We start from the raw sequence: 112,648 nt of genomic DNA on the forward strand, positions 1-112,648 counted from the left end.
CGTCGCGGCTCTGCTGGCCGGCGAATCCGTCTTCATGGACGACGCCGCCCACGATCCGCGGCTGGTGACCGGGCTGGCCTCCGAGTTCGGCCCCCTCATGCTGCTGCCGCTGCGGACCGACGGGCGGGTGCTCGGCGCGCTGGTGATGCCGCGCACGCGGGGGGCGCGCCCGTTCAGCCCTCGGGAACGCGCGCTGGCCGCACAGTTCGCCTCACAGGCGGCGCTGGCCCTGATGATGGCCGAGGCGCAGCGGGACCGGGAGCGGCTGGCCGTACTGGAGGACCGCGACCGGATCGCCCGTGACCTCCACGATCTGGTCATCCAGCGGCTGTTCGCCACTGGGATGACGCTGGAGCGGGCCCAGCGCGGAGAGATGGTGGCGCCGGAGGTGCACCACGGCATCGACAGGGCGGTCGCGGAACTGGACGTGACGATCCAGGAGATCCGTACGGCGATCTTCGCGCTCCAGCAGGGACCGGCCGAGGCCCCGCCCGGGATCCGTACCCGGGTGCTGCGGGAGATCAATATGGCGGCCGTGCCCCTGGGCTTCCGGCCCGCCCACCGCTTCGTCGGCCCGGTCGACTCCGTCGGCGAACTCGCCGGGAAGAACCTGATCGCCGCGCTCCGGGAGGCCCTGTCCAATGCCTTCCGGCACGCGCATGCCACCCGGATCGAGGTCGTCGTCGACTCCACCGTCCGGCTTCCCGACGGCAGGCGCGCGGTCCGGCTGTCGGTCGGCGACGACGGGGTCGGGATTCCGGCGGGCGGGCGGCGCAGCGGGCTGCGCAACCTCGGGCGACGGGCGGATTCGCTGGGTGGATCGAGCACGTGTGAGCCGGGACTCGGGGAGCGCGGGCGCGGTACGACGGTGGTGTGGCAGGTCCCGCTGTAGGGCGCGGTGCTTGTCCGTCCGCTCAGTGTCCGTCCGCTCAGTGTGCGTGCGCTCAGTGTCCGTCTGCTCAGTGTTCGTCTGCCCGGCGACGGGCCACGATCTGCTCGATGACGATGGCGACGCCGTCCTCGTTGTTCGTGACCGTACGTCCCGAGGCGGCGGCCAGGACGTCCGGGTGGGCATTGCCCATCGCGTACGACGTCCCGGCCCAGGTCAGCATCTCCAGATCGTTCGGCATATCGCCGAAGGCGACGACCTCGTCGGACGAGATGCCGCGCTGGGCGCAGCAGAGCGCGAGCGTGCTGGCCTTGCTGACCCCGGGGCCGCTGACCTCGAGGAGCGCGCTCGGGCTGGAGCGGGTGATGACGGCGCGGTCGCCCACCGCTGTACGGGCCACGGCGAGGAAGCCGTCGGGCGTCAGATCGGGGTGGTGGGCGAGCAGTTTCAGCACGGGGGCGGCGGCCCCGTCCTCCGCTTGCTGTTCCTGGACCTGTTCCGAGAGCTGGAGGAGCTTCTCCGCGGTGGCGATGGTCGCGCCCGGATCCTGGTGGAAGGGCGGATACGCCGGCTCGTAATGGATGCCGGTGCTCTGCTCGACGGCGAAGGTCGTGCCGGGCGCGGCGTCGCGCAGCGCCTGGACGACGGCCAGGGCGGTGTCGCGCTCCAGAGGACGGACCTGCAACAGCTTTCCGCCCGCGTGCAGATCGACGACCGCGGCGCCATTGGCGCAGATCGCGAGCCCGTGGCCGTGCACATGCTCGCTGACGACATCCATCCAGCGGGCCGGGCGGCCGGTGACGAAGAAGACCTCGATACCGGCCTCCTCGGCGGCGGCGAGCGCGGCGATCGTACGGTCCGAGACGTACTTGTCGTCGTGCAGCAGTGTGCCGTCGAGATCGGTGGCGATCAGCCGGGGCCTGGCGGGGAGCGGGGAGTCGTCGGGCACGGGCGCGGGTCCATGGGGCGAGGTCACGCGTCCATTCTCCCGTACGGGTACGCACGAGCGTGCGGAGGGGCGCACATCTGAGTGGGCCCGGCGCGTGCCGGCGGCCCCGATACCCGGTCGTACGTGGGCTCCCCACCCGGTCGCATGTGGGCTCCCCGCCCGGCCGGACGTCCGCTCCGGACGCACCCGTATCGTCAGGGGCATGCGTCTGAGTACCGTGATCCTGCCCGTCCGCCGCTGGCACGACGGAGGCCGTGACGAATGGCTGCGAGCCGAACGGCTCGGTTTCCATACCGCGTACACCTACGACCACCTGTCCTGGCGGACCTTCCGCGACGGGCCCTGGTTCGGGGCGGTGCCGACCCTCACCGCGGCTGCCGCCGTCACCGAGCGGCTGCGGCTGGGGACCCTCGTCACCTCACCGAACTTCAGACATCCGGTGACGCTCGCCAAGGACCTCATCTCGCTGGACGATGTCTCGGACGGCCGGATCACGCTCGGGATCGGAGCGGGCGGCACCGGCTTCGACGCGACGGTGCTGGGGCAGGAGCCTTGGACGCCGAAGGAGCGGGCCGACCGGTTCGCCGAGTTCGTGCCACTGCTCGACCGGCTGCTGACCGAGGACTCGGTGACGTACGACGGGACGTACTACTCGGCGGTCGAGGCGCGTGACATCCCGGGGTGTGCGCAGCGGCCCCGGCTGCCCTTCGCGGTGGCGGCCACCGGGCCGCGCGGGATGAAGCTCGCCGCCCGGCACGGTCAGGCCTGGGTGACGACGGGGGATCCGAAGCTGTTCGAGACGGGTACGCCGGAGCAGTCGCGTGCCGCCATCAGCGGGCAGATCGAACGGCTGGGCAAGGCCTGTGTGGAGATCGGGCGGGAGGCGTCGGAGGTGGAGAAGATCCTGCTCACGGGCTTCACCCCGGACCGGAACGGCCCGATGGAGTCGCTCGACGCGTTCGTGGACTTCGCGGGCAGGCACTTCGAGCTGGGTATCACCGAAATCGCGGTGCACGCCCCCATCCCGGATTCGGAGTTCGCCGCCGACCAGCGGGTCTACGAGCGCATCGCCACCGAGGCTCCGGCCCAGCTCCGGCGGTAGCGCCCGCTCGGGGCCGGTCGGCTGTCGGCGGGCGGTTGTCGGCGGTCAGCGGTCAACCGTCTGTGGTCGGCGGTCTGTGGTCGGTGGTCGGCCGTCATCCGTCAGCCGGGAAAGCGCAGGTACCGCGGCGGTACGGAGTCGGTGAGCCAGACGCCGTTGGCGCTCACGTGGAACACCAGCCCGTCGCGGTGCATCGCTCCCGCGTCCACCGGGAGGACGACGGGCCGGCCGCGGCGCGCACCCACCCTCGTCGCGGTTTCGCGGTCCGGCGAGAGATGGACGTGGTGGCGGTCCATGGGGCGCAGCCCCTCGTCCCGGATCGCGTCCAGGTTGCGGGCGACCGTGCCGTGGTAGAGGTACGCGGGCGGGTGCGCCGGGGGCAGCTCCAGATCGACGGTGACGGTGTGGCCCTGGTTGGCGCGGATCCGGTCGCCGTCGATCGTGAAGCGCCGTTTGTCGTTGACGGCGACCACATGGTCGAGTTCGGCGCGGCTCAGCCGGAAGCCGTGCGCGGCGGCGGCGGTCATCAGTTCGTCGACCGGCACCCAGCCATTCGCGTCGAGGGTGATGCCGATCCGCTCGGGCTGGTGGCGCAGGTGTTTGGCGAGGTACTTCGACACCTTCACGATGCGTCGTTCATCGGATACTCCGGTCATCGCAACAGCGTGACCGGTGGTGCTCTTCCGCGCCACTCATTTCAAAATGCTGACGGTCCGTAGGTTTGATCCACAGTCAATTTGGCTTATCCACAGGCTATTTGGCGAATCTGTGGACAACTGGCTTGCGTTTTAACCTATTTGGTTAATTTGACTGTTTTGCCTGTGGGTTGAGGCGAGGTCGTCCAAGGTCCTTGCCTGTAGCTCGCGTTCGGTGGCCGCGGCGACAAAGGCGGCCACCCTCTCCGGACCAACCAGGTTTTCCACAGCCCGGATCGTGTCGGCGGGCAGTTGCACGGACCGGGTCCCGGACCGGGGCGCGGGAGGGGCGTCCACCTCCAGATGCCGCTGGAGGTGACAGGTGGCGAACAGCCGCATCGCCCGCGCCAGTTCGGCATCGACCGACTGCTGCGCCAGCGGCCGCATACGGCGCACCAGCGCGGCGGCCTCGGCCGCGTCCGCGTCTGTCGGCGGCATGTGGCCGAGATAGCGGGCGAAGACATGCTCGGTGGTGAACTCCAGCAAGCGGGAGGCGATGTGCTCGACCTGGCCGCGAAGCTCCCTCAGATGACCGGAGATTGCCGGCAGCGGCACCCCTGCCGCGTGCAACTCCACCGCCACGGCCAGCTCCTGAGGGCTGGGGACGAGGAAGGCGTCATCACGGCCCGGGATACGTTCCAGCACACCCAGCTCCACGGCCTCCTCGACGGCCGCGTCATCGCGTGTGCCGAACCGTTCGTCCAGCTCCGCCCGGGAGATCCTGGCCGCTTCCTCGTCGGTCCACGGTCCCTGTACCTCGGCGACCAGCCCGAGCACCCCGCCCAGTCCGCGCCCGGCGTCCCACGCCTCCAGCAACTCCTTGATGGACGCGAGGGTGTAGCCCCGGTCCAGCAGATCGGCGATCTGCCGCAGCCGGGCGAGATGGGTGCCGTCGTACACATTGGCCCGGCCACGCCGCTCCGGCCTGGGCAGCAGCCCGCGGTCCTGGTAGGCGCGGATCGTACGGACCGTGGCGCCGCTGGCCTGCGCGAGACCCTCGATCCGGTACTCGGTGCCGGGCGCGGCCCCCGGAACGAACCCTGGCACGCTCACTCCCTTCGTCCCAGGGCCGCGCGATCCGCCGCGCCCGTACCCTCCGCTGCGCCCGTACCCTGCGCCGCCTCTCGCGCCGCCGCGTCCGCCGCCGCACGCGCCGCCGGCGAGGCCGCGAGATAGTCGGCCGCCCTGCGCGACGAGCCTTCCTGAGAGGGATGGTACGAGCGCCGGAAGTAGCGGGGTATCGCCGAGCCGAGCTCCCGCCAGGTGGGCAGCAGCCCCTTGCCGACCGCCCTGTTGTGGGCACGCAGCGAGTAGCGCGGCCGGCCCGCGAGCTGGGGGTCGTGCCGGATCAGATAGGCGGTGCCCCTGGCCCACAGCCACAGCAGCACGGGCGCGGTGACGCACATCGTCCCGATCCGCCGGGCGTACCGCAGCGGATCGGAGCCGCCGCAGTGCTGGTACATGTCGAACGCCACCGCACGGTGCTCGACCTCCTCCGCGCCGTGCCAGCGCAGCAGATCGAGCATGACCGCGTCGGCGCCCGCGCGGTCCAGCCCCTCCGCGCGCAGCACCCAGTCGCCGAGGACCGCCGTGAACTGCTCAATCGCGGCGACGAACGCCAGCCGGTAGAGAAGCCATCTCCCGGCCGGGAGGGGAATCCTCCAGGGCGGCTTCTCGCCGAGCAGTCGCTCGAAGAGGAAGTCCACGTGCCGGGTGTACGCGTCGGTGTCCAGGCTCTGTTCCGCCAGGTGGCGCAGCACATAGGAGTGCTGCACGCTGTGTGTGGCCTCCTGCCCCATGAACCCCTTGACGTCCTCGGCCAGTCGCGCGTCGGTGACCAGCGGAAGACCCTCCTTGAAGACCTTCACGAACCACCGCTCGCCCGCGGGCAGCAACAGATGCAGCACATTGAAGACATGGGTGGCGGCGGGCTCGTCCGGTATCCAGTGCACAGGGGTCCCGCGCCAGTCGAACGAGACCCGGCGCGGCGCGATGGGGTGCCGCTCGCTCGACTCGGCGCTCACAGCGGCGGATCCACCCGTGCGAGGGCACGCAGCGCGCCCGGCGCGATCCGGGACAGCAGCCGCGCACCGCGGGCCTCCGGAGTGACCGGCACCACGGCCTGGTTGCGTACGACGGCGCGCAGTACGGCGTCGGCGACCTTCTCGGGCGGATAGTCGCGCAGACCGTACAGCCGTGACGACTTCTTCCTGCGCCGTTCCTCCTCCTCGGCGGAGACACCTGTGAAACGCGCGGTGGAGGTGATGTTCGTGTTGACGAAGCCGGGGCAGATGGCGGAGACCCCGATGCCCTGCCCGGCCAGCTCGGCACGGAGACACTCGCTGAGCATCAGCACCGCCGCCTTGGACGTGCTGTACGCGGGCAGCGCCTTCGAGGGCTGATAGGCGGCCGCGGAAGCGGTGTTGACGATATGACCGCCCTGGCCACGCTCGGCCATCTGCTTGCCGAAGAGCCGGCAGCCATGGATGACGCCCCACAGATTGACGTCCAGGACCTTCTTCCAGTCCTCGACGGTGGTGTCGAGGAACGCTCCCGACAGCCCGATCCCCGCGTTGTTGACCAGCACGTCGACGATGCCGTACTCGGCGGCGACCCTTTCGGCGAGTTCCTCCATCGCCTGCCCGTCGCCGACGTCGGCCGGCTCGGCCCAGGCCTCCGGAGCGCCGATCAGCCGGGCCAGCTCGGCGGTCCTGGCCGCCCCCTCCTCGTCCCGGTCGACCGCGACGACCCGCGCGCCCGCCTCGGCGAACGCGAAGGCCGTGGCCCGGCCGATACCGCTGGCCGCGCCGGTGACCAGCACCAGCTGTCCGCCGAAGCGCTCGGCGTACGGACCGCGCGGAGCGGTACCGCGGTCCGGGACCCCGCCGTCCTCGTGGGCCGTGACGAAGTCACCGATCCAGGCGGCCAGTTGGTCGGGGCGGGTGCGGGGCACCCAGTGCTTCGCGGGCAGCGTGCGCCGCACGAGGTGCGGAACCCACTGCTCCAGATCGTCGTGGAGCCGTTCCGACAGGAACGCGTCGCCGGTGGGCGTGATCAGCTGCACCGGGGCGTGCGCGTAGGCGTCGGCACGCGGCCTGCGCAGCCGGGCGCGGACGTTGTCCCGGTAGAGCCACGCGCCGTGTGCCGCGTCCTGCGGCAGCGAGGACGTCGGGTACGTACCGCCGGGGATCTTCTCGACCCGCTGGAGGATCTTCGGCCACCGCCTGCCGAGCGGACCGCGCCAGGCCAGCTCCGGCAGCACGGGCGTATGCAGCAGATAGACGTACCAGGACTTGGCGCCCTGCCCGAGGAGCTGGCCGGCCCGGCGCGGAGTGGGCCGGGCGGCGCGCTGCTTGATCCAGTGCCCCATATGGTCGAGGGAGGGTCCCGACATCGAGGTGAAGGAGGCGATCCGGCCCTCGGTCCGCGCGACCGTGACGAACTCCCAGGACTGCACGGAACCCCAGTCGTGGCCGACCAGATGGACCGGCCTGTCCGGGCTCACCGCGTCGGTGACCGCCAGGAAGTCGTCCGTCAGCTTCTCCAGCGTGAACCCTCCGCGCAGCGGGACCGGCGCCGTCGACCTGCCGTGGCCCCGTACGTCGTACAGCACCACATGGAAGCGGTCCGCGAGCCGTTCCGCGACCTCCGACCAGACCTCCTTGCTGTCCGGATAGCCATGCACCAGCAGGACGGTCGGCCGCGCCGGATCGCCCAGCTCGGCGACGCACAGCTCGATCCCGCCCGTACGCACCCGGCGCACCCGCGCGCCCGCCAGGCCCGCGTCCGTACCGCCGCTCCCGCCCGCACCGTTGCTCATACGGCCTCCGCCCAGCGCCGCACATGCGGCAGATCGTCATCCAGCCAGAACGCGCTCTGCTCCGGGTCCCGGGAGTCGGTGACCACCAGGATCTCCTCGAACTTCGCGCCGGTACCCCGGAATCCGAGGTGGGGTTCGACCGCCCACAGACCCGGCTTCGGCGGGTGATCGGAGAATCTGTACGGGCTCCACAGCGGCGACCAGCCGTCCCGGTGGCCGTGCAGGGCGTCGGCCGCCAGCCCCTTGAGCGACTGGGTGCCGAAGCCGAACACCTGGGGCGACCAACGGCGCTCCTTCACCCGGTCGATCTTGTGGGCGATGACACCGAACGGATACGCGCGATGCCGGTTGGCGTATCCCTGTCGCACCATCAGCCGGTCCACGTCCTGGTAGATCTTCCTCAGCGGACGCCGCTCGCGCACCTCCCGCAGGATCAGCTCGCGGTGCGCCTCGAGGTCGGCGAGCAGCTTGCCGTGCAGCCGGTTCTGCCCCAGACAGCCCGAGTAGCCGACATCGGCCGTGAAGCCGCGGTGGACCGGCGCCAGGTCGAGGATGAAGGGCATGCCCGCTTCCAGCCGCCGGCCGGTGGGAAAGAACTGCAGCGGTATCCGGAAGCCCGCGAACGCCGTACGGTCCCCGAACCACGCGAAGGGCAGATGGAACCAGTCGCGCACACCACGGGCACGGAGCCACTCGCGCTGCATGCGCGCCGCCTCACGCTCGGTCACCCCCGGCCGCAGCCGCGCGGCGACCGCCTCCGCGCACGCGTACGCCAGGCGCTGCACCTCCCTGAACCCCCGCAGTTCCGTGGCCCGTGCGTCCGTCACTGCGTCCCTTCCGGTCACTGCGCCCCCTCCGTCACTCCGTCGTCCCCGCCACTGCGCCCCCTCCGTCACTCCGTCGCCGCCGCCATCGCGTCGACTCCGGTCGTCACGTCGTCTCCGTCACCGCACCGCCTCCCGCCCGTCCCCGCACCCCGTTCCGTGTGCGGTACGTGTCCGTAACGTGACACTGATGAATGTGACAATGGTTGGCGGCGACGTCAAGGGCCGGGGTGTTCCTGTGGATAACCGACCGGCGCCCGGCGCCCTTACGGGTTCCGTACGTCTGGAGGCTGATATGGATACAGCCGCCTGGTCTGACGCTCACCGCGAGCCGCGCCACTACCGTCGACCTGTGACTGTGATCGCGACAGAAAGCCTGAGCAAGCGGTTCCCCCGGGTAACCGCGCTTGACCGGCTCTCCTTGGACATCGGACCGGGTGTGACCGGTCTGGTGGGTGCCAACGGGGCCGGCAAGTCCACCATGATCAAGATCCTGCTGGGTCTGTCCCCCGCCACGGAAGGCCGGGCCACGGTGCTCGGGCTCGATGTCGCCACCAGCGGCGGCGCCATCCGCGAGCGCGTCGGATACATGCCCGAGCACGACTGCCTGCCGCCTGACGTCTCGGCCACCGAGTTCGTCGTCCACATGGCGCGCATGTCCGGACTTCCACCGACCGCGGCCCGCGAGCGGACCGCCGACACGCTGCGCCATGTCGGCCTGTACGAGGAGCGCTACCGCCCCATCGGGGGCTACTCCACGGGCATGAAGCAGCGCGTCAAGCTCGCGCAGGCGCTGGTCCACGACCCCCAGCTGGTCCTCCTCGACGAGCCGACCAACGGTCTCGACCCGGTCGGCCGCGACGAGATGCTCGGCCTCATCCGGCGCGTCCACACCGACTTCGGCATCTCCGTCCTGGTCACCTCGCACCTCCTGGGCGAGCTCGAACGCACCTGTGACCATGTCGTCGTCATCGACGGCGGAACGCTTCTGCGCTCCAGCTCCACCAGCGACTTCACGCAGAGCACCACCACCCTCGCGGTCGAGGTCACCGACACGGACGCGCACCCCGACGGCACGCGGTCCCTGCGCGAGGCCCTCATCGCCGCCGGACTCACCCTCCACGCGGGCATGGAGGAAGGGCTGCCAGGCGCGGGCCACATCCTGCTGATCGAGGCCCAGGGCGAGGAGACGTACGACGTCGTCCGCGACACCGTCGCCGGCCTCGGCCTGGGGCTCGTACGGATGGAGCAGCGCCGCCACCACATAGCGGAGGTCTTCCGCCCGCAGCCGTCCGCCGAAGGGGCCCGGCCGGGCCAGGGCGCCGACGACGCGGAGTACGCACTGCAGAAGGGAGGCGCCCGCGATGAGCACTGAGACCGAGGCCGGTACCGGGGCAGGCGCCGGAGCCACCCGGATCCACAACATCGGGTACCGCAACTACGACGGGCCGCGGCTCGGCCGCGCCTACGCCCGGCGCTCCCTCTACTCGCAGTCCCTGCGCGGCGCGTACGGACTCGGCCGCTCGGCCAAGTCCAAGGTCCTGCCGATGATCCTCTTCGCGGTGATGTGCCTGCCCGCGGCGATCATCGTCGCGGTCGCCATCGCGACCAACCTCAAGACCCTGCCGCTGGACTACACGCGCTACGCGATCGTCACCCAGGCCGTCATCGGCCTCTATCTCGCGGCCCAGGCCCCGCAGTCCGTCTCGCGGGATCTGCGCTTCAAGACCGTGCCGCTGTACTTCTCCCGCCCGATCGAGCGGGTCGACTACGTCGTCGCGAAGTACGCGGCGATGGCCTCCGCGCTCTTCGTACTGACCGCGGCTCCGCTCGTGATCCTCTATGTGGGCTCTCTGCTGGCCAAGATGGACTTCGTCGACCAGACCAAGGGGTTCGGCCAGGGAGTGACCTCGGTCGCGCTGCTCTCGCTCCTCTTCGGCGGGATCGGTCTCGTCATGGCCGCGCTCACACCGCGCCGCGGCTTCGGTGTCGCCGCGGTCATCGCCACCCTGACCATCTCCTACGGCGCGGTCTCCACCATCCAGGCGATCGCCTGGCAGACGGACGCGCTCGGCGCCGTCAAGTGGCTCGGCCTCTTCTCGCCGATCACGCTCATCGACGGCGTACAGACCGCCTTCCTGGGCGCCACCTCCGCCTTCCCCGGCGAGGCGGGGCCCTCGGCCGGCGTGGGCGTGATCTATCTGCTCGTCGTACTCGCGCTCGTCCTCGGCTCGTACGCCGTTCTCATGCGCCGTTACCGGAAGGTCGGGCTGTGACCACCATCAATATCGAGCACACCTCGCGCTGGTTCGGCAATGTGGTGGCCGTCAACGACGTCACGATGACGATCGGTCCGGGTGTCACCGGCCTGCTCGGCCCCAACGGCGCTGGCAAGTCCACCCTCATCAACATGATGGCCGGCTTCCTCGCCCCCTCCACGGGCACCGTCACCCTCGACGGGAAGCAGATCTGGCGCAACGAGTCCGTCTACCGGCAGATCGGCATCGTGCCGGAGCGGGAGTCCATGTACGACTTCCTCACCGGCCTCGACTTCGTCGTGGCAAACGCCGAACTGCACGGACTGGGCGCGAAAGCGGCCCGCGCGGCGCTCGCGACGGTCGAGATGGAGTACGCGCAGGACCGCAAGATCGCGACGTACAGCAAGGGCATGCGCCAGCGCGTGAAGATGGCGTCCGCGCTGGTGCACGACCCGTCGGTGCTGCTCCTGGACGAGCCGTTCAACGGGATGGACCCGCGCCAGCGGATGCAGCTGATGGATCTGCTGCGGCGTATGGGCGCCACGGGCCGGACAGTCCTGTTCTCCTCCCATATCCTGGAGGAGGTCGAGCAACTCGCCTCGCACATCGAGGTGATCGTGGCCGGCCGCCATGCCGCCTCCGGTGACTTCCGCAAGATCCGCCGCCTTATGACCGACCGGCCGCACCGTTATCTCGTACGGTCCAGCGACGACCGCGCGCTCGCCGCCGCGCTGATCGCCGACCCGTCGACGGCCGGTATCGAGGTCGACGTCGCCGAGGGCGCACTGCGCATCCAGGCGGTCGACTTCGGCCGCTTCACCGAACTGCTGCCGCGGGTCGCCCGCGAGCACTCCATCCGGCTGCTCGCGGTCTCGCCCTCGGACGAGTCCCTCGAATCGGTCTTCTCCTACCTCGTAGCGGCCTGAGCGGCCTGAAAGGAGCTGTGACGTCATGTACAACCCCACAGTCGCCCGGCTCACCTACCGGGCCCTGCTCGGCAGGCGCCGGGCCGCGATCCTCTTCGTACTGCCCGCGCTGCTGATCCTCATCGCGGCGGCCGTCCGCAGCTTCAACGGACTGGACGACCAGGTCGCGTCCGATGTACTGGGCGGCTTCGCCCTGGCCACGATGGTGCCGCTCATTGGCGTGATCGCGGGGACGGGCGCGATCGGGCCCGAGATCGACGACGGCTCGATCGTCTATCTGCTGTCCAAGCCGGTGAAACGGTCGACGATCATCTTCACCAAACTGATCGTGGCGATAGCCGTGACCATGGCGTTTTCCGCGATCCCCACCTTCATCGCCGGGTACATCCTGAACGGCAACGGCCAGCAGATCGCCGTCGCCTATACGGTCGCGGCGCTTGTCGCCTCGATCGCCTACAGCGCGCTGTTCCTGCTGCTCGGCACGGTCAGCCGGCACGCGGTGGTCATAGGACTGGTCTACGCGCTGGTCTGGGAAACCCTCTTCGGCAGCCTGGTGGCGGGCGCGCGCACGCTCAGCGTCCAGCAGTGGTCCCTGGCGCTCGCCCAGAAGATCGGCGACGGGACGACGATCACCTCGGACGTCGGACTGCCGCTCGCGGTGGTCCTGTTGGTCGGTGTCTCGGTGGTCGCGACCTGGTACGCGGGACAGAAACTGCGGACGCTGACGCTCGCGGGCGAGGAGTGAGCCGAAGGCTTCCGCCTGCCGCCACGTCCTCCGACGCGCGCCGTCGTTACGCCGCAACCCCTGCCCGATGGGTAGGGGTTGCGGCGTAACTGTACGCTTATCGGCTCGTTGTTCGGGGTGCGTGGAGGCAACTGGGATTCGTAGCGTCGAGCCTTTGTGAAACTGGGGATTGCCGGTGCCGGATCGAAAGCCGCACCGGTCATTGAGTGAGTAGCCACCGTGAGCCGACCTCCGCCCCTGAAGCCCGGGGACAGGGCCGACCATCATCGGTTCTACAAGGGGAAGGCATTTCCATGCCACCTGAAGGTGCTCTGCTCGAATCGCGCACGATGCGTGACAGCGTTGTGGGACGGGTCGAGGCGCTCGACAAGGTCAAGGCGCTGCGGCTGCTGCACGACGGCGTACACATCGCGACCGAGGGCGTCGCGCGCTACTTCGAAGTATCCACAGACGTCATCAGGCAGTTGACCGCGAGGCATCGCGCGGAACTGTCAGAGAACGGGATGCATGTGCTGCGGGGCTCTGACCTGCGGGAATATCAGAGTGACAAGATGTCACTCTCATCCGGGGGCGAGGGAAGTTATCCACAGAGGCGTTCCAGCCTCACGCTCTACACCCGCCGCGCCGTCCTCAACATCGCGATGCTTCTTCGCGACAGCGACATCGCGCGATGCGTCCGCACGTATCTTCTCGATGCCGAGCACGATCTGCGGAAGGGGTACGCGGACCTCGACCGGCGGGTCACCGACGTTGAGGCGTGCCTCGGTGGGGTCGGCGTCGCCCTGCGGGAGTTGGGGCCGGTCCTGAACCGGATGTCGTACCGGCTCGACAGTCTGGACCGGCGGCTCGACGCCACCAACCGGGTTGTCGCCGCCATCAGCAACCGGCTGTGCGAGATGTCCGCGGACATCCACCGCGTGGACGCCCGGGTGGACGATGTCGTTCATCAGCTGAGGGATCTGCGGCGCGGGCGTAAGCGCCGCTGATCCTTCTGTGCCGGCCCGCGTCCGTCCGAAGACATGCCATGGGCGGACGCGGGCCGTGCCGTGCCGAGCCGTGTCGCACATATTCGGTGGCGCCGAACCGCCAGGCCGGTCAGAGTAGTTGTGTCACGACACACCACAGACCGGGAGCGGAACGCGGCGATGACCGGGAGGCCGAGTCCGTCGAGTTCCCAGCGGGGCAGCAAAGCGTAGGCACCGGAGTACTCATCACCACTCCGCGCGGCCGCCGGCGCTGCCCAGGGGCGGCCGCTTCGAGCGCGCATCCGCGCGGGCCGCCCCTCCCCGGAGGATTGGCCGAGTGGTAAGGCAACGGCTTGCTGAGCCGCAGTCGGGTGCAAGCCCGCGCGCGTTCGATCCGCGCATCCTCCGCCGACGTCCCTGACCCTGGTCTTCCGGATCAGGCCCGGCTCTGGCTCAGCAGCTTCTCCAGCACCAGCGCGATGCCGTCGTCCTCGTTCGACGCCGTGACCTCGTCCGCCACGGCCTTCAGTTCCTCGTGCGCGTTGGCCATCGCCACGCCGTGCCGCGCCCAGCCGAACATCGGGATGTCATTCGGCATGTCGCCAAAGGCGATCGTGTCCGCCGCCTTGATGCCCAGCCGGCGCGCCGCCAGCGAGAGTCCGGTCGCCTTGCTCAGGCCCAGCGGCAGGATCTCCACGACACCGGGGCCCGCCATCACCACGTCCACGAGGCTGCCGACGGTCGCCCGCGCGGCCTGGGCCAGCGCGTCGTCGTCCAGCTCCGGATGCTGGATGTACACCTTGTTCAGCGGCGCCGACCACAGCTCCGCCGGATCGTCGACCAAAACGGCCGGAAGCGGGCCTTCCTGCACCCGGTAGCCGGGGCCGACCAGCACATCGCCGTCGAGTCCGTCCCGACTCGCGGCCAGCGCCAGCGGGCCGACCTCTCCCTCGATCTTGGCGAGCGCCAGCCCGGCCAGCTGACGGTCCAGCGTCAACGACGTCAGCAGCTTGTGCTCACCGGCGTGATAGACCTGCGCACCTTGGCCGCACACCGCGAGACCTTCGTATCCGAGGTCGTCCAGTATGTGCCGGGTCCACGGCACGGCACGTCCGGTGACGACGATGTGCGCGGCGCCCGCCGCGGTGACGGCGGCGAGCGCCTCGCGCGTACGCCCGGAGACCGTGCCGTCCTCACGCAGCAGCGTGCCGTCCAGATCGGTCGCGACCAGGCGGTACGGGAACGACGGCGCCGAAGAGGGCGCGGAGGACGGCGCGGGCACCGATCCGGGCACCGGTGCGGGCGCTGCCGAGGGGTCCGTGCTCACTTCGCGATCGGTTCCAGTACCTCACGGCCGCCCAGATACGGGCGGAGCACCTCGGGCACCCAGACCGAACCGTCCGGCTGCTGGTGGTTCTCCAGAAGCGCCACGATCGTGCGGGGGACGGCGCACAGCGTGCCGTTCAGCGTCGCCAGCGGCTTGACCTGCTTGCCGTCCCGCATCCGGACGGAGAGCCGACGGGCCTGGAAGCCGTCGCAGTTGGACGCCGAGGTCAGCTCGCGGTACTTGCCCTGGGTCGGGATCCACGCCTCGCAGTCGAACTTGCGCGACGCCGAGGAACCCAGATCGCCCGTGGCCACATCGATCACCTGGAAGGGCAGCCCGAGGCCGGTCAGCCACTGCTTCTCCCAGTCCAGCAGCCGCTGGTGCTCGGACTGCGCCTCGGCCGGGTCGACGTACGAGAACATCTCGACCTTGTCGAACTGGTGGACCCGGAAGATGCCCCGGGTGTCCTTGCCGTACGTCCCGGCCTCGCGGCGGAAGCACGGCGAGAAGCCCGCGTACCGCAGGGGCAGCTTGTCGGCCTCGATGATCTCGTCCATGTGGTACGCGGCGAGCGGCACCTCTGACGTACCGACCAGGTAGTAGTCGTCCTTCTCCAGGTGGTACACGTTCTCCGCGGCCTGGCCGAGGAAGCCCGTGCCCTCCATGGCGCGCGGGCGGACCAGCGCGGGCGTGAGCATCGGGATGAAGCCGGCCTCGGTGGCCTGCGCGATCGCCGCGTTGACGAGAGCGAGCTCCAGCAGCGCGCCGACCCCCGTCAGGTAGTAGAAGCGCGAGCCGGACACCTTGGCGCCCCGCTCGACGTCGATGGCGCCCAGCGCCTCGCCGAGCTCCAGGTGGTCCTTGGGCTCGAAGCCCTCCGCCGCGAAGTCACGGATCGTGCCGTGCGTCTCCAGGACGACGAAGTCCTCCTCGCCGCCCACCGGGACGTCGGGGTGGATGATGTTGCCGATCTGGAGGAGCAGCCGCTTGGCGTCCTCGTCGGCTTCGTGCTGCTCGGCGTCGGCGGCCTTGACGTCCGCCTTCAGCTGCTCCGCCTTCCTCAGAAGCTCCGCCTTCTCCTCCGGGGACGCCTTGGGGATCAGCTTGCCGAGCGCCTTCTGCTCGGAGCGCAGCTCATCGAAGCGCAGGCCGGACGACCGGCGCCGCTCATCGGCGGAGAGCAGGGCGTCGACGAGGGCGACGTCCTCTCCACGGGCGCGCTGGGAGGCGCGAACACGGTCGGGGTCCTCACGGAGCAGGCGAAGGTCAATCACCCCACCAGGCTACCGGTGCGCACTGACGCCGCCCCACCCGATATCAACAGGCGCGCCCCTTTGTCCTAATTGCCGGAATTGGTAAACCTGTCGGGAAAGCCCTCGCCGGCTGCTCGGTGTTCGTCAATAAAGGGGACGCAATTCCCCGGAACGAGGCATTCCGATGTTAGCGCCTTGACTCACTTCCCTTGTGGGGCACGGGACTTGGGTCGTGCGCGGGTGCGCGTTGTCCACAGAAATGCACAGGGCTCCGGAGTTATCCACAGGCTGTGTGGGAGATCTGTGGATCAGTGGAGTGGGCGCCTCAAAAGTCACGGCCGGTCCGGAGGATTTTCTCCCCAAACCCGCTTTGCGCACTCATTCGGGTGGGAATTGCTCGCTCTAACGAGTTGATCACGGGAATTGAGGTGACGCGGGGCTCCTCGGCATCCTGTGGACGGGTGGGGGGCGGCAGGAGCGATTTGTCGACTGTGTGGGCCGGTGTTGTCGACTTGTCCCCAGGGTGGGGGGTGAGCCTGTGGATAACTCTGCGATACATCCACAGGCTCCGCGGCCGGACCACAGGCCCCACAGGAACTCCGGGCCTCCGGGCCTCCGGGACAGGGCCTCGGCCTCAGGCGCGGCCGTCCTGGCTGCGCGCCAGCCAGTCCGACGCCTCGATGAACGCCGTATCCGAGGTTCCGGGCCGCAGCGGCGGCACATCGCTCGCGGACATCCCCGCCCGCGGGTACGAGCCGAGGAACCGCACCTTGGGGCAGATCCGCTTCAGCCCCATCAGCGCCTCGCCCACCCGCCGGTCCGAGATATGGCCCTCGGCGTCGACCGCGAAGCAGTAATTACCGATCCCCGCACCTGTCGGACGCGACTGGATCAGCATCAGGTTGACCCCGCGCACCGCGAACTCCTGGAGCAGTTCGAGCAGCGCGCCCGGGTGGTCGTCGCCCAGCCAGATGACCACCGACGTCTTGTCCGCACCTGTCGGCGCCGCCGGGCGGGCAGGCCGGCCCACCAGGACGAAGCGCGTCTCCGCGTTCTCCGCGTCATGGATCTCGGTGACCAGGGCCTCGAGTCCGTACGTCGCCGCCGCGAACTCACCGGCGAAGGCCGCGTCGAACCGGCCTTCCTGCACCAGCCGCGCCCCGTCCGCGTTCGACGCGGCGGATTCCCACACCGCGTCCGGCAGATGGCTCCGCAGCCAGTTCCTCACCTGCGGCTGGGCGACCGGATGACCGGTCACCGTCTTCACATCCGACAGCTTCGTCCCCGGCCGTACGAGCAGGGCGAAGGTGATCGGCAGCAGCACCTCGCGGTAGATCATCAGCGGCTCGCCGGAAGCGAGCTCGTCGAGGGTCGCGGTGACCCCGCCCTCCACCGAGTTCTCGATCGGCACCAGCGCGGCCGCGGCCTCTCCGTTCCGTACGGCATCGAGGGCCGCCGGTACGGACACCATGGGGACGAGTTCCCGCGTGGCGGATTCCGGGAGTGTACGGAGGGCCGCTTCCGTGAAGGTGCCCTCGGGGCCGAGATACGTGTAGCGCGTGGCCGACATACGGTCACCCTAGTGGGCCGACGGCTCTCGTGGGTCCGGCCGGGTAAACCCCCAGGTGGGGGGCGTGCGGGCTCAGGACTCCAGAAGCCGCTGACCCACGTACTCCCCCTCCCGCGCGCCCCCGGGCACCGCGAAGAGCCCGCTCGCCTCGTGGCGGATGAACGCCGACAGCGCGTCCCCCCGGTCGAGCTTGCGCTGTACCGGTACGAAGCCCTTGAGCGGATCGGCCTGCCAGCAGACGAAGAGGAGCCCCGCGTCCGGTGTCCCGTCCGGCGCGATTCCGTCGTGGAAGGAGAAGGGACGGCGCAGCATCGCGGCCCCGCCGTTGGCCTCCGGCGTCGAGATCCGGGCATGTGCGTTGCTGGGGATGACGGGCTTGCCGTCCGGTCCCCACCGGTCCAGGTCCGGTTCGGTCGTCTCCGTACCGCCCGTGAGCGGGGCCCCGTCCGACTTGCGTCGGCCGATGACCTGTTCCTGCTTCGCGAGCGAGAGCCCCTCCCAGTCGTCCAGGAGCATGCGGATACGCCGTACGACCGCGTAGGAGCCGCCCGCCATCCAGGACGGGGTGCCGGCCGCCGGGGCCGCCGGGACGAAGATCCGCCGGTCGAAGTCCGGCTCCGACGGCTTGGGGTTGCCGGTGCCGTCTATCTGGCCCATCAGATTCCGGCTGGTCATGGGGTGGGGGGTGGCGCCGGGGGAACGGTTGAAGCCGTTCATCTGCCAGCGCACGCGGGCCGCCGCGCCCGCGTCCTTCTGGAGCGCCCGCAGCGCGTGGAAGGCGACGAGCGCGTCGTTGGAGCCGATCTGGATCCAGAGATCGCCGTCGCTGCGTCCGGCGTCGAGATGGTCGGAGGAGAAGGCGGGCAGCGGGTCGAGGGCGGCCGGGCGCCGGGCGGCCAGGCCCGTGCGGTCGAAGAAGGTGCGGCCGAATCCGAAGGTCACGGTGAGGGAGGAGGGCCCGGCGTCCAGGGCGATACCGGTGTCGTGGCCGCCGTCCGCTCCCGTGGCTCCCGCACCGCCACCCGCGGCCGGTTCGCCGGCCATCAGTGTCCGTGCCGTCTCCGACCAGCGGCGCAGCAGCGCGGCGGCCTCCCGCCGCCCCGCGCCGGGGGCCAGGTCGAAGGCGATCAGATGACCACGGGCGTGCAGGGGGGTGGTGATGCCGGGCTGGTGCGCGCCGTGGAAGGGGACGGAGTCCGTGCCGACGCTGGTCAGTGCCGTCGCCGGCGCGGGACGGCTCGCCGCGTACGCGCCGGCTCCGCCGACCGCTCCGAGGGCGAGCCCGGTGGCGCCGGCGGCGCCCGCGGAGCCGAGCAGCCGCCGCCTGGAGACACCGGTGAGCGGGGCGCGCCCGGATCCGCCCTCGGAGGCCCCGTTCTCGGGGGTTCCGTCCTCGGGCTTCTCGCGGAGGGGCCGGGAGCGGCCGCCGTCGCGGCCGTTCCGGTTGTCGTGGTCCTGCCGGGTCGTCTCGCTCACGATGGGTCAGCCGATCTTCACGTTCTTGTCGACGGTCGTCTGGTCGATGTCGGAGGTACGAATGGTCAGCTGGAGCTGCCACTCGCCCGGCATCGGGATCTGCACGGCGTCCGCGCTCCAGTGTCCGGGAGCGAAGTGCTCGGGGACGATCGGCAGCGGACCGATCTTCTGGGCCGTGAGGGTGAAGGCGGCCTTCACCTCGGGCACGTCCAGCGGCTGCCCGTCCGGGCCGTCGACGTAGATGTGCATCGCGTTGGCGCCGGAGCGGCCGGGGTCGAGGGTGAGCCGTACGGTGCCCTTGCCGTTCTCGCCGCCGGTGTCGAAGGGCAGCGTGAGGTCGAGGGGGCCCTCGGTCGTGGGCGCGGTGGCGGCCGTGCCACCGGTCGCGCCGGCTTCCTGCTCGGCCGTACGGCCCGGCTCCGTGGAGGTCAGTACGGTCGTGACGGCGAGGAGCACCACGGCGACTCCGGCTTCGGCGAGTACGGAACGGCGTAGTCCGATGCGCCCCGGATCGGAATCGCGGATCCGCTTCTGGCGAGCAGTCGCCAGTGCCTGTTTCTGCCGTGCGAGCTGGGTAGCTCTCTCACTGTCACCAACGACGGTCGCAGCCGCGGCGGTCTTCATCCCCTCACCGGTCTCCGATCCTGTCGCGGCCTCGGCCTCGGCTTCTGCCCCGACCCCGGCGTCGGCTTCTGCCCGCTGCTCCAGCCGTCCCGTCCACCTCCGGGAGAACCAGGCGATCCCGACCAGCACGGCGACGAGCCCGACCTTGACCAGAAGGAGTTGCCCATATGACGTGCCCCAGAGCGCCGACCACGATCCGACCTGACGCCAGGACTGGTAGAGCCCGGTCGCGGCGAGTACGACGACGCTGACGAAGGCGACGCGCGAGAAGCGCCGCACCGCCGCGTTCTCGAGGGAGGGTGCCCGGTAGAGGGCGACCAGCAGCGCCGTGAGCCCGCCGAGCCAGCTCGCCACCGCCAGCAGATGCAGGACGTCCACCGGCATGGCGAGACCGGTCTGGATCCCGGTCGAGGCGTGCTCGGCGAGCGCCCACGTCCCGGCGATCCCGGCCGCGACGACCGCGCCGCCCACGGCGAGTCCGAAGGTGAGGTCCTTCCTCTCCTTGTTCTCCTCCTCGTCCTGGGGCGTCTCCCGCTTGGCGTACGCGCCGAAGAGGACGGCGACGAACAGGGCGGCGGCGCCGAGCAGCAGCAGCCGGGAGACGAGTGCCGCTCCGGTCTTGGTGGCCAGGACGTCCTGGAGTCCGCCGAGGTCGAAGGCGTCGCCCAGCTTGCCCGAGCCGGTGTACGGGCTGCGCAGGAGGAGCAGGACGAGCGTGGCGGCGGTGAGAGTGAGCCAGCCCTGCACGACGAGCCGTTGCAGGGGACGTACGGACGCGCCGCGCGGCCAGCAGCCGAGGATGAAGGCCGCGCCGCCGACGAGGAGGATGAAACCGGCGTACGAGATATAGCGCGCGATGTCGTAGAGGGTGCCGACGAGTCCCCCGCCCGCTTCCTCGCTGGGCACGGCGGCCGTGGTCTTCGAGGGCGCTCCGATGGAGAAGGTGAAGGCGCCGGAGATGGGATGGCTGTCGGCGGAGACGGCCTGCCAGGCGACGGTGTAGGTGCCGTCGGGCAGCCCCGCATGGAGGTCGATGCCGTAGGCGACGGTGCCGCCGCTGCTCAGATCGCGGATCTTCCCGGTGTCGGCGCGCTTGTTGTCCGGATCGAGCACACGGATCGAGTTGTCGCCCATGGCGATCTGTTCGGAGAAGGTGAGGCTGATGTCCTGGGGAGCGGTGGCGACCACCGCCCCGTCCTCGGGGGTGCTCCCGGTCAGTGCGGCATGCGCCGACGCCGTGCCGGAGAGCACGGTGAAGACGGTGCCGAGAAGCACCGTGGCAACGAGCAGTAGCCGCACGAGGGGTGCGGATCCGAAGCGCGGGGCGGTGGCTGTCATGGCGTGTCAGTCCCTCATCGCTGGGCCGGGTTGTAGTTGATCTCCTTCACGGGAAGCTCGACCTTGATGGGGTCGGCCTTCTCGAAGTGCAGTTCGATGCTGACCTTCTGGCCCTGCTTCGGCTGCTGTGTGAGCCCCATGAACATGATGTGGTTGCCACCACGCGCGAGGTTCAGTGCGCCGCCGGCCGGGATGTCGAAGGACTCCACCTTCCGCATTTTCTGGTTCTCGGTGCTGTGGATCGTGATGTCGTCGGAGATGTCGCTGGTGACGGAGGTGAGCTTGTCGGCGGCGCCACCGCTGTTGGTGACGACGAGGAAGCCCGCCGCGAGATCGCCGACGGGGCGCGGCATATAGCCCCCGCTGACCTTCAACCGGGGCGCGTTGCCCGGGGGGTTGGCGGAGGAGCCGGACGAAGAGCCGGAAGTGGACGAGGAAGAGGAGGAGGAAGCGGATGACGCCGAGGAGCAGCCCGCGAGCGCCAGCGCGGCGCTCAGGCCGACGGCGAGAGCGGGAAGCGTACGGCGGTTCACGGGTTCTCACCCTTGATGAGCTTCGGCAGGTCCTTGGCGTAGTCGTCCGAGGAGGCGTCCTCGCCGTAGAGGACATATCCGCCGTCGGTCTTCGGTGAGAACGCGATGACCTGCGCGCCGTGCATCGAGACGACGGTGCCGTCCTTCTCCTTCTTGGGCGCGTCGATGCCGATGCCGAGCTGACGCGCGCCCGCCTGGATGGTGGGGAAGTCGCCGGTGAGTCCGACGAAGGACGGATCGCCCGCGCTGGCCAGCCACTTGCCGAGTTCGGCGGAGGTGTCCCGCTCCGGGTCGGTGGTGACGAAGACGACCTGGAGCTTGTCCTGGTCGGCCTTGGGCAGCGATTTACGGGCGATGGCGATGTTGCTGATCGTCGTCGGGCAGACGTCCGGGCAGTTGGTGTAGCCGAAGTAGATGAGCGTCGGCTTGCCCTTGGTCGCCGCACGGAAGTCGTACGACTTCCCCTTGGTGTCCTTCAGGACGAGGTTCGGCTTCTTGAACGGTGTGTCGAGCACCGTCGCGGCCTCGGTCTTCGGCTGGGCGGAGATATCGGCGACGGGCTTCGTGGAGTCGTCACTGCCACCGCCGCAGGCGGTCAGGGTGAGTGCCAGGGCCGCGACGAGAGCGGCGGCGGAAGCCACCGTCTTCTTGCGGGAGGTCACTGTCTTCGTGCGCATGGGGGAAATTTCCTGGTCGTGGAGTACGGGCACCGGACACGCGGGCCGGGGTGTTCTCCGGCTCCGCGTGTCCCGGGCGCCTCGGTGCCTCGGGTGTGTGGTGCGCAGCGCCGTGGTGCGCGCTGCCGTGGTGTGTGAGGAGAGGAAGGAGGGAGCGCGTCAGGCTCGTCAGGCCGTACGGCGACGGCCGGCCAGCACGGCGAAGGTCACCCCGGCGATACCGACGAGGATGCCGATGAGGCCGAGGGCACGGGCGGTGGTGTCACTGGTGTCGGCGGAGGCGGTCTCGGCCTTCGCGTCGGCCGCGGCCTTGTCCTTCCCGGCCGAGGCGCCGTGCTCGTCGCCGGTGGCCGCCGTGAGTTTCAGCACGGGCGCGGGGCTCAGGGGCTCCGTCCCGTCCTCCTTGGGCTCCTCGATCCAGCGGACGATCTCCTTGTTGTCGTACGTCTGGATCGCCTTGAACACCAGCTGGTCGGCGTCTTCGGGGAGTTGTCCGACGGAGAGGGGGAACTGCTGGAACTGGCCCGGTCCGATCTTGCTGCCGTCCGCGGTCCAGGTGACCTTGGAGACCGCCTCGGTGATGGTGTTTCCGTGCATCTCCAGCGGCTTGGCGAGCTTGGTCCTGGCGACGTCGATCTTCCAGCCCGGTACGGGCTGCGGCAGCACGGACGCCAGCGGGTGGTCGTCCGGGAAGTTCACTTCGACCTTGGTGGTGGAGGCGTCGTCGCGCTCGTTGGGGACCTTGAAGTTGATCGTCGCGTAACCGCCCTTGGCGGCCTCGCCCTGCGGCTGCACGCTGACATGCGCGGCGGCGGGACCGGCCAGCAGCAGAAGGGCGGTCGCGGCGATACCGCCCGCGACGGAGACGCGGGTGACGTTCTTGGCTGAGAACACAGAACACTCCACGGTGCGAGAGAAAGAGACAGAGGTGATCAGAAAGGGGTGCCGCAGCGACGGTGCGCGACGGCACGGCGACCTCACCCCGGTCCGTGTCCGAATGTCCATCGGCACGCGGAAGCGCGGAGGGTGTCGCGTCAGGCTGCGAGAGCGAATACGGCCGGAGGGCCGCGTCTGATCACCGTGTGCTGGAGAGCTTCCCCGGCCGGTGGGGGCGGAGTGCGGTACGAGCCGTGCGGGGCGCGCGGCCGCGGCGCGGGTACGCCGGGCAGCCCGGCGCGCAGCGCCCGTACGAGGGCGAGAGCCGCGCGCAGGGCACGCAGCGCCGCACTGTCGGTGACTTCACCGATGCCCTGCGTCGACAGCCGGCTGAGCCGGAGAAGCGCGAGATCCCCGCGGCGCAGCAGCCAGCCCGTCGCGAGAGCGGCGAGCAGATGCCCGAGCACCATGGGCAGGGAGGGGAGCAACCCCTCACCGGCGGCGGTGGCCGACGCGGCGTTCGAGGCCGCGGGTCCGAAGGCGGACGGCATGTGCTGATGGGCGCCCGTCGTCGAACCCACCGGCCGGATACCCGCGTTGGCCACGATCCGCTGTGCGTCGACCGCGCTGAGTGAGGCGGGACCCGCTCCGCAGGCCAGCTTCGCGGCCAGTCTGATCAAAGCGTCGTCCGCGCCGACCGGCACCTTGAGGTGCTGCTGGCCGATGCCGAACAGGCTGTGCAGACCGAGCTGACCACCCGTCAGGGCGAGGACGATCGAGCCGGTCGACCGCGCGCGTCCGGCGAGCGGCGCGGCGATCGCGAACACTCCCAGGAAGCCGAGGAGCAAGGTCCACCAGGGGACCGGCGCGCAGGCGGCCAGCACATGTCCCGTCGCCGACAGCACGACGCAGACCGCGGTGAACACCGCGGCCCTCAGCAGCCGCGGGGCGGCTCCGGCGTACATGCGGGCGGGTCTGGACATGGCCGGGTCATCATCGCACTGCGGCCCCGGGCGCCGTAGGGCAGGTCCGGAAGGTCACCCTCTGTCCGATCTCTGTCCGGTCCCCGCCCCGTCTTCGGCCTGTCTCCGTCGCGCCTGTGACCCGCGTTCGTCCCGTCTCCGCCCCATCGCCTGGCCCTGTTCCATACACCGCGATGCGCCGCGGACGCGTCCGCCGAATGAGGGTTATCACGTCAACCCCGTGCTTACGACCGGAGGACCGGGGCAATACGTATCGGTATGTCGAGCCTCGATATGTCGAGCGCCGGTATGTCGAGCCGCAGCCTGGAGGCTGGAGCATGAGCATCTGGTGGTCTCTCCACTTGCGGCGCGAAGCCGCGAGCGTTCCGCTCGCCCGCCGCCTTCTGCTCGGCGCCATGGACACCGTGGGTGTCGACCCGGACATCTCCTTCGACCTGTCGGTCGCGCTCAGTGAAGCCTGTGCGAACGCCGTTGAGCACGGCGGGGGCGAAGTGTCCGGCGAGCCGCCCGGGGCGTACCGGGTGACCGCCTATCTGGACGGGGAGAGATGCCGTATCGAAGTGGCTGACTCGGGCCCCGGCTTTCCCGCCCGGCGGGTGGTGCAGCGTACGGCCCCCGCGCCCGCGCTCACAGCCGAGAACGGCAGGGGTCTGGGGCTGATCGAGCAGCTCGCCGATCATGTGCAGTTCGGGAACCGGCCGGGGCACGGCGCGGTGATCAGCTTCGACAAGATCCTGAAATGGCGCGAGGGCGCCCTGCTCAGAGCCATGTGACTCCGAGCGGAACGCCCTCCACCAGGGACCGGGATCCGAAGCCGGCCACTGAGCCCGCGTTGTGCCCCGTACCTGGTCGTTATCCGACTTGCACCCGGTAGCCGACTGGTACCCGGTAGCCGACTGGTACTCGATACCCGGCTGGTACCCGGGCGCCCAGGACCGGGGTCAGGCCTGCTTGAGCGCCGCCATCCATGCCTCGACCTCGTCGGCCCGGCGCGGCAGCGCGGCCGACAGGTTCCGGTTCCCGTCCTCCGTGACGAGGATGTCGTCCTCGATCCGGACCCCGATGCCGCGGTACTCCGCGGGCACGGTCAGATCGTCGGCCTGGAAGTAGAGACCCGGCTCGACGGTGAGGCACATCCCCGGCTCCAGCGTCCCGTCCGCGTACGCCTCGCGGCGCGCGGCAGCGCAGTCGTGGACGTCCAGACCGAGCATGTGACCGGTGCCGTGCAGCGTCCAGCGACGCTGGAGGCCCAGCTCCAGGACCTTCTCCACCGGCCCTTCGAGCAGCCCCCACTCGACGAGCCTCTCGGCGAGGACCCGCTGCGAGGCGTCGTGGAAGTCGCGGTACTTCGCGCCCGGCCGCACCGCCGCGATGCCGGCCTCCTGGGAGTCGTACACCGCGTCGTAGATCTTCCGCTGGATCTCGGTGTAGCGGCCGTTGACCGGCAGGGTGCGCGTGACATCCGCGGTGTACAGGGTGTGGGTCTCCACGCCCGCGTCGAGCAGCAGCAGATCGCCGGAGCGTACGTCACCGTCGTTGCGCACCCAGTGCAGGGTGGTGGCGTGCGGTCCCGCCGCGCAGATCGAGCCGTAGCCGATGTCGTTGCCCTCGACGCGGGCGCGCAGGAAGAACGTGCCCTCGATGTAGCGCTCGCTGGTCGCCTCGGCCTTGTCGAGGATCTTCACGACGTCCTCGAAGCCGCGGACGGTGGAGTCCACGGCCTTCTGAAGCTCGCCGATCTCGAACGCGTCCTTCACGGCGCGTGCCTCGGAGAGGTGGACGCGCAGCTCCTCGTCGCGCTCGGCGGTGACCTTGTCGGTCAGCGCGGCCTCGACGCCGGCGTCGTGCCCCCGGACGTTGCGGACGGGGCCCGTGGCGTCCTTGAGGGCGGCGGTCAGTTCCCGTACGTCCTTGGCGGGAATGCCGAGCAGCTGTTCGGCCTCGGTGAGGGAGTGCCGGCGGCCGACCCACAGCTCGCCCTGGCCGTCGAGCCAGAACTCGCCGTTCTCACGGTTGGAGCGCGGCAGCAGATAGACGGTCGCGTCGTGCCCGCCCTGGCCGGACGGACCGGTCTTCGGCTCCAGCACGAGGACGCCGTCCTGGGTCTGGTCGCCGGTGAGGTACGTGTACTCGGTGGAGGCGCGGAAGGCGTACTCGGTGTCGTTGGAGCGGGTCTTGAGGTTGCCCGCGGGGATCACCAGGCGCTCGCCGGGGAAGCGAGCGGAGAGCGCGGCGCGGCGCGCGGCGGTCTCGGACGCCTGCGCGATCGGCTCCAGGCCGTGCAACTCGGTGTCGGCCCAGCCTGACTTCATGTTCTCTGCGAGCTCATCGGACACGCCCGGGTACAGACCGTTCTTCCTCGGCTTGATGGGTGCTTCTTCTGTTTCAGGGGTCTCCGGCTCCGGGGTCTCCGGGGTGAGCTCCTCAGCCACGTCTTCTCCTCATACGACTCGTACGACTACCGATACGACGACCGATAGCGACTACGGATCCGGACCATCTGCTGATCTGGGCCATCTTTTCCATCGTATGTGCGAGGGGAGGAAGGGTCCGGCTCTCTATGAGAAAACCGTCATGATCACTCAAAGCGGGCGGCGAGCAGGACGAAGTCCTCGTGCGGTTCCGGCGGACCGGCCGGCCCCGGTCTCGCCGGCCCCGGTCCGGTGGGCCCCGGTCCGGTGGGCCCCGGTCCGGCGGGCGGCAGGGCCCGCAGTACGTGGTCGGCGACCGCTCCCGGATCGTCCCTGGCGGTCGCGGGGACGCTCGCGGCCGCCGCGTGCAGCCGGGCGAAGGCCCGGTCCATGGGCTCGCCCGTACGGCGCAGCAGGCCGTCCGTATAGAGCAGCACCGTTTCTCCGGGTGCGGTCACCAGCTCCACGCTCGGCGCCTGCCAGCAGGACAGCATTCCGAGCGGCGCGGACAACGACGTCTCGACGAACTCGGTGCGCCGGTCCCCGACGACCAGCGGGGGCGCGTGGCCGGCGCCTGCCAGCAGGAGCGTGCGCCGGGCGGGTTCGGCGTACGCGAAGAGCGCGGTGGCCGTACGCGCGGGCTCGGTCAGCCGCAGCAGCAGCTCCAGATCGGACAGGACGGCGATGGGGTCCTCGCCCTCCATCACGGCGTACGCCCGCAGGGCGGCGCGCAGCCGTCCCGTCGCGGCCGGCGCGCCGGGCCCGGAGCCGCTGACCGAGCCGACGGCCAGGCTGAGAGCGCCCTCGGGAAGCGGCAGCGCGTCGTACCAGTCGCCGCCGCCACCTGGCGTGGCGCGGTGGCGCGCGGCGAGTTGTACGCCGGGCATCCGGGGCAGCCGGCCGGGCAGCAGCTCGCGGGTGAGGGTGGTCACATGGGCGCGCGCCCGTTCCAGCTCCAGCAGACGGGAGAGGTGTTCGCCGGCGTAACGGACGTAGAGACCGATCAGATGGCGCTGCCGTTCGGTCGGCTCCGTGGGTTCGTCGTACAACCAGACTGCGGCACCGAGCTTCGCGGGCACACGGGGCAGAGGGGGCAGAGGGGGCTGAGCAGGCGGAGGGGACTGAGGGGATTGAGCGGGCCGAGGAGACTGAGGGAGCTGCGGGGCTTCCGCGGGAGGGCCCCCCGCGCCACCGACCAGGAGCGGTACGGCGTAACTGGCGCCGAGGCCGAGCCGCGCCGCCACCTCGCGCTGGCGCGGATCCGTTTCTGCCCCCGTCCCCGTTCCCGTCCCCGTTCTCGTTCCCGTTTCTGCTCCCGCACCCGCACCCGCACCCGCACCCGCGTCCGTGTCGGCGAGCAGATCGCGGACAACCACCGGTTCGGCCGGTCCGCCGATGCCGTCGCCGTCGCCGTCGCCGTCGAGGAGCCTGCCGTACGAGGTGGCGCGGCGCGGCACGGTCTCCAAGTGGCCGAGATCGGCGTGGCTGAGTCCGAGCCCCAGGGTGGTGGCGGGACCGAGACCGTCGGCCGGTTCGAACAGGACGAGACCCCGCCGCGCACCGGCCAGGGCGGCGCCGGCGCGCAGCAGTTCGTGCAGCGCGCTGTCCAGGAAACGGGTCCTGGCCAGGCGTTCGGTGAGTTCATGGAGGGTGGTGAGATCGGAGACCCAGCCCGCCAACTGGTCCTGGATCAGCCCGCCCGGAGCGGCCGGCAGGGCGTCGAGGGGCGGATCAGTCTGCGTGGGGGCAGGGGCCGTGGAGTTGATTCCAGCCACTTTCGGCATGTGCGGAGCGCTCATAGCAGCCGACTTCCGAGACGGTTCATTTCACTCAATAGCATTGCAAACCCCCATGTCATTCTGCGCAGCTATCAATAGATCCACATCTACACGTACAGCTGATGTGATGTCCAGCATTGTCCTAGAGGAACGACGGGTGTCTATGAGACGCTGAACTTGGCTAAAAAATGACCCTGGTGATGTGGTTTTGCGGTCGACTGAGGGCGCTCAACTGGGAGTCCTTCAGGGCTGAGTTCGAGTACGACCCGGGTGGAGCGTCATTTCGAACGTGATGGGTACGTAAACGGTGACGGACAGGGGCAGTTGGGACCGCCTCGGAACCTGCCGACGGGCTTCGGCGTCTTAACCGCCGTAACTCACACCCATCCCCCGGAGTGGCGGGAAGAGTACAGCGGTACGGCAGCGGGACAGTAAGCGCCATGCGCACGCCACCCCTCGCCACGCGTTTAATGAAGACAGTCCGAGTTCGGTTCAGGGACGGTGCGACGCACCACGGCCGAGAAGGTCTGTCCATGCCTCGGGCAAGGGGCGGCCACGCGTCGAAATGTACGCACGGTGAAGTGATGCACACACATGGTGTCAGTGTCATGTGGACCTCGGCGTTCAACGGAAAGGAACGAGCGCTCATGCGCGAGATCCTCGGAAGGCGACGCAGGCTCCGGTTCCGGCGCAAGGGGAGGGCTGCTCAGCTTGACGCGGCGCTCACCTACGCCACTGCGTGGAGATGGCCCGTACTGCCGGGCGCCGGACTCACGTCGGCCGGCGGACGCGGGACACGCGGCCACGCATGCGCCTGCCCCGACCTCGAATGCGTCGTGCCCGGCGCGCACCCCTTCGACCCCGGGCTGCTCGCCGCGACCACCGACGAGCGAATGGTGCGCTGGTGGTGGGGCAACCGCCCCACGGCCCCGATCGTGCTGGCCACGGGTGACAGCGCGCCGTGCGCGGTGAGCCTCCCCGCGGTCGCCGGTGCGCGTGCGCTGGTGGAGCTGGACCGGATGGGCATGCGGCTGGGGCCGGTTGTCGCGACCCCGACCCGCTGGTCGCTGCTGGTGGCCCCGTACAGCCTCGAACAGCTCGGTGAGCTGCTCTACAGCAAGGACTGGGTGCCCAGTTCGCTGCGGTTCCACGGCGAGGGCGGCTATCTGATGCTGCCGCCGTCCGAGGCGGCCGGCGGACAGGTGCGCTGGGAGCGGGCGCCTCTGGAGGGCTCCGCGGCGCCCTGGCTGCCGGATGTGGAGGCGGTCGTGGACGCGCTCGTCGAGGCGAGCACGAGTGCGCCGGACGGCGGCAGCCGGCTCGCGTACTGACCGCTCGTTGTCGAGGGCTCTTCGCGCCCCGGTCCGGACTGACCCGGACCGGGGCGCGTTCACGTTCACGCTCTGTCACTCGTCCTGTCACTCGTCCGGGTGCGAGTGGGGCCGAGTTGCCGGGGAATTGCGCGCGCGGGGTCCGTGGGCGCCTCATTCCGTCGATATCTTCGGCCCACCGTCAGCAATTCCCCGGCAGTGACAGGTGGGCCCCACCATGAATCTCCGCATGATCGGGCTCGCGGCCGTCGTGGTGTTCACCGCACTGCTGCCGCTCGCCGCCTCCGCCGGCCCGTCGGACGGCCCTCCGTCCGACGCGGGAGCGGTGAGCGGTACGACCGCGATGGGCGGCAGAGAGGGCGGTACGGCGAGCAGCGCGGCGAGAGCCATGGCGAGCGGCGCGGCCGGGGTCCTTGCGGATGCGAAGACGGCACGTTCGTCTGTGTCCGGAATTAAAGGGTCCGCCACGGCTGTGAGTGCTGAGGGCGCTGGGACCGCCGGTGGGGGTGGTATGGACCCCGGGGGACGGGCACCCGGACGCACGACCGAGCGGTGCGGGCCCGAAGTCACCTCTCCCGAGGGAATCGAGGCGCAGACCTGCGTCCTGACCGCGGGACGCGACAGGACAGGCGCGCCCGGCAGCCCTGCCGGGGCTGGTGGAATCGTCGGTCTCGATACATGGGCGCGCACGTACTACCGCAACGAGACGGGCGGTGAACTGCTCGCCGTACTGAGCCTGATGGGGCCGTACGGGCGGACCGTACAGACCCACTGCCCGATCGACGCCGGCGACGAACCGGCGATCTGCGAGACACCGCGCGAGCCGTCCCGGGGTGAACACACCGCCTACATGGCGGTGGCGGAGTTCTCCGCTCCCGCGAACAGTGGGAACAGAGGGAACGGCGGGCACAGCGGGTACGGCGGGTACAGCGGGCACGACAGGGAGACCGAGGGAAGCAGCGCGAAGAGTACGGAGAGCGTGGAGATCGCGCCGCTGCTGCTGAGGTCGGGGAGCAACTCACCTGCCCCGGCGGCTCGTTGACACGCCGGGGGCGTCCGAGAACGCGGACGCCCGGTCGCTGGCGACGGGGGATGCACCAGCGACCGGGCTTCTAGAACCGTAACAAGAGATCGGCGGTTAGCAAATTCGATCCGGTGTATTCGGACAATGAATTACCTGCCGGTAGAGGAAGTTGTGACAGGTGTCACCGACTTCCGTGGAACGCGTCACAGTCCGTTGGGACTGTCAGCTCAGCGTCACCTGGCGGTTGGTGAGCCCGCCGCGCGCCCGGCGTTCGTCCCCGGTCAGCGGCTCGGTGACGGCGAGCGCCGCGGTGAGCCGCTCGGCGAACTCCGCCGCGGGCTTCTCGCACTCCTCCGCACCCATCGCGCTCGGCAGGTCCCACACCGGCACCGTGAGTCCGTGTGCCCGGAAGGAGCCGACCAGCCGGGTGCCCTCACCAAGGCTTGATGTGCCCGCGGCGTGCAGCCGCGCGAGCGCGTCGAGCAGCTTCTCCTCCGGGTACGGCATGACCCAGCGGAGGTGGTTCTTCTCCGGCGTCTCGCACCAGTACGCGGCGTCCGTGCCCGAGAGCAGCGCGGTGGGGATCGCGGCGGCGTTGGCGCGCTCCAGGGAGGCGGTCACCTCCGCCGAGGCGTTCTGCGCGTCCGGCACCCAGAACTCGAACCCGGAGTGGACGACCGGTGTGAAGGCGGCGTCGGGGTCGAGCAGGTCCTGGAGGCGCGGACCGTCGGCGGGCACCCGCTCGGCGGCCACCGGGTTGCCGGGCTCCGCGGTCAGCGCGCGCCGGAGCGTGTCGGCCAGATCGCGGCTCAGATCACCGGACGAGGTGTCGTTCTGCAACGCGAGCAGTACGGAGCCGTCGTCGCGGCGCAGCGCCGGCCAGGCCATCGGCAGGACTGTCGCGAGGGTCACGGACGGAACTCCCTCGGGCAGTCCGTCCTTCAGGGTCAGCTCGGCGGTCGCGGCGGGCACCAGCTCGCGCAGCGCGACCCAGTCGCACTCACCGGCGAGACCCTCGAAGGGGCGCTGGACCAACTCGGTCACGGCGTGCGCGGCGGCCCGGCCGTGACAGGCCTTGTAGCGGCGGCCCGACCCGCACGGGCAGGGCTCGCGGGCCCCCACCACCGGAATGGGTCCGTCCTTGAGCTGAGCCTTCGCGGCCTTCGTCTGGGGGCGCTTCTTGGCCATGGTGTGGCTTTCTCCCGGTAGCGGCGATGCGGTGTCGGCGCGAGCCTAGCCGTACGGGGATTGCCGGGGGTGCGATGCGGTCGCGCGAACGGGCGAGGCGGCGGGTCGGCGGGGCGATGCGTTGACGAGGAGGAGGGGCGGTCGGTCCCTGCCCTCCGGTACGCGGTACGCCCGTCAGATCCTGACCCGGTCCGTTCAGCCTGCCGGGTCCGTCAGCCTGCCCGGTCCGTCAGCCTGCCCAGTCCGTTCGGTCCAGTCCGTTCGGTCCGTCCAGGCCGCTCAGTCCGTCGAGGCCCTCCAGCGCGTCCAGTCCGTCCAACCCGTCGAGTCCCTCCAACCCGTTCAACCCGTCGAGTCGTCCGTCCAGTTCCTCCAGGCCGTCACGGCTCTCCGGCCCCTGGCGGGGCGATGTGACGCGCGTAGCGAAGTTGTCGTGACGATGCCCTTCCGTTTCCGTGACGATGACCCACACCGTGACTTCTCCGGAAGCGCTGTCCCGTACCCCCCACTCCTGGGCGAGGGCCGTGATGATGTTGAGCCCGCGCCCGCCGCGTGCCGTGACCGAGGGTGTGGCGGGGATGGGCCGCGTGGGACCACCGCCGTCCGTCACCTCGACGGTCAGCCGGCCCGCTTTGTCCACGCGCCAGGCGGCACGGACATCGCCGTCCCCGATCTCCGTACGCCCCAGCGGTCTGCCGTGCCGACAGGCATTGCTGAGCAGTTCGGAAAGGATCAGTACGGCGTCGTCCACCACCGAGTCCGACATTCCGCTGCGCCTCAACTGTTCGCGCATCCGGTGTCGCGCTTCGCCCACGCCCGCAGGGCCATGGGGTACGGCCATGCACGACGACGTGGGCACTTTCTGTGCCACCACAAACGCCACCCCCGAGACCTCCTTTGCCCCACGCCACCGTGTGGATGCCCCAATGGCCTGGACCGGAAACCGGCCAGGGGAAGGCCATTGACGCACTCATGACGTTCGAACACAGAACGAACGCGCCGGTGCACTCTTCGTCACTTTCCGTGAGTCGGAGTCAGGAAATGTCAGGCGAGGCGGCCCAACTGGGAGAGCACCTGTTTGGGGCGATTGGTGATGATCGCCTCCACTCCGAGGCGCACGCAGAGATCGACATCTTCCGGCTCATTCACCGTCCAGACATGGACACGGTGGCCCGCCCTGTGCAGTCGGGCGATGTATCCGGGGTGGTTACGGACGATCCGCATCCCGGGCCCCGCGATCCTCGCCCCCGCGGGAAGCCGTCCGTCGCGCAGCCGGGGGGACACGAACTGCATCAGGTAGACGGTCGGCAGCTGGGGCGCGGCGGAGGCGATCCGGTGCAGGGAGCGCGCCGAGAAGCTCATGATCCGAACGGCCGACTCGCCGGGAACGGGTCCGCCCGGCACGGACCGGCCGCGGAAGGGCTCGCCGGGAGACGTGCCGCCCGGGGCACGGCCGCCCCGCGTGGGGCCGCCCAGGGTCCGGCCGCCGCGCGCGGAGTCGTCCACCAGCCCGAACCGCCGCAGTAGTTGCAGCAGCCGTTCCTCCACCTGCCCGGCCCACCGGGTGGGGTGCTTGGTCTCGATGGCCAGCTGGATGGGGCGGCCGGCGTCCGCGACCAGTTCGAGCAGGCGCTCCAGCGTCAGTACGGAGGTGAACTCCGGGTCCCGCCAGTCCGGGCTCTCCTCGCTGTCCTTCCAGGAGCCGAAGTCGAGGGTCGCGAGATCGGCGAGTTCCAGGGCGGAGACGGCGCCGCGGCCGTTGGAGGTGCGGTTCACCCGGCGGTCGTGGACGCAGACGAGATGGCCGTCCGCGGTGAGCCGTACATCGCACTCAAGCGCGTCGGCGCCGTCCTCGATGGCTTTCGTGTACGCGGCCAGGGTGTGCTCGGGGGCGTCCTCCGAGGCTCCGCGGTGGGCGACGACCTGGATGCTGTGCTGGCGTGCTTGAGTCACCGCGTCATGGTGTCATCGTGAGGGGGTACGTGAGTGAACGGTTGGTGTCTCACGGCCGGTCGGTCCAGGTGCGTTCTTTTTGTCCGGTGTAAAGGATGACGGACAGATGCACAGGTCCTGCTTACAGTGGCCTGACGTGCTGTGGGAAAAGCTGACCGCGGACACTTGCACAGCGGACTCTTGCCGAAGACGACGTGGAACCGAGGAGAAAGAGCTGTGAGCACTGAGAACGAGGGCAACGCGGTCCCCGCCGCCCCGTCCGTACCTCCCGTGCCGGATGCCGCTCCCGAGGGCACGCCCGCGTCAGCTCCGCGAGGGGCAGCGCCTGAGCCGACGCCGCACCAGCAGGCTCCGGGTGAGCCGGCTCCGCGTGAGCCGGTGGCACCGGCAGCCGACCAGACGGCCGACCAGACGGGCCGTTTCCCCGAGTCCGCCCCCCAGTACCCGTCATCGCAGTCGCAGTCGCAGCCGCAGTCGCAGCACGGTCCCGCGCCGGAGCATGCCACCGCCGTGCCGCCGCGCGCGGCGGACGCGGGCTGGCCCCCGCCGCCGCCGGAGTACCCCTCGTACGGCTCGTACGGCGGAGCGGGCGACGAAGGAGTGGGCAACGGCGGTCCCCCCGCCTGGGGCGCGCCGGTGCAGGGACACGAGCCGCGGCCGCCGCGCAAGCGCGCGAGCGGGCTGATCACCGCCGTGCTCGCGGCGGCGCTGCTCGCGGGAGGCGTGGGCGGCGGGGTCGGTTACTGGGCCGCCGAGAGCAACGATGACGGCTCGATCGGTTCGACGACGGTCTCCGCGGCCGACGCCCCGAAGGAGGTCAAGCGCGACGCCGGTACGGTCGCCTCGGTGGCCGCCAAGTCGCTGCCGAGCGTCGTCACCATCGAGGCGCAGGGCGGTAACGGCGAGGGCGGTACGGGCACCGGCTTCGTCTACGACAGGGAAGGCCACATCCTCACCAACAACCACGTGGTGGCCTCCGCGGCGAACGGAGGTGACCTCACGGCGACCTTCTCCAACGGCAAGAAGTACAACGCCGAGGTCGTCGGCCGGGCCGAGGGCTACGACGTGGCGGTGGTGAAGCTGAAGGAGGCGCCCCCCGGGCTGACCCCTCTCCCGCTCGCCAACTCGGAGCAGGTGGCCGTCGGGGACTCGACGATCGCGATCGGCGCGCCGTTCGGTCTCTCCAACACGGTCACCACGGGCATCATCAGTGCCAAGAACCGCCCGGTCGCGTCGGGTGACGGCTCCGGCGCCAGCAACTCGTACATGAGCGCCCTCCAGACCGACGCCTCCATCAACCCGGGCAACTCCGGTGGCCCGCTGCTGGATTCGCGGGGCGCGGTCATCGGCATCAACTCGGCCATCCAGTCGGCGGGCAGCGGCGGCATGGGGCAGTCCCAGGCGGGCTCCATCGGACTGGGCTTCGCCATCCCGATCAACCAGGCGAAGAACGTGGCCGATCAGCTCATCAAGACGGGCAAGCCGGTCTACCCCGTGATCGGCGCCACGGTCACGATGGCCGAGGGCGGCGAAGGCGCCACGATCTCGGCACAGGGCGAGGGCGGCAGCCCGGCCGTCGTCCCGAACGGCCCGGCCGCCAAGGCGGGTCTGAAGGCCGGGGACGTCATCACCAAGTTCAACGGCACCCCGATCGACAGCGGCCCCACCCTCATCGGCCAGATCTGGACCCACCGGCCCGGCGACAAGGTCACCCTGACCTACAAGCGCGACGGCAAGGAGTCCACGGCCCAGGTCACCCTGGGCGAGCGCCAGGGCGAGAGCTGACGGCGGGCCCGTACGCGTCACCGGGCCGGTACGCGTCACCGGGCCCGTATCCGGAGGCCGGCGGTAGGGCGTGGAGCACGCTCAACCGCCGGCCGTCGTGTTGGAGGGGGCCTGATCAGGGGTACGGCCGGCCGACGCGTCGGTCAGGGACGCATCCGCCACGGACGCGTCCGTAGTGGACGTACCGGTCGGGGACTCGTCGGTCACGGGCGTAACCGTCGCGGACCCGTCCCCGTCCTCGTCCGCCTCGGCTTCGTCCCTCACCGGCTCACCCGACGGTGCGGTCAGAACGCGGCGGGCGAGTGGCAGGTCGAGGGCACCGTCCCAGCGCGAGACCACGAACACCGCCACGCAGTTGCCGAGCAGATTGACCACGACCCGCATCGAGTCCATGATCCGGTCCGCGCCGAGCAGCAGCGCGACCGCGCCCGCCGGGATGACGCCCAGCGACGAGGCGGTGGCCGACAGGGCGAGGAAGGCCGAGCCCGGCACGCCCGCCATCCCCTTGCTGGTGAGCATCAGCACCAGTACGACCGTGACCTGCTGGCCCAGGCTCAGGTCCACGCCGACCGCCTGCGCGATGAAGAGCGTGCCGACGGAGAGATAGATGGACGCGCCGTCGAGGTTGAAGGAGTAGCCGGTGGGCAGCACGAGCCCCACCGCGTCGTCCCGGCAGCCCGCCTTGCGCAGCTTGTCCATCATGCGCGGCATCACGCTCTCGCTGGAGGCGGTGCCGAGCGCGAGCAGCAGCTCGGCGCGGGTGTAGCGGACGAACTGCCAGAGGCTGATCCCGGTGAGCAGCCGCAGCGCGACCGCGAGCAGCCCGAGGAACAGCAGCCCGACCAGGTAGCAGACCGCGATCAGCTTCCCGTACGTGGTGATGACCGTCAGCCCGTACTGCCCGATCAGGCCGGCCGAGGCGGCGAACACGGCCAGGGGCGCCAGCCGCATGATGTATCCCACGAGCGTGAAGACGACGGTCTCCACCTGGGCGACGGCGGGCAGGATGGCGGGCACCTTGGGCCCGAGATGGAGCAGAGCGGCGCCGGTCAGACAGGCCAGGACCAGCACCTGCAGGATCGAATTCTCGGCGAACGCGCCGACGAAGCTGGTGGGCAGGGACTCCAGTACGAAGTCGGAGGTGGACGCCAGCTCGCCCCCGCCGGTCTTGGCGTCGACGGCGTCGGGGTCCAGGGTGGCGGGGTCGACGTTCATCCCGGCCCCCGGCGCTACCAGATTGGCCGCGACGAGCCCGAGGACGAGCGCGAGCGTACTGGCCACCTCGAACCAGACCAGCGCCTTGACCCCGATCCGCCCGAACGCCCGCAGGTCCCCCGCCTTGGCGATCCCGGTGACGACGACGCAGAAGACCAGCGGCGCGATCATCGTCTTGATCAGGCGGATGAAGCCGTCGCTGACCCACTGCACGGCAGCGCCAGCCTCCGGCCACACCTTCCCGACCAGCACTCCGAGCAACAGAGCGACGGCGACCTGAGTGAACAGTGAGGTACGCAGCAACGAGCCTGCGCGTCGTATCAGCACGAACATCTCCCCTGAGCGCTTCTGGCATGCGGAATGAACCTTCCGCGAAGATCACTCTCAAGGAGGCGGGATTCGATGGCATGAGGACGGCGTTACGAACGCCGGTCACCCCGTTACGTGAAACGACGAACCAGGCCAAAACGGTATGAGCGCGACGATAAGCGATTCCCCGGAACCAACCCGATTCCGCGGAACGCTCACGGCGGAACGCTCACGGACGGGAGTCGCCGGAGACGGTCAGGCGTGGCCTGGGCGGTACGGCGATCTCCTCGGCGAGCGGCTTGGCCGCGGATGCCTCGGCTAGGCGCTGGACTCGGTCAGTCGCGGCTGGTTCTCACCGGAGGTGGGGCCCTGCCCCGCGAGTGGCTGAGCGAGGTCAACCGGAGCCTGCGGCCACGACGCTGGTCAGAGGCGACGTTGGTCAGAGGTCCCAGGATCTGGGGCGCGTCAGCTCCCCCCACTCGGCGCGGAGCAGAGACAGGACCGTGAGGTCATAGCGGCGTCCCCGGTGCAGGCATGCTGAGCGGCGCACTCCCTCCTGGACGAACCCGGCGTTTCCCAGGGTGGTGAGCGCCGCTGTGTTGTCCGTGTGGGTGACCGCCTGGAGGCGGTGCATGGGCAGTTCGCCGAAGGCCAGGTCGACCAGAGCGTTCAAGGCGTCCGTGCCGTGGCCCTGCCCGCGGTTCTGCGGGTCCATCAGCAGATAGAGCTCCGCCGTACCGTCGACCATGTCCTGGTCGAAGAGGGCGATGTGGCCGATCGGTGTGCCATCGGGGAGGAGAACGATGAAGTCGTCCCGGCCCTGGTCCTCCACGTGGCGCTCGATACGTTCACGGAGGCCGGACAGCGGCTGGGGCCAGATGCCGATCTCATGAGCGGCCACCGGGTCGGACCGCCACCTGTGCAGCAGCTCGGCGTCATCGGCATCGAGAGGAGAGAGACCGACTTTCCTCCCTCGCCAACTCGGCTCCCGGATCGTCTCAGCCGCCGGCTCCGGCTCTTCCATCGCTTCCTCAGTCACGGGCGGATGCTACGGACCGCTGGAGGCCGCGGCCACACGATTTAACCGGTGGGCACCGCGCCCTGGCCCGATCCTCCGCACATGACCGATTCGAATGAACGGTGATCTGGCCGGACGTCGGTCCGCGGGGTGCTGGGATCTGTGCGGGGGGTGGCCAACAGGGGCGGGATAACGGGAGTTCGACCCTCAGCGGTGCCAGAAATTTAATATCGTCTGAGCCTCGGCGGGGGAGGGCATTGTGGCAGGCGCATCTGATGATCATTCCACTGCCAAGTGGTTGGCACTGCTCGGGGGGATCGCATCCGTGCTGTCGATCCTGACCTGGCTGGGCTTGAGCAACGCGGCGGAGCTGAAGGAGCTGTTGGCCGACTCGTCCCCATCCAGTTCCAGCCCATCCCCGTACACCTCTTCGCCGACCATCTACACCCCCGATAGGCCTGACACCGGCGATGGCCCTGACACCGGCGATGGCCCTGACACTGGCGATGGCTCTGACACCGGTGAGGGAAGCACTGACGACGAGCCCGGCCCCGAGCCGTCGACACCCACTCCGGATCCCACCGAAGACGCGTTCAAAGCCATCTCGGCCGGCGACTGCCTGGCGGTCTACGACACGGGCCGCGGGGGCACCACCAGCATCGACTGGAGCGTCGATGTTCCGCCGGCCCCCGTGTCCTGCGCCGACGAGCAGGCGCTGGTCCGGGTGACCGCCACCGACACGGCCTGCCCCACCAGCTACGGGAAGTCGTACTGGAGCTACCGGTCCGCCAGCACCGGCGACACCACGAAGCTCTGCCTCACCCGCATCTACCACGCCACCTACTGCATGCTCGGCCAGCAGTCCGGCGACTCGATCTCGCTCGCGATGATGACGGCCGTGGCCTGCCGACGCGAGCCGGTGCCCGCCCCGTACAACCAGATCATGCACATCACAGGCGTCTACCGCGCCCCGGCGGGCGCCAACGCGAACAACTGCCGCCGGGCGGCAGGCGACCAGACGCGCTACTGGTCCTGGCTGGTGGACGACGGCGCCACGCTGCTGTGCACCACGATCTACCAGGGCGGCTGACCGGCAACTCGGTGCGCGAGAGGTCCAGTTCAGCCCTGGCCGCTCACATAGGCGGAGGTGATGACGTTCGCCGAGCAGGTGGGGATGCGGGTGCCGAAGGTGCCGCCGACCGGCTAGCCGTGCCTCGCGGTGCTGTAGACGTACAGGGCGATCACACCGGCGACGCAGGCGAGGATCACCCATGAACCGAAACTGGTGTGTTTCCCACGGCCCTTGGGCCGCGCGGCCTTCCCGGACCGCTTCGACCCCTTCGAGCGCTTGGGCGCTGTCCGTCCCGGCGCGACCGGCGCCACGTCGGCCGCCGTCTCGGCGAGCAGGCGACGGCAGGTCGCGGCGAGCACGCCTGTACCGGCTGAGAGGGGCACCACGGCCTCCGAACGCGCCGGAGCGGTGGTGCCGCCGTCCAGGATGCGTCCCGCGCGTACGAGAACCTCGTCCCGGCCGCCCGTCGGCGCGAGGCTGATCCACCGCCGTACATGCTCGCCCCGGATGACCACACCACCGGACCGCTCCCGGTAGACGGTGTGTTCCCGCCACAACACCCCCGCCAACTCACCGGCGACGTCTCTCAGTTGTACGCTCACGACCCCTCCCCCTTCGCCCCCCGGCGAATCGAACAAGCATCGCACTCTAGCGGTAGACGCAGAGCGGGGGTCCAGCGGTCCTCCCACCGGTCGCGCCCACCCCGGGGCACGGATCCAGGGTCTGTCGCGAAAATTGATCAAGGTAGTGGTGATCACGCGTTGTGGGGCGTGGAGATCTGACGAGCAGCACATGGGCTTGGCCGTCCATCACCGCTGCCGCACCCCTCATCTGGCTGCGCTCGTGATCGAGGAGGCAACACGCCCTAGACGTCCCGGTATTGGTCCCGGACCTCGGGGCGTTGCTGGAAGCCGGCTGACTTGTAGGTGGCGACGGCGCCGGGATTGGAGCTCGGGGTGCAGACGATCGCGCTCGACGAGCCCAGTTCCTGGAGTGCGGCAGCCGCGGCGACGGTGATCGCCTTGCCGTAGCCGTGACGGCGATGTTCCCGGTGCACGCCCATCGGTTCGAGCAACCCTGGCCTGCACGGACCGGCCGACCACACTGTTACCGCCGCCACCGCGTTGTCGCGGTCGTCGTACGCGACCAGACACCGGGCGTCGGCGTACGGCAACCCCGCAGCCATCGCATGCCAGCGCTCGTCCGTGAACGTCGACCCGTCCCACGCTGCCCGATGTACGGCGGCGAACACGTGTGCCCGCTCCGGCCCGATCACCCCGATCCGCACGCCTGGGTCCTTCACCGGCTCGGCAAGGTCGCGGCGCAGCGGTGTCCATGGCTCGTCGGTGTTCCAGCCCTGCTCGAACAGCAGATCTTGGATCAGGGCACCCATCGGCGACTCGATGTTCACCTTCCCCCGGGGCAGCACGCCGCGCTCCGGATCGGTCACGTCTTCGACCAACCTCTGCGCCAACTCCTCGTTCCGCTGAGCCTCCGGCGCGATGGTCAGCCGCAACAGCCCGGGACCGTCCAGCAGCCCCACGGCGAGAATCAGTCCGTCCTGGCTCCACGTCCTGACCGCCGCGGCGGTCGCTTCCGCACCTGATCGCCAGAACCAGCCCAGGTCCCCCGGATGCAGTTGCATCGGCGCCCCGTCGTACTGCCACTCCCGCAGCACGCCCACAGCCTGGATCAGCCCGCCGACTCCCGGCTTGCCCAGCACAATCGCCATACCCCCGATCACACACCACCGCACCGACAGTCCGCACCCGGTTTCCGGCCGGCTCGGCGTTGTGCGGTTCGGGGGACTCGGGAAGGCGGCCGACGACCGAAGAGACGCGGCCTGGTGGTCAGTTCGAGGCCGACACCTCGTAGAAGATTTCGCAGGTGGCGGCCGGAATGACGAGGCCCGCCGTCTCGACTGGGCGTGCGTCGTCGCTGTAGTACATCCGCCGAATGCGCGTGACGAGTGCGCCGCGCTGAATGCCGAGGAGGGTTGCCTCCTCGGCACTGCACTGGCCTGTCTGGGCTCCGGCTGTTCCACGACATGGCTGACGGTGATGCCGATCTCCGCCATGCGGTCCACGACACGGGGGCGACGAGGTCGTTGGGGCGGCTCACTCGACTGGCAGGCGGCCGGGAAGACCGAAGGCACCCTGGAGGAGTGGCGGGAGCGGAATCGCGCGCCTTCCGGGAGATCAACGAGTCCCATGAAGCTGCTCGGGTGGATCTCGGGGTGCAGGGCAACGTCACCGGCGAGGGCCATCCCGAGCGGGATCTCCTACTTCCCTCCGCGCGCCGCGACGATGCAGCTTCCTCTTGACGCCAGTGCGGGATGTTCCTCAGCGATTACGGCGGGTGCCCGTGGACCCTGGTCCTGGTCCCGTCAACGGCCCGTTTCCGGAGCCCACGGACCAGGGACGGACCAACGGCCCCCGCGACCGGCCGGGCCCGGTAGGCTGTAGCCGCTCCTCCGCTGGTGGGCGGGGCATGGGTGGGTTGCCCGAGCGGCCTAAGGGAACGGTCTTGAAAACCGTCGTGGCAGCGATGTCACCGTGGGTTCAAATCCCACACCCACCGCAGCAGGCCGGCGCGTACGCAGGTCAGAAGGGGTGCTCCTCGGTGAGGGGCGCCCTTTCCACATTCCCCGTGCCTCACCTTGTTGCGCTTGTGGATCACCTGGGATCAGTGTTCGTCCCCCAGCCGTCCCCCAGATCTAGGTAATCCTTGGAGTAGATCGAGGAGGGCGAGCCCAAGGGGCCAGCGACCAGTAGGGCTTGAGTTGCAACTTCCTCTACTGTCTTTCAAGACACCCGGCTCCGCTCCGCCGGGCGCGCTCCTGCCTCCGGCCCGCTTCCGCGTACGCTGCGCTGACGCGCGCCCACGCTTGGGTGGTAGGGCCGGAGGCCATGAGGCGAGCACCGCATAGCGCGGACCACAGTCAAGGCCATGCCTCCGGCGGGGGATCGGCCGGCATCGGGGGAAGAAGGGCGCCGTTCCCGCCCGCGTCCGTAGCGGCGTGCGCGGGGGGCTCCCGTCCCGCACGCCATCGCCCCAGGCAGAGCCGAGTAGACGCGGCCCATGGCGTCCAGGTCGTTCGTACGGTGGCGCGCTCCACCTGGACGCCATAACTAGGCCCGCTCCACGGTGTGTGGGTCGACGGCGTACAGGACGGGAGCGGGGGTGAGTAGTGGGCTGATGGGTGGAAGCCAGCTGCTCTGCAACGCGGGTTGCGACGTCAGACAACCCTCAATCGCGGGCGAGCCATAGGACTGGTCATTTCCCCGCCATCGATGACGGTTGGAACAAGGCCAAAGACATGCAGATTTAGTTCTTCGATGGTTAGGTTTACATCCTCAGCCATACGGGAAATGGGAATTTTTTGAGAACGTAGCGCTGCGAAAACCTTTCCGAGCAACTGAGAGCTTTCCCTGATGATTCCACCCGGCTCGCCGCTCCTGTATCCCATCTGGGATAGCTGCTTAACCGTCGTTCGGTAATTCCATTCAGAGATTAGTCCCAAATCCTTCAAGCGGTAAGCCAGTGCCACGGCTGCGACTTGCCACTTTAGTTTTGCGCCGAGAATCCGCCGTGTATCAGCAGAGTACAGTCTTTGTGCCAGCAATCCGCCTTTCGGCATGAGGAATGCCGAGGCAAATTGCTGTGCTTCTTGTTCGGCCTCGGGGCCGTGTGGAATCCGATGCTCGGAATGCAGGACAAGGTGGCCTAGTTCATGGGCAGCATCGAAGCGACCACGTTCGCCGCTTTTTTCGAGATTTAGGACAACGAACGGGCGCGTTCTCTTCCATCGAAATGAGAACGCATCTACGGAAGAGCAATCTGCTGCGAGGGAGAACACGCGGACACCGTGAGATTCCAATAGGTGAACCATATTGGGAATTGGTGCTTCGCCGAGTCCCCAGAGGCCGCGAACCCTGTCTGCGGCTTCCTCTGGGGATAGATGAGGGAGAGTCGGAACATGGGGCTCAGGAAGACCGAAACTCCGCTCGATCCAATCGTTGATCTCGACGACAATCCGGCCCGCTCCGCGTGCAGAGTCCCTGTCGAGGGCGCTCATCTTGGAGAGAGCCCGGAAGCTCACAGTGTCCAAGGCGATCTCTTCGACGTCTGATGCAGTAAAAAAGGCGACAGGGAGTCCCAAAGCTTCTGCAAGAATTTCCAGTGTTTCCGGTGACGGAACCTTATGGCCATTTTCAAAGGCCGTAAGGCTCCGTACCGAAATTCCTGACTTCTTGGTCAAGGCGGATAGCGTCATGCGCCTCCTCTTTCGCGCGAGCACCAATCGCGAAGCAGTGAGCATGACTTTCTCCTGATTCTAGGGAGCTTACAAGGTTCCCTTGAATTCGACCGGGACATCTACGGGTGCGATGGACGGGATCTCGTCCAAGCGCTTGATGTCGAACTCCGCGCCAAGGAACGGGTTATCCTCGTCACTGAGGATGATGCGCTCCATCCACGTATCTACGTGCTTCCCGTGCATCTGCACCGGAAGGGACAACTCGAACCTCAGACCTTCTTTGCTCGACTTGTAGAGAAGGAACCATGTGGGGATATCGTTAGCCTCTGTGCCGTCTTCGATGTTTGTATTATCGAAGATAGGAAGGGGCAACTGCTCAAAGTTCCGCTCAACGAGCTTCGCCACGGCGGAGCCCTTCGGGTTTTTAGTCCGAACGTCTCCGGAGTAGCTCGCCGCCTCTTCGCCCACCATACCGGAGCCGCTGACCGCAGTGATGGCAAAGGTGCCGGTCGGATGGGTGGTCCGAAGAATCGACTGAGCGTTGCTGTAGGTCCACGCTTTCAGCGTCATTCGTTCTCGGAATGTGCGATTGCTCCTGGACCAGAACGCGTATCCCGCCATGCCGGGTGCGTCCATCTCCGTGCAGAGGCGGGCCTCGGAGAGTCCGCCGGCGAGCGCCCTTTGCAGATCCTCGGGTGTGAGATCAAGCTCTCGCAGCCGCCGCACCGCCGCGACGTCAACGTGACACACGGGTTCCACATGCCCTCCAGCTTGCGTAGGTTCCAAAAACTGTACCTCATCTGAGGGCGAATATTTGGAACCCGAGGAATTAGAACACTAGTTCACATGGTTGAGCAGGTCAACTGGCCCTCGCTGGTAATGCGTTCACTGCCACCGTCACCGCGTCGAAGGCGTGCGCGGAGGGAGTCGCGCGCCGCCCAGGCCACCGGTTCAGGGGGTGCGGTGGGCTGATCGACGCCCCTATCAACCGGGAGCGACCTGTCGAGGTTGGACCCGCGCGCAGGCCAACATTCGGGTTATCTCTGCCGTTTGGCTTGGCTACCATCAGGTTGGAGCTGCGCTCAGCTCGGCACTGCTGCCGAGTCTCGTGCTGCCCCTCTCCGTAGCCGTTATCTGCAAGGTTCTGGCATCGAGGTTGAGCAACGACGACCAGGGCAGCGAGACGAACGACGAGGAGAACCGTATGGCTGATGCGCCGAAGTTGAGCAAGATGAAGCAGTGGGCCAGCGCCTTTTGCGACGTACTGGGAGACCTTGCCGTCGGCTTCGCGGGCGGGGCAGTGTCGAGCTGAGTGCAGCTCCCGCCGTACCCGCGAACCGGCCGAGGTACCGGCCTCAGCCGCCAAACCGCTTGCCGCCGGACTACCGGGGGCGGACGTCGACGGCATCCTCGCCCTTGCGGCCGAGCGGGATCTCGGCGCGTCGACGCTGGACGCGTTGCACTCGTCGATCGCGGACTACTGGCGCCGGGACGACGAGCACGGCGGCGAGACCTTACGGCCGGCGGTCGTCGGCCAACTCCGCTACGTCGTCGATCTCCTCAAGGAGCAGCGTCCGGCTCCTCTGCGGAACGGCCTGCACAGCATCGCGGCCGAGTTGGCCCGGCTCACCGGATGGACCTACTTCGACGCCCGCCAGTACAACCAGGCACGCGCCTACTTCACCGAATCCCTCGGTCTGGCCAAGGCCGTCGACGACCGCCAGTTCATGGCCAACGTCCTCGCCTGCATGAGCCTCCAGGCCACCTACCAGGACAAGCCCGGCCACGCTCTCGCACTCGTCACGGCCGCCCAGGACCAGGTCCGAACGGCCGCAGGGACGACACCGCGCGTGCTGGCCATGCTCGCGATGCGCGAAGCCTTCGCCCACGCCACCCTCGGCAACCACGGTGCGACCCACGCCGCGATCGCGGAAGCCCACACCCAGTTCGGACGGATCAGCACCGGCGATCCGGACCCGGCCTGGGTCGCCTACTTCGACGAACCGAAGCTGATCGTGGACACCGGCATCGCGCACGGCCGCCTGGGCGAAGCCGCCCTCGCCGAACCCCTCATCACGGACGCCCTCCGCCGGGAACACGCATCGAACCACCGAGGCCGCGCCTTCCACGCCTTCTGGCTCGCCCGCACCCAGCTCCAGCGCGGCAAACTCGACGAGGCGTGCCACACGGCCATGGACGCCCTGGCCCCTGCGGCGGCCGTCAGCTCGCAACGAGTCGCCGGCCACCTCCGGGAGTTCTACGAGCAACTGGAGCCCTTCCGCCGGGAGCCGGCCGCGGTGGCGTTCGAGTCCCGGCTCCGGGAGGTGCTGCCCCGCCAGGTCAGCGGATCGCCTCGTCCATGAGCACGTAGAGCAGGCCGACCAGGGAGCCGCTGCTGACGATTTCACGACGGTCGATCATGCCCCGTACGTCGGCCAGCGGGATCCACTCGATCCGGTCCGACTCGTTTTTCTCGGTCGGCGGACCTTCGTACGTCGCCCCGTCGGCCCGGAAGACGTGGTGCTGGGAGTCGGTGATGCCGTTGGCCGGCTCGGCGTAGATCAGCGACTTGACCGGGCCGGGACGCCAACCGGTCTCCTCCAGGACCTCACGGGCAGCCGCGTCCGCCGGTGTCTCGCCCTCCTCGACCAGGCCCATGGGCAGCTCCCACGCCCAGGCGTCCGTGATGAAGCGGTGCCGCCACATCATCAGCACCTCGCGGCGCTCATTGACGACGGCGGCCACGGCCAGGTGCCGAAGCTTGACGACGTGGTGCTCCCAGCGATTCCCGTCCGGCGTCTCGACGTCGGTGAGCCACAGGTTCACCCAGCTGTTCTCGTAGATCGGACGTTCCCCGTGGATCTTCCACTGCATCGCTGCGGCCCCTCTCAATCGGCCTCCAGCATCGCAGAGCACGGGCTAACTAGAGCTAGGTTCAGTCAGGATTCACGTCAGACTGACGAATACTGGTGCGACAAAGAGATCCAGCAGACCGACCCGCAGGCCCACTCCTCCCTAGGGGGCGTCCCCATCAATGGACGCGTTTTCAGGCGCGGGAAGGAGTATGGAACTAGTGGATATGACCCTCACGCTCTGGGTTCCAGGTGGCTCAGGTGTGGCGAGCGTGGCGCTGTTTGCTACCAAGGGCCTGCTTGATCAACTGCCTGGAGTCTTCGACTCGTGGCACGTTGCACGCTGCACGACGCGCGTGGCGCGGGGTTTGCTCTGTCTCGCCGACGTCCCCGGCAGAGGCAGCAGACGAGCGGGGTCTTCGGTGTGCCTCGTCTTGATAGGCAAGTGGATGCTTGCCTATTCTGTGGTCGTGGCCGACGACCTTTTCAAAGCCCTGGCCGATCCCACCCGCCGCACCATCCTCGACGAGCTCGCGGAGAAGTCCGGGCAGACACTGTTCGAGATCTGCTCGCGCCTGAGCATGAAGCATCAGCTCGGCATCTCGCGCCAGGCGGTCTCGCAGCACCTCGCCGTGCTGGAGGCCGCGGGGGTCGTCGAGACCAGGCGGGAGGGTCGCTACAAGTTTCACGACCTGAACGCGGCCCCGCTGCGGCACATCGTCGAGCGATGGCCCATCCCCGAGACATCCGGACCAGAGGAGAGCACCCCATGAAGATCCATCTGACCAGCGTCTTCGTCGACGACCAGGCTGACGCCCTGCGCTTCTACACCGAGATCCTCGGGTTCGTGAAGAAGCACGACATCCCGCTGGGCGAGGAGCACCGGTGGCTGACCGTCGTCTCGGCCGACGAGCCCGGCGGCACCGAACTCCTCCTGGAGCCCGCCGGTCACCCGGCCGTCAAGCCCTACCGCGACACGCTCGTCAACGACGGGATCCCGCTCGCCCAGTTCGCCGTCGACGACGTGAAGGCGGAGTACGAGCGCCTGCGCGGCCTCGGCGTCCGTTTTACCCAGGAGCCCGTGGAGATGGGCGCCGTCACCACCGCTGTCTTCGACGACACCTGCGGCAACCTGATCCAGATCGTGACGCAGCCGAAGTAGGCCGGTCAGCCGCGCGAGAGGCTCAGGTGCAGTGATGATGATCAGCCCCCGCGCCCTTCAGCGGCGGGAGAGCGGCGGCGCTCCGCCGAGTCACGTCTGGTACACGTCGTACGGTTCCAATACGTGCCTCGACCGGCTCTCGTGTTACATCGCTGGCGGACGGCCGCCGGGTGCCGCCCGGACGTATCCCGGGTGCAGGGACAAGCGACCGCCGAGCGCCTCCGTGCCCGTGGAGCTTCGCGGCGTCATGTACTTCGCCACCGAATCGCCCGTCTGGGGAGGCGGGAGGGCCTTCTACGATCCCGGCGCCGGGGGAAGGGTGCTGGCGAGGGCGCACCTTGTCTCGGTCGGGCAGTTCTCGGACATCGCCGCGCAGGAGATGTACCGGGAGCCGGGGGCCGATCTCGACCTCACGGAAGCGCTGGGTGAGGGACGGTCGGTGCTCGGGGGCGGGCGGTACGAGACGCTCGTTTGTCCGGGCGCGATGGACGGGGTCCCGGTGCTCACCTTCACCGCTCCGTGGAGCGTGGACGAGCCGGAGTGGAACAAGCCCTCGGCGTCCTACGTCCGGCTCCTGGGCGCCGGTCTGCTGGCGGCGAGCGCCTGGGACGGGGACACCATCGCCCGCTATCTCGCGGCGTGCCCCGGCGCGGCCGGCCGATGGACCGCGCGCGAAATCGCCGACCTGATCGCCGACTGATCGCCGCGTCTGAGTGAAGGGGGCCAGGCGCGGTTCTGTCGGCGGTCCTGTCAGTAGCTCCTGCCAGCGCTCCCGCCCGTGGTCCGTTCCGTGGTCCCGTCCGTGGTCCCGTCCGTGGTCCCTTCCGCGGCTGCTGAGCGGCCTCCTGGCGTCGGCATCGGGAAACGCCGAATTAACTGGGCGGGCCGTGGCGCGAAACGCGATTCGGCCACCTTTTCTCCCGGACCCTGCTTGATCCATCCGATCAGGCGTTCCCGGCACCCCGGCGATCCCGGCAGCCCAGCCAGTCTTGTCGATCCCGGAGAAGGGTGTGCGGTATGCGAGGAATCGTGCGTCGAACCGTCCTGCTGACGGCCGTAATGGCCCTGACGGCAGGTACGGCCGCAGCCGCCGAGCAGAACAAAGCGCCGGTCAAACGGCCCAAGGTCGCGGTCATCGGCACCGGCGGGACGATCGCCGGGGTGAGCGAGAGCCGGGTGGACTTCCAGGACTACCAGGCGGGCAAAATACCCATATCCGACTTGGTGGGTGACCTCAAGCCCGAGGTGGACCGGGTCGCCGACGTCTCCACCGTGCAGTTCGGCAACCAGGGTTCGAGCGGCTACTCCATAGCCGACTACCGCAAGCTGACCCGGACGGTCGACCACGCGCTGCGCTCGAACGATGCCGCGGTCGTCACCACAGGTACGGACACGATGGAAGAGTTCGCGTACTGGCTCGATCTGACCGTACGCAGCGACAAGCCGGTGATCCTCACCGGAGCGATGCGCCCGTGGACCGTCATCGGCACCGACGGGCCGGCGAACCTGTACAACGCCATCCAGCTCGCCGCCGGCCGCAAGACGACCTGCTTCGGCAGCGTCATCATGCTCAACGACGAGATCCAGGCCGCTCGTGAGGTCCGTAAGACGGACGCGCTGCGCATGGATACGTTCAACAGCGGTGCCGGCGGCGTCCTGGGCGTGGTCGACCAGGACCGGGTCCGGATCAACCGCGCGCCCGCGCGGGTGGACAAGTGCGGCAAGGCGAGCTGGAAGACGCCGTTCGACCTCGACAAGATCGAGGGCAAGGAGAAGAGCCTGCCGAAGGTGGAGATCGCCTACAGCTACCAGGACGCGGGCGGCGAGGCCATCAAGGCGTTCGCGGACTCCGGCGTGGCCGGCGTCGTGACCGCGGGTACGGGCGCGGGCGGTATCTCCCCGGCCATGAGCAAGGCGCGTACCGAAGCGGCCAAGAAGGGCGTGGTGTTCGCCTCCACGACGCGTACGGGCAACGGGGCCGTCTACGACGACGCGGCGGACGGCCCGCTGATCGGCGCGGCGGACCTCACCCCGCAGAAGGCCCGCATCCTGCTCCTCCTCTCCCTCGCGGCCACCGACGACGTGGACAAGATGCGCGGCTGGTTCACCACCCTGGGTGCGGCCGAGTTCAAGAGCCGCGGCTAGGTCCAGGTCGGTGGTCCAGGCCGGGTCGGTTCAGGTCCAGGTCGGTGGTCCAGGCCAGGTCGGTTTAGGTCAGTCCTGGTCCAGGTCGGGTCGGTTCAGGTCCAGGCCAGGTCCTGTCCGGTCGGCCGCCACCCTCCGGAGGGCGTCCTCGCATCGCGCGAGGGCGCCCTCCGGTGTCGTCGGGTCAGGGGCCCGCGGTGAGCCGGGCGGCCGAGGCGATGGTCGCGCGGGCTTCCTGTTCGGTCAGACCGGTGTACAGGGCCGCGTCGACGAGGGGCTCCGTCAGGGTCTCGCCGAAACCGTGTTCGTACGCGCGGCAGGCGGCCCAGAACAGCCGGGTGTTGCGCTGCCCCGCGTGTGCCGCGCGTACGAACTGCACGAGGCCGTGGCCACGCGCGGGCTGTTCCTCGGCCGCGCCGGAGCGGTGCCGGTGGTGCTGAGCGCGCGCTGGGGGCGCAGGGGGTGTGAGCAGACGCAGAAGGGCGCGGGGGCAGGGCGCGGGCGCCAGGCCGGCCGTACCGGGGGCCGGCCGGTAGGCGCCGCGCGCCGTGACCGAGCCGGGTCCTACGAGATAGCCGCCCGCGCCGCGTACGTCGATGCCGGGGGCGAGCCGACTCGCGGAGTTCGGTACGACGACGTCCGGCGGGCCCGTCAGCCAGATGTGGCGGCCGCCGCTGGGGGTGAGGATCACCACGGTCTCCGGGAGCGTGAACAGATGCTGGAGAGCCAGTTGTTGAAGCGCGGCCACCGATTCGGGCGGTGAGGGCGGTGAGCCGAGGGGTGAGTCCGGCGCCGGTCGCGAGGCGGCTTCCCAGGCCGGTCCTGGGGCTGGCCCTGAGGCCGGTCCTGGTGTCGGTCCTGAGGCCGGTCCCGGGGCGACGTCCAGATCTATGCCGATGAGGTGGTGCGGCGGGCGGCCACAGGCGATGCCGTAGCCGGTCGCCCAGGGTGCGGCGGCGAACAGGGAGCGTACGCCGGTGGGATCGGTGGTGGCGTCGTGCACCCCGTGGCCCGGACGCCCGCACTCGCCCCGGCAGAGAACCGGCTCGGGCTCGCCCCTGTGTGGTGAGCGCAGCGCGGGGAGCTTGGTGGGGGACAGCGGGAAGACGGGGAGCCCACGCTCGGCGGCGGACAGCGCGTGCGTGAGGGCCAGGGTGGCGGTGGCGGTGTGCCGGGCGGCGATGGCCATGAGTCTATGTTCGTACAGGTGTTCGAAGAAGGGAAGAGGGGGTGGTTCGAGGAGAGAGGGGTGAGGGGCGCAGAAACGCTTCTTCCCTTGTGGTGGGCGGACTCGTGACGCGGATCGCGACACCCGGGCGAGGGCGGGGCAGGGCTTTGGGGGCGCATTGGGGGTTTATCGACATGTCCTCACGCTTGCGAGGGAATCAGGCTCTCCGGGCTGGTTCGCGGGGGATTCGGTGGGCAATTCTGAGGTCGCGACGTCGTCACCGCGACCGAGACAGTCGGCCAACTGCCTCGGAAACAAGCTGTACTTCATGGTTCCTGGAGGAAATGTCATGGCTAACTTCCGTACCGCCCGTGCCTTCGCCGCTGTTGCCGCGCTGCCCCTCGCCGCCGCGCTCTTCACCGGCGTTGCTCAGGCCGACAACGGCGCCTTCTCCGGCGCCGGGTCGAACGCGACCGTGGCCACGATCAGCGGCAGTGGGGTGGGCGGACACAACCTCGGCAACTCGACGACGACGCAGCAGGTGGCGACCGGCGCCGGGGCGTCCAATCAGAACAACACCGCGAATGTGATCGGTTCGGGCTTCACGACGATCGACCAGTCCAACGAGAACGTCGCGGTGACCTTCAACAACCTCTGGTGGTGAAGTACGGCCCGACGGGGGGCGTGACTGAGGGGTGAGGTACGTTCTGCGCGGCGGTACTCCGGTACCGCCGCGCAGGGCGTTTTCCGCGTTCACCGGCGCCTCGCTCACCAGCGGTCCCGCCAACCGACCCATCAGCGGTCCCGCCGACCGGCCCACCAGCGGTCCCGCCAGCGGTGCGACCAGCAGTGCCATCAGCAGTGCCACCTGCGGTCTCGCCGGTATCCGACCCACGTCCCGCCCTGCGTCTGGCCCTGCGTCCCGCCCGCGTCTTGCCCCGCGTCCCGCCCCGCGTTCCGTCGGCGCCGACGGCCGTGCGGCGCCGATCGCCCTCGCGCGCCCGGTCGTTCCCCTACGGTGGCGGTCCCGTACTTCCCGGGGATGACCCTGATGATCTCCTCGTCCCCTCCTCCACCTACAGGAGGTGGAGCAGGCACCATCACTACACCCTGAGGCGGAGACCGCTTCGGGACCTGGGGCCGATCCCCCGAGGGGGGCTCGCTCCTAGCGTGGAGCCATGACCACGCCTGTCTGCACGAGCGCCTCTCAAGCCGCCAAGCCGGCCGCGCACTCGTCGTATCCGAGTCACCCGCCGGCCACCGGACACAGCGCGCACACCGGCCCCACGGGCTTCTCGCCCTACCCGCCCTTCGTGTCGTTCTCCTCGTACGTACGGGCGCGGGGGCCCGTGCTGCTGCGTACGGCGCGCTCGCTCACGTCCAACCCGTGCGACGCCGAGGACCTGCTGCAGACGGCCCTCACCAAGACGTATGTCGCCTGGGAGCGGATCGAGGACCATCGGGCGCTGGACGGTTACGTCCGCCGCGCCCTGCTGAACACCCGGACCTCGCAGTGGCGCAAGCGCAAGGTCGACGAGTTCGCCTGCGAGGAACTGCCCGAGCCCGCCGGGCAGCCGGAGCCCGATCCGGCCGAGCGGCAGGTGCTGCACGACGCGATGTGGCGTGCGGTGATGCGGCTTCCCGACCGCCAGCGGGCCATGGTGGTCCTGCGCTACTACGAGGATCTCAGCGAGGCCCAGACCGCCGAGGTGCTCGGTGTCTCGATCGGCACGGTCAAGAGCGCGGTGTCCCGCGCGCTCGGAAAACTCCGTGAGGACCCGGAGCTTTCGCCCGTCCACTGATGGCCGGGCTGTGTCGGGCCGGACTGGGCTGCCGCGCTCGACCGAGCCGAAGCTCGACCGGACCGAAGCCCGACCGGGCCGGTAGCAGGTTCCGAGGTTCTGACGTCCGACCGTGGTTTCTACTCTCGGGTAGTGACATACCGAGCGGTATGTGAGCAGAATCTTCCCACTTGTCGCGACGAAGCGACAGCGCCCACCGGGAGGATGCTGTGCGAAGCACAATGCAGGATGTACCGCTCACCATCAGCCGGATTCTGGAGCACGGCCGGACCATCCACGGACGGTCGACCGTAACCACCTGGACCGGCGAAGCGGAACCCCAGCGCCGTACTTTCGCCGAGATCGGCGACCGCGCCGCACAGCTCGCCAACGCCCTGCGTGATGACCTCGGCGTGACCGAGGGCAGTGTTCTGGGGACGTTGATGTGGAACAACGCCGAGCATGTCGAGGCGTATCTCGCGATCCCCTCCATGGGCGCGGTCCTCCACACCCTCAACCTCCGGCTCCCTCCCGAGCAGTTGATCTGGATCGTCCAGCACGCCGCGGACCGCGTGATCCTCGTGAACGGGTCGCTGCTGCCGCTGCTCGCCCCGCTCCTCCCGCATCTGCCGACCGTCGAGCACGTCATCGTCTCCGGTCCCGGCGACCGCGCCCCGCTCGACGGAGCGACCGCGCGCGTGCACGACTACGACGAGCTGATCGCCGGCCGCCCCACCACGTTCGACTGGCCCGAGCTGGACGAGCGGTCCGCCGCGGCCATGTGCTACACCTCCGGCACCACCGGCGATCCCAAGGGCGTCGTCTACTCCCACCGCTCCATCTATCTGCATTCCATGCAGGTCAACATGTCCGAGTCGATGGGGCTGACGGACAAGGACACCACGCTGGTCGTCGTCCCGCAGTTCCATGTGAACGCGTGGGGCCTGCCGCACGCCACCTTCATGACCGGCGTCGGCATGCTGATGCCCGACCGCTTCCTCCAACCCGCCCCGCTCGCCGAGATGATCGAGCGCGAGAAGCCCACGCACGCCGCCGCGGTCCCCACCATCTGGCAGGGGCTGCTGGCCGAGGTCACCGCCCGCCCGCGCGATCTGACCTCGATGGCCCGCGTCACGATCGGCGGCGCGGCCTGTCCGCCCTCGCTGATGGAGGCGTACGACAAACTCGGGGTACGGCTCTGCCACGCCTGGGGCATGACGGAGACCTCGCCGCTGGGCACGATGTCCAACCCGCCCGCCTGGCTCACCGTCGAGGAGGAGTGGCCGTACCGCATCACCCAGGGCCGCTTCCCGGCCGGTGTCGAGGCCCGGCTGGCCGGACCCCGTGGTGACGTCCTGCCCTGGGACGGTGAGTCGGCCGGCGAGCTGGAGGTACGGGGACCCTGGATCGCCGGGGCGTACTACGGGGGCGCGGGCGGTGAACAGATCAGGCCCGCGGACAAGTTCAGCGAGGACGGCTGGCTCAAGACCGGCGACGTGGGGACCATCAGCCCGGACGGCTATCTCACGCTCACCGACCGCGCCAAGGACGTCATCAAGTCCGGGGGCGAGTGGATCTCCAGCGTCGAACTGGAGAACGCGCTGATGGCCCATCCGGAGGTGGCGGAGGCGGCGGTCGTGGCCGTACCGGACGACAAGTGGGGCGAGCGTCCGCTCGCGACGGTCGTTCTGAAGGACGGGGCGACGGCCGACTACGCGTCGCTGAAGGAGTTCCTCGCGGGGAAGATCGCGAAGTGGCAGCTCCCGGAGCGGTGGACGGTGGTGTCCGCCGTGCCGAAGACGAGCGTCGGGAAGTTCGACAAGAAGGTGATCCGCAAGCAGTACGCGGACGGGGAGCTGGACATCACCCTCGTCTAGAGCGTCTAGAGCGCCTGGAGCCGTCCCGTCCGGAGCCGTCCCGTCCGGAGCCGTCCCGTCCGGAGCCGTTCCGTCCGGAGCATCCGGAGCGCGTCCGGACGAGCAGGAGGCAGGAGGTCCGGGAGCTGTGGTCGGCGCTGGGGTGGGGCAGCGGGGTGGGGCGGTGCCCCGCCCCGGAGCCGCACCCGCCCCACCCGGACATCCACCTGTCTAGTTCGTCCCGATCTTCGCGAGCAGGTCCACGATCCGGGACTGCACCTCGTCGCTGGTGGAGCGCTCCGCCAGGAACAGCACCGTCTCCCCGGAAGCGAGCCGCGGCAGCTCCGTCCGGTCGATTCCCGCCGAGGTGTAGATCACCAGCGGTGTCCGGTTCAACTGGCCGTTCGCGCGCAGCCAGTCGATGATCCCGGCGCGTCGGCGGCGTACCTGCATCAGGTCCATGACCACCAGGTTCGGCCGCATCTGGGTGGCGAGGTTGACCGCTTCGTTGTCGGTGGCCGCCCGCCCGACCTGCATGCCGCGCCGCTCCAGCGTCTCCGTCAGGGCGAGCGCGATCTCCTCGTTCTCCTCGATCAACAGGACGCGCGAGGGGTGCTGTTCGCTGTCGCGCGGGGCCAGGGCCTTGAGGAGTACGGCCGGATCGGCGCCGTACGCCGCTTCGCGGGTGGCCTGCCCGAGACCCGCCGTCACCAGCACGGGGACCTCGGCGGCGACCGCGGCCTGGCGCAGCGACTGGAGCGCGGTACGGGTGATCGGTCCGGTCAGCGGATCGACGAACAGCGCCGCCGGGAACGCGGCGATCTGCGCGTCGACCTCCTCGCGGGAGTGCACGACCACCGGGCGGTAGCCGCGGTCGCTCAGCGCCTGCTGGGTGGAAACGTCCGGCGCGGGCCAGACGAGCAGCCGGCGCGGGTTGTCGAGCGGCTCCGGGGGAAGCTCGTCGTCGACGGGCCGCGGCTGGGGGCGGTTGGCCACCTCGACCGCGCCACCCGGGCCGTCCAGCGGCTCGGGGCCCTCGGCGCCCTCGTCGGGCGCCCCTATCGCGTACGAACGTCCCTCGGGGTGGGCGTGGGGCAGACGCGAGCCGCCCTGTGACGCGCCGACGCCGGGGTGCGGACCGGAGCCCGCGCCGGACCCGGTCAGGTCGGGGCGTTCGGTGCCGTCGGGCGGGGTGCCCAGCTTGCGGCGGCGGCCGGAGCCGAGGGACTGCGGCTGGCTCGGCGGCTGGTTCGTCGCCTGGCCCGGGATCTGGGGCTGGTTCTGCTGGTGGGGCGGCTGCTGCGTGAAGGGGACCCCCTGGCCGAGGGTACGGACGCTGAAGGCCCGCCCCTGCGTGGAGTCCGGCGAGACCGGAGCCTCTTCGGGCAGGGGCTGCGCGGGCGGGAGCGGCTGATGGGCGCCGCGCCGGGGATTCGGTACGGCGGCGACGTCGGCGGACGAGGACGAGTGCTGCGCGGAAGAGTCCTCGGGCGCGGCCTCGGGTGCCGGGGAGGTACGGGCGGCCGGCGGGACGGGCACGCTGCCGGTGGCGTTGCTCGTGGCGGGGTCGTCGGGCCAGCCCGGGGGCGCGGCCATCGTGCCGAAGCCCGAAGTCGTGGGCATTCCCCGGCCGTTGGACGCGGGGCCGGTCCCGGACGCCGGTCCCGCACCGGACGCCGGTCCCGCACCGGAACCCGGGCCGGCGTGGGACGCAGGGCCCGCGCCACGGCCGTACTCGTGGTCCGGATTTCCCCAGGTGTTCGGGTTCGGGTTGGAGTTCGGGTTGGGGGTCGGCTGGAGGTTCGGGTTCGGGTTCGGGGCGTCCCCGGTCCCGGCGAAGGCCCCCCTGCGCGCCGCCGGCAGCGGGTGTGGCTGCGGCGGGGTGTGATCGTCGTCCGGATTCGTCCGTACGGCGTCATGGCGGCCCGGCACCGGGCCGCGCGGCGCGGGCGGGGCGGCGGGAGCGACGGGACCGTGACCGGGGCCCGGTGCGGGCGTGCGGTCGGCCTCGGCGGGCGGGAGCGCGAACGGACTGCGCGCGCCCTCCGGCTCGGCGGGCACGGGGATGTGCCGCTCCTGCGCGGGAGCGAGCGCGCGGCGGGCACGGCGCCCGGCCGGCGGTGCCGGCTGAGCGGGAGCGGAAGGCATCTGCCGGGGCGTCTGGGCCTGGGGCGGGGCCGGAGCGGCTCCCGGTCCCGGTCCCGGTGACGCGGCGCCCGCCGGAGCGGTCGGCGGTACGGGCGCGGATACGGGGCCGGCGGGCGCCATCGGAGCGGCGGGCGTCATGGGCCCGGCCGGCAGCGCCGGCAGCGCGCGCTGCCCCTGCCCACCGTGGCCGCCCTGTCCACCTTGTCCGCCCTGTCCACCCGGGCCTCCGTGCCGGGCGCGGCGCCCTGTTCCGGCGGCGGCCTCCGCGGGCACACCCTGGGGCGGGACGGCCTGGCCGAGCGCCGCCCGTCCGGTCGGATGCGCACCCTCGGCGGCCGTCACGACCGACCCTTCGGAAGCCGGGGCGGCCGGCAGCGCGACAGCGGACCCCGGGTTCGGCCCCGCGGCACCATGCCCGCCGGCACCCGGCCCGCCAACGCCCGGCCCGCCGGCCGCCGCTACATCGTCAGCGGGGCTCGGACGGCCGCGCCGACGGCCCGTTCCGCTGCCCCCACCGGAGTCCTGCGCGGGGATCAGGTCCTGCCGGATTCCCGGATTCCCGGGATTTCCCGGATTCCCGTGGTTCCCTTGATTCCCCTGGTTCTGGTGCCCAGGAACTCCCGGGCCCCCGAGACCGGCGCCCTCCGTCCCGGCGCCCTCCGTCCCGGTTCCAGCGGCCGTCCCGGATCCGGTGGCCGTCCCGGCTTCCGCCTCCGGCTCGGCCGCCCGCGCCCGGCGCCGTCCCGTAGGTTCCCCGGCGTTCTCGGTCGCGGACGCCAGGAACGCGTCCGTGGACGCCCGCCGCGCGCGTCGCCTGCCGCCGCCGCCCGAAGTCGAAGAGCCCGTCCCCGTCCCCGTCCCCGTGCCCGTCCCGGCTCCCGTACCCGCTTCCTGCGCGGGCAGGGCGGGCTGCGCGGACCCCGGCATCCCGGCGGGCGGCTTGACCGTACCCGCGCCCTCGCCGAGCGGCAGCTCCAGCACATACGCGCTGCCGCCCATGCCCGGCATCTCGTGCGTCTGGAGCACCCCACCGTGCGCCCGTACGATCCCGCGCACGATCGGCTCGTGCACCGGATCACCCCCGGCGAACGGCCCGCGCACCTCGATCCGTACGACATCGCCGCGCTGCGCCGCGGCCACCACGATCGTCGAGTCGACGTATCCGCCGCCCGGTACCAGCCTGGCCCGGCCCGTCGAGTCGACCCCGGCCACATCGGCGATCAGATGCGCGAGGGCCGTCGCCAGTCGCCCGGGGTCCACCTCGGCCTCGATCGGCGGGGCGTGCACCGCGAACTGCGCGCGGCCCGGCCCGATCAGCTCGACCGCGCCCTCCACACCGGCCGCCACGACCCCGTCGAGCAGGGTGTTCGTCTTGATCAGCTGTTCCATACCGGCGTCGAGCCGCTGGTACCCGAGGACGTTGTCGACGAGCGTCGTCATCCGCGAGTAGCCGGCGGCCAGATGGTGCAGGATCTGGTTGGCCTCGGGCCAGAGCTGCCCGGCCGGGTCGGCGGCGAGCGTGGTCAGTTCGCCGCGCAGCTCGACCAGCGGCCCGCGCAGCGATTCGCCGAGCACGGCGGTCAGCTGGGAGTGCCGGCCGGATGTCTCGCCGTACCGCTCCGTCAGTTCCTCGATCTCGGCCGCGTACCGGTCGCTGCGGTCCGCGAGCTCCGCCGCGTGCCGTTCGGTCGCCTCGTCCAGCTCGGCGCGCAGCCGCTCCGTGGTCTCCGCCAGCTCGGCGCGCAGGCGTGCGGTCGTCTCCGTGAGCTCGGTGGTGAGGCGCTCCGTCGTCTCCGTCAGCTCCGCGGCGTGCCGGTCCTCCGCGGTGGCCAGCTCGGCGGCGTGCTGCTCGGTGAGTTCGTCGTACGGACGCCGGTCGGTGAAGGTCATCACGGCGCCGACGAGCTGATCGCCGTCCCGCACGGGCGCGGTCGTCAGATCGACCGGCACCTTCTTGCCGCTCTTCGCCCACAGCACCTGCCCGCGCACCCGGTGCTTGCGGCCCGACCTGAGCGTGTCCGCGAGCGGAGAGTCCTCGTACGGGAAGGGCTCGCCGTCCGCACGCGAGTGCAGGATCAGCGGGTGCAGCTGGTGGCCGCCCAGATCGCTGGCGCGGAAGCCGAGGATCTGCGCGGCGGCGGGGTTGACGAGGACGACGCGGCCGTCGGTGTCCGTACCGACGACACCCTCCGACGCGGCCCGCAGGATCATCTCGGTCTGCCGCTGCGAGCGTGCCAGCTCGGCTTCGGTGTCCATCGTGCCGGAGAGATCACGGACGACCAGCATCAGCAGCTCGTCGCCGGTGTAGCTGTGCGAGTCGTTGTACGCGTCCCGGCCGTCCTCCAGGCTCGCGCTCGTGACCTCGGCCGGGAACTCGCCGCCGTCCGTACGCCGCGCGATCATCCGCGTCGGCTTCGTACGGCCGCGCGCGTCCGCCGCTTCCGGGCGGCGCATCGAACCGGGGATCAGCTTGGAGTCGAACTCGGGCAGCAGATCGAGCAGCCCGCGGCCGACCAGTGCGGTGCCGGGGGTCTCGAACATCTCCAGCGCGATGGTGTTGGCGTTGACGACCGTGCCGTTGGCGTTGACGAGCACCAAGCCGTCGGGGAGTGCGTCGAGTATCGCCGCGAGGCGAGCAGCGCCTCGGGATGGCCTGCTGCTCACGACGACGCTTCCTCCCTGAACCACTGCACCTTGCGGACCGCGGCACCCATCTTGCCCCTCGGGTTCCGGCATGTCACGGAAGGGAGTCTAAAGGCTGGGGAGGCGGCCGCGACGGCGGATGAGCGGGAGCTCTCGCAGGGGTTCTGTGCGAATGGCCTGTGCCACTGGCCTTTCACGCGACTTCCTGCACCTCGCAATTGCCTCACCGTGGAACGTATTGCCCGGTCGGGCGTCTGCCGGACGGGACGCCTGCCCCGACGGACGGTCCGGGGCAGGCGCGTGGACGAGCGGACAGTGGACGAAGCGGACGGTGGACGAGCCGACGGCGGACGAGCCGACAAGCGGCAGGACCGGTGCCGCGTACGCCTCCATGCGCTTCCGTACGCCTGCGTATGCCTGCGTATGCCTGCGTATGCCTCCGCACGGACCGGGAGCGGCCTACGACGGGTTACGCCCGGGTGTTCGGCAGCACCGGCTCCAGCGTCTGCCAGCGGGCGATCTCGCACCCGTTCTTCCGGTTGAACGTGGCGTCGACGGCGCGCCCCTGCCAGGTGCCGGTGATGCGCGCCGTGGCGTCACCGCCGTACAGCATCGTGCACTGCATGTCCTTCGCCACCGGCGCGAACGGGTCCCGCTGCTCGCTCGCCAGCTGCGCCAGCCGGTCGCACGCGGCCCGCGCCTGCTGATGCGTCCCCCCGGCCGGCCGGCACTTCAGGCGGTACGTGCCGTCGGCACCCCGGAGCCCGGAGTCCGCGACGGTGACGGTGAACTCGTCCCGGGAGTCCTCGGCCGACGGCACCGGCAGCGGCAGCGCCACGGGCGCGAGCCGCGTGAGCCCGGAGCCGGCGGACTCGGTGAAGGCGCCGGTGTCGGCGCGGGCCGAGGCGTCCGCGGAGGCGGCGGGCGCGACGGCACCCAGCAGGGCGGCGGACGCGGCGACGGAAGCGGCGGCGGTGAGGACGAGGCGACGCAGCATGGAAGCTCCTGACGGGTGACGGATCCGGGGCCAACGCCCCGCCCTCTCTAACGCGCGTCAAGCCCCGGCGTTGCGGACGCGGAAGCGCTTTGCCCTGTGGGCCACCCGCCTAGTACCGTGAGAAGCGATTGGTGACACCCCACCCGGCTGTGTCATCATCTGCACGCACCATCCGCGCTCGCGCGGGTGTGCTGGAGGCGTCGCCTAGTCCGGTCTATGGCGCCGCACTGCTAATGCGGTTTGGGTCTTAAAGCCCATCGAGGGTTCAAATCCCTCCGCCTCCGCGCGTGAATCACCGAAGCCCCGGCCCCACGGCCGGGGCTTCGGCCGTTCCGGCGCCGATGGCCCGTACGAGTGACCGCCCCCACGAGTGATCGTCCGCACGGCCGCCGACGCGCGGTCCCGACATCGAATCTGGGGCGTTTTCGCAGGTCAGCTGTGGTCTGGCGAATGGATTTCACCTGGCGCCACAGGTCATGTAATGTTGTTCCCGCAACGCCGACCGGGAAGAAAAGCCCGGAACGCCAAGCACTCGTAGCTTAACGGATAGAGCATCTGACTACGGATCAGAAGGTTGCAGGTTCGAATCCTGCCGAGTGCACACAGGTGAGAGGCCCCCGGAGAAATCCGGGGGCCTCTCGCGTTGGGCCGTACAGCAGCGAAGTACAGCAACGGGTCAACCGGGGCTGGGAACGTCAGCCAGCGCCGCCCATCACTTCGGAAAGCTTGCCGATGGCCGCACGCACCTCGTCCTCGCTCGCCTCCGCGTAGACCTCCATCGTCATGGCGATCTGGGAGTGCCGAAGGATGCGCTGAGCGATCTTCGGATGCACCTTGAGGGCGACCAGGAGCGAGCTGCACGTGTGCCGGGTGTTCCGCAGCGGGATCACCCGGAGGCCGGCCCGGCGGGCGCGCAGCGCGAACATGCGGGTGAGGTTCCCCGGTTCGATCGGCGTCCCGTACTTCGTGGTGAAGACCAGATCGTGCCGGTCCTGCCAGAGGGCACCCGCGGCTTTCCGGTCCCCGGTCTGCTGAGCGCGGCGCATGCGCAGGGCCTTGAGGCAGAGTGCGGGCAGCGGCAGGAAGTCGTCCGACTCCTCCGTCTTGGTCTCGCGGTGGAGGATCTGCCGTCCGGCCCGCTGGATCTGGTGGTCCACGTACAGCTCGCCGGTCTCGAAGTCGATGGACTTCCAGGTCAGACCGAGTACTTCACCACGGCGCAGCCCCAGGCAGAGGACCAGTACCCAAGCCGCGAACAGGTGGTCGTCACGCGCCACGCCGTCGGCGAGGAAGTGGCCCGCCTCTGCGACGGACCATGGCTTGATGCGGCGGCGGCGCGGCTTGGGGACCTTGACCAGGGAGGCGACGTTCTTACCGATCTCCTCTTCGGCCACGGCGTGCGACAGGGCGGCCCGCAGAGCGTCTCGCGCGGCCTGGATCACCCGCCGGGAAGGGAACGCCTCGCAGCACTCACCAACGGCGCAGCAGCGCTGCCGACTCGGTGAGCGCTTCGCGTCTTTGCCTTGGGCGCAGCATTGGCAGATACCGGCAAGCTTGGTCAGCCACTCGCGCACGTCCCGCACGGTGAGCTTGTCGAGGCGCTTGGTGCCGAGGTGCGGGCCGATGTAGAGCCGTACGGAACCCTCATACGAGATGTAGGAGAGAGGAGCGAGGTTCGGCTTCACGATCGAGTCGAGCCAATACGTCAGGAAGGCGTCGAGGGTGCGGTGACGGGTCGTCACAGGTCCCTTTTTGGCTTCACCGTGCAGTTGGATCCACTTGTCGTGCACGACGTCGCGGGTCGGCCCGTAGACGTACTTGCGCTTGCGCCTGCCGTCCGGGGTGTCGACCCAGACGTACGCGGCGAAGCCGTTCCTGTAGGGGTAGATGGATCCTTCGCCGTTGCCCCGCTTGCCACTCATGCCGACCACCGCGCATCGTCGGTAGCAACGCGGGTGACGTACGCGTCCACCCAGGCAGGCAGGATACGCCGGTTACGGCCGACCTTCACCGAGCGGATCTCACCGGTGAGCACGAGCATCTTGGTCTTGGACAGACCGAAGCCGAGCATCTCGGCAACCTCGGCCGTGGTGTGCCACTTGCGTTCGATCACAGCGGAAGTCACGAGCAATCCCCCTCCAGGCGGTGGGTGCGGTCGGGCAGGTCGGGCAGCTTGTCGAATTCGGCCAGCCCGCCGATGCGGCGGTCCACGACGCGGCGGATGTGGGGCATTCTGAAGGCACCTCCTGGTTCCGTGGATGGGATGGGAGGAACCGGGGCAGCGGGCGTCTTTGACCCGTCGACCGCTGCCCCGGGTGCAGTTACGAGTGCCGGGAGAGGTCTTCCGCGGGGTGCTCGGACTTCGCTGGGACAACGGCCAAGGTGGCGATCAGCCGGACCGGGGACGCGGTGTCCCGCGGGTTCTCCGTCTCGACCCAGCCCCAGTACGGGCATGTCCTGAAGGGGACATAGCCGAGGTGCTTGAGGGCGGAGGCGCGGTCGTTGACGCTGGGGATGCCCCTGTCGGCGGGGAGCAGTTCCTCCGGCCACCGGCTCTCGCCGGGGAGGACGACGTAGACAGCCCAGTGGGAGCCGTCCCCGGTACGGCCCATCTGCGCGGTGAGTGGGGGGATCTCCTGCATCATCGGTCGTCCCCGGAGACCTGGTTGGTCGCCGCCGTGAGAAGCACGAAGTGCAGGGCGCTCTCTGCTGTCACGCCGTAGGCGTACGCAGTGTCCGGTAGCCCTGTGGCACGCTCGGATGCATGGGCGACGTCGGCGCTCTCGTAGTCCGCCAGGTCCTCGTAGAACGCGAGGTCGGTTACGTACGCGAGGGCGTGCTCCTGCTCCAGTACCCGCTGCCGCAGACTGGCGAGCCGCTCGCTTCCGGTCCATCGGCTGAGCGCACTCCGCAGATCGGGCAGGGGCTCGGCCGGCAGTACGTAGCAACTGTCGCGACGCCCGAGCACGATGTGGGGCGGACGCTCGCCGTTGAGTACGGACTTCACGGCCGCGGCGGTGCCGTACGCGTACGCCTGTGCCGTGTTCTCGTACAGCCTCTTCGTCGTGTCGCGCAGGTTCCCGTACAGCTCACCGAGCCGCCACAGGGCATCGTCCTGCGGACGCACGAAGTCCCTTTCGAGAACGCTCAGCTTGCCGTTGATGGGGAGCACTCGGGTGGGATCGACGTTCCACGAGGCGGTGCACGCTGTCTGGTGGGCGGTTCGGTATTCGCGAGCGGCGGCGCCGAGGGCATGCACGCTCGCGGTCAGGGTGTTGAACCACGCGGGTGTCGGTTTGGGCATGGGAACCTCCGTATCGGGCGCAGGCCGGGCGGCTGTCCGGTCCTCTGCGCGGCTCCACCTCCGGCCGGGATGGGGGGAGTTGGAGCCGCACAGGGGACCGTCAGCCGACGAACTGCTGCGCCGCGCTGGTGCCGCCAGCGGACGCCAGCAGGAGTGTCCGGAGGTCGCTGCCCACGACCACGGCGAGACGCTGTTCGATCGCCTGCCAGGAGACGGAGTCAATGGCCATCAGCGAGGCGACGGCGGCAGGGCCGCGGCCCTCACTGATGGCCTCAAGGGCGTCCCTGAGTTCACCGGCGGCCATCAGCGAGATCTGGGGCAGGGCGGTGGCGTACTGCTCGGACATGGGCGGGATTCCTCTCGGTGGGATGGGTGAGATCTGCGTCAGTTGCCGAGGTCGCGTACGGCATCGGCGAGCGCGGTCATGATCTGGTCGATGGACTCGGCGGCTCCGGTGCGGGAGAGGTAGAAGCCGAAGAGCACGGCGACCACGGCGGCCCCGATGCCGACGGCCTTGAAGCGCAGGAGCAGCGCCAGCAGGAGCCCGAGCAGCGCGAGTGCGGAGATGGTCAGGAACATAGGCGTGGCCTCCAGGAGCTGTTGGTGATCAGCGGGTGCCGTCGTGGTGGAGGCGAGCAGCGCCGTTGTAGAGGCGGCGGCCGATCCGGAGGCGCCGGCCGTAGCCGCCGCAGCGCCTGCACTGGCGACCGCGCTTGAGCCGTCCGCTGCGCGTCTGATGGATCTTGTGGCCCCAGCCCTTGCACGTGCGGCAGGCTCCGTACGGACTCGCGGCACACATCAGCCCGTAGCAGAGCGTGGCGACTATGAGGATGGGCATAGCGGAGAGCAGAGAAGGCATGACAACCCCTCCCAGGGCAGGAATCAGGGCATGAGCCAGGCAGGGCCGCTAGGGGCTAGTTACCTGCTCAGAGTTGGTTTTGGGCGCTAGCGGGAGTGCTAGACCTAGCGGGGCTCGCCGCTAGGTCCAGCGGCGCGAATGGCTATGTCGCTTCCGCTTTCCCGTCACGTTTCGTGATCGCCGAGAGGACGTCGGCGCGCTTGATGCCACGGCGGTTGGCGCCCTTGCCGTCCTCGGTAGTGCCCCATACCTGCGCGGTGCGGATGCCGTACGGCTTCAGCGCGCTGGTCAGCTGCTCAGGCGTCCACGCGCCGTAGACGTCCGGCCGGAGTTCGGCGAGGCGCGGGACGACGGCCTCGTTCCAGAGCTTCGACTTGTCGGCGGGGATCGCGGCGCAGAGATCGGCCAGCAGGTCATACGAGGAGGCCGCATTCGACGCGGGCTGTTCGCCGAGCGCGTGCCCGGCGAGGGTGCCGGCGCGTTCTCGTAGCGCGCGTGCGCGGAGCGCGATCCGGTCGGCCTGCACGGCGTCGATGAACGCCGAGCGGACGATACGGGCGTCCGCGCCTTCGCCGAGGAAGTAGGAGATGCCCTTGTCGCCCCAGGCGAACATGCTGGCGCGCACGCCGCGCTTGTACGCGCCGGTGCCGAGGACCATGTCGTTTTCGATCTGGCCCATGACCTTCAGGCACCAGCGGGCCGAGGCGTTGGCGCTGATGGCCGTCGGGATGCTGTCCTTGTCCGGTCGCTGCGTGGCCAGCAGCAGAACGATTCCGGTGGCTGGTCCGCGCTTGACCAGATCGGTGCAGATGTCCTTGAACTCCCCGCCGTACTTGGGGTGTTCGAACCAGACCTGGCACTCATCCACCCCGACCACGATCGGGTGGAGGCCGAGCGAGCGCTTGGAGGCCAGTTCGGTGGTCACCTTCGACTCGGGGCAGATGTCCCGGGGCAGCGAGCGAATCACCTTGGCTCGCCGCCTCAGCTCACCCTGAAGGTCTCGCAGATCGGCGATGGCGTACTCGATGTCCGCGTCCTCCTCGCCGGCCCGGTGTCGGTACGCGACACGGTCACCGACGGAGTCCAGGTCGCCGGTGCCCTTCAGGTCGTACGTGTGCAGCTCGGCTCGCGTATCCAGCGCGGCGATGAGCAGGAGCAGCCGGAGAAGGAACGTTTTACCCATCCTCGGGATGGCACCGATGACACCGGCGATGAACATGAGCGTGACGCCGACCCACCGTCCGCGCTGGTCAGTGCCCCAGAACACTGGCTTGAACAGATCCGTGCTGCCGGACTTCGCGAGCGGCCACAGCGCCTGGTCGGCCTGCGACATGTCCTGATCCCCGACCCACAGCCGGAGCCGGCCGGTGTGCTCGTCCGGTACGGCCTCCGGCCATACGCACCCCAGCGGACGCCGCAGTCCCGAGGCCAACTTGTCGCGACGGTCGGCGACGTCGGTCACGGTGACGCCGTACGGCAGGTCCCCCACGGCCAGCCACCCCGGACCGTCCCGGGTGATGGGCGCGGTGAAGGTGAAGCCCGGATCGCCCTTGGACTGGGCTTGGTTGATGGCGGGGATGCTGATCGAGCCCAGTGCGCGCAACACGATGTCGCTGGTCAGCTTGGTGGCCTTGGGGATTTCCACAGCCCTGTTGATGACCGGAGCGTCGGCGGCCTGGCCCAGCCAGCCCAGCGCGAGGGTGGTGGCTGCTCCGGCCAGGGCGAGCAGCCAGGCCGGGGCCAGAACGTACAGGGTGAGCGCCGTTGTCGGCCCGACGATCGAGGCGAGGACGGCGACGACCGTACGCCAACGCACCCGACGATCCCGCTGTCGGCAGAGCTTCAGATAGTCGTCGATGTCGTCGTTCGTGGCCGCCGACTGACGGAGCGGTCCGCCCTCGGCGTCCGCCATCCACCGCAGCGAGCCGCCGACGAACCGGGACATGCCCCGTGGCGCCTGGAGTACGAGACGCAGGGAGTACCACGGTGTACGGATCGCGTGGTACGCGGTGACGTGCCAGGCGTACGCGGCCACGCCCTTGCTCGCGCTGGTGAACTCGGTCCGGGACTTGGCCCAGGCCGGGACGACCGCGCGCCGCTTCGCGCCGCGGACCCGATCCATCAGCCCGGGGCCCGACGGTCCGCCGGGACGGTCGACCATGACTGTCGCGTCCGGATCACCGTGTTCGGTCGTGTGGGAGTCGGCCGACTTGGTCGGGGCCTCGGTCGGGGCCGACTGCTCCGATCCGGGCTTACCGACGCTCATCTCCTTCTCCAACCGCGCGAAGAACTCGCGCTCCTGGTCGTCGTGATCCTCGTGCTTCACTGGCACTTCCTTCCGGATAGGGAGGGAGGCTGAGGCCCGGCCCTACCCGCCAAAGCAGCGGCCGGGCCTCAGTTCGAATCAGGTACTTGTGCGCGTTGGGTCGGCCTGTGTCAGACCACAGCCGCGGCCGGTTCCGGTTCGGCTTCCACGGCGCGGCGCTCGGACCTGAGCACGTCGCGCAGTTGGCGCGAACGGTCCTGGCCACAGCCGACGGCCTTGCGGATGGGCTCGGCGTCCAGGCGCTCATAGGGCCACGTCGCCGTTTCCTCGCGGGCTTTCTTGATCGCCTCGTCCCATGTCATACGCGGGCGGTACTTCTGCGCCGTCGCCTTCCAGCGCGGCCGGACTTTCGGCTCCGAGGCCGACTCACGATCAGCCACCGGCGCCGCCGTCGTCGGGGCGGGCTGGTCTTCGTCGTCGGCGGTCGGGAGGTAGCCCTCCGGGGCCAGTTCGCCCAGCTTGAGCAACACCAGATCGCGGTGCGGAGCCCTGCGGCGCCAGGCCCGACCGTAGTTCTCGCGCAACGCGGCGCGAACGAGAAGCCGTTGCTTCTCCAGAGCCAGAGCCTCGCGATAGTCGGTCGTCTCCCAGAGCACCATCCGACGCCAGAGCATCAGCGTCGTACGGGGCGCGAACAGCCACCGCGAGCGCCGGATGCGTTCCATCCGGGCCCCCGTCGCCACCCCGATGCGGACGGCGTAGACGTGCGCCGCGACCTCGCTGAGCACGACCCAAAGCAGCGGCATCGATCCGTGGGCGACCTTCGCCGAGACCGAGGTCCCGGCCGCGACGTTCAGCCAGCAGGTGACCAGCGTGAGCGCCCAGGGCACGAACCGAACCCAGGCCAACGGCATGCCGAGCCGGATCAACAGCAGATTGGCCGCGGTGAAGACCGGGATGGCCAGGTCGATACCGACCGGAAGCATCCACGCCTCGGCGAATCCCCAACGCTCCGCGGCCGAGGAGACAGAGCCGAACGAGGCGACAAGCCCGAGGCCGCCGACCGCCCCGCCGGTCGGGATCACGACGCTGAGCAGTGCCTTGTCCACTGCGCTGAGCGGGAGAGGCGCGGGCGGTCGGCTCATGCGGCGGCCCTCGCCCAGGTCGCCGACAGCACCCCAGCCATGTTCCTCAGCGCCGCGACGCCGCTGAGCTGAGCCGCGTACACCGCGTTGAGCAGGGCGATCTCGTCGTTCTCGCTCTGCTCAAGCAGTTCCAGCAGCACATCGCGGGCCGCTGCCCTCCTGACCTCCCGCTGCTCGGCGGTCTCGCCGTACTCGCCGAGGAACAAGTCCCGGAAGTCCTCGGAATCCGGCTCCCGCTCCCCCTCCTCTAATCCGTGGGCCGCCCAGCCGCCGACGTACGTACGCATGGGGGTCCTCACCTTCTCTCCTGGTCCTGGTTGGGATGGGCGAAGCCGGCCCGGCGGGCATCGTCTGACCCGTCGACCGCCGTCACCGGCCACGTCAAAGCAACTCATGAAGAGGTCTTCTCCTCAAGACCTCTTTAGGAGTAGCTAGGACTATGAGGCATCCCTCCCCCAGTCGTCAAGACCTCTTTAGGAGTCGTATGCTGGCGCCGTCGCACAAGAGGACGGTGAGCACCCATGGCCAAGGCATACGAGCGGATCGCGGACGAGCTTCGAGAGTCCATCCGCGCAGGTGAGCTCAAGCCCGGCGATCGCCTGCCCTCGGAGACGAAGCTTGCCGAGGACCACAGGCGCAGCGTCCCGACGATCCGTGACGCGCTCAGGCTCCTTCAGGACGAAGGGCTGATCGAGAAGCTGCACGGCCGCGGGAACTTCGTCCGCAAGGCCCGTACGAGGGTGCTGCGCACGAACGACCGCCACCAGTGGGAGAAGAACCGAGCGCGGGAGCCGGAAGCCAAGCGGCTGGAGACGGGCTCTACGGAGCACGACACCGGGCTTGAAGTGGACGACCTGGTGTTCCACGCGTCGTACCGCGAGACCAAGGCGGACAAGGAGATCGCCGAGGCGCTCGGCGTTCCTGAGGGCAGCGCCCTCGTGGAGCGCAGCTATCGGACGCGGTACGCCGCCGAGACGGCGCCGTTCGCCCTGGTCACCTCGTATCTCATCCGTGCGCTGGTCGAGTCGAACCCTGACCTCCTGGACGCGGCCAACGAGCCGTGGCCGGGGGGCACTCAGAACCAACTGCTCTCGGTCGGCATCGAGCTGGACCGCATCGAAGAGCGTGTGACCGCCCGGCCGCCGACTCCCGAAGAGGCGGAGGAGCTTGAGCTCCCGCCTGGCACCTCGGTCCTCCTGCTCCGGAAGACCTCGTTCGACCTCAATGACCGCGTCGTGGAGATGTCCGACGTCACGCTGCCCGGTGACCGTACGGAAATGCTCTTCACCACCCCCCTGGAAAGGTGGTGAGTGCCGTGAGCCGGCGCATCATCGTCATTACCGCCGTGCACGCACCGTCCGCCCACTTCCTGCCGGACGCGTTCAAGTCGCTGTGCGAGCAGGAGCTTCCCGAGGGGTGGGAGTGGCACTGGCTGATCCAGGAGGACGGCCGGAGCGACGAGGTCGCCCCGTACGTCCCCGACGATCCGCGCGTGACCTTCAAGCAGGGGCGCCCCGGCGGTCCCGGCACTGCCCGTACGTTGGCGCTCGCGTACGCCGACGGCGAGTACATCAAGGTCCTGGATGCCGACGACCAGTTGTCGGCGGGGGCGCTGGCCCGGGACCTGGCGGCGCTCGAAGCCGACCCCACGCTCGGCTGGGCGACGTCGCGTGTGCTGGATCTGCTGCCGGACGGCTCGACCGTCGGCTTCGAGGGCGACCCCGACGCGGGTCCGATGGCGCGCGGCGCGGTGGCCGCGTACTGGTCGGCGAACAACTACCGGGCTCCGGTCCACCCGGCGACGCTCTTCGCGCGCCGGGACCTGGTGCTCGCTCTCGGCGGGTGGATGGCGCTGCCGGCCTCGGAGGACACGGGGCTGCTGCTCGCGCTGGACTCGGTCAGCCGCGGCTGGTTCTCGCCGAAGGTGGGGCTCCTGTACCGCAAGTGGCCTGGCCAGGCGACGGGCCAGGCCGCGCACACCGACCCGGCGGAGCGTGATGCCCGTATGGCGGTGGTGGAGGCGAGGGCGCGGGCGCTCTCGTACCTGCGGTGGAACTATCCGGCCGCGGGCTGAGCGAGGTCAACCGGAGCCTGCGGCCACGACGCTGGTCGGAGGTGACGTTGGTCAGAGGTGCCAGGATCTGGGGCGCGTCTGCGCCCCCCATTCGGTGCGGAGCAGAGACAGGGCCGTGAGGTCGTAGCGGCGTCCCCGGTGCAGGCATGCTGAGCGGCGCACTCCCTCCTGGACGAACCCGGCGTTTGCCAGGGTGGTGAGCGCGGCTGTGTTGTCCGTGTGGGTGACTGCCTGGAGGCGGTGCATGGGCAGTTCGCCGAAAGCCAGGTCGGCCAGAGCGTCCAAGGCGTCCGTTCATCAACTCTTGCCGGGTCGCCACAGGCGGGGGGTTACCAGCCGTTCATCAGTGGAGCCTCGCTCACGCGAGGCCCCACGACGGGATCAGACGGTGAGGACGAGCTTGCCCTGGAGGTGACCGCCGTCGAGCAGCCGGTGCGCGTCGGCGACGCGCTCGAACGGGAACGTCTCCTGCACGTGGACCCGGAGCCTGCCCTGTTCGACGAGTCCGACGAGACCTCGCAGGGCGACCGGATCGGGGTCGACCGCGATGCCGCTGAAGCGCATGCCGGCCGCCTCGTACTTGGCTGCGAGCTCCGAGTCCCCCTCGGCGACCGCCGTCACCAGGTGACCGCCTGGGCGGAGCACTTCGAGTGACCGCTCGACGGTGTCGCCGCCGATCGTGTCGAGCACGACATCGATGTCGCGAACCGCCTCGGTGAAGTCGACGGCCGTGTAGTCGATCACCTCGTCGGCGCCGAACCCCTCGACAAACTTCCGCTTACTCCTGCTGGCGGTCGCGATCACGTGCGCGCCGAGCGCTTTCGCGATCTGGATCGCGACGTGGCCGACCCCGCCACCACCGCCGTGGACGAGGACGCGGTCGCCCTCGGTCACGCCGCCGAGGTCGACGAGGCCCTGCCACGCCGTCAGCCCGACGACCGGCAGCGCCGCTGCCTCGACGTGCGAGAGCGACGCCGGCTTGCGTACCAGGTGCAACGCCGGCGCCGACACGACCTCGGCGTACGCGCTCGCCGCTCGCGGGAACAGCGGCATCCCGAACACCTCGTCGCCGGGCCTGAACCGATACGTCAGCGACCCCTCCTCGACCACGCCGCTGATGTCCCAGCCGAGGACGAACGGCGGCGGGCCCATCAGCGGGGGGAACTCGCCGGCGCGCAGGAGCGCCTCCAGCGGGTTCAGCCCGATCGCCTTGACGCGGACGAGAACCTCGGTGGGAAGGGGCTGGGGCTCGGGGGCGTCCACGATGGTGAGCACCTCGGGGCCGCCGAGCACCTGCTGGGTGATGACTCGCATGACTCTCCTGGCTTTGAAGGGGGGAGAGAACCCAGGCTAGGTTTCCGATAGGAACCAGCAGGTACCGTTGGCGCCATGAGCGGTTTCGTTCCCGGTGATCCCTTTCTCGCCGACTGTCCGGCACGTCTGGCGGTCGAGCTGATCGCCGACAAGTGGACGGCGGTCGTGCTCTACGGCCTCAGCAAAGGCCCGGTGCGCCATGGCGAGCTGATCGAGCTGATCGGCGGCATCTCCCGCAAGATGCTCACCCAGACGCTCCGAAAACTCGAAGCGCACGGACTCATCCGCCGCCACGCCTACGCCGAGGTGCCGCCCCGCGTCGAGTACGAGCTCACCCCGCTCGGGGCGACGCTGATCGATCCGATCCACATGCTGACCGAGTGGGCGAGGGCGAACGGCGACGCAGTGCTCGATGCGCTCGACGCCGATCCCGAGCCGGTCGCCCATAGCGACTGAGGCCCCCGCCAGGGCACTGAGTATCCTCTCGGCCGCTACTCGATATCGGCCCGGCCGCGCTCGGGCCGCAGACTCTCGATGCGTGGGACGATCTGCCACCTCGGGGTGGTGGTCCTGGCCACGACCACGAGCGTTTCACCGGTCTCACCCCAGGTGCGGTGCACGAGGTCAAGCGCGTGGTCCACGGCGGACGCGACATCTCCCCCGGCGCCCGAGCACAGCCAGGTGCGCAGTCCGTCGAGATCGTCCCCTGTAGTACGAGGACATAGGACAGGCTCTAGTTGGTCAGTTGCGGACAGGCACCTCGTAGACGATTTCGCAGGTGGCGGCCGGGATGACGATGTCCGCCGTCTCGACCGGGCGCGCGTCGTCGCTGTAGTACGTCCGCCGGATGCGCGTGACGAGGGCGCCCCGCTGTACGCCGAGGAGCGTCGCCTCCTCGGCACTGGCCTGTCCGGGCTCCGGTTGCTCCACGACGTGGCTGACCGTGATGCCGATCTCCGCCATGCGGTCAACGACTCCGGCGCCGGCGTGCGGTCCGCCCTCGGGCAGCACGATCAGCGTGCCGGACGTGATCTCGTACGGCTCCCAACTGGTCGACACCTGAGCCGGTTTGCCGTCGACCAGGAACTCGTACGCGGTGCGGACGCAGAGGTCTCCCTCGGAAATGCCGAGGCGAGCGGCGATGTCAGCCGGCGCCGGGACCTTCGCGTCCGTACGGCTCTCCCACGTACCGCGCTTGCCGAGCGACGCCATGTCGGCGCGGAACGGTGATCCTCCGCGCTGCTCGCGGTACTGCGAGCGGACCATGCGCAGGCGTTCACGCGGTTCGGCGACGTACGTGCCCGATCCCGTACGGCCCTCCAACACACCCAGTGAGATCAGCAGCTCTTGCGCGCGGCGGATGACGTTGTCTCCGACCCCGCATTCCTGTGCGAGTTGAGCACGGGACGGGAGCCGGTCTCCCGGCGTCCACTCCTGGTCAGCGATGCGCTGCCGCAGCACGTCGGCGATCCGGAGGTAGGGCGGTTGCTCTCGCATGTAGAAAATCTAGTCCACTAGCTCTAATCTAGTTCACTACCTTCACTGAAAGTGATCCTGCGGCGACGGGGGACTCGTGTCCTTACCCCAAGGACGTGCTGACCAACTGGCCACGCGTCTCTCCGCCGCCGGGTTCACCCCGCGCGTGACGGATCACGACGATCACACGCGCATCGAGATGGAGGTCGCGGACTCGGTCTCGGCCGGGTCGTGGCAGGAGCTCTTAGCGGTGCTGGAAGCAGCCGATCGGTTCGGGCTGGACGTCAGCAGCGCGGGCGGTCGCCTCGCATGGGCCGCCATCCGCAGAAATGCCCCCGCGACAGGCGACACCGTCCGGGGGCACACCCATCAGCTATAGGGAGCTGATCAGCGTGTTCGACTTTATCCGCCGTGCTGCCGCATGGACCAGACGACGGCTCGTTCCACCTCCACCGCGTCATCGTTCGTCTCGGTGGCGCGGTTCGCATCGCGCGATCGCCGGCCGGACCCAACGACGCACTTCACCTGCGCCGTTGGTGCCGCCGTCCGCACCGCTCCGCCCGAAGCACGCCGCGCCGCTTCGCGCGGAAGACAACGTTCTCGTACGGCCGTACGTGCTGACGGCTGAAGAACGAGCCCGGCTGTGGCGCCGGCCGCGCCCCCGAACGCTCGTGGTCCGCCCGTACCTCAACGCTGTGGAGGTGCACTGATGCCGATCCGTCACCAGCAACCGACCGGGCCCTCCACGGCCGTGCCGTACTACTCGATGGCCTGCCGTGTCGGTACGCACGCCAAGTGCGAGGAAGCGGTGCGCAAAGCCGCGCCGGCCGCCGTGCCGATCGTCTACGAGACCTGCGTGTGCTCGTGCCATCTCAGTGAGGCGCAGGCCTCCGGCGAAGGCGGGACGCATGGCTAACCGGTATGAGCATGTCGCGGACGACCTCCGGCGCCTGATCGCGACAGGTGCCTTGCCCGTCGGGGAGCGACTGCCCGCGGAACAGGAACTCGCCTCGCGCTACAAGGTCAGCACACCGACGTTGCGGAACGCACTGGAGGTTCTTCAGAGCGAGGGACTGGTGGAGAAGCGCCACGGCAGTGGGAACTTCATCCGTCGGCCGGGACAGCGGATCACGTACGCCAGCGACAGGCACGAGGCCGGGCGGAGCCCCATCCCCAATGTCGCCGTCAGCGTCAGCCTCGAAACCGCGCTGGTGAAGGCGGATGCTCGCCTGTCTCTGCTCCTGGCCGTGCGGGCGGGGAGTCCCCTGGCCGAGTACGCCTTCATCAGCCATCAAGGGGCAGCACCGCGCAGCTTGGCCCGCGTTTACGTGCCTCATGCCGTGGCCCGGCTCGGCGTGCCGGATGTGAACGAGTCGCCGTGGGGCGACAGCGTGCGGCAGCTGCTGTCCGGGGTGGGGGTACGAGTGATGGCGACCGCTGAGCGCGTCACCGCGCGCTTTCCGACGACGTGGGAGGCGCACACCCTGCACATCAGCACCAGGGCCCCAGTCCTGGCCGTGGAACGTACGTCGACCGACGCGAGCGACCGTGTGGTGGAGGCGGCGCTCCTGGTGCTGCCCGGTGACCGCACCGATGCCCTTTTCACCAAGCGTTCTGTGATTCAGGAACTGGAGGCAGCGGGATGACTACGTCACACGCCATCACCACATCGGAAGCCTCGTTCGAGGTCCAACTCCCGATGACCGCTCGATCTGTTCCCCTCGCCCGCAACGCGCTCGAAGAGGTCATGGGCGGCTGGGACGTGGACTCGGACACGAGGGAGGACGTGCTCCTCGTGGTCGGGGAGTTGAGCGCGAACGCGGTCACGCACGCGCGGAAGTTCCCCGGTCGCCAGTGGAGGTTGGCCGTCGTGCCGAATCTCGAAGTGATTCGTGTCGAGGTGTCCGACGCCGACGCGGAACGCCATCCCGAACTGTCCCCTCCCAGCGATGGAGAACAGGGCGACGCCGAGCGCGGACGGGGCTTGGAATTGGTGGACACCCTGACCGGCGGCACTTGGGGAGTCGCGGAACGCGTAGTCGGCAAGACGGTGTGGGCACAGATCAAACGGCCGGCCCCGCTGGGGGCATTGTGAGCGTCTGGACTCGGGCCGGCTTCTGGTGCGAGTTCACCGTCACCGCGGCGGGGGCCGATGCACCCGGTGAGCAGACGATGCGCGCGGTTCGGAGTGCCGGGGGAGCACTGTCCTGGCTGCGCGTGGATTTGCGCACACTGACCGGCGGTCTCGATCGAGTGGAGGCCCGGAGGGCATTCGAATGGCTTGAGCGCCATCAGTGGACAGCAGCTGACCAGCTCAAGCGAGGCGAACCGGTGGCTCTCTCCCTGCTGCACCACAACGCGACACTGAGATGGACGATCAGCCCGGCATTCTTCTTGTTCCTGCTGGTCGCTCCGTGCACATGCGTGGAGTCGGGGTTGATCTCATGACTCAGTTCATCGCTCGGGTTCTCGCCCTGATCGACCGACGCGAGTCAAGGCGGAACCGTGCCCCTGAGGACTTGAACGAGCGTGTGGAGTGGAACGCTCGGCGGATCCTCAATCCGCCGAAGCCTTCCCTCCTCAGCCGGTTCGGTGGGTGCTTGCTCGCAGCCGAGGAGTGGTGGGAGCGCAAGGTTTCGTTCCGAGGTCTCCACCGGCGCATGGACGCGGTACGGGAGGCGTATGAGCGCACATCCCCGCCTGACTGGAAGACGGAGGAAGGGAAGCGCCGTGCATTGAGACGCCTCGCCGAGGACGCGGCGACGAGGAAGCGCCAAACCGACGAGGGCGGAACCTGACGCCCGAGTTGGCATGCGGAGACGAGGCATCCCGCGGTCTTGCGGCGCTTCGCCTCGTGACCACGCAGGCCCCCGGTCTCCGAACCGGGGGCCTGTCGTGTTGTCTGTGGCTCCGGGAGTCAGGCGAGCGTCTCCGCGTCGATCCGGGAGAAGATCAAGTCACTCTCCTCAACGACCGCGCCACGCCACCGCACCGGAACAACCGGCTTGCCACGAATCGCTGCCGGATAGCTTCCGGGCGCGTAGTCATTGGCGAGCCGGTAGGCGTTGAACCCGTGATCACGCATCGCCGTCAGCAGCTCCTCGGCGGAGTCTCCGAGCTGGGCCATACGGTCGGGGGACACCTCAACCGTGACCTCGGCGTCCGGCCGCAGCTTGTCGAGCATGGGCACCATCCCCCGCACGACGGGTCCCTCCGCCCCTTCAACGTCGATCTTGATCACGCGAGCACGGGCGATCTCGTCCGACTCAAGCAGTTCCGGCAGTGACCGCGCCTCAATCTCAAACGAGGACTCCGCCGGCCCGTCGTACGGGACGATGCTGTTCGCCCCCATGTTGGCTGAACTGGCGAGCACGAAAGTCAGAGTCTTTCGACTGTCCGACACAGCACCGTTAACCGCCCGCACGTTGCCGCGCTCGTTGAGCTGTACCTGCTGCAAGAGCTTCCGATAGAAGTCTGGCGAGGCTTCGATCGCCACCACCTGGCCCTCGTCCCCAACGAGCCCGGACGCAAGAACGCTGTAGTAACCGATGTTCGCCCCGATGTCGACGAACGTGTCTCCTGGCCCGAGTCGGCTCTGAAGCCACCGCGTCATGTGCGGCTCCCATACTCCGAACATGTACAGGTACCGCTGGATGAGGTCCTGAGTATCGACGGCGAACCGGGCATCGAACTGTGCCGGGACAACGCGCCACCGCGGGTGCTGCCGCAACCGAGGGTTCAAGCACCGCGCGGCCAGAGCAGCCTTGCCGAGCGCCACGGGAGCATCTCGCACGTAGCGCCTGCCGAGGCTGATCAGTACATCTGCGCTGCGACTGAGCATCCAACTGGCCTTTCCGCCGGTTCCGCGTGAACCGTAGCTCTGCGACCGGCTGCGACGCCGGGCCGACTGCCGCCGATGCCCACGAGGTGTGCGTAGCTAACCCTGTACTGGTGTAGAGGCGCTGATTCAAGTGTCTGCTGTCGCGAGTTTCATAGCGCGGGGATGTCGTCCATTCAAGGCGATCACAGGAGCAAAATTTCCGAGAAACCGCAGATCAGAACCGTTGAATGAATGCCAGCGGTTGGAAATCTTGGTGCTAGGTCACCACCGGGTGGCGCCGTCTGGTGGCGCCGTGACGGAGCCGCTCCCAGCGAGGTTGCGCGGCTAACCCTCGCTCTCCCGATAGTGGCCCACGTCGAGCCGCGGACCTGTCACTCGGTCCCGGGGCTCATTCCCGTCCCTTCGCATGCGGATGACGCATGCCCTGATCCGGAGAGAAGCCAGATGACTCCGACCGGCCCGCAGAACGCCACTCAGATGCTCCTGTTGCTCTTGCTGCTCATCGTGCTTGCCGTTGTCTTCGTTGGACTCGTGTACGTGTCGTACAGGCATCCCGCACTCGCCACGCCCTTGCTGGTGGCCATCGGAGGCGTAGGGCTCCTGATGGTGGTGATCGGCTTCGTGATCGCCCAGTTGTAACGGGGCGCTGGCTCCAGACGTCGTCGTCACGGTGGAGCACCACGTTGGTCGCGGCCCGTTCATCGGAGCCGCGACCAACGTCGCCGTCAGGCCACTGCCAAGCTCCGGCTTCGGTCTCACTCGTAGCTCATTTGCCACCTGGGCTTGAGGCCGTCCCACTCCTAAGATCCTCCAGAGATGTAGATGACTTGGTTGACTGGGGGACGAGTTGGGCATCGGCGAGCAACTTGTGACCGTCGCCGCTGTGTTGCTCGGTGCGTTGACGACGCATCTGACCAACTATGTGATGGAGCGGAGCCGGCACCGGCGGGAGCTGTTGACGCGGTGGGACGACCGGAAGCTCGATGCTTATGCGGGCTACATCGACACGATGAGGACCTGCATCTTTGTGGCTGTGCAGTTGTACGAGCACAAGGAAGGCCTGCGTGAGAGCGGCAAGACAGAGAGCGAGATGCTCGCCGAGCAGTCTGAAGCCGGACGTCTCCGCGGTCGGGCCTTTGAACAGATCATGCTGCTCGGCGGAGACGAGGTGGTTGAGGCCGCGCACGAGTTGAACGTGGTGGCCCTTGCCGTCGACTGGCAGGCGAGCGGGAAGACTACGGGCACCTTGGAGGACTGGCGCGAACGAAATCGTGCCGTCTTCAGGGAGATCAACCAGTTCCACGAGGCCGCTCGGGTGGACCTTGGAGTACAGGGGAAGGTCACCGGCGAGAACCACCCAGAGCGGGACCTCTTGCTGCCGGCCGCTCGCAGGGATGGGGGACAGGCAGGCGGCTAACGCCCGTATCTCGTCCGGCTGTCTCCCTGGTGTCCCCGCCTCCAGTCCTCAGATTTACCCACGGAGTGGTGTTCGTGCTGATTAGCGGTGTGCGGGATGTGACTGTTGGTTCTCTTGTTGAGAATCGTGAATGGGGGCCGCCCGTCAGAGAGAGGTGCTTCTTCGGCTTTTGCCCGGTCGCACTGTTTCTCGCCCGGAGATCGTTGTGAACAGCGTGCGCCTCTCAGCTCGCCCTTCTCTGGGACAGGTGCGGGCTGAACTACTCCACGTTTCGCGGGCCGGGGCGGCTCTCAGTTACAACTTTCTCTACGTGATTCAAGGCGGCTCGCTCCGCTCCCCGCGCGCGGACCGGCCTCCGCCCGGGCCTGCGCCTCAGTCTCCGCCCCGCTCCAGCCCGGTCGGCACCCTTGCGGCACACAGCAGTCAGCCGCCTGAGGCCAGAGAATGGGTACATCGTGGCTGGGGCGGTGGGCTTCGCGATTTTAGCCAGCCAATTTGGCGCGAGCCTCGAAGGTTATGACCCCAACGCCGTGTTTTAGCGGGCAGGTCAACAGACTGCCCGACGTGCAGCAAGCTTACGGGGCCATGATCACTCGCGCCAAAGCAGCTCCAGGGCAAAATCGCTCTGTCAACCTACAGCATGTGCCGCTATACGCACCTGGTTACCTCACCAAACGGACTCGGTCTGAGGCTGTGTCACGGGGCTGATATGTACCACGCCGGAGGCAAGAGCAGCCCTCGCGGCAGAGGCTGCCCCGCATCTGGCACCAGACCACTTGGTGCAGTGCCCGTGGCGTGATGCTCAGGATCAGACCCACAGAAGTCCACTACACCCCCGCTGAAGAACGTTCTACCGAAAGACATTCTGTTGCCGAAGTGGGCGCAGCTGAAGTTGACTGCGGACCCGCTGAAATGTGCGTCGCCGAAGACTATATTCCCACCCATGAAGGCGGTACCACGAAAGTCGACTATGCCGTCGTTGAAATGAGTATGAAGGAAGAGGAAGAGGCATTCGGTGAAGCGACTCTCACGGAAGAGGGGAGGGCCACTGTCATAGAAGCTGGGGTCGCCGAATCTGACAGCCGTGCCGGCGAAACGGGTTTCCGTAAAAGACACTTCGCAATCCCTGAAGCGTACATTGCGGAAGTTGACGACGCCTCCGTTGAGGTGAGCGTCGTCAAATCTGAAGAGCCCTCTGTCAACAAGCGTATTGTCGAATTCTACAGCGCTTCCAGAGAAGTGGGCCCCCGAGAAGGAGACCACGCTACTGATGCGGGCACCCCGGAAGCTGACCTTTCCTCCTGCGAAGCGGGCTTCACTAAAGTCGAGCATGCCTCCTACGAAGCGAGCTCCACCGAAGTCCACTAGGCCGTCGCCGGAAAAGTTCGCTTTGGTGAAGTCACCGCCATCGAAGATTCCGTCGGTGAAATCGAAGTCATGTCCCTGCCAGGTGTGGGGGTGATTGGTGCAGAGGCGGAGATGGTCGCGAATAAGTCGGATGATCGTATGCCGTACTTGCCGCAGCGCCAGATACTCATGGCGGGCTGCTGGATCGTTGTTTGGTGCATCGGAATTAACCGTGTAGGGGAGGCGAAGGTAGGCGCACAGAACATCGATGCAGGTCTGACGTAGCTCGCGTGAAGGCGCGTCATCTGCAAGGCCGGCTAGGGCGTGGACGCCGCCTAGGCGCACGGCGGGCGAAGAATCGCCGAGATGAGAGACGGCAGCGGTGAAACGTTCGGTGTGCAGGCGAATGGCTTCACGGAGAGCACCCTCATTTTCGCGCAAAGCTGCTTCTTCGTCGATGCGCTGTCTACGGTAAGCCACCACTAGAGCGACAAGACCACCGGCTCCAGCAACCACTCCGAAGGAGAGTTTTACCAGATCGAAAAGAGTCTGCGAGGTGATCGTGTGTTCCGGCTTGAGACCATGGACGTCCAGTAGGCCCCATCCGGCAGTGAATACTGAACTCGCCACCACGAGCGCCACAGTGAACGAGACGACGAGAACCGTGGTGATGGGCCAGAGGGGTAAATTGCGCCCTTTGCTCTGGTTCCTAAATGGATTCGAGATCACGCGACGTAGAACCCCTAACGAAGTGATCTTTGGATGGTTGAATTGTTTCGGGCCTGTAATCTGTGGGCGCGGGATGGTGCAGTCGAAGTCGCGGAATGAGGACTACGAGCTATAGGCGGGTGATACACTTAAGGGCTGTCCCGTAATCCTTGGCGGGCGCGCGACGACTGCTACGGCACCTCGCCGCGTTGTCGGAACGTCCTCATACGCCCAGTATGGGGACGTCCCTCCGCCTTGTGATGCACCGCATCTGACGCCGCGCGCTGACCCACCAGCGATTACGGGACAGCCCTTAGGCCCCTGAAGATCGCTAGCAGCCGCTCACTCCCTCTCAGTTTCGTCTCGTTCACCGTCGTCTGGCCGTGTCCGCGACCGTACTCGCTTGCGGTCGCTCTACGTGGAGGCACCGCCAGCTCAGCAGTTGCTGCGGTGGGCAGGACCGGTATCAGCGCGACAGTGACAACACCTCTTCATGTGCTTTGTACAGCAGCGAAGTACTGCAACCACAGCGACCGACCATGGCCGACAACCACGCTGAGAGACCGAACGGCAGCCTCTATGAACCCTGTTGGCCGATCTCGCTAGAGCTACGGATCAGAAGGTTGCAGGTTCGAATCCTGCCGAGTGCACAGCAGATCAGAAGGCCCCCGGAGAAATCCGGGGGCCTTCTGCGTTGCACGGACGGGGCGTGGGCGCGGGACGTGGGCCGGGGAGTCGTATGGGTGGGCCGCCGTGCGGGAGTTGGTGGGGGTCGGCGGGCGGTGTCTCAGGCGGGGCGGGCCGTTGTGCGGGGGCGCTCGGGGACATGGGGGACCGCGACTACCTGGTATTCGTCCTCGTAGACGACCTTGCCGGGGTCCGTCGAGCGGATCATGTGGCACTCGACGCCGTGGGCCGTGAGGATCTCCAGGTAGCCGTCCACGCGGCCGATCAGTTCCGCGGCCGGGGCCGAGGTCTTGAACCAGGCGACCGCGCCCGGGTGGAGTTCCGGGTCGTAGACGTGCGGGTCGACGGTGGAGGGGTCGGGGTAGTTGGCGTCGTACCAGTCGTTGCCGGCCCGCCAGAAGCTCCACTGCTCGTCGGTCAGGACGCCCTGCCGGGCCAGGCCGTTGGCCAGGGCGAAAACGCCGGGGAAGTGGCCGCGTGGGTCGCGGACCGTGCCCTGGAACCGTACGTACGTCATCTCCACCGACAGCCCCCTGCCCCTCGCGCCTCGTCGACGACCGTGCCGTCCGGCCGTGCCTGTCATCCTGTGCGGTATGAGGTGGAAGTGCCAGGGCCTTCGCTGGAGCGAGGGGGTGCCCGCGCTCGGGTGGCGGCGGGGCGGGGAGGGCGACCGGCGGGAGAGCGTGCTGGGGTACGGGCGTGACCTGGGGTTTTGTTCTGTCGGGACGCGTACGTGTGTCGGGGCGCGGGGGAATGTGTGTCCCCTCGGGGCGGTGATCGCCGGGCGCGGTACGGGCGGGCAGTGCGCCGAGTGCGCGCGGCTGGACCGGGCGCACTCCGTGGCCGCCGACACCATCGCCGATGATCCGCGCACGTACCGCGTCTATCTCGCGTGGTTCGGGCCCGGGATGGTGAAGGTCGGGATCACCGCGGAGGAGCGTGGACCCGCGCGCCTTCTGGAGCAGGGGGCGGTCGCGTTCAGCTGGCTGGGGCGCGGGCCGCTGATGGCCGCGCGGCGGACCGAGGAACTGCTGCGCAGGGCACTGGGGGTGCCGGACCGTATCCCGTACGCGCGGAAGCGGGAGGTACGGGCCGCGCTGCCGGTCCTGGCGGAGCGGGAGGCCGAGATCGAGCGGCTGTACGTACGGGCGGTGGCGCTGGAAGGGTGGCCGCAGTCGCTGGAGCGGATGGCGTTCGCGGCTGTCGACCATGCCGGGGCCTTCGGCCTGGACGGGCTGGCGCCGGCCACCGGCGTGGTGGTGGAGCTGGTGGACGGCGGGTGCGTCGCGGGGCGGCTGGTCGCGGCAGCCGGGCCCGATCTGCATCTCGCCACGGCGGACGGCGGGGTGATCGTCCTGGACACCCGGCTGATGAGCGGGTGGGAGCTGACCGCGGCGGCGGGCGGCGGTACGGGTGAGGGCGCGAGCGGCGGCGGGGTCGTGCGCGGTGGCGGGATCGTGCGCGGCGGCGGAGGTGCGGGCGCGGTCACGGTGCCCGTCAGGGATGTGCACGGCGGCGGTGTGCAGGACGGGCTCTTCTGAAAGGAAAGTGGGCCGGTATGGAAGATATGGAAGATATGGATGGGATGGCCGGTATAGGCGGTCACCAGGACGAGATCGAAGCCGTACGGCGGTTCCGGGAGCGGACAGGACTCCCGGGCCTCGTCGATGTCCATACGCACTTCATGCCGGAGCGGGTCCTCAGGAAGGTCTGGGCCTACTTCGACTCCGCCGGTCCGCTCATCGGGCGGGAGTGGCCCATCTCGTACCGGCGGGAGGAGGCCGAACGCGTCGCCTTGCTGCGCGCGTTCGGCGTGCGGGCGTACACCTCGATGCTCTATCCGCACAAGCCGGGGATGGCGGAGTGGCTGAACGGCTGGGCCGCCGGGTTCGCGGCGCGTACGCCGGACTGTCTGCGGACGGCCACGCTCTTCCCGGAGGACGGCGTCGAGGCGTACGTACGTGAGGCCGTCGAGGGCGACGCGGAGGCCGGCGGCGCCCGGATCTTCAAGTCGCATCTCCAGGTGGGCGCGTACGACCCGAACGACGAGCGGCTCGACCGGGTCTGGGGGCTGCTCGCCGAGGCCGCCGTCCCGGTGGTGATGCACTGCGGCTCCGGCCCCGCGCCCGGCAAGTACACCGGGCCCGAGCCGGTGGGGCGGCTGCTGGCGCGCCATCCCCGGCTGCGGCTGATCGTCGCGCATCTCGGGATGCCGGAGTACGTGGACTTCCTGGATCTCGCCGCGCGGTACGCGGAGGTCAGGCTCGACACCACCATGGCGTTCACGGACTTCAGCGAGGACTTCGCGCCGTTCCCCGGAGAGGCGAGGGCGCGGCTGGCGGATCTGGGGGACCGAATCCTGCTGGGGACGGACTTCCCGAACATCCCCTATCCGTACGTCCACCAGCTGGAGGCGCTGGAGCGGCTCGGCCTGGGGGACGAGTGGCTGCGCGCGGTCTGTTACGGGAACGGGGCCCGGCTCTTCGGGATCGTCGACGCCTAGGGCCGTCGACGCCTAGGGCCGCCTGGGCCGTCAGGGCCGTCGGGACCGTCAGGACCGGAAACCGGGGGACCCGGACGGCGGCCCCTCGGCCATCGCCCGCAGCCGTTTCTGCCACTTCTGCCGTTTCTCAGGGATTTCACAGGAAGCGGAAAGACCAATCTCAGAGGCCGTCCCCAGGGTGAACAGCATGACCATCACCTCGCCCCGGGGGCGCACCGAAATGCTCAGGCCGGACGGGAGCCCCGTCCGCGTGCTTGTCGTCGACGACGAGACCTCGCTCACCGAGCTGCTGTCCATGGCCCTGCGGTACGAGGGCTGGGAGGTGCGCAGCGCCGGTGACGGCGGGGGCGCCGTGCGTTCGGCGCGGGAGTTCCGGCCCGACGCGGTCGTACTGGACGTGATGCTGCCCGACATGGACGGGCTGGCGGTCCTGGGGCGGCTGCGCCGCGAACTGCCGCAGGTGCCCGTGCTCTTCCTCACCGCGAAGGACTCCGTGGAGGACCGGATCGCCGGGCTGACCGCGGGCGGTGACGACTATGTCACCAAGCCGTTCAGCCTGGAGGAGGTCGTGGCGCGGCTGCGCGGGCTGATCCGGCGGTCCGGCGCGGCGGCCGTGCGCAGTGAGTCGCTGCTGGTCGTCGGGGATCTGACGCTCGACGAGGACAGCCATGACGTCACCCGCGACGGGCAGTCCATCCATCTGACCGCGACCGAGTTCGAGCTGCTGCGCTATCTGATGCGTAATCCGCGCCGGGTGCTGAGCAAGGCGCAGATCCTGGACCGGGTGTGGTCGTACGACTTCGGCGGCCAGGCCAATGTCGTCGAGCTGTACATCTCCTATCTGCGGCGGAAGATCGACGCGGGGCGGGCGCCGATGATCCACACCCGGCGCGGCGCCGGGTATCTGATCAAGCCCGGTGAGCCCGGTGACGCCCCGCGATGAAAGGGCGCCTGCGGGGGGCGACGAAGCGGCGCTGGTCCTTGCGGAACCGGCTCGTCGTGTCGGCGGTCACGCTGATCGCGATCGTCGGGACGGTGATCGGGGCGGTCACGACGATCGCGTACCGCTCCTATCTGTACGACCAGTTGGACACGCAGGTGCAGGCCATCGCCAAGCGGGCCTCGGGACCGCCGCCGGGAAAGGCGGCGAACAACGCCGAGAACAGGCTGGGGGACGGCGCGAGGAGCGGTACGGGCAGCGGCGCGGGCAGCGGGTCAGCGAACGGGGCAGGGGACGGTACGGGCAGCGGCGCGGGGGACGGTATGGGCGAGGGCGAGCGGCTGCCCGACATCGCCCCCGAGAGCAAGGACCCGATGAAGATCGTCACGGGCGGCGGCGCGCCCGTGGGTACGGTCGGTGTCGAGCTGTTGGCCGACGGCTCCCTCGGCCGGGGGCTGATGAGCGCCTTGCAGGAGAACGAGAACACCTGGCCGCCGATCACGGAGACGCCGCTCAGCGAAGCGCAGAAGGCGGCCATCGCGGCCGTACCGCGGGACGACGCGGCCCACACCGTCACGCTGCCGGAGGGCGCCGACTACCGGGTGCGGTACGTCGACGGCGTCAACGGGACCTACCTCGTCGGCATACCGGCCGCCGAAGTGCAGGAGAGTCTCAACACCCTGGTGCTCGTGGAGATCTGTGTCACCGTCGCCGCGCTGATCGCCGCCGGTATCGCGGGCAGTGCGCTCGTCGGCGTCGCGCTGCGACCGCTCAGGCGCGTGGCGACGACCGCCACCCGGGTCTCCGAACTGCCGTTGCACAGCGGTGAGGTGGCCCCGCTCGTACGGGTCCCCGACGCCGAGGCGGATCCACGCACCGAGGTCGGGCAGGTCGGTGCGGCGCTCAACCGGATGCTGGGGCATGTCGGTTCCGCACTCGCGGCCCGGCAGGAGAGCGAGACGCGGGTACGGCAGTTCGTCGCCGACGCCGGCCATGAGCTGCGGACACCGCTCGCCTCCATCCGTGGGTACGCCGAGCTGACCCGGCGCGGGCGCGAGGAGACCGGCCCCGACACCCGGCGCGCGCTCGGGCGTATCGAGGCCGAGGCGGAACGGATGACCGGCCTGGTCGAGGACCTGCTGCTGCTGGCGCGGCTCGACGCCGGACGCCCGCTCTCGTACGAGAGCACTGATCTCTCCCCTCTGGTCGTGGACGCGGTGAGCGATGCTCATGCCGCCGGGCAGGACCATCACTGGCGCCTTGAACTGCCCGAGCCGGACGAGCCCTGCGCCGCGGTGTACGGCGACGCCTCCCGTCTCCACCAGGTGCTCGTCAATCTCCTCGCCAACGCCCGTACGCACACCCCGCCCGGCACCACCGTCACCGCACGCGTCCGCAGAAGCGACGACGGGTGCTGGGGCGACGAGCCGTGGGGCGGGCCGTGGGACATCTGGGCGGCCGGCGGATCCTCCGTCGTCCTCGAAGTGCAGGACGACGGCCCCGGCATCCCGCCCGGGTTGCTGCCGCATGTCTTCGAGCGTTTCGCGCGCGGTGACGCGTCACGCTCCCGCGCGGCCGGCTCCACCGGTCTCGGCCTGGCGATCGTCCAGGCGGTCGTCACCGCGCACGGCGGGACCGTCGCCGTACAGAGCGTCCCCGGCCGGACGGTGTTCTCCGTACGCCTGCCCGCCGGCCCGCCCACGCAGGGGCAATCCGCCCTGTCGCAGGGGCAGGCCGGCCTCTCGCACGGGCAGGCTGTCCTTCCCCACGGGCAGGCTGTCCTCCCGCACGGGCGGACCGCCCTTTCGCGCGGGCAGACCCACCCCTCGCAGGGGCAGCATCAGCCCCAGCGGCGTCCGTCGGGACCCGGTGGTGACTCACAGACGGGGCACAGCTTCACCACACTGCCGTGACAGCGCGCCTGGCGAATGTCGAGTCATGCGAACCGACACTTCATGGGGCACACTCCCGGCCCGGGAGCATCTCCCGGTCGAGGTGACCGATGCCCCCGTACTGGACGTGACGATCCCCGTCTACAACGAGGAGCAGGACCTCGAACCATGTGTGCGGCGCCTGCACGAACACCTGGCCCGCACCTTCCCGTACAGCTTTCGCATCACGATCGCCGACAACGCCAGTACCGACCGGACTCCGCGGGTCGCGGCCCGACTCGACACCGAGATCCCGGAGGTACGGGCGTACCGCCTGGAGCAGAAGGGCCGGGGCAGGGCGCTCCGTACGGTGTGGTCCCACTCCGACGCACCCGTCCTCGCCTATATGGACGTGGACCTGTCCACGGATCTCAACGCACTCCTTCCGCTCGTGGCGCCGCTGATCTCGGGCCACTCCGATCTGGCGATCGGGTCGCGGCTGTCCCGTTCGTCACGGGTCGTACGCGGCCCCAAGCGCGAGTTCATCTCGCGGGCCTACAACCTCATCCTCAAGTCCTCTCTCTCCGCGCGCTTCAGCGACGCGCAGTGCGGGTTCAAGGCCATACGGCGTGACGTCGCCCAGCGGCTGCTGCCGATGGTCGAGGACACCGGGTGGTTCTTCGACACAGAGATGCTCGTGCTCGCCGAACGCGCCGGACTGCGGATCCATGAAGTCCCGGTGGACTGGATCGACGACCCCGACAGCACGGTGCATATCGTCAGGACCGCGACCGAGGATCTCAAGGGCGTCTGGCGGGTGGGGCGGGCACTCGCGGTGGGCGCGCTGCCTCTGGACCGGCTGGCCAGGCCATTCGGGGATGACCCGAGAGACCGCCGGATCGGTGGGGTGCCCGGCGGACTCGCCCGGCAACTGGTCGGCTTCTGCTTCGTGGGCGCCCTGTCCACGCTCTTCTATCTTCTGCTCTATTCCGTCTTCCGGGCAACGGCGAGTCCACAACTCGCCAACGCGATCGCCCTGCTCGTCTCCGCGATCGCCAATACCGCCGCCAACCGGAGGCTCACCTTCGGAGTACGAGGCCGGGAGCGCGCCGTACGTCACCAGGCCCAGGGCCTGGTCGTCTTCGCCATCGGACTCGCCCTGACCAGCGGTTCACTGGCGGCCCTGGACACGGCCACGGGCACCCCCTCCCACTCCACCGAGCTGGCCGTGCTGATCGCCGCCAACCTCGCCGCGACGGTGCTGCGCTTCCTCCTCCTGCGCGCCTGGGTCTTCCCCGAGCGCCGTACGGACGATCTCCCGCCCCGCGAGCCCGCTACTGCCTCCGACTTCCTCTCCGCTAGGGCCTCCGCGCCCGTACCCGCTCCCGCATCCGCTCCCGTCCCCGCTCCCGTCTCCGCTGTTTCCGACACCGCCGACCTCGACTCAAGGACCGCATGATGACCATGACCCTTCAGCCCGACGGGCCTCCGGCGGCGGCGCGCCATCAGCGCCATCGCGCCGCCGGCCGCGCCCTCCGCTTCTGGCGGGGCAGGGCCGAAGACGCCAGTTGGGTACGCCCGGCCCTGCTCGCCATCCTGCTGGTCGCCGGACTGCTCCAGTTGTGGCATCTGAGCGATTCCGGTTACGCCAACTCCTTCTATTCCGCAGCCGTTCAGGCGGGCAGCGAGAGCTGGAAGGCGTTCTTCTTCGGCTCCTCCGACGCGGGGAACTCCATCACTGTCGACAAGCCCCCGGCCGCGCTCTGGCCGATGGCTCTGTCCGTACGGCTCTTCGGGCTCGGATCCTGGCAGATCCTGGTGCCCGAGGTACTGATGGGGCTCGGGACGACAGCGGTGCTGTACGCCGCCGTACGCCGCCGCTTCAGCGCCGTCGCCGGACTGACGGCGGCCGTGGTGCTGGCGCTGACGCCCGTCGCCGTGATGATGTTCCGCTTCAACAACCCGGACGCGCTGCTCGCACTGCTGATGACCACCGCCGTCTACTGCGTGCTGCGCGCGCTGGAGGCCGGACGGACCACGTGGCTGGTGTGGGCGGGCATCGCGATCGGCTTCGCGTTCCTGACCAAGACGCTCCAGGGGTTTCTGATCCTGCCGGCGCTGGCGCTGGTGTACGCGGTGTGCGCGCCCACGTCCGTACGGCGCCGGTTCGGCCAGCTCGCGCTGGCCGGTCTCGCGCTCGTCGTCGCCGGCGGCTGGTGGGTCGCGATCGTGGAGCTGTGGCCCGCGTCCTCACGCCCGTACGTCGGCGGCTCCCAGACGAACTCCTTCCTTGAACTGACCTTCGGCTACAACGGCCTCGGCCGGATCAACGGCGAGGAGACCGGCAGCGTCGGCGGAGGAGGCGGCGGCGGAGGCGGTCGCAGCGGCGCGACCGGAATCGGCCGGATGTTCAGCGAGTCCATCGGCGGGCAGATCTCCTGGCTGCTCCCCGCCGCGCTGCTGCTGCTCGTCGTCGGACTCGTGGTGACCCGGCGGAGCGCGCGTACGGACACGGCCCGCGCGGCGTTTCTGGTGTGGGGCGGCTCGCTGCTGGTGACCCTGGCGGTCTTCAGCTTCATGGCCGGGATCTTCCACGAGTACTACACCGTGGCACTGGCGCCGTACGTCGCGGCCGTCATCGGCATGGGCGTTACCGTGCTGTGGGAGGAGCGCGCCGGGGTCGTGGCGTCGGCGACGCTGGCGCTCGCGGCGGCGGGTACGGCGGTATGGGCGTACGTACTGCTGGGCCGGACTCCGGACTACGTGCCGTGGCTGCGCTGGGCGGTGCTGGTCGGCGGTCTGCTGGCCGCGGTGGCGCTGCTCGTCACGAGCAGGCTGGGCCGGCCGCTGGCGCTCGCGGCGGCGGGTCTGGCGGTCGCGGCCTCGCTCGCCGGACCGCTCGCGTACACGCTGACCACGGTCAACACCGCGTACCGGGGCTCGATCATCACGGCGGGACCGGCCGTCGCGCGGGGTGGCGGAGGCTTCGGCGGTGGCGGCGGGCCTCGTTTCGCCGGTGGTGCCGGTGGTGCCGGTGGCGCCGCCGAGGCCGGGATGGTGCTTCCCGGTCAGCAGGCAGCGGGCCAGGCCCAGGGGCAAGGCCAGGGCCAGGCACAGGGGCAGGGGCAGCGCCAGGGACAGGCCCAGGGCCAAGGGCAGGGGCTGGGCCAGGGACAGACCCCGGCCGCGGGCGGCCGTCCCCAGCTGCCTCCGAACGGCGCGCTCCCCGAGGGCGGTCAGGGCGGTCAGGGCGGTATGGGCGGCAGGGGCGGCGGAGGTGGCGGAGGCGGCATGGGCGGCCTCCTCAACGGCCAGACCGTCAGCTCCGAGGCCGAGGCCGCGCTCAAGAAGGACGCCTCCGACTACACCTGGGTCGCCGCGACCATCGGCTCCCAGAACGCGGCCAGCTATCAACTCGCCACCGAGAAGCCGGTTATGGCGATCGGCGGGTTCAACGGCAGCGATCCGTCCCCGACGCTCGAACAGTTCAAGCAGTACGTCGCGGACGGGAAGATCCACTACTTCCTGTCGAGCGGCGAGGGCGAGGGCGGCGCCCCCCGCGGCGGTGGCAGTGGAAGCGGCGGCGGAGCTGAGGGCGCGGGCGGGGGCGGTGGCGGCCGGGGCGGCGGCTTCGGCGGTTCCAACTCCGGGATCTCCAGCTGGGTGGAGTCCACCTTCAAGAAGGTCACCGTGGACGGCGCGACCCTCTACGACCTGACCCAGGAGGTCTGACAGGTCTGACGGGTCTGAGAGGTCTGACAGGTCTGACAGGTCTGTCGGGCCTCCTGGCCGACGAGGCACTCAGCCGGGCGGCAGCCGACGGCCGGTCGGCAGCCGACTGGTCGGCCAGCACCCGACTGGCGGAAAAAGAAGCTATACGGCGTAAGGGATTCTTGTACGGTGTACAGCGACCGTTCCTGTACACCGTACAAGGAGTCTCCATGACGGCGACCGCCGCCGAGCACCACACCGCCCCCGCACGGCACCCGCAGCGCTGGCTGATCCTCGGTGTCATCTGTCTCGCCCAGCTCACCGTGCTGCTCGACAACACCGTCCTCGGTGTCGCGATCCCGTCCCTCACCCGTGAACTGCACGCCTCCACCGCCGACATCCAGTGGATGATCAACGCCTACTCCCTGGTCCAGTCGGGTCTGCTGCTCACGGCGGGCAACGCCGCCGACCGGTACGGCCGCAAGAAACTGTTGATCGTGGGCCTCGTACTGTTCGGGATCGGCTCGCTGGCCGCCGGACTCGCCCAGTCCAGCGGTCAGTTGATCGCCGCCCGCGCCGGAATGGGCGTCGGGGGCGCGCTGCTGATCACCACGACCCTCGCCGTCGTGGTCCAGCTGTTCGACGACACCGAGCGCGTCAAGGCGATCGGCATCTGGTCGACCGTCAACTCCGTCGGCTGGGCCGCCGGTCCGCTGATCGGCGGGGCCATGCTCGACCACTTCTGGTGGGGCGCGATCTTCCTGATCAACATCCCGGTCGCGGTGCTCGGAGTGATCGCGGTCGTCGCGCTCGTACCGGAGTCGAAGAGCAAGGAGGGCGAGCGGCCCGATCTGCTCGGCGCGCTGCTCTCCACGATCGGCATGACCGCCGTCGTGTACGCGATCATCTCCGGGCCGGATCACGGCTGGCTCTCCGGTCAGGTGCTGCTCTCGGCCTCCCTCGGCCTGCTCGTTCTCGGCCTGTTCGTCTTCTGGGAGCTGCACGTCCCGTATCCGATGCTGGACATGAGCTTCTTCCGCGACCAGCGCTTCATCGGGGCGGTGGCGGGGGCCATCCTGGTCTCCTTCGGGATGACCGGATCGCTCTTCCTGCTGACCCAGCATCTCCAGTTCGTGCTGGGCTACGGGCCGTTGGACGCCGGTCTGCGTACGGCTCCCCTCGCGGTCAGCGTCGTCGTCCTGAACCTCGCGGGCATCGGCGCGCTGGCCGTACGGAAGCTGGGCACCCCGGGCACCATCGCGCTCGGCATGGTCCTGGTCTCCGCCGGGCTCGCCGCGATCGCGGTGCTCGGCGCCCATGGGTACAGCGGGATGCTGCTCGGCCTGATCGTGATGGGCGCGGGTGTCGCTCTCTCCATGCCGGCCATGGCGAACGCCATCATGAGCGCGATCCCGCCGGAGAAGGCGGGGGTCGGCGCGGGCATCAACGGCACGCTGGGCGAGTTCGGCAACGGTCTCGGGGTCGCCGTCCTGGGCGCCGTGCTCAACTCCCGCTTCGCCGCGCTCGTCCCGGCGGCGGTGGGGGGCGCCTCGCTGCCCGCCGCGCTCGCGGCGGCGGACGGGGAGGCGGAGCGGCTGAGCGTCTCCGACGCGTTCGCGTCGAGCCTGGAGACGAGCCAGTTGGTCGGGGCCGTGGCCGTGCTGGTGGGCGGTCTGCTGGCCGCGCTGCTGCTCCGCAGGGCCGAGCGCGCGAAACCCACGCCCGGCTCACCGGGCTCCTCGGGCTCCCTCGGCTCCCCGGGCACCCCAGGAGCCTCGGACTCTTCGCCGGGCTCCCCGGCGGCCTCGTCGTCCGGCTCCGCGCCCGGCTCCGCGCCCGGCTCCCCGTCGGACTCCGTCTCGGGGGCGGCATAGCATCGGAAGAGCGGCAGACGTCCGGGCTCCGGCGATCGGACGGCCTGGTCGTCGCCGGTGGGGCGTGGCCGGCCGGGAGCCAGAGCCGGGCAGAGGCCGGGCAGAGGCCGGGCAGAGGCCGGGCGGAGGCCGGGCGGAGGCCGGGCGGAGGCCGGGCAGAGACCGGGCAGTGAAAGTGGAGTCCGGCCGAAGCCAGGCCGGAGGGAACCGAGGAGGCTCACCCATGGTGCCGGAAGCCGATCGCGACAAGCGGCCGACCCGTACCAGCGTGTGGCTGGAGGGTAAGCCCGCGGGCCGCGGTCGCCGTAGCGAGAACGCGGACCATGGAAGCGAGACTTCGGCCCATCCCGCCGGCCTGGACCGCGACCGCATAACAGCGGTCTCGATGCGGCTTCTCGACGCGGAGGGCCCGGCGAAGTTCTCCATGCGGCGGCTGGCCGCGGAGCTGGGGGTGACCGCCATGTCCCTCTACTGGTACGTCGACACCAAGGACGACCTCCTCGAACTCGCCCTGGACTCCGTCTTCGGCGAGGTCCAGGTCCCCGACATGACGGACGAGGACGCCGACTGGCGCGACCAGCTGCGCGAACTGGCCACCAGCTACCGGGAGGTGCTGGTCAGGCACCACTGGGTCTCGCCGCTCGTCGGCAGATATCTGAACATCGGCCCGCACTCGATGGCCTTCTCGGCGGCCGTCCAGGCCGTCATGGGAAGGACGGGCCTGGCGCCGCACGGCCAGATGGGCGGGCTGGCGGCGGTCTTCCAGTTCGTCTACGGATTCGGCACGATCGAGGGCCACTTCGTACAGCGCTGCGCCGACGCCGGGCTGACCCAGGACCAGTACTTCCGGCGGGCGATGGGCGCGATCAACGAACAGCCGAAGTTCCAGGAGTCGTTCGAGACCGCGGACGAACTGATGGAGGCGCGTGGCGGCGATACGGTGGCGGAGATGCGCCAACGCGACTTCACGTTCGCGCTCGAACTCCTCATCGCGGGCATCGAGACGATGCGGCAGCGCGACCGGGCCGCCGCCGGGCCCCGTAGCGAGGCGGCGGACGGACCCGGCGGCGCGAGCGGGGACGGGACCCGCAACTGAGCCCCTGAGCGGAACCCGGGACCGAGACCCCGGACGGGACCCGGGACCGAGACCCCGGACGGGACCCGGGACCGAGACCCCGGACGGGACCCGGGACCGAGACCCCGGACAGCGGCCTACGCGATGGCCGCCCCCCGCTCCTACGAGACGAGACGGGCCGGGAAGCCGCCGGTGGCAAGCGGACTCCAGCGCTCCGGGGTGATCCGGATGATGGACTTCCCCTGCTTCACCATCGCCTCCCGGTACTCGTCCCAGTCGGGGTGCTCGCCCGCGATGTTCCGGTAGTACTCGACCAGCGGCTCGACCGACTCCGGGGAGTCGATCACCTCGGCCGTACCGTCGACCTGGACCCACGGGCCGTTCCAGTCGTCCGACAGGACGATCACGCTCACCCGCTCGTCCCGCTTGGCGTTCCGCGTCTTGGCCCGCTCGGGGTACGTGGAGACGACGATCCGGCCCGAGTCGTCGACCCCGCAGGCGAGCGGGGAGCCCTGCGGCCGGCCGTCGGAACGGGTGGTCAGCAGGATCGCGCGGTGCCTGGGGCGTACGAACTCCAGCAGCCCGGCGAGGTCAACGGCCGTATTCGTTGCGATATTCGGTGCCATGCCGCGCAGCCTACGACCTCGGAGCCCGCCCGCCGCGTACCACGCCCCTCGCCCGAGCCGCCCCCTCGCCCGGCAATCACACGCCCGGCGATCACACGCCCGGCAGGCTCTCGCCCTGCACCGCCTGGATGTCCAGCTCCACCCGCAGCGTCGTCCCGATCGCGGAGATCCCCGCCTGCACCACCTGGTTGTAGTTCATGGCGAAGTCCTCCCGGTGCAGCTCCGTGGTCGCGCGGAACGCCGCCCGTACCCCGCCCCACGGGTCGGGCCCGGTGCCCAGGTAGCTCAGGTCCAGATCCACTTCGCGCACGACGCCGTGCAGCGCCAGCTGTCCGTGCACCGTCCAGCGGTCGGGGCCCGCCGGGGTCAGCCCCGTACTGCTGTACGTGATCTCCGGGAAGCGCTCCACGTCCAGGAAGTCGGGCGACTTGAGGTGCTTGTCGCGCAGCGCGTTGCCGGTGTCGATGCTCGCCGCGTTGATGACCGCGTCGACGCGCGACGCCTCGACTCCGTACGCGCCGCCCGTGCTCCCCGTGCCGCCCGTGCTCCCCGTACCTCCCGCGTTCCCCGCACCCGCCGTGCCCGCCGCGATCTCGATCCGTCCCCCGAACTCCGTGAACCTCCCGCGCACGCTGGAGATCCCCAGATGCTGGGCCACCGCGCTCACCGCCGAATGCGCCGGATCCAGGCTCCAGGCGCCCGGCGGCGGCAGTTCGACCCCGCCCTGCCTGGCCAGGACCACCGTGCCGACCTCGGCACGCCCGCTCGCCGTGACCAGCGCCGTGGAGGCGACGGGCGCGTAGCCGACGGCCGTCACGACCACGGTGTACGGGCCCGGTGCCAGCGCCGTGTCGGTCCGTACCGAGCCGTTCTCGTCGGCGTCCTGCCGCAGCACCTGCGTACCGCTCATATCGGTCATGGTCACGACCGCGTGCTGTACGGCCCAGCCGTCCCGCGTCCGTACCTGTCCGCGAAGTCCCGTCCCGCCCGTTCCGACTGCCCGGCCCGCTCCGACTGCGCTGCCCGTTCCGACTGCGCTGCCCGTTCCGACTGCGCTGCCCGTTCCGACTGCCCGGCCCATTCCGCCCGTCCCGCCCATCCCGTTTCTCTCTCCCTCGTCCCTCGGCCAGTCCCGTAAAGAGCCGGGCTCCGGCCGGGGTACGACGACAGGCCGTCCCCTGCCCACCGCCGTCCCCGCCACCGGAGCCCGTTTCCGCACCCGGCCGACGCGCCGCCCGCTACAAGCGCCGCGCGGTCCGGGGGGTTTCGACTACTCGCCGGGGTGGGCGAGTTCGATGTCGTGGTCGTCGACCCCGCGGCCGGTGACCGTCAGCGAGCCCGCCACCGGCGGGTAGCCGGTCGCGATGACCGTGTACTCGCCGGAGTCCAGGTCGGCGAAGGCGTACACCCCGTCCTCGCCGGTCGTCGCCGTCGCGACCACGTTTCCGGCCGCGTCGACCAGCGTCACCCGGGCGTCGTGCGCCGGGCGGCGGGCCGCGCCCGCCCTGACCGTGCCCTGCACCAGGGCGCCGGAGAGGAGGACCGCCTCGACACGGGTGACGCCCTGGCCACCTATCTCCACCGGCAGGGCCAGCGGGCGGTAGCCGGTGGCGTTCACGGCGACGGTCACATAACCGGGGACCAGCTCACCGAAGCCGAACTCGCCCTGCTCGGACGACTTCCCGGTGGCCAGCACATCGCCGCGCACATCGGTCACGATCACCATCGCGCCCTCGATCGGGTACCCGCCGTCCGCGGCGCGCACCACCCCGGTGAGGCCGCTCGTACCGGAGAGCAGGATGTCGTACGAGAGCGGTCCGTCCCCGACGACCACCGTGGACGCCTGCGGCTGGAAGCCGTCGGCGGAGGCGATCAGTACGTACGAGCCGGCGCCCGGCGCGTCCAGGACATAGCCGCCGTCGGACTGGGCGACCGAGCGGGCCAGCTGCCGCCCGGCCAGGGATATCAGGGTGACGGCGGCGCGGGGCACCGGCGTGCCCTCGGAACCGAGCACCACACCCTGTACGGCGGTGCCCGGCGCGGGTGCCGCCGCGAACGACGCGCCGGCCGATTCGGCCGATCCAGCTGTCATGGTCCCTCCAGAAGCCGCTGCCATTCCGGACCCCGCCATTCCGGATCCCCTCGCCGCGGGTACCGCCGCCACCTCGGGTATCGCGGGTATCTCGGCGGTGGTCGCGGCCGTCGCGGCAGGCCCGGTCGTCGCGGCGGGAGCCGTGACCTCCGCCGTCTCACCGCCGGCCCGCGTCTTCAGCGCGACCTCCTTGATGAACAGCGTCAGCAGCAGCGCGATCAGCGCGGCCGGTGCCGAGTAGAGGAAGACATCGCCGACGCCGTGGCCGTACGCCACCTCCATGACCTGCCGCATCGGGGCGGGCAGCGTGTCCAGGTTCGGGATGCCGCCGCCACCGGTACCGCCGTGGCCCAGGGCCGCGCCCTGCGGGCCGAGGTCGGCCAGCCCCTCCTTGACGTAGTGCGTGACCCGGTTGCCCAGCACCGCGCCCAGCGCCGAGACGCCGACCGCACCGCCCAGCGAGCGGAAGAAGGTGACGGTGGAGCTGGCGGCGCCGAGGTCCTCGGGGGAGACCTGGTTCTGTGTGCACAGGACCAGGTTCTGCATCATCATGCCGACGCCGAGACCCATCAGCGCCATGTAGATCGCCATGTGCCAGTACGGGGTGTCGTACCGCAGGGTGCCCAGCAGCCCGAGCCCGGCCGTCACCAGCACACCACCGCTGACCAGCCAGATCTTCCAGCGTCCCGTCTTGGTGATGATCATGCCGGAGACGGTGGAGGAGATGAACAGACCACCGATCATCGGGATGGTCATGACACCGGACATCGTCGGCGACTTGTCGCGGGCCAGCTGGAAGTACTGGCTGAAGAAGACCGTGCCGGCGAACATCGCGATACCGACGAAGAGCGAGGCCAGCGAGGCCAGCGTGATCGTGCGGTTACGGAAGAGCCGCAGCGGGATGATCGGCTCGCGCGCCTTCGACTCGACGAGGATGAAGATGGCGCCCAGCAGAACCGATCCGCCGACCATCGCGTACGTCTGCCACGAGATCCAGTCGTACTTGTTGCCCGCGAAGGTGACCCAGACCAGCAGCAGCGAGACGGCCGCGCTGATGAAGAACGCGCCGAACCAGTCGACCTTGACCCCTTCGCGCTTGACGACCGGGAGCTTCAGGGTCTTCTGGAGGACGATCAGCGCGATGACGGCGAACGGGACGCCGACGTAGAAGCACCAGCGCCAGCCCAGCCACGAGGTGTCCGTGATGACGCCGCCGAGCAGCGGGCCGCCGACGGTGGCGACGGCGAAGGTCGCGCCGAGGTAGCCGCTGTACCGGCCACGCTCGCGCGGGGCGATCATCGCGGCCATGACGATCTGGGCGAGGGCGGAGAGACCGCCGACGCCGATGCCCTGGAACACCCGGCAGACGATCAGCATCGCGGCGTTCTGCGAGAGGCCGGCCACGATCGAGCCCGAGACATAGATGATCAGGGCTATCTGAACCAGGAGCTTCTTGCTGAAGAGGTCGGAGAGCTTGCCCCACAGCGGGGTGGTCGCCGTCATCGCCAGCAGCGACGCGGTCACCACCCAGGTGTAGGCGCTCTGTCCGCCGCCCAGGTCGGAGATGATCTCCGGCAGGGCGTTGGAGACGATCGTCGACGACAGGATCGCGACGAACATGCCCAGAAGCAGCCCGGAGAGCGCCTCCATGATCTGACGGTGTGTCATCGGCGCGCCGCTCGCGGAGGCGGGGGCGCCGCCTCCGTGCTTGGCGTGGCCGCCCCGCACACCCGCTGGTGTGGTCGTAGCCATTGAATTCCTTGTCTTACGTCTCGTGCCGCATGGGTGTACGGGTGTACGAATCTTGGTAGCGCCAGTCCCGGCAGTCGCCGAAGCTGCTGCGCAGCCGCTCCAGCATCGTGACCAGTTGCCCGACCTCGTCGTCGGTCCAGTCGTCGAGCGTCCGCGCGAACATCTCTGTCGTCCGCCGGGCCAGCTCGTCGATCAGCTCTTGGCCCGCCGGGGTGAGCCGCAGGATGCGGGAGCGCTTGTCCGCGGGGTCGGGGGACCGCTCGATCCAGCCGCGCTCGGCGGCATGGGCGACATGTCTGCTGGTCACCGACATGTCGACGGCGAGCAACTCGGCGAGGCGGCTCATCCGCATCTCGCCGTGCCGGTCGAGCAGGGTCAGTACGGCGGCGGTGCCGGCCGGGCACTCGGCGGGCAGGATGCGCGCCAGCCCCCGTTTGACGGCGCCGATGGCACTGATCTGTCGGGCCAGCTCCGCGTACTGACTCTGTGCTGCGGCCATGGGCCCTCCCGGCATCTTGTTGCTTGGGGCAACCATGGAACCATAGAAGCTGTTGGTTGCTACAGGCAAACGAAATCGGGCCGAGTGGAGTAAAGGAACCCAAAAGGCTTCGCATGGCCGAGGTCAATGACCGGCGCGGGGGCTGTCTGATCTGGCAAGGGAGCGCTCGATGGTCAGGCGAGTGGACGCTCGGCTGCCGGACGAGGGGTGGCGATTGCGGCCGGTCGGACGAGGGAGCGGGCCGGGCCGGTCCGGTACATGCCGGTCCGGTCCGATCAAGAGGAGCAGAGGATCAGAGGATCAGAGGAGCAAGAGGGGCGTATCGGGTCGACAAACAGCGGATGGGGCATCGGACCGGCGGCGCCATATCAGTCAGCGGCGGGCCCGGCGTTGGACGGGATCCGCGCGTTCGCTAGGGTCCTGCCGTATGGCACACAACCCCCATGCCCCGCAGGGCCCCGAGGGCAATCCCGATCCCGCGGGCAGCACCCAGATGTTCCGTGCGTTCGTCGACGACGGCGAGCCGCAGCGCCGGCAGGCGCCTCCGCAGCAGAGCGGGCCGAAGGTCGGAGTGATCGTCGGCGTTGTCGCGGCCGTCGTGGTCCTGGCCGTGGTGGCCTGGCTGGCCTTCGCCTGACGCTTCCTCGTCCCCGAATCCCGGGTCGCCTCCGAACTCCCGGATCGTCTCCGAATCCCGGGTCGTCTCCGGATCCTGGGTCGTTCCCGGATCCTGAGTCGTTCCCGGATCCTGGTCGTCTCCGAACCCCGCCCGCGACATCGCCCGAGAACGGGCGAGGGGCGGGGTCCGCGGGCCTCAGTCCGAGATCAGCCCTTCCCGCAGCTGCGCGAGCGTACGGGTCAGCAGCCGCGAGACATGCATCTGGGAGATGCCCACCTCTTCGCCGATCTGCGACTGGGTCATGTTCGCGAAGAACCGGAGCATGATGATCTGCCGCTCGCGAGGCGGCAGTTTCGCGAGGAGCGGCTTGAGCGACTCGCGGTACTCGACGCCCTCGAGCGCCATGTCCTCGTAGCCGAGCCGGTCCGCGAGCGAGCCCTCCCCGCCGTCGTCCTCCGGGGAGGGCGAGTCCAGCGAGGAAGCGGTGTACGCGTTGCCGACCGCGAGGCCGTCGACCACGTCCTCCTCCGACACGCCCAGTACGGCGGCGAGTTCGGGGACGGTCGGCGAACGGTCGAGCTTCTGCGCCAGCTCGTCGCTGGCCTTCGTCAGCGCGAGCCGCAGCTCCTGGAGCCGGCGCGGCACCCGCACCGACCACGAGGTGTCCCGGAAGAACCGTTTGATCTCGCCGACGACGGTCGGCATCGCGAACGTCGGGAACTCCACACCGCGTTCGCAGTCGAACCGGTCGATCGCCTTGATCAGGCCGATCGTGCCGACCTGGACGATGTCCTCCATCGGCTCGTTACGGCTGCGGAACCGGGCCGCCGCGTAACGCACCAGCGGCAGATTCAGCTCGATGAGGGTGTCACGTACGTAGGTGCGCTCCGGGCTGTCCTGATCGAGCACGGCGAGCCGCAGGAACAGGGAGCGGGACAGAGTGCGGGTGTCGATGGCTTCCGGCTGGGACACGCGCGGCTGGACCACGTGGTCGAGAGCATCGGGCGCGGGAGCGCTCTTTGTGAGCGTGAGCACCTTCGAGCTGCCCTGTTCTACGGACATGCCACCCCCTTGAGGTCGCGGACGGTCGCGTCGGCCGCTCCCGTCGGTGGAACGCAGCCTCCACCTGAATACCGGAGCCGGGACTGCGGCAAACGCGGTTCCAGCAGAATGTCACATGTCGGCAACACGCTGTAGTGACATGTCGACAAGTAAGTGCTGAATCCGCCCTGGAAAGAGGGGGTGTGGGGCTTTTCGGACCGCGAAGGGGAGTCGAAGTGGGTCTACCCCTGAGAGTTACGCCTCGATCCGATTTGCGGATCGCAGTCGGGCAAAGCTTCTGGCCAGAAGCCTTGACACGTGCATCTGGGAAACCCCCAATTCCTGACTGATCTGCGACTGCGTCAGGTTGTTGTAATAGCGCAGCATCAGGATCCGCTGTTCCCTCTCGGGCAGCTGTACGAGCAGATGTCGCACCAGATCGCGGTGCTCGACCCCGGCCAGCGCCGGGTCCTCGTAGCCGAGCCTGTCCAGCAGGCCCGGCAGTCCGTCGCCCTCCTGGGCGGCCTCCAGTGAGGTCGCGTGGTACGAACGCCCGGCCTCGATGCAGGCCAGTACCTCGTCCTCGGAGATCTTCAGCCGCTCGGCGATCTCGGCGGTGGTGGGGGAGCGTCCGTGGGCCGTCGTCAGGTCCTCGGTCGCGCCGGTGACCTGTACCCACAGCTCGTGCAGCCGACGCGGGACATGGACCGTCCGTACATTGTCCCGAAAGTAGCGTTTGATCTCGCCGACGACGGTCGGCATCGCGAAGGTGGGGAACTGCACCCCGCGGTCCGGGTCGAACCGGTCGATGGCGTTGATCAGGCCGATCGTGCCGACCTGGACGACATCCTCCATGGGCTCGTTACGGCTGCGGAACCGGGCCGCCGCATAGCGCACCAGCGGCAGATTCGCCTCGATGAGCGCTCCACGCACCCGGGTGTGTTCCTCGCTGCCGGGTTCCAGCCCCTTCAGCTCGGCGAAGAGGACCTGGGTCAGTGCCCTGGTGTCCGCGCCGCGGCTCTGTGCCGTGGGGCGGGGCTCGGTCTCGATCTGGGGCAGCAGTTGAGGCGTAGTACTGGCCGGCACGGTGACGCCACCCCTTTGCGGTCGACTACGTCAACTCATCCGTCAAAAGCGGTCATAGCATCACAAGACATGTCCACTGTGTGCAAGCACCTGAAAAAACCGTGTTGACGGCAAGATGGAGCAATAAACCCAAAAGCCCCACACCGAATGGGTGTGGGGCGAGGAGGCGGACGGCTCAGAACTCGTAGTCGGCGATCACCCAGGTGGCGAATTCACGCCACTGTGCGACGCCCGCCTGGTGCGCGGGGTGGTCCAGATAGCGCTGGAGCGCGGCGTGGTCGGCGACCGCCGCGTTGATGGCGAAGTCATAGGCGATCGGGCGGTCGCTGATGTTCCAGGCGCACTCCCAGACCTCCAGCTCGGGGACCTGCCCGTCGAGCTCCTTGAAGGCCTTCACCCCCGCGATGACGCGCGGCTCGTCGCGCGAGACACCCTCATTGAGCTTGAAGAGGACCAGGTGGCGGATCACGGGCACTCCTTGGAGGACGCGGGGAAGAGACGGTGGGCGCGCGCCGGCCCGTGACCGGGTGCCGGTCAGTTGATGAGCTCGGACATGAACTCACCGACACCCTGGGCAGCGCTCGAAATGCCCTCGAACCCTACCTGGACAAGATCGGCGGCCCTGGCAGGCGACGTGATGATCGTGTACAGCACGAAGACGGCGACCGCGTACAGCACGATCTTTCTCGCTTGCCCCATCCGCCACTTCCTCCCCTGTCTTCCCAGTGCGGTCGCGCGTGAGTCTAACCGTATGAACGCCTGTGCCCGGAAGCCGTTCTCACTCACCACACCGGTCCCGGGTACCGCGCCCGCCTCTGCGGTCGCCATCATCGCGTGCGTGGCACAAATCGATCAGGAGTTCTGGTTGGCGAGCGTAACGGGCCCGGCGGGACCGTTGGAAGATCGGTGTGAATGTGCGGTGGCGACGTTCGGACGGGCGGCTGAACCGGGGTGGCGACCGGTCACCGCCCCGGACCGTACGCATGGCTCAGCCGACCTGCTTCACCTCGATGACCTTGTACTCCTTGCCACCGATGATTTTCGTCTTCTCGCCCGTCTTCACGAACTTGCCGCCGCGCGGGATGAGGACCTCCGACTCTTTGCCCTGGTAGCGGGAGAGGGGGTCGATGTTGCGGCCGTTGTCCGTGGTGACCTCGAGCACGACCTTCTCGCCCTTCCGGCCGTTGCTCTTCGAGTTCTCGGCGGCGCGGTCGGCCTTTGCCGGGTCGCTGGACGTGCTGAGGTACTCGGGCATCTCGACCTCTTCACCGTTGGCGAACTTCTCCAGCAACTCGTCCGGCATGAACGTGCCCCGGTAGAACGTCCCGTCGACCGGCGGCAGATGGTCCAGAGCCCGGTCCATGCGCTCGATGAACTTCGGGACCGAATTCGAACGGCTGCCGGGGATCGGCTGACCGCGCAGGTACTTGTTCGCGTCCTCGGCCCAGGAGCCGGTGTAGTCGGCGACGATGAGCGCGTCCTCGGCGGTGAAGTCCTTGGTCAGCGGGTTCTGGCGAGCGATCTCCTCGACCTTCCGCGCCCAGTCCTTCCTGTCGGTGGAGCCGTACTTCGGGACGTCGTCCAGCGCGGTCATCGGGTCCGGGCGCTCGGAGCAACTCTCCCCATCCGGGCCGGGCTCCGGCTCGGGTTCGGGCTCCGGGTCCGGCTCGGGCTCCGGCCTCGGCTCATCAGTGAGTCCGAGAGCGGTGACGACCCTGTCCTCCGCGTCCTGGTACGTATCGACACCAGCGAGAGAGGACCCGGACACCGACTGCACCAGGTCCATCGCCGACGCGCTTCCGGGATCGGCTGCGAGCGAGACGCCGCCGACGAGAACACCCCCGGTTCCCACACGCGTACGAACCGCGGCCGAGGCAAGCGTGTAGCGCCCATCGCCGACTGCGCCGGTGCTCACCGGGCCGGAGAAGGCGACCTTGGAACCGTTCAGGCAGTCATTCTTCTTGTCCTCGTTGTCCTCGTCCTGGTCGTCGTCTTTGTTGTCGTCATCCTTGTTGTCGTCGTTCTTGCCGCCGCTGCTTCCGCCCGAGCCGCCACTGGCGCCTCCACCGCCGTCCGAGCCGCCGGTGTTGGATTCCGTGCAGTTCTGCATGATGCCCCAGGGGGCCATGACGGGGTTGCAGTTGGTACCGCCGCTGGACCCACCACTGTCCGAACCCCCGTCGGAGCCGCCCCCGTCGGATCCACCGCCGTCCGAACCTCCGCCATCGGAACCGCCGTTCGAACCGCCCCCGTCGGACCCACCGCTGTCGGACCCACCGTCCGAACCTCCGCCGTCGGAACCGCCGTTCGAACTGCCGCCGTCGGACCCACCGCTGTCGGACCCACCGTCCGAACTGCCGCCGTCGGACCCACCGCTGTCGGACCCACCGCCGTCGGATCCACCGCCGTCGGATCCACCGCTGTCCGAGCCGCCGGTGTCCGAGTCCGTGCAGTTCTGCATGATGCCCCAGGGGGCCATGACGGGATTGCAGTTGGTACCGCCGCTGGACCCGCCGCCGTCCGAGCCGCCCCCGTCGGAGCCGCCACTATCGGACCCCCCGTCGGAGCCACCGCCGTCCGAACCTCCGCCGTCGGACCCACCGCTGTCGGAACCACCGTCGGAGCCGCCACTATCGGACCCCCCATCCGAGCTTCCGCCGTCCGAGCCTCCGCTGTCGGACCCGCCGCCATCTGAGCCGCCGCCGTCGGAGCCGCCACTGTCGGACCCCCCGTCCGACCCGCCGCTGTCGGAACCGCCGTTCGAACTGCCCCCGTCGGAGCCGCCCCCGTCGGAGCCGCCGCCGTCGGACCCTCCGCCGTCCGATCCGCCGCTGTCGGAACCACCATCCGACCCGCCGCCATCCGACCCGCCGCCATCTGAGCCGCCCCCGTCGGAGCCTCCGCTGTCGGAGCCGCCGTCGGACCCACCGCCATCGGAGCCTCCGCTGTCCGATCCTCCGCCGCCGTCCGAACCTCCCCCGTCCGATCCGCCGCCTGAGTCACCACCGCCGTTGTCCCCACCACCGGAGTCACTCCCGCCGTTGTCCCCACCACCGGAGTCACCGCCGCCGTTGCCGCCGCCGCCCGACTCGCCGCCGCCGCCCGCGACCGTGTCGCTGTCGCAGTCGCCGCCGAGGATGGTGCAGACCGCCGTCTGAAGACCGTTCGCGATCTGGGTGCCCACGCCACCGAGAACAAGCGCACCGATGATCAGGGCGACCAGACCGACCATGCCCGCGTACTCGGCCGCCGACTGCCCACGATCCCGACGCCACCCGATCACGTGCGGAACCGACGGGATCCCCTCCCGGCGCAACCGCTCCAGCGTCCACCGCGGCCTCACAGCCCGCTGCTCCGAAGGCAGTTCGAACCACGCCCGGCTGGCACCCGCACTGACCAGCGCCAGCAGCGCACCCGGCAGCAGAAGCTGGCTGAGCCCACGCGCCGAGCCCGCGTACAGATTGACGATGCTGCCCACCAGCAGCCAGCCCTGGAGAGCGATCAACGCGACCCAGACGACTTTCCCACCCGTCCACAGACGCCGCGCCAGAATCACAGCGGCGATCCCCGGCACCACCGCGTACAGCGCCAGCAGGGTGAGCATCGGCGTGATGTGGCTGCCCAGTTCCAGCAGCGAGTTCACCACGCCGAAGCCGCCCAGCAGCGTGAGAGCGAACATCAGATACAGCAGCACCCGGGTCACGGCGAGTGATCTCGGCAATTCCCAACGGTGCGTGGGTATGCCGGTCCGGAACGTCAAGCCCTGTGAGTCCGACACGGGGGAACCCTTCCAGCGAACTGCTCGCGATGTCCGGCTCAGGCATCCAGCCGCGCCGCATGGCGGCACAGTACGTACGCGCAGGGCCCATTCCCAGGGCCCACGGACCCACCCGAGGGCCCGCGCCCGCGCCCGCGCCCGAGCCCGCGCCGACGTCGCGCGTCAGTCGCCGTCCCCTCTCCGGAGAGTGCTGTCCCCTCCCCGGCGAGTGGGGTGGGCGTCCAGGGCACCCCCGCACGCGCGGGGACCACCGTTCCTTCGAGGACTGACCGGCTCGATCACCTTCCCCCGCCGGTCACTCGACGGGCGTGCCGGGGCCGGCCTGCCGTAGGCAGCGTTCCAGGCGCCGCAGAAACCTGTTGAAGGACTCGTCCGCGGGCCAGGTCTCGTAGGCGGTGATCGTGGCGGATACCGCGAGGTTCAGCTGGAGGATGGGAGTCAACTCGTCGGCGCCCGTGATGCGGGACTCCACCCAGCGCCTCAGATCTTTGAAGAACTGCTCGCCGAAGCGCTGAGCCGACTGCGCGAAGGCGGGTGATTGCGCCTTGAGACGGCGCTGTAGCGGCATGCGGTCGCGCAGACTCTCGCAGAACCCTGTCAGGATCGCGGTGAGCGAGTCCCAGAGCGGTTCGTCCGCAGGACGCTCATCCATCAGCGCCTGCCAGTTGAGCCGCTCCTCAGGATCCTGGTCCAGGACCGCGGCGTCCTTGCCGGCGAAGTAGTTGAAGAAGGTGGCGCGCGAGACGTTCGCCGCCTCCGCGATCTGCTCGACCGTCGTGGCCTCGTAGCCCTGCTCGTCGAAGAGCCGCAGCGCGGCGGTCTGGATGGCACGCCAGGTCGCCAGTTTTTTGCGCTCGCGCAGGTTCATGTGGTTCCTCCCATGCGTCCATACTACGTGCGATTTCTGGACGGATACATTTCTGGACGGATGCATTTCTGGATCGAGCCATCTTTGGACGAGTCTAAGTTTGTCGTCTACAGTGAAGCCGACGCCGGGGACAGCCCCGGGAGGTCATCCCTCAAGGAGAAGCAATGAGCAAGGTCTGGTTCATCACCGGTACGTCCCGCGGCATCGGCCGCGCCTTCGCCGAGTCCGCGCTGGAGCGCGGGGACAAGGTCGTCGCGACCGCGAGGAACGCGGCGACGCTCGCGGATCTGGTCACCAAGTACGGCGACGACGCGGTCCTGCCACTGGCGCTCGACGTCACCGACACGGCGGCCGTCGCCGCCACGGTGGCCGCGGCGCACGAGAAGTTCGGCCGCCTCGATGTCGTGGTCAACAACGCCGGTTACGGGCTGTTCGGCATGGTCGAAGAGGTCACCGAGCAGCAGGTGCGCGACCAGATGGAGACGAACTTCTTCGGCGCATTCTGGGTGACCCAGGCCGTGCTGCCGATCCTGCGCGCACAGGGCAGCGGCCACATCGTCCAGGTCTCGTCCGTCGGAGGCGTCGCCGCCTTCCCGTCGCTGGGCGCGTACCAGGCATCCAAGTGGGCGCTGGAGGGCTTCAGCGACTCCCTCTCCCAGGAGGTCGCCGGCGCGGGGATCAAGGTCACCATCGTCGAGCCGGGCGGCTTCAGCACCGACTGGGCCGGTTCCTCGGCCGCGCAGGCCGAGTCGAACCCCGCCTACGACGCGGTCCGCGAGGCCATGGCGGCCCGCATGGGCGAGGCCCGCCACAGCGAACCGGCCAACGCGGGCGCCGCCCTGTTGCGGATCGTCGACGCGGAGAACCCGCCCCTGCGTGTGCTGTTCGGGACCGAGCCCATCGAGATCGTCGAGCCGCTCTACGCCGAGCGACTCAAGACCTGGGCCGACTGGCAGCACGTCTCCCGGATCGCGCAGGGCTGACCAACCCGTCACAGCCCGACGGCGCGGGAACCTTTCCCGCCACCGTCCCGGGTCCGGCGGTTCCACCCCTGGGCCCGGCGGCCCACCCTCACCGAGCGTCGAACTCGTCCGACGGTGCCCCCTACGACGTGGCCCTCGGCACCTCACACATCAGGAGACATCGCTCATGTCCGTACCTCAGACTCCCCATTCGTTCAGTGCGGCCACAACCGCCGCCGAAGTGATCGACGGCGTCGACCTGCACGGCCGCCGCGCCGTGGTCACCGGAGCCAGCTCCGGGATCGGAGTGGAGACCGTCCGCGCACTCGCCGCCGCGGGCGCCGATGTCACCCTGGCCGTCCGGAACACCGACGCGGGCGCGCGGGTGGCGGCCCGCCTGGAGGCGGAACTTCCGTCCGGCTCGGGCACGTTGTCGGTCGGCCGGCTCGATCTGTCCGACCGGTCGACGGTGGCCGCGTTCGTGGCGGCCTGGGACGGTCCTCTGGACATCCTCGTCAACAACGCCGGAGTGATGTCGCCGCCCCGGATCGCCCGCACGGCCGACGGCCGGGAATGGCAGTTCGGTGTCAACCACCTGGGCCACTTCGCCCTCACCACCGGCCTCCACCCGGCGCTCGCGGCGGCGGACGGCGCCCGGGTCGTCGCGGTCAGCTCCATCGGGCACCTCTTCTCCCCGGTCGCCTTCGACGACCTCGACTTCCGCTATCGCCCCTACGACCCGTGGACCTCCTACGGGCAGTCCAAGACGGCTGTCGTCCACTTCGCCGTAGCCGCCGCCGAACGCTGGGCCGACGACGGGATCACCGTCAACGCCGTGATGCCGGGCAACGTCGGCGACACCGGTCTGGCCCGCAACACCGACATGGAGGCGGTGGCCGGGATGCTGGCCGCAGGCGAACTCGCTCTGCCGCCGGGCAAGACCGTGCAGCAGGGCGCCGCGACCTCCGTCCTGATGGCCGCTTCCCCGGCCGTGGCCGGCGTCACCGGCCGCTACTACGAGGACTGCGCCGAGGCCAAACCCGTCACCGAGCGCGCCGGGGCCATCGCGGGTGTCGCCCCGTACGCCCTCGACCGTGACAACGCCGCGCGTCTCTGGGCCGCGTCCGTGTCCTTGATCTAACGCGATCCCCGGGACGAGGACTCCGCCACGAGCACTCCCGCCACGAGCACTCCGCCTACAAGCACTCCCGGCACGAACAACGCCCCACCGTCCGAACCGAGCTGAAACGAGTGAGAAATGACCGATCTGACCGGCAGGACAGCCCTGATCACCGGCTCTGCGCGAGGTCTCGGCAAAGCGATCGCGCTGCGTTACGCGACCCGCGGTGCCAACATCGTCGTCAACTACGCCGCCAACCGGGAGGCAGCGGACGCCACGGTCGCGGAGATCGAGCAGCTGGGCGTCAAGGCGCTCTCCCTTCAGGCCGACATGTCCAACGTGTCCGACATCGAGCGGCTCTTCACCCAGGCCCTCGACCAATTCGGGCAGATCGACATCGCCGTCGCGAACGCGGGCATCGAACTGATCGGCGTTCCCTTCATCGAGATCACCGAGGATCAGTTCGACCGGCAGTTCGCCATCAACACGAAGGGCACGTTCTTCACCCTTCAGGCAGCGGCCCGTCACGTCGTCGACAACGGCAGGATCATCTACATCAGTTCGAGCACGGCGGCCCTTCCGTTCGCGGGTGAGGCGCTGTACGGCTCGAGCAAGGTGGCGCCGCATTACGCCGTGCGGGTGCTGGCGCAGGAGCTCGCGGAACGGGGCGTCACCGTCAACACCATCATGCCGACGGCGATCGAGGGCGCGGGCGTCTTCACCGCGGCCGACCCGGATCACCCGATCCGCCAGTTCGTCACCGGCAGGCCCGGACGCATCGGCCGACGGATGGGGACCGTGGACGACGTCGCCGACGCGGCCGAGTACCTGGCCTCGGACCTGGCCGGCTGGGTCAGTGGGCAGGGCCTGGTCGTGGCCGGCGGCGCACTGCAATGACCGCGCCGCGCCGGGACCGCGGGCGGCGGATCCCTCGGTAGTTCCATCCTCAACGGCCGTACCGGCAGGCCAGTTGTGTCCCTGCGGGGCCGCGTGCCGGTGACTGTCCACACGGCTATGTCGGCATGCCCCACGCAAAACACCCTCCTGACCGCGTTTCCGCAGGTCAGGAGGGTGTAAGAGCGGTAGCGGAGGGATTTGAACCCTCGGTGAGTTTCCCCACACTCGCTTTCGAGGCGAGCTCCTTCGGCCGCTCGGACACGCTACCGAGAGAGAGCTTAGCCCAAGGTGGGCCGTGCTCCGAAATCGGTATCCCCGGGGCTGCCCGACCGCCGCCGGACCGCTGGTCGGCGGCTGCCCGACGACCGGTCAGCGATCCCGGAAGAACGACGTCAGCAGCGCGGAGCAGTCCTCCGCGAGAACGCCGTGGATCACCTCGGGCCGGTGGTTGAGCCGCCGGTCCCGTACGACATCCCAGAGCGAGCCGGCCGCCCCCGCCTTCTCGTCGAGCGCGCCGAACACCACGCGGTCCAGCCGGGACTGGACGATCGCGCCCGCGCACATCGTGCACGGTTCCAGGGTCACCACCAGCGTGCAGTCCGTGAGCCGCCAGGCTCCGAGCTTCCCGGCGGCTCTGCGGATCGCCAGGATCTCCGCATGCGCCGTCGGGTCGCCCGTGGCCTCGCGTTCGTTGTGGCCCGCGGCGAGCACCGTGCCGTCCGGGGACAGCACGACGGCGCCGACCGGCACATCACCGGACAGGGCGGCCCGTGCCGCCTCGTCCAGGGCGAGGCGCATGGCCGCCCGCCACGGTGCGCGCACCGGGTCGGGCACGGGGTCGTGCCGGATCACGTGGGCCTGCCTCAGCGGACGGTCTCCAGCACCTCGGCGGCGCCCAGAGCCTCCGCGATCTCGGCCATCGCGTCGGAATCCAGCGCCAGCAGATCGGCCTCGGACAGGCCCAGGTCGGTGAGAATCTCGCGGTCGCCGACGGCTCCCGCGGGCACGGTCTCCCCGTTCTTCACGGGGATGTCCACTTCCTCCTCGTCGTTCTCGTCCGGTTCGCCGTCCTCCGTACCGTCGAGGTCCAGCGTGTCCAAGTCGTCGGCCGGGTCGTCGTCGTCCCTGCCGAGCAGTTCATCAATGAGGATCTCCCCATAAGAGGAGCGTGCGGCCGCGGCCGCGTCGGAGACGTAGATGCGAGGATCTTCCTCGCCCTCCACGCGGAGGATGCCGAACCAGGCATCCTCCTGCTCGATAAACACGAGCACCGTGTCCTCGTCCACCGAGGCTTCGCGGGCCAAGTCGGTCAGGTCCGACAAGGTCTCCACATCGTCGAGCTCTGTGTCGCTCGCTTCCCACCCGTCTTCGGTGCGCGCGAGCAGTGCGGCGAAGTACACCGTGACTCTCCCACTGGTCAGAGGTGTGACGATCCGGCGGTGCGCTGATCTGCCCCGCCCACTCGGAATCGTGGCAGAAACGAACGCTTCGCGAGAGGTCTTCCACCGTTGCGTCGTCGGGCCATTTTATTAGGCCCCTGTTCGGCCCCGGGCGCCGGATGCCTTCCATGAGCATGCGGGACGAAGGCGGGGTACGTCGCGCGCCGGGCGCGGCTACCGGCCGGTCACCACCGGAACGTACGCATCCGCATCTGCTGGCGCATCCGCGCCGCGCGGGCCTGCCGGGGTTTCACGCGCTCGCGCAGGGCCTTGGCCTCGTTCAGCTCCCGCAGGAACTGCGCGCGCCGTCGGCGGCGCTCCGCCTCGTTCTCCTGAGCGTCGGCCGGGGGCTCCGACCGGGTCTCGTCCCGGCTCCCCGCCCGAGCCGCTTCCCGGGTCTCCGCCTCCGCGGGCGCGTCGGCCGCGCTCCGGGCGGCGCGCTCGTCCCGGCCTTCCCGATCCTCGTCCGGCATGGATTGCGTCACCACCTCAGGCTGCGTACTCGGCTCCGCGGTCGTACCGGCGCCCTCTGACACCTTCCCTCGCTGACCGGGGTTGATGCCAGCTGAGCGGTGGCAGCGCGTACAGCCTTGGCCCCCGGTTACTGTGGTCGCCATGCGGATTCATGTCGTCGACCACCCGCTGGTGGCGCACAAACTCACCACGCTGCGCGATCGGCGCACCGACTCCCCGACTTTCCGGCGCCTCGCCGACGAGCTGGTCACCCTGCTCGCGTACGAGGCCACCCGGGACGTACGGACAGAACAGGTCGACATCCGGACACCGGTGACGGGCACGACGGGCGTGAAGCTCTCGTATCCGCGTCCGCTGGTGGTCCCGATCCTCCGGGCCGGCCTCGGCATGCTGGACGGCATGGTGCGGCTGCTGCCGACGGCGGAGGTGGGCTTCCTCGGGATGATCCGCGACGAGGAGACCCTTCAGGCGTCCACGTACGCGAACCGTATGCCCGAGGACCTCTCGGGACGTCAGGTGTATGTGCTCGACCCCATGCTGGCGACCGGCGGGACGCTGGTCGCGGCGATCCGTGAGCTGATCAAGCGCGGCGCGGACGATGTGACCGCGGTGGTGCTGCTCGCGGCGCCCGAGGGCGTCGAGGTGATGGAGCGCGAGCTCGCGGGCACGCCGGTGACGGTCGTGACGGCGGCGGTCGATGAGCGCCTCAACGAGAACGGCTACATCGTCCCGGGCCTCGGCGACGCGGGCGACCGTATGTACGGGACGGCCGAGTAGGCATCCGCCGAGCAGGACATGGCAGGGGCCCGGTTCGCGCGGCAGGCGAACCGGGCCCCGTCGGAAGGCGCGGTCAGTGCTTCGGGGCCGCCCCCAGATCCCCGCAGGCGGGATCCGGCGCGGTGCTCGACGCGGTGGCCAGGGCCTGGTCGGCCTCCTCCTGTACGTTCAGCTCCTTGAAGGCCGTGCCGAGGATCAGATCGACATCCGGTGTCTTCCGGCTGTCGGTCTTCGACGTGGCCCCCTTCAGCTGGGCGCCGAGAACGGTGAAGAAACCGTCCTCGGGCCTCGACGCGCCGACCAGTATCCCGGTGCCCGGGACCTTCTTGTCGTACGCGGCGGGGGCGTTGCCGACCTTGCCGATGACGAAGCCGCGTTTCTTCAGCTCGTCGGCGGTGGTCATGGCGAGTCCGCCTCGCGGGGTCGCGTTGTAGACGTTGACCGTGATCTGGCCGGGCTTGGGGAGCGCCTTGACGGGCTCGGACGAGTGCTTGCAGCCGGACTTCCGGGCGGCGGCGGCGCTCTTCGTGCCGCCTCCCGTGAAGACATCGATGAGCTGCAGCGTTCCCCAGCCGGCCAGGCCGAGGGCAGCGACGGAGGCGACGGCCGCGAGCACGATCCTGCGACGATGACGGGGGCGGCGCATGCGCGGGTACTTCGTGCCCGTAATGCGATACTTTCCGCCCATGCCGGGGGGAGTCAGCATGCTCATGGCCGCAGCGTAGTGCGCGCTGCTGGTGTTTCCTACTAAATGATCAATGGGTTGCTCGATCCGGGTGACGAAAGACCCCGAAGGGCTCAGTGCACGACGGCTCGGCACCCGAAGGGCCGTCCTCGTCGCGGACTCCGCCGCAGGCCCTGCCTCTGAACTGGGCGCACGCCCGCCGTACGGGATGGGCCTGCCGTACGGGCCGGATCAGCCCAGATCGAGTTCCAGCACGCGCGCGTGCAGCACCTGGCGCTGCTGGAGCGCGGCGCGGACGGCGCGGTGCAGCCCGTCCTCCAGGTAGAGATCGCCCTGCCACTTCACGACGTGGGCGAAAAGGTCCCCGTAGAAGGTCGAGTCCTCGGCGAGCAGCGTCTCCAGGTCCAGTTGACCCTTCGTGGTCACGAGCTGATCGAGGCGGACCGGGCGCGGCGCGACATCCGCCCACTGCCGGGTGCTTTCCCGGCCGTGGTCGGGATACGGCCGCCCGTTACCGATGCGCTTGAAGATCACACGGAAAGCCTACCGGGCGAGCGGCTCCGGGCGCAGCCATGGCGCCCGAGTGCAAAAGTCGCATTCGGTGGCAAAGGGGGAGTGAAGCGTGAGTGGAACCGATCCGTCCGGTGCTCGTACGCCCAGGAACGCCCCGGGAACGCCCCGGGAGCGCCCCGAGGACGACGCGGAGACGCCGCAGGATGGGGCCCAGGGGGTGCGGCCGTCGGCCGCCGGACCGTGCCGCTGATTCGCTCGAAAGGAGTCCGGCGGGGTGCGCGACAGCGGCTCACCCCGGCTCACCTCGGCTCACCCCGGCCCGCCCGCCCGTCGGGCCCGTCAGACGGGCGGGGTCCCCGGCGGGGACTGCGGGCGCGGGTTCGGCGGCGGATGCGGTCCGGGATCGGGGGGTAATTTGGGGCCGCCCGGTTTCGCGTGCTTTCCGTTGCTGATTCTGGTCTTCCGGTTCGAGAGCCCGAAGATTCCGAACGGCGGAAAGATATCCACGCGCCTCGGGAAATTGGCCTCGGCGCAGCTGAGACACAGCAAGTCCATACAGCCGTCCTGGGTGGTGCGTGCCGCCTCCACGCTGTTTATCCAGCAGGATTCGCAGTACCAGCAGTCCGTCTTTGAGAGCAGCACGGTGGTCAAGGTCGCCCTGGGCATCGGGTCACCTTTCTGTGCGCCGCGTTCTGATGCCCTCCTGGGCGGATAGTCGTTCCGTCCCGCGCCGCCGGAGCATGGTCGTGCCGAGGACCACGGCCTCCAATTCAGGGGGACGGTGTGTCATTGAGTTCGATTCCTTGCGCATTGTCGTCCTCAGGGCGATGCAACTACGTTGCACAGGACAAGGGTTGCGTTGCGCGGGGCGGGTGCACAACGTCGCACGCGTTCCAGTCGAGATCTGTCACATGACATGAGGGGAGCGGCCATGGGCCGACGCAACGCAGGGGGCGGGGAGAAAGGCGCCAGCACGGCCGATGTGTTCGGCGAAGTTCTCAAGCACTGCCGCGAGTCCATAGGTGTTACGCAAATAGCACTGGCTGGCGAAGTCCCCTGCGATCGCTCCTACGTTGCCCGTGTG

General features: G+C 69.4%; 105 protein-coding genes, 5 tRNA genes and 2 pseudogenes (2 of these 112 only partly in view). 47 read left to right on the top strand and 65 right to left on the bottom strand.

Going from position 1 to position 112,648, the window contains the following annotated elements; all coding sequences use genetic code 11:
• Window positions 1–892, top strand: the 3' portion of a protein-coding gene (locus ACIOGX_RS13900) for a GAF domain-containing protein (RefSeq protein ID WP_401765719.1). It extends 815 nt beyond the left edge of the window; 892 of the gene's 1,707 nt are visible here — the last part of the coding sequence; its start codon lies beyond the left edge, outside the window; it ends in the stop codon at window positions 890–892.
• A gap of 67 nt (window positions 893–959) precedes the next feature.
• On the opposite strand, the gene ACIOGX_RS13905 is transcribed toward ACIOGX_RS13900, so the two are convergent.
• Window positions 960–1,865, bottom strand: coding sequence for a Cof-type HAD-IIB family hydrolase (locus ACIOGX_RS13905; protein WP_401912907.1), 906 nt, complete (start codon window positions 1,863–1,865; stop codon window positions 960–962).
• A gap of 175 nt (window positions 1,866–2,040) precedes the next feature.
• On the opposite strand from ACIOGX_RS13905, the gene ACIOGX_RS13910 reads away from it, so the two are divergent.
• On the top strand, window positions 2,041–2,940 hold the full coding sequence (locus ACIOGX_RS13910) for an LLM class flavin-dependent oxidoreductase (protein ID WP_356509008.1): 900 nt from the start codon (window positions 2,041–2,043) through the stop codon (window positions 2,938–2,940).
• A 101-nt stretch (window positions 2,941–3,041) separates the two neighbouring features.
• On the opposite strand, the gene ACIOGX_RS13915 is transcribed toward ACIOGX_RS13910, so the two are convergent.
• The 5 genes from ACIOGX_RS13915 to ACIOGX_RS13935 form a co-directional block, all read right to left on the bottom strand.
• Window positions 3,042–3,596, bottom strand: coding sequence for an RNA 2'-phosphotransferase (locus tag ACIOGX_RS13915; protein ID WP_384769001.1), 555 nt, complete (start codon window positions 3,594–3,596; stop codon window positions 3,042–3,044).
• Between the two features lie 132 nt (window positions 3,597–3,728).
• Window positions 3,729–4,682, bottom strand: a complete 954-nt coding sequence (locus ACIOGX_RS13920; RefSeq protein ID WP_401912911.1) for a MerR family transcriptional regulator — start codon at window positions 4,680–4,682, stop codon at window positions 3,729–3,731.
• Window positions 4,683–4,684: 2 nt separating this feature from the next.
• Window positions 4,685–5,659 carry a metal-dependent hydrolase gene (locus ACIOGX_RS13925; RefSeq protein ID WP_401912914.1) on the bottom strand — a complete coding sequence of 325 codons (975 nt, stop codon included), beginning with the start codon at window positions 5,657–5,659 and terminating at the stop codon, window positions 4,685–4,687.
• Complete coding sequence (locus ACIOGX_RS13930; RefSeq protein ID WP_401912917.1) at window positions 5,656–7,455, bottom strand: SDR family oxidoreductase; 1,800 nt, start codon at window positions 7,453–7,455, stop codon at window positions 5,656–5,658. The genes ACIOGX_RS13925 and ACIOGX_RS13930 overlap by 4 nt, the downstream gene beginning before the upstream one ends.
• Window positions 7,452–8,282: a M24 family metallopeptidase gene (locus tag ACIOGX_RS13935; protein ID WP_401912920.1), complete on the bottom strand. Its 831-nt coding sequence runs from the start codon at window positions 8,280–8,282 to the stop codon at window positions 7,452–7,454. The genes ACIOGX_RS13930 and ACIOGX_RS13935 overlap by 4 nt, the downstream gene beginning before the upstream one ends.
• Window positions 8,283–8,637: 355 nt before the next feature.
• Between ACIOGX_RS13935 and ACIOGX_RS13940 the strand changes: the two genes are divergently transcribed.
• The 6 genes from ACIOGX_RS13940 (at window position 8,638) to ACIOGX_RS13965 (ending at window position 13,581) form a co-directional block, all read left to right on the top strand.
• Window positions 8,638–9,654, top strand: coding sequence for an ABC transporter ATP-binding protein (locus tag ACIOGX_RS13940; protein WP_401913409.1), 1,017 nt, complete (start codon window positions 8,638–8,640; stop codon window positions 9,652–9,654).
• Entirely contained in the window at window positions 9,644–10,555 is a 912-nt protein-coding gene (locus ACIOGX_RS13945) for an ABC transporter permease (RefSeq protein ID WP_356509018.1), read from the top strand. Before ACIOGX_RS13940 ends, ACIOGX_RS13945 begins: the two co-directional genes overlap by 11 nt.
• Window positions 10,552–11,463 carry an ATP-binding cassette domain-containing protein gene (locus ACIOGX_RS13950; RefSeq protein ID WP_356509020.1) on the top strand — a complete coding sequence of 304 codons (912 nt, stop codon included), beginning with the start codon at window positions 10,552–10,554 and terminating at the stop codon, window positions 11,461–11,463. Before ACIOGX_RS13945 ends, ACIOGX_RS13950 begins: the two co-directional genes overlap by 4 nt.
• Window positions 11,464–11,488: 25 nt before the next feature.
• Entirely contained in the window at window positions 11,489–12,208 is a 720-nt protein-coding gene (locus tag ACIOGX_RS13955; RefSeq protein WP_356509022.1) for an ABC transporter permease subunit, read from the top strand.
• A 293-nt stretch (window positions 12,209–12,501) separates the two neighbouring features.
• A complete protein-coding gene (locus ACIOGX_RS13960; RefSeq protein WP_129767345.1) occupies window positions 12,502–13,194 on the top strand; it encodes a hypothetical protein in 693 nt (230 codons plus the stop codon).
• Window positions 13,195–13,496: 302 nt separating this feature from the next.
• Window positions 13,497–13,581: transfer RNA gene (locus tag ACIOGX_RS13965), tRNA-Ser, on the top strand.
• Window positions 13,582–13,609: 28 nt separating this feature from the next.
• On the opposite strand, the gene ACIOGX_RS13970 is transcribed toward ACIOGX_RS13965, so the two are convergent.
• The 9 genes from ACIOGX_RS13970 to ACIOGX_RS14010 all read right to left on the bottom strand — a co-directional run bounded on the left by ACIOGX_RS13970 (window position 13,610) and on the right by ACIOGX_RS14010 (window position 23,830).
• On the bottom strand, window positions 13,610–14,455 hold the full coding sequence (locus ACIOGX_RS13970; RefSeq protein WP_356509415.1) for an HAD family hydrolase: 846 nt from the start codon (window positions 14,453–14,455) through the stop codon (window positions 13,610–13,612).
• 41 nt (window positions 14,456–14,496) lie between these two features.
• A complete protein-coding gene (serS, locus tag ACIOGX_RS13975; protein WP_356509026.1) occupies window positions 14,497–15,774 on the bottom strand; it encodes a serine--tRNA ligase in 1,278 nt (425 codons plus the stop codon).
• Between the two features lie 613 nt (window positions 15,775–16,387).
• The gene (gene pheA, locus ACIOGX_RS13980; RefSeq protein WP_356509028.1) at window positions 16,388–17,323 is read right to left on the bottom strand and encodes a prephenate dehydratase; all 936 of its coding nucleotides are present in this window, start codon (window positions 17,321–17,323) and stop codon (window positions 16,388–16,390) included.
• 72 nt (window positions 17,324–17,395) lie between these two features.
• Complete coding sequence (gene efeB, locus ACIOGX_RS13985; RefSeq protein ID WP_401913412.1) at window positions 17,396–18,640, bottom strand: iron uptake transporter deferrochelatase/peroxidase subunit; 1,245 nt, start codon at window positions 18,638–18,640, stop codon at window positions 17,396–17,398.
• Window positions 18,641–18,805: 165 nt separating this feature from the next.
• Window positions 18,806–20,761 carry a copper resistance protein CopC gene (locus ACIOGX_RS13990; RefSeq protein WP_401912926.1) on the bottom strand — a complete coding sequence of 652 codons (1,956 nt, stop codon included), beginning with the start codon at window positions 20,759–20,761 and terminating at the stop codon, window positions 18,806–18,808.
• 14 nt (window positions 20,762–20,775) lie between these two features.
• Window positions 20,776–21,294: a copper chaperone PCu(A)C gene (locus ACIOGX_RS13995; protein WP_356509032.1), complete on the bottom strand. Its 519-nt coding sequence runs from the start codon at window positions 21,292–21,294 to the stop codon at window positions 20,776–20,778.
• Window positions 21,291–21,971: an SCO family protein gene (locus tag ACIOGX_RS14000; protein ID WP_384769030.1), complete on the bottom strand. Its 681-nt coding sequence runs from the start codon at window positions 21,969–21,971 to the stop codon at window positions 21,291–21,293. The genes ACIOGX_RS13995 and ACIOGX_RS14000 overlap by 4 nt, the downstream gene beginning before the upstream one ends.
• A gap of 168 nt (window positions 21,972–22,139) precedes the next feature.
• On the bottom strand, window positions 22,140–22,865 hold the full coding sequence (locus ACIOGX_RS14005; RefSeq protein ID WP_356509035.1) for a YcnI family protein: 726 nt from the start codon (window positions 22,863–22,865) through the stop codon (window positions 22,140–22,142).
• A 140-nt stretch (window positions 22,866–23,005) separates the two neighbouring features.
• Window positions 23,006–23,830: a hypothetical protein gene (locus ACIOGX_RS14010; RefSeq protein WP_383970185.1), complete on the bottom strand. Its 825-nt coding sequence runs from the start codon at window positions 23,828–23,830 to the stop codon at window positions 23,006–23,008.
• Between the two features lie 317 nt (window positions 23,831–24,147).
• Here ACIOGX_RS14010 and ACIOGX_RS14015 point away from each other — a divergent pair, with 317 nt between their 5' ends.
• Window positions 24,148–24,603 carry an ATP-binding protein gene (locus ACIOGX_RS14015; RefSeq protein WP_383970182.1) on the top strand — a complete coding sequence of 152 codons (456 nt, stop codon included), beginning with the start codon at window positions 24,148–24,150 and terminating at the stop codon, window positions 24,601–24,603.
• Between the two features lie 168 nt (window positions 24,604–24,771).
• Here ACIOGX_RS14015 and ACIOGX_RS14020 read toward each other — a convergent pair whose 3' ends face one another.
• Together ACIOGX_RS14020 and ACIOGX_RS14025 are read right to left on the bottom strand one after the other, a co-directional pair.
• Window positions 24,772–26,262 carry an aminopeptidase P family protein gene (locus ACIOGX_RS14020; RefSeq protein WP_356509041.1) on the bottom strand — a complete coding sequence of 497 codons (1,491 nt, stop codon included), beginning with the start codon at window positions 26,260–26,262 and terminating at the stop codon, window positions 24,772–24,774.
• Window positions 26,263–26,408: 146 nt separating this feature from the next.
• Window positions 26,409–28,025: a PP2C family protein-serine/threonine phosphatase gene (locus tag ACIOGX_RS14025; protein ID WP_401912932.1), complete on the bottom strand. Its 1,617-nt coding sequence runs from the start codon at window positions 28,023–28,025 to the stop codon at window positions 26,409–26,411.
• Window positions 28,026–28,666: 641 nt separating this feature from the next.
• On the opposite strand from ACIOGX_RS14025, the gene ACIOGX_RS14030 reads away from it, so the two are divergent.
• Window positions 28,667–29,350: a bifunctional DNA primase/polymerase gene (locus tag ACIOGX_RS14030; RefSeq protein WP_356509045.1), complete on the top strand. Its 684-nt coding sequence runs from the start codon at window positions 28,667–28,669 to the stop codon at window positions 29,348–29,350.
• Between the two features lie 217 nt (window positions 29,351–29,567).
• On the top strand, window positions 29,568–30,392 hold the full coding sequence (locus ACIOGX_RS14035; protein WP_356509047.1) for a hypothetical protein: 825 nt from the start codon (window positions 29,568–29,570) through the stop codon (window positions 30,390–30,392).
• 204 nt (window positions 30,393–30,596) lie between these two features.
• On the opposite strand, the gene ACIOGX_RS14040 is transcribed toward ACIOGX_RS14035, so the two are convergent.
• The 3 genes from ACIOGX_RS14040 to ACIOGX_RS14050 all read right to left on the bottom strand — a co-directional run bounded on the left by ACIOGX_RS14040 (window position 30,597) and on the right by ACIOGX_RS14050 (window position 33,515).
• On the bottom strand, window positions 30,597–31,562 hold the full coding sequence (locus tag ACIOGX_RS14040; RefSeq protein ID WP_356509049.1) for a DUF5926 family protein: 966 nt from the start codon (window positions 31,560–31,562) through the stop codon (window positions 30,597–30,599).
• A gap of 229 nt (window positions 31,563–31,791) precedes the next feature.
• Window positions 31,792–32,445, bottom strand: a complete 654-nt coding sequence (locus ACIOGX_RS14045) for an ATP-binding protein (protein ID WP_401912936.1) — start codon at window positions 32,443–32,445, stop codon at window positions 31,792–31,794.
• A 161-nt stretch (window positions 32,446–32,606) separates the two neighbouring features.
• The gene (locus ACIOGX_RS14050) at window positions 32,607–33,515 is read right to left on the bottom strand and encodes a glycerophosphodiester phosphodiesterase (protein ID WP_401912939.1); all 909 of its coding nucleotides are present in this window, start codon (window positions 33,513–33,515) and stop codon (window positions 32,607–32,609) included.
• A gap of 216 nt (window positions 33,516–33,731) precedes the next feature.
• On the opposite strand from ACIOGX_RS14050, the gene ACIOGX_RS14055 reads away from it, so the two are divergent.
• Window positions 33,732–35,300 carry a trypsin-like peptidase domain-containing protein gene (locus ACIOGX_RS14055; RefSeq protein WP_401912942.1) on the top strand — a complete coding sequence of 523 codons (1,569 nt, stop codon included), beginning with the start codon at window positions 33,732–33,734 and terminating at the stop codon, window positions 35,298–35,300.
• Window positions 35,301–35,381: 81 nt separating this feature from the next.
• Here the strand turns inward: ACIOGX_RS14055 and ACIOGX_RS14060 are convergent, their stop codons facing one another.
• Together ACIOGX_RS14060 and ACIOGX_RS14065 are read right to left on the bottom strand one after the other, a co-directional pair.
• Window positions 35,382–36,818 (bottom strand): cation:dicarboxylate symporter family transporter, encoded by a 1,437-nt coding sequence (locus ACIOGX_RS14060; protein ID WP_401913415.1) that lies wholly within the window; start codon window positions 36,816–36,818, stop codon window positions 35,382–35,384.
• Between the two features lie 445 nt (window positions 36,819–37,263).
• Window positions 37,264–37,863 carry a GNAT family N-acetyltransferase gene (locus ACIOGX_RS14065; RefSeq protein WP_401912944.1) on the bottom strand — a complete coding sequence of 200 codons (600 nt, stop codon included), beginning with the start codon at window positions 37,861–37,863 and terminating at the stop codon, window positions 37,264–37,266.
• A gap of 304 nt (window positions 37,864–38,167) precedes the next feature.
• Between ACIOGX_RS14065 and ACIOGX_RS14070 the strand changes: the two genes are divergently transcribed.
• Complete coding sequence (locus ACIOGX_RS14070) at window positions 38,168–38,932, top strand: hypothetical protein (protein WP_401912947.1); 765 nt, start codon at window positions 38,168–38,170, stop codon at window positions 38,930–38,932.
• A gap of 113 nt (window positions 38,933–39,045) precedes the next feature.
• Here the strand turns inward: ACIOGX_RS14070 and ACIOGX_RS14075 are convergent, their stop codons facing one another.
• From ACIOGX_RS14075 to ACIOGX_RS14085, 3 genes and pseudogenes are all read right to left on the bottom strand, one after another.
• Window positions 39,046–39,516 carry a hypothetical protein gene (locus tag ACIOGX_RS14075; protein WP_401765775.1) on the bottom strand — a complete coding sequence of 157 codons (471 nt, stop codon included), beginning with the start codon at window positions 39,514–39,516 and terminating at the stop codon, window positions 39,046–39,048.
• A 263-nt stretch (window positions 39,517–39,779) separates the two neighbouring features.
• On the bottom strand, window positions 39,780–40,646 hold the full coding sequence (locus ACIOGX_RS14080) for a GNAT family N-acetyltransferase (RefSeq protein WP_401912950.1): 867 nt from the start codon (window positions 40,644–40,646) through the stop codon (window positions 39,780–39,782).
• 118 nt (window positions 40,647–40,764) lie between these two features.
• Window positions 40,765–41,003 (bottom strand): annotated as a pseudogene (locus ACIOGX_RS14085) (UTRA domain-containing protein); the annotation flags it as partial.
• 404 nt (window positions 41,004–41,407) lie between these two features.
• Here ACIOGX_RS14085 and ACIOGX_RS14090 point away from each other — a divergent pair.
• Window positions 41,408–41,494: transfer RNA gene (locus tag ACIOGX_RS14090), tRNA-Ser, on the top strand.
• A 658-nt stretch (window positions 41,495–42,152) separates the two neighbouring features.
• Here the strand turns inward: ACIOGX_RS14090 and ACIOGX_RS14095 are convergent.
• Window positions 42,153–43,235 carry a helix-turn-helix domain-containing protein gene (locus tag ACIOGX_RS14095; RefSeq protein WP_401912952.1) on the bottom strand — a complete coding sequence of 361 codons (1,083 nt, stop codon included), beginning with the start codon at window positions 43,233–43,235 and terminating at the stop codon, window positions 42,153–42,155.
• Window positions 43,236–43,259: 24 nt separating this feature from the next.
• Window positions 43,260–43,931 carry a hypothetical protein gene (locus ACIOGX_RS14100; RefSeq protein WP_383041139.1) on the bottom strand — a complete coding sequence of 224 codons (672 nt, stop codon included), beginning with the start codon at window positions 43,929–43,931 and terminating at the stop codon, window positions 43,260–43,262.
• 397 nt (window positions 43,932–44,328) lie between these two features.
• On the opposite strand from ACIOGX_RS14100, the gene ACIOGX_RS14105 reads away from it, so the two are divergent.
• Together ACIOGX_RS14105 and ACIOGX_RS14110 are read left to right on the top strand one after the other, a co-directional pair.
• Window positions 44,329–44,484 carry a hypothetical protein gene (locus tag ACIOGX_RS14105; RefSeq protein WP_401912956.1) on the top strand — a complete coding sequence of 52 codons (156 nt, stop codon included), beginning with the start codon at window positions 44,329–44,331 and terminating at the stop codon, window positions 44,482–44,484.
• A gap of 19 nt (window positions 44,485–44,503) precedes the next feature.
• Window positions 44,504–45,535 (top strand): annotated as a pseudogene (locus tag ACIOGX_RS14110) (hypothetical protein); the annotation flags it as partial.
• On the opposite strand, the gene ACIOGX_RS14115 reads toward ACIOGX_RS14110, so the two are convergent.
• Window positions 45,513–46,046: an NUDIX hydrolase gene (locus ACIOGX_RS14115; RefSeq protein WP_401912958.1), complete on the bottom strand. Its 534-nt coding sequence runs from the start codon at window positions 46,044–46,046 to the stop codon at window positions 45,513–45,515. The pseudogene ACIOGX_RS14110 and the gene ACIOGX_RS14115 sit on opposite strands and share 23 nt — an antisense overlap.
• Window positions 46,047–46,494: 448 nt before the next feature.
• Here ACIOGX_RS14115 and ACIOGX_RS14120 point away from each other — a divergent pair, with 448 nt between their 5' ends.
• The 4 genes from ACIOGX_RS14120 to ACIOGX_RS14135 all read left to right on the top strand — a co-directional run bounded on the left by ACIOGX_RS14120 (window position 46,495) and on the right by ACIOGX_RS14135 (window position 49,331).
• Window positions 46,495–46,797, top strand: a complete 303-nt coding sequence (locus tag ACIOGX_RS14120; RefSeq protein WP_356509101.1) for a metalloregulator ArsR/SmtB family transcription factor — start codon at window positions 46,495–46,497, stop codon at window positions 46,795–46,797.
• The gene (locus ACIOGX_RS14125) at window positions 46,794–47,186 is read left to right on the top strand and encodes a VOC family protein (RefSeq protein ID WP_356509103.1); all 393 of its coding nucleotides are present in this window, start codon (window positions 46,794–46,796) and stop codon (window positions 47,184–47,186) included. The genes ACIOGX_RS14120 and ACIOGX_RS14125 overlap by 4 nt, the downstream gene beginning before the upstream one ends.
• 247 nt (window positions 47,187–47,433) lie before the next feature.
• On the top strand, window positions 47,434–47,886 hold the full coding sequence (locus tag ACIOGX_RS14130; protein WP_401912962.1) for a histone deacetylase: 453 nt from the start codon (window positions 47,434–47,436) through the stop codon (window positions 47,884–47,886).
• Window positions 47,887–48,215: 329 nt separating this feature from the next.
• Entirely contained in the window at window positions 48,216–49,331 is a 1,116-nt protein-coding gene (locus tag ACIOGX_RS14135; protein ID WP_401912965.1) for an asparaginase, read from the top strand.
• A 184-nt stretch (window positions 49,332–49,515) separates the two neighbouring features.
• On the opposite strand, the gene ACIOGX_RS14140 is transcribed toward ACIOGX_RS14135, so the two are convergent.
• Window positions 49,516–50,520, bottom strand: coding sequence for a bifunctional DNA primase/polymerase (locus tag ACIOGX_RS14140; protein WP_401912968.1), 1,005 nt, complete (start codon window positions 50,518–50,520; stop codon window positions 49,516–49,518).
• Between the two features lie 328 nt (window positions 50,521–50,848).
• Between ACIOGX_RS14140 and ACIOGX_RS14145 the strand changes: the two genes are divergently transcribed.
• The 3 genes from ACIOGX_RS14145 to ACIOGX_RS14155 all read left to right on the top strand — a co-directional run bounded on the left by ACIOGX_RS14145 (window position 50,849) and on the right by ACIOGX_RS14155 (window position 54,157).
• Window positions 50,849–51,163, top strand: coding sequence for a hypothetical protein (locus tag ACIOGX_RS14145; RefSeq protein ID WP_356509109.1), 315 nt, complete (start codon window positions 50,849–50,851; stop codon window positions 51,161–51,163).
• 514 nt (window positions 51,164–51,677) lie between these two features.
• Window positions 51,678–52,301, top strand: coding sequence for a SigE family RNA polymerase sigma factor (locus ACIOGX_RS14150; RefSeq protein ID WP_356509111.1), 624 nt, complete (start codon window positions 51,678–51,680; stop codon window positions 52,299–52,301).
• Between the two features lie 209 nt (window positions 52,302–52,510).
• Window positions 52,511–54,157 (top strand): long-chain fatty acid--CoA ligase, encoded by a 1,647-nt coding sequence (locus tag ACIOGX_RS14155; RefSeq protein ID WP_401765803.1) that lies wholly within the window; start codon window positions 52,511–52,513, stop codon window positions 54,155–54,157.
• 210 nt (window positions 54,158–54,367) lie between these two features.
• Here the strand turns inward: ACIOGX_RS14155 and ACIOGX_RS14160 are convergent, their stop codons facing one another.
• Both ACIOGX_RS14160 and ACIOGX_RS14165 read right to left on the bottom strand, forming a co-directional pair.
• Complete coding sequence (locus tag ACIOGX_RS14160; protein WP_401912972.1) at window positions 54,368–58,948, bottom strand: PAS domain-containing protein; 4,581 nt, start codon at window positions 58,946–58,948, stop codon at window positions 54,368–54,370.
• Between the two features lie 448 nt (window positions 58,949–59,396).
• Window positions 59,397–59,924: an SSI family serine proteinase inhibitor gene (locus tag ACIOGX_RS14165; protein ID WP_401912975.1), complete on the bottom strand. Its 528-nt coding sequence runs from the start codon at window positions 59,922–59,924 to the stop codon at window positions 59,397–59,399.
• 193 nt (window positions 59,925–60,117) lie between these two features.
• Between ACIOGX_RS14165 and ACIOGX_RS14170 the strand changes: the two genes are divergently transcribed.
• Window positions 60,118–60,208, top strand: a tRNA-Ser gene (locus ACIOGX_RS14170).
• Window positions 60,209–60,452: 244 nt separating this feature from the next.
• A tRNA-Arg gene (locus ACIOGX_RS14175) sits at window positions 60,453–60,525 on the top strand.
• Between the two features lie 94 nt (window positions 60,526–60,619).
• Here the strand turns inward: ACIOGX_RS14175 and xerC are convergent.
• The 10 genes from xerC to ACIOGX_RS14225 all read right to left on the bottom strand — a co-directional run bounded on the left by xerC (window position 60,620) and on the right by ACIOGX_RS14225 (window position 67,785).
• On the bottom strand, window positions 60,620–61,855 hold the full coding sequence (gene xerC / locus ACIOGX_RS14180) for a tyrosine recombinase XerC (RefSeq protein WP_401912978.1): 1,236 nt from the start codon (window positions 61,853–61,855) through the stop codon (window positions 60,620–60,622).
• Entirely contained in the window at window positions 61,843–62,049 is a 207-nt protein-coding gene (locus tag ACIOGX_RS14185; RefSeq protein WP_384769093.1) for an excisionase family DNA-binding protein, read from the bottom strand. Before ACIOGX_RS14185 ends, xerC begins: the two co-directional genes overlap by 13 nt.
• A 196-nt stretch (window positions 62,050–62,245) precedes the next feature.
• Window positions 62,246–62,569 carry a DUF6303 family protein gene (locus ACIOGX_RS14190; RefSeq protein WP_401912981.1) on the bottom strand — a complete coding sequence of 108 codons (324 nt, stop codon included), beginning with the start codon at window positions 62,567–62,569 and terminating at the stop codon, window positions 62,246–62,248.
• The gene (locus ACIOGX_RS14195; RefSeq protein WP_401912983.1) at window positions 62,566–63,228 is read right to left on the bottom strand and encodes a hypothetical protein; all 663 of its coding nucleotides are present in this window, start codon (window positions 63,226–63,228) and stop codon (window positions 62,566–62,568) included. Before ACIOGX_RS14195 ends, ACIOGX_RS14190 begins: the two co-directional genes overlap by 4 nt.
• Before the next feature lie 100 nt (window positions 63,229–63,328).
• Window positions 63,329–63,574 (bottom strand): hypothetical protein, encoded by a 246-nt coding sequence (locus ACIOGX_RS14200; RefSeq protein WP_401912986.1) that lies wholly within the window; start codon window positions 63,572–63,574, stop codon window positions 63,329–63,331.
• A 38-nt stretch (window positions 63,575–63,612) separates the two neighbouring features.
• Window positions 63,613–63,807 (bottom strand): hypothetical protein, encoded by a 195-nt coding sequence (locus ACIOGX_RS14205; protein ID WP_401912988.1) that lies wholly within the window; start codon window positions 63,805–63,807, stop codon window positions 63,613–63,615.
• A 28-nt stretch (window positions 63,808–63,835) separates the two neighbouring features.
• On the bottom strand, window positions 63,836–64,066 hold the full coding sequence (locus ACIOGX_RS14210) for a hypothetical protein (RefSeq protein WP_384769105.1): 231 nt from the start codon (window positions 64,064–64,066) through the stop codon (window positions 63,836–63,838).
• 163 nt (window positions 64,067–64,229) lie between these two features.
• Window positions 64,230–66,353: a cell division protein FtsK gene (locus ACIOGX_RS14215; RefSeq protein ID WP_401913418.1), complete on the bottom strand. Its 2,124-nt coding sequence runs from the start codon at window positions 66,351–66,353 to the stop codon at window positions 64,230–64,232.
• 170 nt (window positions 66,354–66,523) lie between these two features.
• Window positions 66,524–67,498 carry a DUF2637 domain-containing protein gene (locus ACIOGX_RS14220; protein ID WP_401912990.1) on the bottom strand — a complete coding sequence of 325 codons (975 nt, stop codon included), beginning with the start codon at window positions 67,496–67,498 and terminating at the stop codon, window positions 66,524–66,526.
• The gene (locus ACIOGX_RS14225; RefSeq protein ID WP_401912992.1) at window positions 67,495–67,785 is read right to left on the bottom strand and encodes a hypothetical protein; all 291 of its coding nucleotides are present in this window, start codon (window positions 67,783–67,785) and stop codon (window positions 67,495–67,497) included. The genes ACIOGX_RS14220 and ACIOGX_RS14225 overlap by 4 nt, the downstream gene beginning before the upstream one ends.
• A gap of 234 nt (window positions 67,786–68,019) precedes the next feature.
• Here ACIOGX_RS14225 and ACIOGX_RS14230 point away from each other — a divergent pair, with 234 nt between their 5' ends.
• On the top strand, window positions 68,020–68,808 hold the full coding sequence (locus tag ACIOGX_RS14230) for a GntR family transcriptional regulator (protein ID WP_401912994.1): 789 nt from the start codon (window positions 68,020–68,022) through the stop codon (window positions 68,806–68,808).
• Window positions 68,809–68,813: 5 nt separating this feature from the next.
• On the top strand, window positions 68,814–69,572 hold the full coding sequence (locus ACIOGX_RS14235; protein WP_401912996.1) for a glycosyltransferase family 2 protein: 759 nt from the start codon (window positions 68,814–68,816) through the stop codon (window positions 69,570–69,572).
• Between the two features lie 51 nt (window positions 69,573–69,623).
• Here the strand turns inward: ACIOGX_RS14235 and ACIOGX_RS14240 are convergent, their stop codons facing one another.
• Both ACIOGX_RS14240 and ACIOGX_RS14245 read right to left on the bottom strand, forming a co-directional pair.
• A complete protein-coding gene (locus tag ACIOGX_RS14240) occupies window positions 69,624–69,857 on the bottom strand; it encodes a GNAT family N-acetyltransferase (RefSeq protein ID WP_401912999.1) in 234 nt (77 codons plus the stop codon).
• 96 nt (window positions 69,858–69,953) lie between these two features.
• Window positions 69,954–70,886, bottom strand: coding sequence for an NADP-dependent oxidoreductase (locus tag ACIOGX_RS14245; RefSeq protein WP_401913002.1), 933 nt, complete (start codon window positions 70,884–70,886; stop codon window positions 69,954–69,956).
• A 75-nt stretch (window positions 70,887–70,961) separates the two neighbouring features.
• Here ACIOGX_RS14245 and ACIOGX_RS14250 point away from each other — a divergent pair, with 75 nt between their 5' ends.
• Entirely contained in the window at window positions 70,962–71,342 is a 381-nt protein-coding gene (locus ACIOGX_RS14250; protein ID WP_401913005.1) for a winged helix-turn-helix transcriptional regulator, read from the top strand.
• Between the two features lie 35 nt (window positions 71,343–71,377).
• Here the strand turns inward: ACIOGX_RS14250 and ACIOGX_RS14255 are convergent, their stop codons facing one another.
• Together ACIOGX_RS14255 and ACIOGX_RS14260 are read right to left on the bottom strand one after the other, a co-directional pair.
• On the bottom strand, window positions 71,378–71,527 hold the full coding sequence (locus ACIOGX_RS14255) for a hypothetical protein (RefSeq protein ID WP_401913008.1): 150 nt from the start codon (window positions 71,525–71,527) through the stop codon (window positions 71,378–71,380).
• 100 nt (window positions 71,528–71,627) lie between these two features.
• Window positions 71,628–72,383: a GntR family transcriptional regulator gene (locus ACIOGX_RS14260; RefSeq protein ID WP_401913011.1), complete on the bottom strand. Its 756-nt coding sequence runs from the start codon at window positions 72,381–72,383 to the stop codon at window positions 71,628–71,630.
• Between the two features lie 688 nt (window positions 72,384–73,071).
• On the opposite strand from ACIOGX_RS14260, the gene ACIOGX_RS14265 reads away from it, so the two are divergent.
• The 4 genes from ACIOGX_RS14265 to ACIOGX_RS14280 all read left to right on the top strand — a co-directional run bounded on the left by ACIOGX_RS14265 (window position 73,072) and on the right by ACIOGX_RS14280 (window position 75,160).
• The gene (locus ACIOGX_RS14265; RefSeq protein WP_401913014.1) at window positions 73,072–73,278 is read left to right on the top strand and encodes a hypothetical protein; all 207 of its coding nucleotides are present in this window, start codon (window positions 73,072–73,074) and stop codon (window positions 73,276–73,278) included.
• A complete protein-coding gene (locus tag ACIOGX_RS14270) occupies window positions 73,271–74,008 on the top strand; it encodes a GntR family transcriptional regulator (protein ID WP_401913017.1) in 738 nt (245 codons plus the stop codon). The genes ACIOGX_RS14265 and ACIOGX_RS14270 overlap by 8 nt, the downstream gene beginning before the upstream one ends.
• A 53-nt stretch (window positions 74,009–74,061) precedes the next feature.
• Complete coding sequence (locus tag ACIOGX_RS14275; protein WP_401913019.1) at window positions 74,062–74,457, top strand: ATP-binding protein; 396 nt, start codon at window positions 74,062–74,064, stop codon at window positions 74,455–74,457.
• Window positions 74,458–74,806: 349 nt separating this feature from the next.
• A complete protein-coding gene (locus tag ACIOGX_RS14280) occupies window positions 74,807–75,160 on the top strand; it encodes a hypothetical protein (RefSeq protein WP_401913022.1) in 354 nt (117 codons plus the stop codon).
• Between the two features lie 119 nt (window positions 75,161–75,279).
• On the opposite strand, the gene ACIOGX_RS14285 is transcribed toward ACIOGX_RS14280, so the two are convergent.
• Complete coding sequence (locus tag ACIOGX_RS14285) at window positions 75,280–76,203, bottom strand: FkbM family methyltransferase (protein ID WP_401913025.1); 924 nt, start codon at window positions 76,201–76,203, stop codon at window positions 75,280–75,282.
• A gap of 847 nt (window positions 76,204–77,050) precedes the next feature.
• Between ACIOGX_RS14285 and ACIOGX_RS14290 the strand changes: the two genes are divergently transcribed.
• Window positions 77,051–77,620, top strand: coding sequence for a hypothetical protein (locus ACIOGX_RS14290; protein ID WP_384769350.1), 570 nt, complete (start codon window positions 77,051–77,053; stop codon window positions 77,618–77,620).
• Window positions 77,621–78,316: 696 nt separating this feature from the next.
• Here ACIOGX_RS14290 and ACIOGX_RS14295 read toward each other — a convergent pair.
• Together ACIOGX_RS14295 and ACIOGX_RS14300 are read right to left on the bottom strand one after the other, a co-directional pair.
• Window positions 78,317–79,696, bottom strand: coding sequence for a pentapeptide repeat-containing protein (locus tag ACIOGX_RS14295; RefSeq protein WP_401913029.1), 1,380 nt, complete (start codon window positions 79,694–79,696; stop codon window positions 78,317–78,319).
• Window positions 79,697–80,462: 766 nt separating this feature from the next.
• Window positions 80,463–80,879, bottom strand: a complete 417-nt coding sequence (locus ACIOGX_RS14300; RefSeq protein ID WP_356509422.1) for a hypothetical protein — start codon at window positions 80,877–80,879, stop codon at window positions 80,463–80,465.
• 76 nt (window positions 80,880–80,955) lie between these two features.
• On the opposite strand from ACIOGX_RS14300, the gene ACIOGX_RS14305 reads away from it, so the two are divergent.
• The 8 genes from ACIOGX_RS14305 (at window position 80,956) to ACIOGX_RS14340 (ending at window position 92,357) form a co-directional block, all read left to right on the top strand.
• Window positions 80,956–81,903 (top strand): DUF2797 domain-containing protein, encoded by a 948-nt coding sequence (locus ACIOGX_RS14305; protein WP_401913421.1) that lies wholly within the window; start codon window positions 80,956–80,958, stop codon window positions 81,901–81,903.
• A 26-nt stretch (window positions 81,904–81,929) separates the two neighbouring features.
• Entirely contained in the window at window positions 81,930–82,865 is a 936-nt protein-coding gene (locus ACIOGX_RS14310) for an amidohydrolase family protein (protein WP_401913032.1), read from the top strand.
• 187 nt (window positions 82,866–83,052) lie between these two features.
• Window positions 83,053–83,808: a response regulator transcription factor gene (locus tag ACIOGX_RS14315; RefSeq protein WP_356509119.1), complete on the top strand. Its 756-nt coding sequence runs from the start codon at window positions 83,053–83,055 to the stop codon at window positions 83,806–83,808.
• Complete coding sequence (locus ACIOGX_RS14320; protein ID WP_401913035.1) at window positions 83,805–85,718, top strand: ATP-binding protein; 1,914 nt, start codon at window positions 83,805–83,807, stop codon at window positions 85,716–85,718. The genes ACIOGX_RS14315 and ACIOGX_RS14320 overlap by 4 nt, the downstream gene beginning before the upstream one ends.
• 25 nt (window positions 85,719–85,743) lie before the next feature.
• On the top strand, window positions 85,744–87,135 hold the full coding sequence (locus tag ACIOGX_RS14325) for a glycosyltransferase (RefSeq protein ID WP_401913038.1): 1,392 nt from the start codon (window positions 85,744–85,746) through the stop codon (window positions 87,133–87,135).
• Entirely contained in the window at window positions 87,135–89,408 is a 2,274-nt protein-coding gene (locus tag ACIOGX_RS14330) for an ArnT family glycosyltransferase (protein WP_401913041.1), read from the top strand. The genes ACIOGX_RS14325 and ACIOGX_RS14330 overlap by 1 nt, the downstream gene beginning before the upstream one ends.
• A gap of 209 nt (window positions 89,409–89,617) precedes the next feature.
• Window positions 89,618–91,261 carry an MFS transporter gene (locus tag ACIOGX_RS14335; RefSeq protein ID WP_401913044.1) on the top strand — a complete coding sequence of 548 codons (1,644 nt, stop codon included), beginning with the start codon at window positions 89,618–89,620 and terminating at the stop codon, window positions 91,259–91,261.
• A 223-nt stretch (window positions 91,262–91,484) separates the two neighbouring features.
• Window positions 91,485–92,357: a TetR/AcrR family transcriptional regulator gene (locus ACIOGX_RS14340; RefSeq protein ID WP_356509127.1), complete on the top strand. Its 873-nt coding sequence runs from the start codon at window positions 91,485–91,487 to the stop codon at window positions 92,355–92,357.
• A gap of 140 nt (window positions 92,358–92,497) precedes the next feature.
• Here ACIOGX_RS14340 and ACIOGX_RS14345 read toward each other — a convergent pair whose 3' ends face one another.
• The 4 genes from ACIOGX_RS14345 to ACIOGX_RS14360 all read right to left on the bottom strand — a co-directional run bounded on the left by ACIOGX_RS14345 (window position 92,498) and on the right by ACIOGX_RS14360 (window position 97,305).
• Complete coding sequence (locus tag ACIOGX_RS14345; protein ID WP_129767386.1) at window positions 92,498–92,962, bottom strand: PPOX class F420-dependent oxidoreductase; 465 nt, start codon at window positions 92,960–92,962, stop codon at window positions 92,498–92,500.
• Between the two features lie 91 nt (window positions 92,963–93,053).
• Window positions 93,054–94,043: a YceI family protein gene (locus ACIOGX_RS14350; protein ID WP_401913049.1), complete on the bottom strand. Its 990-nt coding sequence runs from the start codon at window positions 94,041–94,043 to the stop codon at window positions 93,054–93,056.
• 189 nt (window positions 94,044–94,232) lie between these two features.
• Window positions 94,233–96,806, bottom strand: a complete 2,574-nt coding sequence (locus tag ACIOGX_RS14355) for an MFS transporter (RefSeq protein WP_401913052.1) — start codon at window positions 96,804–96,806, stop codon at window positions 94,233–94,235.
• Window positions 96,807–96,819: 13 nt separating this feature from the next.
• The gene (locus tag ACIOGX_RS14360; RefSeq protein WP_356509133.1) at window positions 96,820–97,305 is read right to left on the bottom strand and encodes a MarR family transcriptional regulator; all 486 of its coding nucleotides are present in this window, start codon (window positions 97,303–97,305) and stop codon (window positions 96,820–96,822) included.
• Between the two features lie 427 nt (window positions 97,306–97,732).
• Between ACIOGX_RS14360 and ACIOGX_RS14365 the strand changes: the two genes are divergently transcribed.
• Window positions 97,733–97,942, top strand: a complete 210-nt coding sequence (locus tag ACIOGX_RS14365) for a hypothetical protein (RefSeq protein WP_129767389.1) — start codon at window positions 97,733–97,735, stop codon at window positions 97,940–97,942.
• Window positions 97,943–98,119: 177 nt separating this feature from the next.
• On the opposite strand, the gene ACIOGX_RS14370 is transcribed toward ACIOGX_RS14365, so the two are convergent.
• The 6 genes from ACIOGX_RS14370 to ACIOGX_RS14395 all read right to left on the bottom strand — a co-directional run bounded on the left by ACIOGX_RS14370 (window position 98,120) and on the right by ACIOGX_RS14395 (window position 104,697).
• Window positions 98,120–98,986, bottom strand: coding sequence for an RNA polymerase sigma factor SigF (locus tag ACIOGX_RS14370; RefSeq protein ID WP_030349953.1), 867 nt, complete (start codon window positions 98,984–98,986; stop codon window positions 98,120–98,122).
• Window positions 98,987–99,220: 234 nt separating this feature from the next.
• On the bottom strand, window positions 99,221–100,051 hold the full coding sequence (locus ACIOGX_RS14375; protein WP_129767390.1) for an RNA polymerase sigma factor SigF: 831 nt from the start codon (window positions 100,049–100,051) through the stop codon (window positions 99,221–99,223).
• 175 nt (window positions 100,052–100,226) lie between these two features.
• Window positions 100,227–100,520 (bottom strand): Dabb family protein, encoded by a 294-nt coding sequence (locus tag ACIOGX_RS14380; RefSeq protein ID WP_356509136.1) that lies wholly within the window; start codon window positions 100,518–100,520, stop codon window positions 100,227–100,229.
• Between the two features lie 65 nt (window positions 100,521–100,585).
• Window positions 100,586–100,750 carry a hypothetical protein gene (locus ACIOGX_RS14385; protein WP_165371796.1) on the bottom strand — a complete coding sequence of 55 codons (165 nt, stop codon included), beginning with the start codon at window positions 100,748–100,750 and terminating at the stop codon, window positions 100,586–100,588.
• Between the two features lie 289 nt (window positions 100,751–101,039).
• Window positions 101,040–103,772, bottom strand: coding sequence for an ADP-ribosyltransferase (locus tag ACIOGX_RS14390; RefSeq protein WP_401913058.1), 2,733 nt, complete (start codon window positions 103,770–103,772; stop codon window positions 101,040–101,042).
• A gap of 352 nt (window positions 103,773–104,124) precedes the next feature.
• Window positions 104,125–104,697 (bottom strand): helix-turn-helix domain-containing protein, encoded by a 573-nt coding sequence (locus tag ACIOGX_RS14395; RefSeq protein WP_356509140.1) that lies wholly within the window; start codon window positions 104,695–104,697, stop codon window positions 104,125–104,127.
• Between the two features lie 164 nt (window positions 104,698–104,861).
• On the opposite strand from ACIOGX_RS14395, the gene ACIOGX_RS14400 reads away from it, so the two are divergent.
• The 3 genes from ACIOGX_RS14400 to ACIOGX_RS14410 all read left to right on the top strand — a co-directional run bounded on the left by ACIOGX_RS14400 (window position 104,862) and on the right by ACIOGX_RS14410 (window position 107,676).
• Entirely contained in the window at window positions 104,862–105,680 is an 819-nt protein-coding gene (locus ACIOGX_RS14400; protein WP_356509142.1) for an SDR family NAD(P)-dependent oxidoreductase, read from the top strand.
• A 166-nt stretch (window positions 105,681–105,846) separates the two neighbouring features.
• Window positions 105,847–106,800: an SDR family NAD(P)-dependent oxidoreductase gene (locus ACIOGX_RS14405; RefSeq protein ID WP_401913062.1), complete on the top strand. Its 954-nt coding sequence runs from the start codon at window positions 105,847–105,849 to the stop codon at window positions 106,798–106,800.
• 117 nt (window positions 106,801–106,917) lie between these two features.
• Window positions 106,918–107,676: an SDR family oxidoreductase gene (locus ACIOGX_RS14410; protein ID WP_401913065.1), complete on the top strand. Its 759-nt coding sequence runs from the start codon at window positions 106,918–106,920 to the stop codon at window positions 107,674–107,676.
• 183 nt (window positions 107,677–107,859) lie between these two features.
• Here ACIOGX_RS14410 and ACIOGX_RS14415 read toward each other — a convergent pair.
• From ACIOGX_RS14415 to ACIOGX_RS14430, 4 genes are all read right to left on the bottom strand, one after another.
• Window positions 107,860–107,944: transfer RNA gene (locus tag ACIOGX_RS14415), tRNA-Ser, on the bottom strand.
• A 101-nt stretch (window positions 107,945–108,045) separates the two neighbouring features.
• A complete protein-coding gene (gene tadA, locus ACIOGX_RS14420) occupies window positions 108,046–108,474 on the bottom strand; it encodes a tRNA adenosine(34) deaminase TadA (RefSeq protein WP_356509428.1) in 429 nt (142 codons plus the stop codon).
• A 65-nt stretch (window positions 108,475–108,539) separates the two neighbouring features.
• Complete coding sequence (locus ACIOGX_RS14425) at window positions 108,540–109,076, bottom strand: hypothetical protein (RefSeq protein ID WP_129767397.1); 537 nt, start codon at window positions 109,074–109,076, stop codon at window positions 108,540–108,542.
• Between the two features lie 224 nt (window positions 109,077–109,300).
• A complete protein-coding gene (locus ACIOGX_RS14430) occupies window positions 109,301–109,588 on the bottom strand; it encodes a hypothetical protein (RefSeq protein WP_401913068.1) in 288 nt (95 codons plus the stop codon).
• 142 nt (window positions 109,589–109,730) lie between these two features.
• On the opposite strand from ACIOGX_RS14430, the gene upp reads away from it, so the two are divergent.
• Window positions 109,731–110,366 carry a uracil phosphoribosyltransferase gene (upp, locus tag ACIOGX_RS14435; RefSeq protein ID WP_356509148.1) on the top strand — a complete coding sequence of 212 codons (636 nt, stop codon included), beginning with the start codon at window positions 109,731–109,733 and terminating at the stop codon, window positions 110,364–110,366.
• 73 nt (window positions 110,367–110,439) lie between these two features.
• On the opposite strand, the gene ACIOGX_RS14440 is transcribed toward upp, so the two are convergent.
• From ACIOGX_RS14440 to ACIOGX_RS14450, 3 genes are all read right to left on the bottom strand, one after another.
• Window positions 110,440–111,054: a LytR C-terminal domain-containing protein gene (locus tag ACIOGX_RS14440; protein WP_383970217.1), complete on the bottom strand. Its 615-nt coding sequence runs from the start codon at window positions 111,052–111,054 to the stop codon at window positions 110,440–110,442.
• 228 nt (window positions 111,055–111,282) lie between these two features.
• Complete coding sequence (locus tag ACIOGX_RS14445) at window positions 111,283–111,585, bottom strand: type II toxin-antitoxin system VapB family antitoxin (protein WP_023540426.1); 303 nt, start codon at window positions 111,583–111,585, stop codon at window positions 111,283–111,285.
• 318 nt (window positions 111,586–111,903) lie between these two features.
• A complete protein-coding gene (locus ACIOGX_RS14450; protein ID WP_356509152.1) occupies window positions 111,904–112,230 on the bottom strand; it encodes a hypothetical protein in 327 nt (108 codons plus the stop codon).
• A gap of 265 nt (window positions 112,231–112,495) precedes the next feature.
• Between ACIOGX_RS14450 and ACIOGX_RS14455 the strand changes: the two genes are divergently transcribed.
• On the top strand, window positions 112,496–112,648 hold the beginning of the coding sequence (locus tag ACIOGX_RS14455; protein ID WP_165371797.1) for a helix-turn-helix transcriptional regulator. It continues 795 nt past the right edge of the window; 153 of the gene's 948 nt are visible here — the first part of the coding sequence; its start codon is at window positions 112,496–112,498; its stop codon lies off the right edge, out of view.

The organism is Streptomyces sp. NPDC088147 (assembly GCF_044741565.1).
In the GTDB taxonomy this organism is placed as follows: domain Bacteria; phylum Actinomycetota; class Actinomycetes; order Streptomycetales; family Streptomycetaceae; genus Streptomyces.

Bases quoted from the DNA above. Each gene is read 5' to 3' on its own strand.
- ACIOGX_RS14365 (WP_129767389.1), top strand. From the start codon at position 97,733: ATGGCACACAACCCCCATGCCCCGCAGGGCCCCGAGGGCAATCCCGAT.
- ACIOGX_RS14275 (WP_401913019.1), top strand. From the start codon at position 74,062: ATGACCGCTCGATCTGTTCCCCTCGCCCGCAACGCGCTCGAAGAGGTC.
- ACIOGX_RS14400 (WP_356509142.1), top strand. From the start codon at position 104,862: ATGAGCAAGGTCTGGTTCATCACCGGTACGTCCCGCGGCATCGGCCGC.
- ACIOGX_RS14360 (WP_356509133.1), bottom strand. From the start codon at position 97,305: ATGGCCGCAGCACAGAGTCAGTACGCGGAGCTGGCCCGACAGATCAGT.
- tadA (WP_356509428.1), bottom strand. From the start codon at position 108,474: ATGCGCCTCGCCCTGGACGAGGCGGCACGGGCCGCCCTGTCCGGTGAT.
- ACIOGX_RS14260 (WP_401913011.1), bottom strand. From the start codon at position 72,383: ATGCGAGAGCAACCGCCCTACCTCCGGATCGCCGACGTGCTGCGGCAG.
- ACIOGX_RS14150 (WP_356509111.1), top strand. From the start codon at position 51,678: ATGACCACGCCTGTCTGCACGAGCGCCTCTCAAGCCGCCAAGCCGGCC.
- ACIOGX_RS14355 (WP_401913052.1), bottom strand. From the start codon at position 96,806: ATGGCTACGACCACACCAGCGGGTGTGCGGGGCGGCCACGCCAAGCAC.
- ACIOGX_RS14030 (WP_356509045.1), top strand. From the start codon at position 28,667: ATGCGCGAGATCCTCGGAAGGCGACGCAGGCTCCGGTTCCGGCGCAAG.
- ACIOGX_RS14115 (WP_401912958.1), bottom strand. From the start codon at position 46,046: ATGCAGTGGAAGATCCACGGGGAACGTCCGATCTACGAGAACAGCTGG.
- ACIOGX_RS13960 (WP_129767345.1), top strand. From the start codon at position 12,502: ATGCCACCTGAAGGTGCTCTGCTCGAATCGCGCACGATGCGTGACAGC.
- ACIOGX_RS14130 (WP_401912962.1), top strand. From the start codon at position 47,434: ATGTACTTCGCCACCGAATCGCCCGTCTGGGGAGGCGGGAGGGCCTTC.
- ACIOGX_RS14125 (WP_356509103.1), top strand. From the start codon at position 46,794: ATGAAGATCCATCTGACCAGCGTCTTCGTCGACGACCAGGCTGACGCC.
- ACIOGX_RS14370 (WP_030349953.1), bottom strand. From the start codon at position 98,986: ATGTCCGTAGAACAGGGCAGCTCGAAGGTGCTCACGCTCACAAAGAGC.
- ACIOGX_RS14335 (WP_401913044.1), top strand. From the start codon at position 89,618: ATGACGGCGACCGCCGCCGAGCACCACACCGCCCCCGCACGGCACCCG.
- ACIOGX_RS14325 (WP_401913038.1), top strand. From the start codon at position 85,744: ATGCGAACCGACACTTCATGGGGCACACTCCCGGCCCGGGAGCATCTC.
- ACIOGX_RS14300 (WP_356509422.1), bottom strand. From the start codon at position 80,879: ATGACGTACGTACGGTTCCAGGGCACGGTCCGCGACCCACGCGGCCAC.
- ACIOGX_RS14270 (WP_401913017.1), top strand. From the start codon at position 73,271: ATGGCTAACCGGTATGAGCATGTCGCGGACGACCTCCGGCGCCTGATC.
- ACIOGX_RS14285 (WP_401913025.1), bottom strand. From the start codon at position 76,203: ATGCTCAGTCGCAGCGCAGATGTACTGATCAGCCTCGGCAGGCGCTAC.
- ACIOGX_RS14345 (WP_129767386.1), bottom strand. From the start codon at position 92,962: ATGGCACCGAATATCGCAACGAATACGGCCGTTGACCTCGCCGGGCTG.
- ACIOGX_RS14190 (WP_401912981.1), bottom strand. From the start codon at position 62,569: ATGATGCAGGAGATCCCCCCACTCACCGCGCAGATGGGCCGTACCGGG.
- ACIOGX_RS14245 (WP_401913002.1), bottom strand. From the start codon at position 70,886: ATGCGAGTCATCACCCAGCAGGTGCTCGGCGGCCCCGAGGTGCTCACC.
- ACIOGX_RS14395 (WP_356509140.1), bottom strand. From the start codon at position 104,697: ATGAACCTGCGCGAGCGCAAAAAACTGGCGACCTGGCGTGCCATCCAG.
- ACIOGX_RS13990 (WP_401912926.1), bottom strand. From the start codon at position 20,761: ATGACAGCCACCGCCCCGCGCTTCGGATCCGCACCCCTCGTGCGGCTA.
- ACIOGX_RS14095 (WP_401912952.1), bottom strand. From the start codon at position 43,235: ATGCTCACTGCTTCGCGATTGGTGCTCGCGCGAAAGAGGAGGCGCATG.
- ACIOGX_RS14440 (WP_383970217.1), bottom strand. From the start codon at position 111,054: ATGGGCGGAAAGTATCGCATTACGGGCACGAAGTACCCGCGCATGCGC.
- ACIOGX_RS14305 (WP_401913421.1), top strand. From the start codon at position 80,956: ATGAGGTGGAAGTGCCAGGGCCTTCGCTGGAGCGAGGGGGTGCCCGCG.
- ACIOGX_RS14330 (WP_401913041.1), top strand. From the start codon at position 87,135: ATGACCATGACCCTTCAGCCCGACGGGCCTCCGGCGGCGGCGCGCCAT.
- ACIOGX_RS13930 (WP_401912917.1), bottom strand. From the start codon at position 7,455: ATGAGCAACGGTGCGGGCGGGAGCGGCGGTACGGACGCGGGCCTGGCG.
- ACIOGX_RS13955 (WP_356509022.1), top strand. From the start codon at position 11,489: ATGTACAACCCCACAGTCGCCCGGCTCACCTACCGGGCCCTGCTCGGC.
- ACIOGX_RS14405 (WP_401913062.1), top strand. From the start codon at position 105,847: ATGTCCGTACCTCAGACTCCCCATTCGTTCAGTGCGGCCACAACCGCC.
- ACIOGX_RS14350 (WP_401913049.1), bottom strand. From the start codon at position 94,043: ATGGGCCGGGCAGTCGGAACGGGCAGCGCAGTCGGAACGGGCAGCGCA.
- ACIOGX_RS14025 (WP_401912932.1), bottom strand. From the start codon at position 28,025: ATGCCGAAAGTGGCTGGAATCAACTCCACGGCCCCTGCCCCCACGCAG.
- ACIOGX_RS14320 (WP_401913035.1), top strand. From the start codon at position 83,805: ATGAAAGGGCGCCTGCGGGGGGCGACGAAGCGGCGCTGGTCCTTGCGG.
- ACIOGX_RS14035 (WP_356509047.1), top strand. From the start codon at position 29,568: ATGAATCTCCGCATGATCGGGCTCGCGGCCGTCGTGGTGTTCACCGCA.
- ACIOGX_RS14265 (WP_401913014.1), top strand. From the start codon at position 73,072: ATGCCGATCCGTCACCAGCAACCGACCGGGCCCTCCACGGCCGTGCCG.
- ACIOGX_RS14040 (WP_356509049.1), bottom strand. From the start codon at position 31,562: ATGGCCAAGAAGCGCCCCCAGACGAAGGCCGCGAAGGCTCAGCTCAAG.
- ACIOGX_RS14250 (WP_401913005.1), top strand. From the start codon at position 70,962: ATGAGCGGTTTCGTTCCCGGTGATCCCTTTCTCGCCGACTGTCCGGCA.
- ACIOGX_RS14315 (WP_356509119.1), top strand. From the start codon at position 83,053: ATGACCATCACCTCGCCCCGGGGGCGCACCGAAATGCTCAGGCCGGAC.
- ACIOGX_RS14200 (WP_401912986.1), bottom strand. From the start codon at position 63,574: ATGTCCGAGCAGTACGCCACCGCCCTGCCCCAGATCTCGCTGATGGCC.
- ACIOGX_RS14340 (WP_356509127.1), top strand. From the start codon at position 91,485: ATGGTGCCGGAAGCCGATCGCGACAAGCGGCCGACCCGTACCAGCGTG.
- pheA (WP_356509028.1), bottom strand. From the start codon at position 17,323: ATGTCGGCCACGCGCTACACGTATCTCGGCCCCGAGGGCACCTTCACG.
- ACIOGX_RS14410 (WP_401913065.1), top strand. From the start codon at position 106,918: ATGACCGATCTGACCGGCAGGACAGCCCTGATCACCGGCTCTGCGCGA.
- ACIOGX_RS14230 (WP_401912994.1), top strand. From the start codon at position 68,020: ATGGCCAAGGCATACGAGCGGATCGCGGACGAGCTTCGAGAGTCCATC.
- ACIOGX_RS14310 (WP_401913032.1), top strand. From the start codon at position 81,930: ATGGAAGATATGGATGGGATGGCCGGTATAGGCGGTCACCAGGACGAG.
- ACIOGX_RS14450 (WP_356509152.1), bottom strand. From the start codon at position 112,230: ATGCCCAGGGCGACCTTGACCACCGTGCTGCTCTCAAAGACGGACTGC.
- ACIOGX_RS14165 (WP_401912975.1), bottom strand. From the start codon at position 59,924: ATGCTGCGTCGCCTCGTCCTCACCGCCGCCGCTTCCGTCGCCGCGTCC.
- ACIOGX_RS14210 (WP_384769105.1), bottom strand. From the start codon at position 64,066: ATGCCCATCCTCATAGTCGCCACGCTCTGCTACGGGCTGATGTGTGCC.
- ACIOGX_RS13945 (WP_356509018.1), top strand. From the start codon at position 9,644: ATGAGCACTGAGACCGAGGCCGGTACCGGGGCAGGCGCCGGAGCCACC.
- ACIOGX_RS14215 (WP_401913418.1), bottom strand. From the start codon at position 66,353: ATGAGCGTCGGTAAGCCCGGATCGGAGCAGTCGGCCCCGACCGAGGCC.
- ACIOGX_RS14280 (WP_401913022.1), top strand. From the start codon at position 74,807: ATGACTCAGTTCATCGCTCGGGTTCTCGCCCTGATCGACCGACGCGAG.
- ACIOGX_RS14225 (WP_401912992.1), bottom strand. From the start codon at position 67,785: ATGCGTACGTACGTCGGCGGCTGGGCGGCCCACGGATTAGAGGAGGGG.
- ACIOGX_RS14140 (WP_401912968.1), bottom strand. From the start codon at position 50,520: ATGGCCATCGCCGCCCGGCACACCGCCACCGCCACCCTGGCCCTCACG.
- ACIOGX_RS14385 (WP_165371796.1), bottom strand. From the start codon at position 100,750: ATGGGGCAAGCGAGAAAGATCGTGCTGTACGCGGTCGCCGTCTTCGTG.
- ACIOGX_RS14000 (WP_384769030.1), bottom strand. From the start codon at position 21,971: ATGCGCACGAAGACAGTGACCTCCCGCAAGAAGACGGTGGCTTCCGCC.
- ACIOGX_RS14205 (WP_401912988.1), bottom strand. From the start codon at position 63,807: ATGTTCCTGACCATCTCCGCACTCGCGCTGCTCGGGCTCCTGCTGGCG.
- ACIOGX_RS13910 (WP_356509008.1), top strand. From the start codon at position 2,041: ATGCGTCTGAGTACCGTGATCCTGCCCGTCCGCCGCTGGCACGACGGA.
- ACIOGX_RS13915 (WP_384769001.1), bottom strand. From the start codon at position 3,596: ATGACCGGAGTATCCGATGAACGACGCATCGTGAAGGTGTCGAAGTAC.
- ACIOGX_RS14080 (WP_401912950.1), bottom strand. From the start codon at position 40,646: ATGGCGATTGTGCTGGGCAAGCCGGGAGTCGGCGGGCTGATCCAGGCT.
- ACIOGX_RS14015 (WP_383970182.1), top strand. From the start codon at position 24,148: ATGAGCATCTGGTGGTCTCTCCACTTGCGGCGCGAAGCCGCGAGCGTT.
- ACIOGX_RS14145 (WP_356509109.1), top strand. From the start codon at position 50,849: ATGGCTAACTTCCGTACCGCCCGTGCCTTCGCCGCTGTTGCCGCGCTG.
- upp (WP_356509148.1), top strand. From the start codon at position 109,731: ATGCGGATTCATGTCGTCGACCACCCGCTGGTGGCGCACAAACTCACC.
- ACIOGX_RS14010 (WP_383970185.1), bottom strand. From the start codon at position 23,830: ATGTCCAGACCCGCCCGCATGTACGCCGGAGCCGCCCCGCGGCTGCTG.
- ACIOGX_RS14195 (WP_401912983.1), bottom strand. From the start codon at position 63,228: ATGCCCAAACCGACACCCGCGTGGTTCAACACCCTGACCGCGAGCGTG.
- ACIOGX_RS14220 (WP_401912990.1), bottom strand. From the start codon at position 67,498: ATGAGCCGACCGCCCGCGCCTCTCCCGCTCAGCGCAGTGGACAAGGCA.
- ACIOGX_RS14430 (WP_401913068.1), bottom strand. From the start codon at position 109,588: ATGCCGGACGAGGATCGGGAAGGCCGGGACGAGCGCGCCGCCCGGAGC.